Source organism: Sulfuriferula plumbiphila (genome assembly GCF_009938015.1).
Taxonomy (GTDB): Bacteria; Pseudomonadota; Gammaproteobacteria; order Burkholderiales; family Sulfuriferulaceae; genus Sulfuriferula; species Sulfuriferula plumbiphila.
Genome location: NZ_AP021884.1, coordinates 3133018 through 3248360, shown reverse-complemented (window position 1 = coordinate 3248360; position 115343 = coordinate 3133018). Strand labels below are relative to the sequence as shown.

Below are 115343 nucleotides of genomic sequence, written 5' to 3'. Positions count from 1 at the left end.
GTAAAAATAACGGATTGCAGGTCGTCTGGCATTCACCCGTTGGGTGGGGCCATAAAAAACCCCAGGATTGCTTTCCTCCGTGAACTCCGTGGCGGGGCTGGTGCTGCTTGAAGTCATGGCGCTGGGCGTGCCGGTGGTGTCCACTGCGGTAATGGGCACGCGCGATATTCTGGCCGCCGGGCGCGGCTGTCGCGTGGCCGGGGATGACCCCAGAGCTTTTGCTGCCACGCTGCGCGAAGTGCTCACCGATACCGTACTGCGTGCGCGCTTGAGCAGCGAAGCAAGGCAGCATGCGCAGGACTGGAGCGCCCCGCAGATGGTGCGGCAGATGCTGGGGTTCTACCGCGCAGTGCTGGCCCGCCGTTCAAATAGATAGCCATGTGCGCGATAATGGCGCGCATGGTACACACGGATTCACCTTACATCGGCCGCTTCGCCCCTTCGCCCACTGGGCCGCTGCATTTGGGTTCGCTGGTGGCCGCCCTCGGCAGCTACTTGCAAGCGCGAGTGAATGATGGGCAATGGCACCTGCGCATGGAAGACCTCGACACCCAGCGCTGTATGCCCGCTGCGGCGGACGATATTCTGCATGCGCTGGAGCGATTTGGTTTCAAATGGGATGGCGCGGTGGTGTATCAGTCGCAGCGGCTGCCTGCCTACCGTGCCGCCCTGGATCATCTGCAGGCCACAGGTCAGGTATACGGTTGCGCCTGTACCCGGCGCGAGATCGCCGATTCCAGCCTGCACGGTATCGAAGGCGCGGTCTATCCCGGCACCTGCCGCCACGGCGTGCCGTCAGGCCGGGCGGTGCGCGCGCAGCGGGTGCATACCGACAATACCCTGATCTGTTTCGATGATGTGCTGCAAGGCCGCGTATGCCAGCAGCTGCAAGCCGATTTGGGCGACTTTGTCGTGCTGCGCGCCGATGGCATCTTTGCCTATCAACTCGCCGTCGTGGTGGATGATGCCCAGCTGGGTGTGACCGAAGTGGTACGTGGCGCCGACCTTCTGGCTTCCACCCCGCGCCAGATATACCTGCAAAATTTACTGCGCTTGCCCCACCCCACCTATCTGCACCTGCCCGTCGCACTCAACGCAACGGGGCAAAAGCTTTCCAAACAGAGCAACGCCCCTACACTGAATCCGCACAATCCGCTTGCGGATCTGTGCCGGGCGATGGCCTTTCTTAGCCACCCGGTGCCGGATGATGTGGACACCCTGGACGGGTTCTGGAGATGGGCACGGTCTGCCTGGCGCCCGCAACAGCTACTGCGTATGGGCAACATGGCAAGATTGTAGGCCGGTAGTGGCGTGCTATGCTTTGCACCCGAGAGGAACCCGACATGGCTTTACCCGAACGTACCCAGCAGGTGATCCAGACTTATGCGCAGTTTATTCACGCCATTGCCACAGCCTGCCTCAAACCCGAGTTGATGACGCAAACCCAGAAGATGCTCGCGCAGGCCGAGCAGCAAGGCTGGGGCGCGATGGTGATGGCGGTGCGCCAGGTGCTTGCCGGCAAGCGCGACAGCAGTGTGTACGCCGGGCTGGATGACGATGACCGCATTATTGTGGAGGCGATCCTGCGCGGGATTCAGGATCCCGCCACCTTACCCGATCCCAATCAGCAGCCTGACCCCAGCGCCGCTGCGCCGGGGCTGGCGGGAATGATACATGCAGCGGCGACGGGCGATGTGTCAGCCCTCTCCGCGCTGGCAGACATGGCCGAGCAGATGGTCAAGGTGGGCGGCGACATGGGGCGCTTGGGTGGCAGCCTGCGACGCCTGGTCAACGGCGAACGCGATGTGGATCTGCTCACCCGCGGCATGAGCGCGAACGGTCGCGATCTGGTAGCCAAACTGGTGGATGAACTGGCTCGCTTCAACGTGCATTGAGCCGGCGATTCCGCTATCATCGGGTCACGTTTTTCGTAAGGAGTCATGGCAATGGCAAGAACCGTAAACTGTATCAAGCTGGGGCGCGAGGCCGACGGGCTGGATTTTCCGCCGATGCCGGGCGCGCTCGGCCAGCGTATTTATGAGAATGTATCGAAGGAAGCCTGGGCCGGCTGGATCCGCCAGCAAACCATGCTGGTGAACGAGAACCGCCTTAACCTGGCCGACGCCAAGGCGCGCAAATACCTGCTGGAGCAGGTGGAGAAATATTTCTTTGGTGAAGGTGCGGATGTGGCTGCCGGTTACGTGCCGCCAGCCAAGTAATTTCTCTGCGCAGCCAATAAAAAAGCCGGATTGATTCCGGCTTTTTTATTGGCTGAAAAACGTGATTAACGTTGTGCGACGCGTTCGATTTCTTCCACGGTGGTGTGGCGCACGTCTTTGCCCTTGACCATGTATACCACGTATTCGGACATGTTTTTGGCGTGATCGCCCATGCGCTCGATGGCCTTGGCGACGAACATGATGTCGATGAAAACCGAGATGGTGCGCGGATCTTCCATCATGAAAGTGATGAGGTGGCGCAGTACCAGGCGGAATTCCTCGTCCACCTGCATGTCCTGGCGCACGATGTCGGCGGCGCTGGATACATCCAGACGCGCAAAGCCGTCCAGGGCGCGGCGCAGCATTTCCAGCACCACGTTGGCCATGTATTTGATCTCGTTGAAGCGCGGCTGGGTGAGGCGGTCGGACTCATGAATGCGCCGGGCCATGCGCGCGATCTTGGCGGCTTCGTCGCCGATACGCTCGAGGTCGGTGATGGTTTTGACCACCGTCATCACCATGCGCAGGTCGGATGCGGTGGGCTGGCGACGCGCGATGATCTGGGTGCAGTCTTCGTCCAGCCCGACCTCCAGTGCGTTGACTTGGTGGTCGTTGTTGATGACCTGCTCGGCCAGTTCCAGATTGGCGCTGATCAGCGCTTCGATGGCGTTGGAGATCTGCTCCTCGACCAGGCCACCCATTTGTAAGACGCGTGAGCGGATGCCTTCGAGATCAGCATCGAATTGTTTGTATGTGTGTTCGTGCACCATGGCGGAGGTACCTCCTTCAGATAGTTCCGTGATTATAGCGTCAGGCCGGTGCAGGACAATGACGTATTCATGACAAACATGTGTATTGCGTTTCATCCATGGAAAGGAATTTCCACACTGGTGCCGTCTACCGTGAGGGTTAACACCCAGTCGCGCCGGCCGGTTATGCACACCGGCAGCAATACTTGTGCCTGCCAGTTGCCAGCGCCGCTGGATAGCAGATGGTAACGGTTAAATCCCATGTCCATGCCGCGCATGATAAAGCTGGCATAGACCTCGCGTGCCGCAGGAGCATGCAGCAGCAGGGTGAATGGATGCAGCCCGGAAGGCGGCGCGGAAAAGCGCAGCTCGACGGGCCTGCCGGCGACTTCAAACCGGCACAGCTTGGCCGGGTCAGGGCAGGATACCGTTTGCGGCGCGTTCTCATCGGGCTGCAACACATGGTAGAGCTCGGCTGCAATCAGCGCCAGTATCAAGCCGATCAGCGCGGCGCAGTTCAGCAGGTAACGCCGGTTGCTGGTAAACAGTCCGGCTAGACGGGTGCCGAATTTCATAGCCACGCACCGCGCAATAGCGCCACACCATGCGCACCGTGCCGGCGTGCGCGGTCCAGATCGGCGCTGCCAAGTCCACCCAGCGCATAGATGGGCAGGGTGCGCCCGGTGCAGAGCGCAGCGAAGTTGTCCCAGCCCAGTGCAGGCGCGCCGGGGTGGCTGGGCGTGGGCAGCAGCGGCGAGAGCAGGGCGAAATCGCAGCCCAGCGCTTCGGCGCGATCCAGTTCGGCAGCATTGTGGCAGGAGGCCGCCACCAGCGGCAGATCAGGGCGGCTGCCAAGCTCGCCCAGCTGCGCGGCGCTGAGCTGCACGCCCTGTGCGCCGATACGTTGCACCAGCGCCACATCGGCATTCACCAGCACGCGCGCCTGATGGGCCTGGGCGCGCGCCAGCACGGCACGGGCAAAGGCTTCCAGCGTGGCGGCGGGCATGGATTTTTCGCGTACCTGGATCAGCCTGAGGCCGCCTTCCAGGGCATTATCCAGATGCGGCATGAACCCCGCCGGATCACTGCCTGCCTGGGTAATGCCATAAACTGCCGGCAACGCCAGCGCCGCGAAAACCGGGTGGTTGGCAGGTAGCACCGGGGCGACGCCGATAGTCCCGGGGGTTTGCCAGGCCAGGGTCTGGCCTTCTTTGGCATGCGGCTCACCGTGCCAGCCGCTGACGCGAAAAAAAGACAGCGTGACGTGTGCGTGCGGATAATCGAAATAACGCGTAATCCACGGCGTGGCATGGGTCACCTCGATGCCGAGCTCTTCGTGGAGCTCGCGTACCAGCGCGGTGTGTACGGTTTCGCCCGGCTCGACCTTGCCGCCCGGGAATTCCCAGTAGCCGGCATAGGGCTTGCCGGGTGGGCGGCTGGCCAGCAGGAATGCCCCGTCGGCGCGGGTTAAAACAGCCACCGCGACCTGGGTACGACGCATTGATGCGGGTTCGTTCATGCCTGATTACGTTGCCTGAACATGCGCCAGGGGGCGAGCAGCATGGCGAGCAGGGTGCGTTTCAACAAGGGCATGGCTTCTTTTGCTGGCAAGTTGCTGGCGCGTAACGCCAGATAAAAAGCGAGCGCGAAGCTCACTGCCAGATTCACCAGGCCAATCAACAGCACCCCAGCAGTAGACAGCGCAATGGTCTGCCACGGCAGGCTCCAGCCCATGGCCTGCCAGCTGTAGGCGAAATTGGCGGAGCTGAACGCGATGTGACGAATATCCAGCGGTAGCCCGGAGAGTTGGCCAAACGCTGACACCATGCCCAGATAAAAGCCGAAAAAGGCATTGCCGGCGAGGCCGCCAAGATGGTTGCCGGTGTATGCGACGATGGCCTTCCAGCCGCGCCGGGTCACCAGGTAAGGCGGCCAGCTCAGGCATGCCAGGCGTTCCGGGATACGGTTATAAACGCTTTTGTTGTCGTAATAACCACTGACAATACCGGATAAAAACAGTCCCGCTCCGGCCACGCCGGCATACACCAGATTCATCGGCGCGGCTGGGCTAACCTCACTCAGCAGGCGCTCTGCCTTGTGCGCGTCGACCGGTTGCACGCCGAAAAAATAGGCGAGTCCGCTGCCGATCAGTGCGGCGGTGATAAACGCCAGTAACAGGTTGCCGGCAATCGCCGCAGACTGGCTGGTGTATACGCTGGTGACAAAACTGGACAGGACCTGGTCCTGATCCTTGGTGCTGCGCGCACGAGCGATGGTGTGCGCTATCAGACTGGCTGTCATCGCGGGCTGCTTGGTGGCGATGGTGAAATTCAGCACAAATACCAGCAGAAAGCCCAGCGCGTAATTCAGGCTCACCAGCAATGCCTCCTGCAGGGGAGCCAGATGGGATTTGATGATCAACACCTTGAGCAAGGCCATGGCGGCGACGATGATTCCGGCGCCGGCGGCAGAACGGAACATGCCCATCAATTCGCTGCGGCTGTCGGCAATATAGTGCTGCCCGGTGCGCCCGGCGTGCTGGGTGATCTGGTATGCCAGCCTGCCGGTGGTGGCGGATACCAGATTGCGCACGCTATAACGTTCGTTGGTGGTGGCGCTGAAAGCGAGAAACAGCGTGGTCAGGATGGGCACGCGCGCTGCTATGGAATCTGCCTGCAGCAGTTCAAGCAGGCGGCTTATGCGCGCAATCTGCTGGTGCAAACGGTTGCTTAACAGGGTCAGATTGACGCTGGTACCGACGCTCACCGCGCGGCGCTGGATACGCTCCAGAACCGCTTCGCACTGATCCAGCAGCACCATGGCGTGACCAATGTCGAGCGGCCCCGGATTAACCGCCAGACTGAGCTGAAGCAGTGCGTAAATTTCTTCATGCTGCGCCAGAAATGGCGAGGCATATTCTTCCAGCGTCGGCTCAATACGCAGCAGCTCGGGGTCGAGCCCTTCGGCAGCGATACGGTGTGACAGGCCGTTGATGGCATCCAGCAGCATTTGCCGCAGTGCAGCGGCGCTGCTGTCATCCAGCGTGTCCAGATTGAGCGCGTACAGCAGCCGGTACCAGAGCTGTATATCCACTGCGGCTATCCATTCCGTGTCGCGTGGGGTCAATGTCTCGTCCAGCCAGTCACGCAGCGAATCCGGATCGGCAACAGGCGGCAGTAATTTGAAGCCAATGCGGCGCGACAGCTCGGTACCGACGCCCCGACGCGGCAGTATTCCGCTGTCGCGCAGCAGGTTGGCGGATTTTTTCGCCAGCAATAGTCCCAGCAGATGAAAGCGTAATGCCTGTGCGTAACCGGCATTGCGTTCAATCAGGCCAAGCAGGTCGGCCAGATGCGTCGCGGCGCGCTCGCTGGGTTCAGACGTGCCGGGACGAAGGTGAAAAATCAGGCGTTTGATCAGCGTCGGGTCGGCAGCCCCGGTTTCGGCTGCCATGCGTTTCAGCGTGCGTTCCAGGTACGGTGCGGTGTAATCCATGCGTGAATCGTGGTTCCTCGTAGTCCGGCAGCAAAAGGTGGCACAACGAGGCGCCGGAAGTTCAGTTTTTGTCAGTGATGCGGGCATGCTTCAACGCACTGGTGGCAACCTGTACGCGATTCTGCATGCCCAGTTTTTCCATGATGTTGGAGAGATGGTTGCGCACCGTGTTTTCGGACAAATCCAGGCGGCTGCTGATGGCCTTGTTGGATAGCCCCTGTGCGACCAGTTCGACGATCTCGCGCTCGCGCTGCGACAGTTTGCTGAACATGTCCTGTTTGAGTTCGCCGCGCGCCAGCTTTTGCATGATGTGGGACGGGAACATGCTGTTGCCTTGCGCCACGGATTGAATCGCGTTGATGAGCTGTTCCGGATCGGCGCTTTTCAGGATATAGCCATCCACCCCGGCTTCGATGGCTTCGCTGATCTCGAAATCTTCTCCGGCCATGGTCAGCATCACCGTGCGGATGCCGCGTTTTTTTAATTCCTGCACCAGGCTGAGGCCATCGCCGTCGGGCAGAATGCGGTCAAGCAGGGCAATCTCGGCCTGACTGCCTGTGGTCGCCAGCCACTCGCGGGTGGTTTTGATGTCCGCGCATTGTGCATTGACCTGCATTCCCGGAGTGTTTTCCAGGGTGCGTGCAATACCCAGACGGGTGAGCGGGTGGTCGTCTATCAGCAGGATGGAAATGGTCATGGTGGCAGCCTCCAAGCCGGTTTGAAGCAGGTGTTATGCGTACATTGTAACCATCAACTCAACGATATTCACAGCGGCAGATTACGCGGCTTGTGCGGAGCATGCCAGAACAGGCGGTCGTACAGCGCACGCGGCAGCAGACCCAGCACCCACGCCACCAGCGCCATTTGCCAGGGCAGGGTGAGATAGCGTCGCCGGCGCGCGATGGCACGGGCAATTTTCGCGGCCGCCACATCGGCTTGCAGGATGAAGGGCATGGGATACGGATTGACCGCCGTCATCGGCGTGACGATGTAGCCAGGGCTGATGGTAGTCACTGCCACGCCGCTGTGGAAGAGTTCGACCCGCAGCGACTCCAGATAGGTAATGGCGGCTGCCTTGGACGCAGAATATGCTGCGCCACCGGGCAGGCCACGGATACCCGCTACGCTGGCGATACCTGCCAGCACGCCCCTGCGCGCGTCGCGCATGGCAGCGACGAAGGGCTGAAAGGTGGTCACCATGCCGATCACATTGATGTCCATTACGGCCTGGAATACCTCAAGATCCGCAGCATGTTCGGTGAGTGTGCCGACGCTGATGCCGGCTGCGGCGATGACGACATCCGGCACGCCAAAGCGCGCGATAAAATCGGCGCCTGCGGCCTGCATGGCAAGATGGTCACGCACGTCCAGCGGGTAGATGGCGCAGCCGGGCAACTCGTTGACAAAGGGCGCGAGCTTGTCCGCGCGCCGTGCCGCCAGCCCGAGTTGCGCACCCTGCGCGGCATAGTGACGGGCAAGTGCCGCACCCACACCGCTCGATGCGCCGGTGATGAAAACGCGCAGGGCGGTCATTGCGCAGCTGGCCTAGTGACGCTTAGTGTTTTTTGGCTGACGCATGCCGGACTTGTTTCGAATGCTCTTTACGCACTTTTGCAATCAGGCTGTCGAGGGTCCTGAACAGCGCGTCTTCGCTGCCGGTCATGGACACCGAGGTGGAATACTTGCCAGCCACTACAAACGCCGGCACGCCGTCGATTCTGGAGTCGCGGGTGAGCTGGTTGGCGCGCATCACCTTGCTTTGCACGTCGAAGGAGTTATAGGTATCGGCAAACGTCTTGCGGTTGATACCTTGTTTGGCTGCCCAGTCGAACAGCACGTCGGGGTTGTTGAGATCGATCCCCTGCACGTGAATGGCGTTGAATACGTCATCATGCAGGGCCGGTACTTTGCCCAGCAAATCCAGCGTGTAATAGGCCTTGGCCAGAGGCAGCCAGGATTCATTCAGCACCGCAGGAATGCGGCGGATGGCGACGTCCTTGGGCAATTTTTTGATCCAGGCGTTGAGTGCCGGCTCGAGATGCGAACAGTGCGGACAGCGATACCAGAAAAATTCCGCCACCTCGATTTTATTGCCGCTGTCTGTGTTGAGTTCGGGGCTGATTACCTGGTAATCCTTGCCCGCCACGGGGTGCGTCGCATCGGCATGCGCCAGCGGTAATGCACCCACGCCCAACAGGGCAATCATCAACACAAATTTGCGCATCAGGGACATCGTCTTCTCCTCGGGTTACGGTGTTGGGTTCGACTGCGTATTCGTGGTTGCGTTCTTGACCCGTACCAGATGGGTCTTGATCTGGTTTTGCTCCAGCGTGGTACGTGTCTTGTTGAGCTCATCCATGCTGCTGAATGGGCCCACGCGAACCCGATGCCATATGCCCTTGCCGGGGATTTCAGCAGTCTGGATGGCCGCCTCATAGCCAAGCAGTGCCAGGCGCGCCTTGAGGTTGTCAGCATCGGCGCTGTCGGGGAATGCACCCGCCTGCAGATAATAGCTTTCACCTGCAGGCGGCGTCGGGTTCCGGTGCAAATCCTGGTCGGTCATGGCGGCTTCGTTGCCGGGTAATATTTTGTAAAAATCGAAGCGGGGTTTTTCTTCTGCGGGGGTACTGGCCGCAGGCGGAGTGGGTGCGGTTTTGCCCTTGCTCTCCATGGCGGCGGGTTTTTCGCGTGCGGTGAACGGGTTGCTTTTGTCCACCCACAGTGCAATCGCGATGGCAATGGCGAGCCCGATGAGCAAACCGATGAGTATGCCGGAAAATAGCGAGCCGCCTTTTTTCTGCTCGCTGGGGCGGGATTTGTAATCGCGTGCCATGGGGTGTGGAGTCCTTATTGGGTGTTGCTTACATTTTGTCCGGGCAGCTTACACCCAGCAGCGTGAGGCCATGGCGCAATGCATGGCGGGTGGCGGTGATGAGGGCGAGTCGCGCATGGCGCATGGCTTTGTCGTCGACCAGAAACTGCTCGGCATTGTAATAGGCATGCAGGGCGCCAGCGATGTCTTTGAGGGCGTAGGCAATCGCGTGCGGTGCCAGTTCGCGTGCGGCCATGTCCACCACCCCAGGGTATTCGGCGAGGCGGTGCAGAAGGTCGAGTTCATAAACGCTGGTGAGCGGGGTGCAGTCAGCGTCTGCCAGGAGTGCCGGATCACCGCCCCATTGCGCCAGCACGCTGCAGATGCGCGCATGGGCGTACTGGATGTAGTAGACCGGGTTGTCGCTGGTTTGTGACTTGGCCAGATCCAGGTCGAAATCCAGGTGCTGGTCGGACTTGCGCAGCACATAGAAGAAACGTGCCGCGTCGTTGCCGACTTCGTGCCGCAACTCACGCAGGGTGACGAATTCGCCCGAACGCGTGGACATCGCCGCTTTCTGTCCGTTGCGATAGAGCACAGCGAACTGCACCAGCGCCACGCTGAGTTTGTCGGCGCAAAGTCCCAGTGCCTGCAATGCACCGGTCACGCGCGCAATATAGCCGTGGTGATCGGCACCCCACACGTCAATGAGCCAGTCGAAGCCGCGCTCCAGCTTGTTGAGGTGGTAGGCAATATCCGAAGCAAAATAGGTGTACTGGCCATTTTCGCGCTGTACCACGCGGTCTTTTTCATCGCCGAAGCGGGTGGAACGGAACCACTTGGCGCCGTCCTGCGTGTAGATGTGACCGTTTTTTTCCAGCAGCGCCAGCGTGCGCTGCACGATGCCGGAATCGTACAGGGATTGCTCGGAGAACCACTGGTCGAATTCGACACCGAATTCCAGCAGGTCGTTGCGGCAGTCGCCGAGTTGCTCGGTGAGCACCAGGTCGTGCACATAAGCGTAATCGGCGCCCAGCAGCATTTTGGCATTGGCGATCAGCTGATCCAGATGCGCGTCGGGTGCGGTTGCGAAATCAGGCGCGCCATCAAGCACGCGCCACGGCTCATGCACGTAGCGGTCGGCGTGCGCATCAAACATCATTTGCGCCATGCCGCGTACGTAATCGCCCTGATAGGCATTGCCCGGGAAAGGTAGCTGGATGCCGCATAATTCGAGATAGCGCAGCCAGGTGGAGAGCGCCAGGATGTCCATCTGGCGTCCGGCATCGTTGACGTAGTACTCGCGCGCCACGTCATATCCGGCGGCGGCCAGCACATTGGCGAGGCTGGCGCCGTAGGCCGCGCCGCGCCCGTGTCCGACATGCAGCGGCCCGGTGGGATTGGCCGAGACGAATTCCACCTGCACCCGTTTGCCGTTGCCGCTGCGGCTATTACCAAAGCTGTCGCCCTGAGCAAAGATGTGCGGCACGATCTGCTGGTAGGCGGCCGGCTGCAAAAACACATTGATGAAGCCGGCGCCGGCGATTTCGGTTTTGTCCACTAGCGGCGAGGCAGGCAGAGCAGCCTGGATGACCAGCGCCAGTTCGCGCGGGTTGCGGCGCAAGGTTTTGGCCAGTTTCATCGCCACGCTGCAGGCGTAGTCGCCGTGCGCAGCGTCGCGCGGATGTTCGATTTCTACTGGCGCATCACCTGCCTCGGGCAGCGCAGCGGCAATGGCTGCGCGGAACAGCGCGATCAGGTGCGGTTTGATTTCGGTGTAAGGGGCGCTCATGGTGCAATCTGCAAAAAAGGTTGCCTATTATAGCTGCCTGTCCGCATGGCCGTGTAGGCATCATATCTCCAGCGGATCCACATCCAGATTCCAGCGCACGTTATTCGCCTTGAGTGCATATAGCTGCGGCATCCAGGCACTTAAAAAAGCCTGCAGGACTTTGCGTGTGGGCGACTGCACCAGCAGCAGGGCGCGTTCTGCGCCGGCCTTGCGCGCCATGGCAGCCTGCGTCGGGTCGAACAGGGTGACGCCGGTCATGTGCGGTGCGGCGCATTGTGCCTTGTGCAAAAAAGCCAGCGCGGTATCGAGCCTGCCTGCTTCCGCGCGCAGTACGGCCTGATGCACGAACGGCGGGAACCCGGCAGCGGCGCGCTCAGCCAGCAGGCTCGCGGCAAAGCCGGCATAGTCATGGCGCTGCAGCAGGCGGTACAGATGGTGCTCGGGGAACTGCGTCTGTATCAATACCTCACCCGCTGCGCCGGCGCGCCCGGCGCGCCCGCCCACCTGCATGAGTTGCGCGAACAGGCGCTCGGTAGCGCGAAAATCCGGGCTGTACAGGGCGCTGTCGGCATTGATTACCCCCACCAGCGTGAGCTTGGGAAAATCGTGCCCCTTGGCCAGCAGCTGCGTGCCAACCAGGATATCGGCTGCGCCCTTGCGTATGGCGCGCTGCATGTCCGGCCAGCTGTGTTTTTTGCGTGTACTGTCGCGATCAACCCGCAGGATGCGCGCTTGCGGGAAGTGGCGGGTGAGGCTGTCTTCGATGCGCTGGGTGCCAAAACCGCCCGGTTTGAGGTCGAGGTTGCCGCATGCCGGGCAGGCGTGCACCACCTGTTCGACATGGCCGCAGTGGTGGCAGCGCAGCTGGTGCTCGCGCAGGTGCAGCACCAGTTTGGCGGAACAGCGTGTGCATGCTGCGCTCCAGCCACATTCAAAACACATCAGCGCGGGGGAATAACCGCGCCGGTTGACGAACACCAGGCTCTGTTGTCCCGCGTCGAGACGGCTGCGAATGGCAGCCAGCAAGGTGGCCGACAATCCTTCATCGGGCTTGCAGCTGCGCGTGTCGAGCAGGCTGATAGTGGGCAGGCGGGCGTGGGCGATAGCACGCTGATTAAGGCTGATGAGCGTGTAGCGGCCTCCCTGCGCATTGTGCCAGGTCTCCAGCGCCGGGGTGGCTGAACCGAGCACCACCGGCACGCCACGCTGCTGCGCGCGTACCACGGCTACATCGCGTGCGGCATAGCGCAAGCCGTCCTGCTGATGGAAAGAACTGTCATGCTCTTCGTCCACAATCAGCAGCGCCAGTTGTGGCAACGCGGCAAATACCGCCAGCCGGGTACCCAGCACGATGCGCGCGCGCCCCTCGGCGGCGGCCAGCCAGTGCGTGAGGCGTTCGCCCTCTGCCATGCCGCTATGCAGGGTGGCGATTGCAATGTGCGGAAAGCGTGCGCGAAATACGCCGGTGAGCTGCGGCGTGAGATTGATCTCCGGCACCAGCAGCAATACCTGCCCGCCACGCGCCAGTGCGGCCGCCACCAGATGCAGATAAACCTCGGTCTTGCCGCTGCCGGTAATGCCATGCAGCAGGAATGCCTGATAATGCGCAAACGCCGCGCTGATCTGCGCCACCGCATCCTGTTGTGCAGCGGTGAGTTGCGGTGGCGCATCCGCCTCTGCAGGGTGAGGGTGCAGCGTGGCGGGCTGGATGATTTGCGCTGCCCAGCCGCGGCTGACCCAGGCTTTCACGATGCTGCGATAGCCGCGGCAGATTGCGGCCAATGCCGTGCCGGGGTGGGCCTGGCCGTCCCGCATGTGGTCAAGCAGTGCGCGCTGGGCAGGTGCGCGGGCGGGCAAATCGTCTGTACGCAGCGTCAGTCCGGCTGCTGTGAGTTGCCATGCGCTGGCAAGTTTGACTTGCACTGGCTGCGAGCGGCGCAGGATCGTGGGCAATGCGGCCATCACCGTAGCGCCGAGCGGGTAATGGTAGTAATCGCTGCAGAAATTCAGCAGTCGCAGCAGCTCGGTCGATAGGGCCGGGGCATCACGATAGACTTCCAGTACCGGCTTTAATTTGTGTAGGGCGTAGCTGCTGTCCGGGAGCAGGCCCATGACCACACCCACCATCTCCTTGCGTCCGAACGGCACGCGCACGCGCTGGCCAATGTCGGCTTTTGTTAACCCCGGTGCCAGGTAATCGAATAACCGGGGTACCGGTATATCCAGTGCAATCTGGGCAATGGGTGGGGCGCTGGGCATGGTAGGCAGGATAGCGCAGTTTGCTCGGGTGAATTCTGCAATTGGTTGCTAAGACATTCTCATCGCAGAGAAAATCGAGTTATCCACGCAATCTGTGGATAACTTTGTGGGCAAAGTTCTAGTAAGCCTGCAAAGGCAATGACGCTAAAGACTTTTTAGTTCCGGCGTAAAAAAACGGCAATATAAATATTCATTACAAATCAATATGATATATGTTTTTATTGCAAGTCAAGCAAGTACGCTCAGAAATGGAAACGAACGCTCAATTATTGTGCATAAGTATTCTTCGATATTGACTTTTCTAATTGCCCGCACCTGCATGATGCCTTTCTCCACGTTACCTTCGTTACCCGGTAATGTGGTAAGGGCGGCTCAATTCATGCACCGCATGTGCCAGTGCGGCTGCGTTTTCCGGTGGTGTGAACTGGGAAATGCCATGACCCAGATTGAATACATGTCCGTTGCCGTGACCATAACTGGCTAATACCTTGCCAACTTCAATGCGCACTGTGTCCGGGTCGCTGAGCAGTATGGCCGGGTCGAGGTTGCCCTGCAGCCCTACCTGGTCGCCCACCCGTGTCCGTGCGCTGCCAATATCCACGGTCCAGTCCAGCCCCAGCGCGTCGCAGCCGGTGGCGGCCATGGCTTCCAGCCAGTTGCCGCCGCCCTTGGTAAACAGGATGACCGGTACTTTTGCGCCATCGTGTTCACGCTTGAGATTGGACACGATCCCGGCCATGTAGCGCAGCGAGAATTCGTGATAAGCGGCGTGTGACAGGACGCCGCCCCAGGTGTCGAAAATCATCACGGCCTGCGCGCCGGCTTCGATCTGGGCGTTCAAATAGTCGGTGGCCGCACGCGCATTGGTGGCGAGGATGTGGTGCAGCAGATCCGGACGCTGGTAGAGCATTTTCTTCACAGTGGCGAAGTCAGTGCCGCCCTGGCCTTCGATCATGTAGCACGCCAGCGTGAACGGGCTGCCGGAAAAGCCGATCAGCGGCACGCTGTTGTCCAGCGCGCGACGGATCTGGCTGACTGCGTCGATTACGTAGCCCAGGTGTTCGACCGGATCAGGCGCGGTGAGTGCACGGATTTCCCATTCCTCGCGCAGTGGGCGCTCGAACTTGGGGCCTTCACCTTCGGCAAAGTATAAGCCCAGCCCCATTGCGTCGGGAATGGTGAGGATATCGGAAAACAGGATGGCGGCGTCCAGCGGAAAACGCGCCAGCGGTTGCAGCGTGACTTCGGTGGCGAGGTCGGGATTCTTGCACAGCGACAGGAAATCGCCGGCGCGGGCGCGGGTCTGGTTGTATTCCGGCAGGTAGCGCCCGGCCTGGCGCATCAGCCATACCGGCGTGTAGTCCACGGGTTCGCGCAGCAGGGCGCGCAGGAAGGTATCGTTTTTTAGCTTGGGCATGGGGCGCTTTTCTTTAAGAACTGGTTAGCCATGGAGGGCACGGAGAACACAGAGAAGCGAACCGACAATTTCCGGGTTTTCTCTGAGCCCTCCGTGATCTCCGTGGCAAGCGAATTTAGGTTTTAAACAGGCTTACCACACGCCTAGATAGCCGAGTATGCCTTCTGCAGCCTCGCGGCCCTCGAATACTGCGGTGACGACCAGGTCGGAGCCGCGCACCATGTCGCCGCCGGCAAATATTTTCGGGTTGGCGGTCTGAAACTTGTGCTGGCGGCCCCTGGCCACCACGCGGCCACCTTGATCGGTGGTGATGCCAAAATCGGTGAACCAGGGCTGCGGGTTGGGACGGAAGCCGAAGGCAACGATGACGCGGTCGGCGGGGATGATTTCTTCGGAGCCCGGTACCACCACCGGGGTGCGACGACCACGTGCGTCGGGCGGTCCCAGCTCGGTGGTGACCAGCTTCACGCCTTCCACCTTGCCGTCGCCGACGATTTCCACGGGCTGGCGGTTCCACAGGAATTGCACGCCTTCCTCTTTGGCATTGCCAACTTCGCGCCTGGAGCCAGGCATGTTTTTCTCGTCGCGCCGGTAGGCACAAATGACGGAACTCGCGCCCTGACGGATGCTGGTGCGGTTGCAGTCCATCGCCGTATCGCCGCCGCCCAGCACCACCACGCGCTGACCGGTCATGGAGTGGTAATCATCCCCCGGCTTTTCGAAGCCGAGGCAGTGGTTCGCGTTGGAGATCAGGAATGGCAACGCTTCCAGCACGCCGGGCAGGTCTTCACCAGGGAAGCCGCCTTTCATGTAAGTGTACGTGCCCATGCCCATGAACACGGCGTCGTATTCGTCCATCAACTGCTGCATGCTGACGTCTTTGCCGACTTCCACGCCGAGACGGAATTCCACACCCATGCCTTCGAGCACTTCGCGGCGCCGCGTCATGACCCATTTTTCCATCTTGAATTCGGGGATGCCGAAGGTAAGCAGGCCGCCGATTTCCTCATAGCGGTCGAACACCACCGGGGTCACGCCGTTGCGCGCCAGGATATCGGCGCAACCCAGTCCCGCCGGCCCCGCGCCGATAACGGCGACGCGTTTGGTGGTTGCCACTACCTGGCTCATGTCGGGACGCCAGCCGGCCTTGAACGCTTCTTCGGAGATGTATTTCTCGATCTGGCCGATGGTCACCGCGCCGAAGCCGTCGTTCAGCGTGCATGCACCTTCACACAGCCGGTCTTGCGGACACACGCGGCCGCATACTTCGGGCAGCGAGTTGGTCTGGTGCGACAGTTCCGCCGCCTCGAACAGCTTGCCCTCGTTGACCAGCTTGAGCCAGTTGGGAATGTAGTTGTGCACCGGGCATTTCCACTCGCAATACGGGTTGCCGCATTCCAGGCAGCGCCCGGCCTGCTCGCCGGCCTGGGTGGCGTCCATCGGCGCGTAGATTTCCTTGTACTCCATGCGCCGAATCGGCGCCGGAGTCTTGGCGCCGTCCTGGCGCGGGATGTTCATGAATTGAAAAACGTCAGACATGGGCTATTCCAGTGGGGCACAGGGCCGTTTTAATCTTTCAGCAGAGAATCCAGCGTAACCGCCTTCGGCTTCACCAGCCAGAAACGCGCCACTACCCCGGCGAAGTTCTCCAGCATCCAGCGCCCGCGCGCACTATTGGTGTGCAGTACATGGGTTTCGATGCGTTGCCTGAGGAAATGGCGGTAATCCGCGGTCGGCTCGGTATTGATGCGGTGTATGTCGATCAACTCGTTGTTGTAACGGTGCATGAACCCGTCGCTGGCATCGTAGACCAGGGCGAAACCGCCGGTCATGCCTGCGCCGAAGTTAAGGCCGGTATCGCCCAGCACCAGCACACATCCGCCGGTCATGTATTCGCAGCAGTGATCGCCCACACCTTCCACCACGGCGTTGGCACCGGAATTGCGGACCGCGAAACGCTCGCCGGCCATGCCGGCAGCGTACAGCTCGCCGCCAGTGGCACCGTACAGGCAGGTATTGCCGATGATGACGGCGTCGTGGGCGACGAAGCCGGAGCCGTGCGGTGGCTGGATGGCAATGCGTCCACCCGCCATGCCCTTGCCTACATAGTCGTTGGCGTCGCCTTCCAGCAGCAGCTGCAAGCCCCGGTGGTTCCACACGCCGAAGCTCTGCCCGGCCGAACCTTTGAGCTTGAGCGTCAGACAGCCCTCGGGCAGTCCTGCCGCGCCGTGGGCACGGGCGATTTCGCCGGACAGGCGCGCGCCGATGGAGCGGTTGACATTGCGCACCGCATATTCCAGCGTGGTCGGGGTCCGGGTAAGGATGCACGCTGTCGCATCCTTGACCATTTGCTCGGCCAGCTCGCCCTTGTCGAACGACGGGTTGGACGGCTGCACGCAGAAGCGCGGTTCGCTGTCCGGGATGCTGCCCTGGCTGAGCAGGGTTTGCAGATTGAGCCTGCCCTGGCGCGCAGTGTCGCCTTGCGAGAGCTTGAGCAGATCGTTGCGGCCGATCAGCTCTTCGATGCTGCGCACACCCAGCCTGGCCATCCACTCGCGCGTTTCCTGGGCGACAAAGGTGAAGAAATTGACCACCATTTCGGGCAGGCCGACAAAGTGCTGCTTGCGCAGGCGCTCGTCCTGGGTGGCGACACCGGTGGCGCAGTTGTTGAGGTGGCAGATGCGCAGATATTTGCAGCCCAGTGCAATCATCGGTGCGGTGCCGAAACCAAACGACTCGGCGCCGAGAATGGCGGCTTTCACCACATCGTAGCCGGTTTTCAGGCCGCCGTCGGTCTGCACCCGCACGCGCCCGCGCAGGCCGTTGGCACGCAGCACCTGTTGCGCTTCGGTCAGCCCGAGTTCCCACGGTGTGCCGGCGTATTTCACGCTGGTCAGCGGGGAGGCGCCGGTGCCGCCATCATAGCCGGAAATGGTAATGAGGTCGGCGTAAGCCTTGGCCACGCCGGCGGCGACTGTGCCGACGCCGGGTTCGGCCACCAGCTTCACCGACACCAGCGCCTGCGGGTTGACCTGCTTCAGGTCGAAAATCAGCTGCGCCAGGTCCTCGATGGAATAAATGTCATGGTGCGGCGGTGGCGAAATCAGTGAAATGCCGGGCTTGGCGCAGCGCAGCCGGGCAATCATTTCGGACACCTTGTGGCCGGGCAGCTGACCGCCCTCGCCGGGCTTGGCACCCTGGGCAATCTTGATCTGCAATACCTCGGCGTTGACCAGGTAATGCGGAGTCACGCCGAAGCGGCCGGATGCCACCTGCTTGATCTTGGATGTTTTCAGCGTGCCGTAGCGTACCGGATCTTCGCCGCCTTCGCCGGAGTTGGAACGCCCGCCGATGCGGTTCATGCCCTGCGCCAGCGCTTCGTGCGCCTCGGGAGAGAGCGCGCCGAGCGACATGCCGGCGGAGTCGAAACGCTTGAGGATTTTTTCCACCGGCTCGACTTCATCCAGCGGAATGGGCTGTATGTCTTCACGCAACCCCATCAGGTCGCGCAGCATGGCGACCTGGCGGCCGTTTACCAGCGCAGCGTATTCCTTGTATTTCTGGTAATCGCCGGACTTCACTGCACTTTGCAACTGCATCACCACGTCCGGGTTGTAGGCGTGGAACTCCTCGCCGAAGATGAACTTAAGCAGGCCGCCCGGGCCGATCGGGCGCATCGGGTTGAAGGCGAGACGCGCGAGTTTTTTCTGGTCTTCCTCGAAGTCCTCGAAATTGGCGCCGGAAATGCGCGACACCGTGTCTTTCAGGCACAGATCAACGACTTCCTCGTGGATGCCGACACCCTCGAACAACTGCGCGCCGCGATAGCTCGCCACGGTGGAAATGCCCATCTTGGACAGCACCTTGAGCAGGCCCTTGTCGGTACCCTTGCGGTAGTTGGCCAGCGCCTTGGCGGGCGGCAGCGCGATTTCTCCGCTTTTCACCATCTCCAGAATGGCCTGGTAGGCCAGATAGGGGTACACCGCGGTGGCGCCGTAACCGATCAGGCAGGCGATCTGGTGCGGGTCGCGCGCAGCGCCGGTTTCCGCCACGATGTTGCAATCGCAGCGCAAGCCTGCACCGATCAGCGCGTGATGCACCGCACCTACTGCAAACAGTGCATGGATCGGCAGCAGGGTTCTGCCAATCCTGCGGTCGGACAGCACCACAATGACGTTGCCCGCCTGCACCGCTGCAATCGCGTCGGCGGCGAGCTTTTCCAGCGCGGCCTTGAGGCTGGTCTGCGCCGGATCGTAGCTCAGCTCCAGCGTGATGGACCGGTATGCCGGGTCGGTGAGCGTTGTGAGGTGGGTGAAGGCGTCATGCGACAGCACCGGCGACGCCACTTCCAGGCGGTATGCATGCTGTGGCGTTTCCTCAAACAGGTTGCGCTCGGGGCCGAAGCAGGTGTTGAGCGACATCACAATCGCCTCGCGGATCGGGTCGATCGGCGGGTTGGTGACCTGGGCGAACTGCTGGCGCAGGTAGTCAAACGGCGAACGCACTTTCTGCGACAGCACGGCCATTGGCGTGTCGTCGCCCATCGAGCCGACCGCTTCCTGGCCGTCCTCGGCCAGCACGCGCAGAATCTGGTCGCGTTCCTCGAAACTGACATTGAACAGCTTCTGGTACACCGCCAGGCTGGGGCTGTCCATGACCGGGCAGTTGGCGTCCTGCTCCAGGCCCAGCTCCAGGTGCCGGGCGTTTTTCAGCCATTCGCGGTACGGGTGGGCGGACTTGAGTTCGGCCTCGATATCCTCAGGCAGCAGGATGCGGCCGGTTTCCAGGTCGGCGGCAATCATCTGGCCAGGCTTGATACGGCCTTTCTGTATCACATCTTCCGGCGCGTAGTTCCACACGCCGATTTCCGAAGCGATGGTGAAGTGACGGTCTTTGGTGACCACATAGCGCGCCGGGCGCAGGCCGTTGCGGTCGAGCAGGCAGGCACCGTAGCGGCCGTCGGTCAGCACCACGCCGGCGGGGCCGTCCCACGGTTCCATGTGCATGGAGTTGTATTCGTAAAAGGCGCGCAGGTCGGCGTCCATCGAAGGCACGTTCTGCCATGCCGGCGGAATCAGCATGCGCAGCGAGCGGAACAGTCCCGCGCCGCCCATCACCAGACCTTCCAGCATGTTGTCCATGCTGTACGAATCGGAGCCGTTACTGGCGACGATGGGGCGCACGTCATCCATATTCGGGATCAGCGCTGTGGCGAACTTGCGCTCGCGCGCCAGCGACCAGTTGCGGTTACCCTGCACGGTGTTGATCTCGCCATTGTGAGCGAGGTAGCGGAACGGCTGCGCCAGACGCCATTCCGGCCAGGTGTTGGTGGAGAAGCGCTGGTGGTACACCGCCAGCGAAGAAGTAAAGCGCTCGTCGCTGAGATCCTGGTAGAACACCGGCAGCGCGGCGGGCATCACCAGGCCCTTGTACAGAATCACTTTGCCGGACAAGGTGGGGATATAGAATGTCTTGTCGCCGGCCAGTGCTTTTTCGGTGCGGCGGCGTGCGATGTAGAGTTTGCGCTCAAAGGTTTCTGCATCCAGCGAATCCGGGCAGTTGACGAACACCTGCTCGAAATGCGGCAGCGTCGCGAGCGCGTATTCACCGCACACGGAAACGTCCACGGGCAGCTGGCGGTAGCCCGCCACGCTCAATCCCTGGCCTTGCATCTCGCGGGTGAGGGTGTCGCGCGCGGCGGCGGCAAGGGCTGCATCCTGATTCAGGAACACCAGGCCGGCAGCGTAGTGCTTCGCCAGATCGAAGCCGCATTCGGTCGCAACTGCGCGCAAAAATGCATCCGGTTTCTTGAACAGCAGACCGCAGCCGTCACCGGATTTGCCATCCGCTGCCACCGCGCCGCGATGGGTCAGGCAGGCCAGCGATGAAATTGCCGTCTGCACCAGCCAGTGGCTGGGCTGGTCATCCAGCTGAGCCATCAGGCCGAAGCCGCAACTGTCCTGTTCAAAATCGGGGCGGTAGAGGGTACCCTCCAGCCAGCTTTGTCTGTCCATTGGCGATAACTCGAAATCTAGAGCGAAATAGTCCAATTCTACTCGCCCGTCAGGTATCAGGCAACGCTAATATTCACGCGTGTTCAGGGGGATTTGGCATTCACTGGCTGGCCCAAGACAGGCCTGACTGAAATGCGTCGGAATGGCGCCGCAACAGAGCACATTTATTTGCCATTGAAGTAGGCCTAAACTTCGTCCAGCAGTTCAATCCAGTGCCGAACCGGCGTGGCGGTACCGGATTGCAAATGCGTCAGGCAGCCGATATTGGCAGTTGCAATCACTTCGGGCTGGCGCGCCTGCAAATGGCCAAGTTTACGCTCGCGCAGCTGATTGGAAATTTCTGGTTGCAAGATCGAATAGGTGCCGGCCGAACCGCAGCACAGGTTGGACTCGCTGACCGGTACCACCTCAAACCCGGCCACGCTGAGCAGGGCTTCCACCACGCCGGTGATTTTTTGGCCGTGCTGCAGCGTGCACGGGGCATGGAAGGCGACGCGCGCGCGTGGCTTGGGAAGCGGCGCAAACTGGCTTTTGAGCACCTCCGCCTCGGCCAGCACGATTTCGCTGAGATCGCGCGTCAAGGCCGACACCCGCGCTGCTTTGGCGGCATAGGCTGGGTCGTGCTGCAGATAATGCCCATATTCTTTGACTGTGACACCGCAGCCGGAGGCGGTCATCACGATGGCTTCTGCCCCCGCCTCGATATGCGGCCACCAGGCGTCGATATTGCGGCGCATGTAATCCAGTCCTTCGCCTTGGGCGTTGAGGTGGTAACTGACCGCACCGCAGCATCCGGCTTTATCCGCTGCAAGCAGGGTGATGCCGATCTTGTCCAGCAGCCGTGCCGCCGCTGCGTTGATGTTGGGCGCCAGCGCCGCTTGCACGCAGCCTTCCAGAACCAGCATGCGGCGCGCATGGCGTGCGCGCGGGCGGGGGGTGGCGGCCTGCTTGCCGGGTAGCTTGGTTTTGAGACTGGCGGGCAGCAATGGCCGGGCAGCGCGTGCCAGCGCAAGCAGGCTGGAAAACAGCGCCGGATGCGGCAGAACCTGGCGCAGGGCATAGCGTTGCATGGCTGCCAGCGGGTTGCGCGGAACCTGTTTTTCGATCAGGTCACGGCCAATATCCAGCAGTTTCGAGTATTCCACCCCGGACGGGCAGGTGGTTTCGCAGTTGCGGCAGGTAAGGCAGCGATCCAGGTGCAGCTGGGTTTTTTCTGACACCTCGCCGCTTTCCAGATACTGCTTCATCAGGTAAATACGCCCGCGCGGCGAATCCAGCTCGTCGCCGAGGAGTTGATAAGTGGGACAGGTGGCGAGGCAAAAGCCGCAATGCACGCAGCTGCGCAGGATGCGTTCCGCCTCAATGCCCTCGGGCGTAGTGCGGATGAAATCGGCGAGCCGGGTTTGCATGGTCAGAACTCCGCGTAGAGCCGCCCGCGGTTGAAAATTCCGTGCGGGTCGAAGTGTTGTTTCAGACGCTGGTGCAGCGCCAGCATTGCCTTGGGCAGTGGCTGAAATACGCCGGCAGATTTGTCTGCCGCACGAAACAGCGTGGCATGGCCGCCCGCCCGGGCTGCGCCGCTACGGATCTGCCCGGGCGGGGCGTCGGACTTGAGCCAGCGCTGTGCCCCGCCCCAGGTGACGGCCTGTTTGCCGGGCAGTGCAATGGGTGGGGTGGTGGCGGGCACTGACAGCCGCCACAGCGGCATATCGCCCGCAAACAGCGCGGCAGTCTGTTCGCGCGCCGCCAGCCAGAAGGCAGCACCGTGCGGGTTCACTTCACCGCCCAGTTTTACTTGTGCAGCATGGATTCCCGCGGCGCTCCCTTCCAGCCGCAGCATCATCACGCCGCCTACCCAGGCGGCGGCGGAGATCGGCAGCGCCTGGCCAGCGAGCTGGTTCATGCGGGCGATGGCGCTGCCCTGATCCAGTTCGAATTGCAGCGTGATCTCATTGGCCGGGCGTGGCAGCACTTTGAGCGAGGCTTGCAGGATTACTCCCAGCGTACCCAGCGCGCCCGCCATCAGGCGCGACACGTCATAACCGGCGACGTTCTTGATGACTTTGCCGCCGAAGTTGAGCACGTCGCCGCGGCCATCCAGCAGCTGCACGCCGAGCAGCGCGTCGCGCGCGCTGCCGGCGTGGGCGCGGCGCGGCCCGGAGAAGCCACACGCCAGGGTGCCGCCGAGCGTGGCATGTGCGCCGTAATGCGGCGGCTCGAATGACAGCATCTGCCCGTTGGCGGCGAGCAGGGCTTCGATTTCGGCCAGCGGTGTGCCTGCCTTTGCAGTCAACACCAGTTCGACCGGTTCGTATTCGACGACACCGCGGTGCATTGAAATATCGAGCAGCTCGCCCAGCGGCGCGTTGCCGTACCAGTCCTTGCTGCCGCCGGCGCGAATTTGCAGTGGCGCCTGTGCGGCGATGGCGGTGTGCACCTTGTCAATGATTGCTTGCATCAGGCACCTGTCAAAATCGCGGCAATTCAGGATGCGGCAGTTGCCCGCCGTGCACGTGCATCGCGCCCAGTTCGGCGCAGCGGTGCAGGCTGGGCACGGCCTTGCCCGGGTTCAATAATCCCTGCGGGTCGAACGCGGCCTTGACCGCGTGGAAAGCCTGCAATTCGAGCGGGCGGAACTGTACGCACATCTGGTCGATTTTTTCCACGCCGACACCGTGTTCGCCGGTAATGGTGCCGCCATGGGCGACGCACAGCTCGAGGATTTTTGCGCCGAAGGCTTCGGTTTTTTCCAGCTCGCCGGGGGTGCTGGCATCGTAGAGGATGAGCGGGTGCAGGTTGCCGTCGCCGGCGTGAAACACGTTGGCGACACGCAGTCCGTATTGCGCGGACAGATCGGCAATGCCGCCCAGCACGGCAGGCAAGGCGCGGCGCGGGATGGTGCCGTCCATGCAGTAGTAGTCCGGCGACATGCGCCCCACGGCAGGGAAGGCGTTTTTGCGCCCGGCCCAGAATTTGAGGCGCTCGGCCTCGTTATTGGCGGTGCGGATTTCGGTCGCGCCGCTGGCGGCGAGGATGTCGTGCACGCGCAGCACAGCGTCAGATACTTCCTCGTTGGTGCCGTCCACTTCCACCAGCAGAATGGCTGCGGCGTCAAGCGGATAGCCGGCATGGACGAAAGCTTCCGCCGCCGCGATCGCGGGTTTGTCCATCATCTCCAGACCGGCCGGCAGGATTCCCCCGGCGATGATGGCGCTCACCGCTGCACCCGCCGTCTCGACCTGGTCAAAAGCCGCCAGCACTACTTGCGCGCGTTCCGGTTTGGCCAGCAGCTTGACGGTGACTTCGGTGATGACGGCGAGCATGCCTTCCGAGCCGTGCATCAGCGCCAGCAGGTCGTAGCCGGGGCTGTCCAGCGCCTCGCTGCCGATCTCCAGCGCCTCGCCGTCCATGGTCACCGCTCGTACACGCATGACGTTGTTCACAGTGAGGCCGTATTTCAGGCAATGCACGCCGCCGGAGTTTTCCGCCACGTTGCCGCCGATGGAGCAGGCAATCTGCGAGGACGGGTCAGGCGCGTAGTAGAGGCCGTACGGCGCTGCGGCTTCGGAGATGGCGAGATTGCGCACGCCGGGCTGCACGCGCGCTGTGCGCGCCAGCGGGTCCAGACGCAGGATTCTGTTGAATTTGGCCAGCCCCAGCAGCACGGCGTCTTCACGCGGCAGTGCGCCGCCGGACAGGCCGGTTCCTGCGCCGCGCGCGATGACGGGTACCCGGGCAGCATGGCACAGCCGCAAAATGGCGATGACCTGGGCTTCGGTGTCGGGCAACACCACGACGCCAGGCTGGCATCGATACGCAGACAGGCCATCGGATGCATAGGGCGCCACATCCTCGCGTACGGTCAGCACGGCGGAGGCGGGAAGCAAGGCTTGCAAGTCGCGGATAACAGAAGCGGCGATCATGGTTGTCCTGTGTGGATTAAACCTAAAAAACTTGGTTCTAAACCACGGAGGGCACGGAGGAAGGCAATCTTGAGGATTTTAGGGTCTCACCCAACGGGTGAAAGCCAGACGATCAGCAATCCGTTGTTTTTACGCCGTGTCCTCCGTGAACTCCGTGGTTAACCGCTTTTTCCAAGTTGAATGGGGAATTCTACTGCCCTTGACCCTCCGTTGCCATGCGCTTTTGCGCAGTCAGGCGCAGCCAGGCCTGGGTCAATGCGTGTTCGTCGCCCACATTGCCAGGGAAGATCACTACCGGAATCCCGGGGAAAGGATGGTCGGCGGGGGTCAGCACCACGCTGCAGCCGGGCAGAATCTGGCCCACCAGCCGCGCGGTGGGCAGCGCCAGCCCCTTGCTCAGCATGTCGTTGGAGGTGATGCCGCCCTTGCTGATGATGAAGCCGATGGTGGCGGGCAGGCCGCGCACCACGTCCATCAGAAAGCCGGAAACGTGTTCGCCGAATGCCAGGCGTGTTGCCTGGTCGGGAAACTGGCGCTCCACCCGGCTGGTGAACACCACTGGCGTCAAACCATGCTGATGGGCCTGGGCAACCTGCGCCAGCACCTCCCGCAGCAGTGCCGGGCTCTGCTCCGGCATCCGGCTGACGTCCACTTCCACGGCCACGATGCCTTCCTGCTGCAGCAGGATTGCAAGCTGTTCGGTGGTCTTCTTGACATGCGAACCGACCACGACCACGCCGGGACGGCCGTCCTTGACATAGCGCTGCATGTCCTCGGCCGGCACCGGTTGCGGCGGCAGTCTGGCCAGCGCGGTGAGCAGACTGGCGGCGCTGCGGAACAGGAAGCGCTTGCCCTGGCTGGCGGCCTGTTCGAGATCGTCGGCGAAGCGGTTGAGGTCGGTCTGGTTTTCCGCGTCCACCACGCAGCAGGCATTCCCTTGCAGCGCCATCAATCGGTCCAGCGTACCGGCGCGGATAGCGCTGAGGGTGAAGCGCACCACCGTATTAGCCTTGATCCTGCCCTGGGTTTTTTCTTCGACATAATCGGGTAGAAAACTGTGGCGGTAGCCGAACACGGAATCGCGCGCGAATTCGGTTTCGTGCACCGGCACGGCCTTGCCGCCCACCTTGAGGTAATGCACGCTGTCCACGGTGAAGCGCCCGCCTTCGAAAAAGGCCGGTATCAGAAAATGGGCGTCGAACGGGCCCAGCTGTTCTGCCATCACGTCGGTTTCCACCGGGTAATGGCCGCGCAGGGTCGAGTCGGAGCGGCTGACGAACAGCGCCGGCCGATCAAATCCGGCCATCGCCAGTTTCAGGTTATGGCACGCCGCGCGTGTCACCTGCGCAGCCTCAACGGCGCCCATGCCGCGGGTGTTGGTGAGCACGAACATTAGCGGCGAGGCGTCCGCCAGCCCCTGCTTTAGCGTCCCGACATCCCAGCGGGTGAGCAGCAGGCAGCCGTGCACCGTCTGCGAGCCGGTGGGGTCGTCGTCCAGAACTATGATTTTTGGCGGCATTTTATTTAAACCTGAAAGCAGCAGCTAAACCACGGAGAACACGGAGTTCACGGAGAAAACCAAGCTTATTTCCTTTCAATATCTTCTCAATATCTTTGCCCGTTCAGTGAAAGCGCGTATTTGCATAACCGATGGAATTGCTCCGTGTTCCCAGTGCGCTGCGTGGTTAATCGCTGGTCCTGTGGTGCAAGCTTGTTAAACTTCAAGCAAAGCCAGTGCGCGCTGTTCCAGCGTCCTGGCGTTCATGCCGTTGAGGTCGAACAGCTGTCCCGCGCTGGCGGTGGTTTCGCCGCGCTGCCAGCAGAAGGTTTCACGACGTGCTGCACGTGTTCTAAGCAGTACCGGCTCCAGCATTGCAGATGGCCCGCCGGTGACCGCAATCAACGCGTCGCCGTGGAACAGGGCATCGAAATGCGCGTCGCTCATGAATTTGCCGTCGGGCTGCGCCACCGTGTTCCAGGAAACGTCCGTTGGGCGGTACAGGCGACGCGGATTGACCACGGAGACGATGCGCACGCCGACACCTTGCCTGGTCAGCGCTTCAGCCGCCTCGAACACCGGCAGCAGCACCATGTCGCCGGTCACCGCGAACACCACCTTGCCCTTGCCATCCTTGTCCAGCAGGGTAAGCGCACCTTCCTCGATCGCGGTGCGGCTTTGCGCCAGCGTGGTGCGTACCGGCAGCGGCGTCTTCGAGGCAGTGATCACGATACCCTTGTTGTGGGTTTTCAGCGCCCAGTCGTAAGCCGCCTGAATCGAGTTGGCGTCGGTCGGGAACAGCGGGAACACATTGCCGTTGCGCATCATGGCGGCGAAATAGGCCTCGACCTCAGGGCGCTGGTGGGTCCAGCCGTTACGTCCCTGCTCCAGCGCACCGGCGGTGAACAGCGTTACCGTGCTGGGTGTTTTGCGACGCAGTTCGGCCATCGCCTGGATCACCGTCTGCCAGATCGGCAGACCATTGATGACGAAGGATTCATACGAGCACCACAGCGACCTGCCGCCGAACAGCGACACCGCAGCCGCCAAGCCGGCGCAGGCGTCCTCGCTGAGCGGTTCGTAAACCTGGCCGTGAGGGCCCTGAAAGTACAGCTCGTCCACTGTGGGGTGGCGGATGGTCAGCGCCTTGTTGATGTTGGCCATGGCCGAGGCTTCGTTGCCGTCGGCATTGGTGACGATGAAGCGCGGATCGCGCTTGCCCACCGCGGCGACCACCTCACCAAACGCAGTGGTGGGCACCTTGTTTTCCTTGCCCGGTTCGAATTCGGTCAGCGGCAGCTCGCCGAGGTCGGGCAGCTCCAGCTCGAATTCCGTCACCACGGTTTTCACCGCCGGGCCGCCGCCGGCATGGCGGAAATTCTCACGCACCAGCTGCCAGGCTGCGGTCGACAGCGCGCGGCGCTGCAGGCCGGCCTTGACATCCTCGCTCTCCAGGGTGTGATGGGCATAGAGGTTGTGCGACTTGGAACCGGTGGCATGCACTCCGGTGCCTTTCAGCTGCTTGAGGATCAGCACCGACAGCTCGCCGTTGAGCGCGTTCTGGGCGGCGGCGTGGCTGGCCTTCAGCACCGCTCCGGTAAATGTCACGCGCTGCTGCCACGAGAACAGGGAGCTGTCGACATAGGCGCCATCCTGGTTCTGATCGTCGAATTCCCTGGCGTCCACCAGATACACATGCTTGAAGCCGTGCGCCTTCCAGTAGGCCGTCATGCGGGCATTGTCCCAGGTCGAGACCATGCTGTGATGCTCCTGGGAGTAGCCGTTCCACACCAGGATCGGCAGGAAGTTGGTGACTTTGGGGTAGGCGGTGTTGAAATGCACCATGGCGCTCATGATGTAGGGTTCACCCAGACCACCGTCGCCGATGGTGACCGGGAACAATTTGCCGGGGTGGAGCAGGGCGCCGGCCATGGCGAAGTGCTGGCCCTGGCCCAGTGGGCCGGCGGGTGCCAGCAGGCCGGGAATGGCACCGGAGAGGTGGCCCAACAGGCCGTGGCTTTCGCGGAAGCGGTCGCGCATTTGCTGCACCGTGGCGATGCCCATCTCCTCGAGCGAGGTGTCGAGGAACATGGCGCTATAGAAACCCGGCGCGTGGTGGCCCACTTCGGTAACGATATTGGTGTGTCCCAGCATCACCATGGAAGCATAGGCTTCCGCGCTGCTGGCGAAGCCGCCGGGATGGCCCGAGGATTTGGCGCCGGTCACCTGTAATGTGAGATAACGCAGGGCATCCGCCACCAGCAGCGTCTGATAGGCCGCCCTGGCATCGCCGCCATCAGTCACGCCATGAACTTTGTCAGACAGACACGGCGCATCGCCCATCTGTTCGAAATCCGGCATGGATTCCGCGAAATATTGAATTCCCTGGCAAAACGCCGGGGTTGTTTGAGGCTCGATCAGTTTTTTTTCCGCGTTCATTTTCTTCTCCAGGAAATTCGGAAACTGCTACAACGACAGAACCTGTCCATCGTCCTAAATTTCATATTGTGAAATTACAATTCGCTTTATGGAAAATACTAACAAAGCCCCTGCATAATTGCAATGCGTTGCAGCGGGTTTGGTCAGGCGACGCGGTTCTGCGGTGCGCCGCGCAGGTAAGCTTCGATGTTGTCGATGAGCTGGTCGGCCAGCGTTTGCATTGCCGCGCGGCCCGACCAGGCGATGTGCGGAGTCAGGATGAAGTTGGGTGAATCCAGGTCCAGCAACGGGTTGCCTTCCTGCGGCGGCTCTTTGCCCAGCACGTCGAAGCCCGCGCCGCCGATTCGCCCTGTGCGCAGTGCGTCGAGCAGCGCTGATTCATCCACCAGGCCGCCGCGCGCGGTGTTAATGAGTAGTGCATTGGGTTTCATCAGTCCGAATTCTGTGGTGCTGATCAAGTGGCGGGTTTGCGGGTTGAGCGGCACGTGCAGCGAGATGACGTCGCTTCCCCGAAGTGTGCTATCGAAGGCGGTATAGCCGGGACGTACCGTCGCCGCCCCCTTGTGCTCGGCGATCAGGACTTTCATGCCGAACGCCAGGGCGAGCCGTTCCACCGCCTGGCCGATCGCACCATGGCCGATTAATCCCAGAGTGCTGCCATGCAGGTCGCGCACCGGGTGGGTGAACAGGCAGAATTGGTCGGCGCGCTGCCATGCGCCATTACGCAGGTCATCGCGGAACGCCAGCAAATTGCGGCGCAATGCCAGCATCAGCATGAATACATGTTCCGGAACAGTGTGCACTGAGTAGTTGCGGATGTTGGACACCACGATGTTGCGCGCGCGGCAACAGGCGATGTCCACGTTGTCGGTCCCGGTGGCGGCAACTGCGACCATCTTCAGCCCAGGTAATTGCTCCAGCGTTTCGCGGTGCAGCGCGACCTTGTTGGTGATCGCGATGGAGGCATCGATAAGCCGCGGCAGAACCTGATCCGGTGCGGTTGCCGGATAGTCCTCCCAGCGGTGGGGAAAAGCCGGGCGGCGGATGGCGGCGACGATGCTGTCAGAATCGAGAAAAACGATTTTTTCCATTGGGGATCGTCCTAGTCGCCACCCATGCCGGACATGCGTTCCAGCACCTTGACCAGCGCAGCGGAATCCAGGTCGGCAGCGCCGCTGCCCATCAGGGCGTTGAGGTGCTGGGTGACCAGGGCGGCAGCGGGGAGGGCCACGCCCAACTGATGCGCAGTCTCCATGACAATGCGCATATCCTTCTGGTGCAGGCCGACCTTGAAGCCGGGCTTGAAATCGTTGTCCAGGATGCGCTTGCCGTGCACTTCCATAATCTTGCTGCCGGCAAAGCCGCCCATCAGCGCTTCGCGTACCTTGGCCGGGTCGGCGCCGTTGCGGCGGGCAAAGGTCAGGGCTTCGGCCACTGCTTCGATGGTCACCGCCACCACGATCTGGTTGCAGGCCTTGGCCACCTGGCCGGCGCCGCTGTCACCGACGTGGACGATGTTCTTGCCCATGCATTCGAACAGCGGCCTGACGCGTTCGAATACCTCCGGCTTGCCGCCCACCATGATCGACAGGGTGGCATTGATCGCCCCGGTTTCACCGCCGGAAACCGGGGCGTCCAGCATCTCGATGCCTTGCGCCGCCAGCCGTGCTGCGAACGTCCTGGTGGCAGTAGGCGAGATGGTGCTCATGTCCACCACCACGGTGCCCGGACGGGCGCCATGCACCACGCCCTGTGCGCCGAACAGCACGGCTTCCACGTCGGGCGTGTCGGACACTATCGTGAAGATGATGTCGGCTTGGGCCGCGACTTCAGCTGGTGAAGCACAGCCCGTAGCCCCTGCCGCGGTCAACCTTTGCAGGGCTTGCGCGCGGCGCGCAAACGCGCGCAGTGGATGGCCGCCTTTGATCAGGTTAATTGCCATCGGACAGCCCATGATGCCTGGGCCTATGAAACCGACAGTGATAGACATGCTGTCTCCTCGATCAGATTTTCAAATAAAAATATTTTTTTAGAATTGATCAACCAGCCATAGACTAAATGGCAGCGTGAACCAGAACAGCAGCGTACTCCATCCCACCAGCAGCGCTCCCGCTTCGGTGTCCAGGTGGAAGCGGTCGGTGAGGATCAATATGGTCAGCATGGTGGGCATGCTGGTCTCGATTATCGCGGCATATTGCGGTTCGTTCGCCGGCGCAAACAGCAGCTTCGCGGTGATCCATGCCAGCAAGGGCATCAACAGCAGCTTCACTGCAGCCGTCGCCAGGATAACGCCGTTCGGCCTCAGTTTGCGCCAGGGGATGGACAGGCCGAGCACGAACATCATGATCGGTATGGTCGCCTCGCCGATCATCCGCGCAGCATGAACCAGTGGTTCGAAGGCCAGACCGGCGATATGCAGCGTGGCGCCGATGATGAATGCCCAGATGGGCGGCATTCCCAGCATCACGCGCCAGATGGGTTGGCGCCCGAGGGCGGCTTCTGGCGGCCCGAGCCGGGTACAAATCCACACCCCCAGGCTCCACACCAGCGGCATGGTCATCAGCATGTCATGGAACGCCGGATAGCGGGCTGCCTGCGGGCCGTAAAGGAAGCTCAGCACCGGCATGCCGATGAAGAAAGTATTGCCGAACATGCCCCCCACCACCAGCGCTGCGCGGGTGCCGTTGTGCAAATTGCGTCCTACCGGCGAGTGATAAAGTAAGAGATACAGCACCACAGCGGCCAGCAAAGAGCCGATCCCGCCCAGCAGCGGTACCAGCAGCAGCCCCGGTGTAATCGGTGTGGTGGCTGCAATGGAAAGCAGGATGGCAGGAAAAAACAGATTGAGCACCAGCCGGTTGAGCTGGATACGCAGGGTTTTGCTGGGGATTTCCTGAAAGTAGCTTGGCCATATTGCGCCCGCGCCCACCAGGATGGCGATCGGCAGCATCACCTCGATCATCAATTTGGCCAGATGATTCAGATCCATGTTTTCGTAAAACCCGGGTATGAATAGGCATGCACGTGAGCGGGCATCGGCGCAACGCGGTCATCAGCCGTACCTGGCCTGTTAACCCCGTCAGGCGCGGAGGTCATGGTTTCAATGTGGTGGAGAATGAGCGCTTGCGTTCATCCCAGCGTCGGCATCACCAAGGTCGAGGCGCTATGCTCCGACTGTTCCGGCCAGCGGCTGGTGATGGCCTTGGTGCGGGTGTAGAAGTACACGCCTTCCATGCCGTGCATGTGCAGGTCGCCGAACAGCGACGCCTTCCAGCCGCCGAAGGAAAAGAACGCCATCGGCACCGGGATCGGCACGTTGATGCCGACCATGCCGACTTCGATCTCGTGCTGGAAACGGCGCGCTGCCGCGCCGGAGCGGGTGAAAATGGCGGTACCGTTGGCGTAGGGGTTGTTGTTGACCAGATTGATGGCTGCATCGAAAGTCGCAACGCGCAGCACGATCAGCACCGGGCCGAAGATTTCCTCGCGGTAGATGGTCATCTCGGTGGAGACGTTGTCGAACAGGGTTGGCCCGACAAAGAAGCCGTTCTCAAAGTCGGGCACCCGGATGCCGCGCCCGTCCGTCACCAGCGTGGCGCCTTGTGCCACACCGCTATCGATGAGGCCGACGATCTTGTCGCGGTGTTGCGCAGAAATCACCGGGCCCATTTCGACGCCCTTGCGGCTGCCCGGACCGACCACCAGCTGCTCGGCCTTTTCCTTGAGCTTGGCCACCAGCGCGTCGGCGACATCGCCTACCGCCACTACGGTGGAGATCGCCATGCAGCGCTCGCCGGCGGAGCCGTAGGCGGCGCCCATGATGGCGTCGGCGGTGAAGTCCAGCGCAGCATCGGGCAACACCACGGCGTGGTTCTTGGCGCCCCCCAGGGCCTGCACGCGCTTGCCGTGGCGCGCCGCAGTTTCGTAGATGTACTGCGCCACCGGTGTCGAGCCGACGAAAGACACGGCGCGCACGTCGGGATGGGTGAGCAGGGCGTCCACCGCTTCCTTGTCGCCGGGCACCACGTTGAACACGCCGTCGGGCAATCCTGCCTCCTTGAACAGTTCCGCCATGCGCAGGCTGCACGAGGGCACTTTTTCCGAGGGTTTGAGCACGAAGGTATTGCCGCAGGCGATGGCGAGCGGGAACATCCACATCGGCACCATCGCCGGGAAGTTGAACGGCGTGATGCCGGCGCAGACGCCGATCGGCTGCAGCATGGAATGGCAATCCACACCACGGCCGACATTCTCGGCGTGCTCGCCCTTGAGCAGATGCGGGGCGCCGACAGCGAACTCCACCACTTCGATGCCGCGCTGTACCGAACCGGCAGCATCCTCCAGGGTCTTGCCGTGCTCTTCACTGGCGATCTGTGCCAGTTCGGCGCGATGGATTTCGAGCAGATCGCGGAACTTGTTCAGGATGCGGCTGCGGCGCAGCGGCGTGGTTTCGCGCCAGGCCTGGAAGGCTGCCCTGGCGGCCTCCACCGCATTTATTACATCGTCGCGACTGGCCAGTGGCACCCGCCGGATCACCTCGCCGGTTGCCGGGTTGGTCACGTCGGCCACGCGGCTGCTGCGGCTTTCGGTGCGCTGGCCATTGACCCAGAGCGGAAGAACTGGTTTTGACATGATTTGACTCCTGGTTGCATTGATACTGCAGGGAAATGAACCCGGTTCGTCACGATTGGGCAATGACGATATATTGGCAGTGGGTTTCGCGGATAGTCAGTGCGCCGACCAGGCCGACCACGGCAAACGCCAGCATGATGCCCAGCCCGGTCTGGTAATTATGTTCCGAATAGACCCGGGCGCCGGCCTGCATCCGCCCGTTCCAGCCCTGATCCATGACCCAGCCTACCAGCGGCTGCAGTACTGCAGCACCCAGGAAGGCGCCGGTGTTAATGACGCTGGTTGCCATCCCGGACAGGGCGGGTGGATTGACTTCCTTGACACAGGCCCAGCTAAGTGTGAAACCGGCAGCGCTGAGTCCCATGACGGCAAACAGCAGATAATTCTGGCCGGACGACAGGTGCCAGCCGAATACGATGGGTAGCCAGCACAGCACATATACCGTCAGACCGCTGACGATCACCGGCAGGCGTTTTCCGATCCGATCGGACAGCGTGCCTAACAGCATCGCGCCCACAGCGAAACACAGCAACAGCAACATGGTGTGATTGGAGGCGGTCGTGCGTTCCATCCCATAGACATCATGCAGGTAAGGTATGGCCCACAGCCCGGCAAAGGCGAACAGGCTGCCACCGATGCCGAGATTGGGCCAGAAACCGGGCCACGTGGCACGATTCTTCATGACTTTGAGCAGGCCGTCGTACCAGTGCCCATGATGGTGCGGATGCGCCTCCTTGCCCTCCAGTTCGCGCATGGTCGGCAGGCCCGCTTCGCCGGGATGGCTGCGCACCATAAACCACACCAGTACTGCCAGTACCAGAGAGAATGCGCCGACGGCGACAAATACATTGCGCCACGAGGTCTGCGAGACGATCCAGACCAGCGGCGTGGCAGCCAACATCGAGCCAAGGTTGCCAAGCAGCAGCGACATGCCGCCAATGGTGCCGAAATGGCGGTCATGAAACCATACTGCATTCAGCTTCATTAGCGAGATGAACATGGCAGCGACACCGCAACCCACCAGCAAGCGTCCCAGGGTTGCGAGGGCCAGCGTATCGGATACGCCAAAAAGCAGGGACCCCAGCCCGGATATCAATGCACCAAAAGCGACGACTTTCCGTACGCCCATGGTATCGGCCATGACGCCGACCGGAATTTGCATCACGGTATGCGCATAAAAATACGCAGCGGCCAAACTGCCCAGCGCCGCGCCGCTGGTGTGGAAGGATTGCTGCAAGTTATTTGCGATGGCAGCTGGTGCCAGGCGATGAAAGAACGCCAATATATAGCCGATCACCACCAGGGTATAACTGGTCCAGCGCAGACGGCGCATGCGGGTGTGGACATGCCTGGTCATGGCAGCGCCAGATAAAGTGGCTTGCGCAAGTCGATCCAGGGATCAGGCCGCTGTTCTATGGATGTCTTAGCCATGCAATGACTTCACCTGCATTTTTGTCCGGCGGGAAAACAGGGTAGAACACCTTGACGATTACTCCGCCTGCAATAATCCACGTCAATCTTTTAAGCAGGGTCATGGCGCCGACTTCGAAAGTGGGCAATTCCAGGGCACGCACCAATATCATGCCGGCATCGCTCAGCAGCGCGTAGGGAAGACGCAGCCTCTCAACCACTTCACGTTGATATTCCATGGTTTGTGTACTGAGGCCATAGACGTCTACGCCCAAGTCACGCAGTTCCTGATAATGGTCGCGGAAGGCGCAGGATTGGGGGGTGCAACCGCGCGCCCCCGGGATTTCATCCCAGCCGTGGGGCAAACTCAGGTCGGGCCGTCCGGTCAGCGGATAGCAGTAGATGACGGTTGTGCGGGGGAGCGCCGACACATCCACGGACTGTCCCGATGTGGCCTGCAGCTTTAGCGCCGGAACGCGCTTTCCCAAAAGGCGGCCACCCGCCCCGTCGTCTATGGGCACGGGCAGGCCTTCTGGCAAGGTATTCAGATCGGCCATATCAGATACGTGTGGTGAATGAATTAATGCGCCGCACCCAGGTAGGCTGCCTTTACTGCAGGGTCATTCTTCAGTTGCTCGGCCGGCCCGTGACAGGAAATCCGCCCGTTTTCCATGACATAGCCGTAGTCGGCGACATTCAGCGCGGCCGCGGCGAACTGTTCGACCAGCAGCATGGTGATGCCGCGCGACTTCAACTCGCGGATGATGCGGAACACTTCTTTCACCAGCAAGGGAGCCAGGCCCATTGAGGGTTCGTCCAGCAGCAGCACCTCGGGGTTGAGCATCAGCGCCCGTCCCATGGCCAGCATTTGCTGCTCGCCGCCGGAAAGCGTACCGGCCAGCTGCTCGCGCCGTTCCTGGAGGCGTGGAAACAGGTCGAATACCCGGTCGAGGTCGCCTTGCACATTGCCGCGTTCGCGCCCGAAGGTAAGCCGTGGGAAAGCGCCCAGGAACAGGTTGTCGGTCACCGACAGGGTAGAGAACACGCGCCGGCCTTCCGGCGAGTGAGCCAGGCCGGTACGGGCGATTTTGTGCGAAGCCATGCCGGTGATGTTCTTGCCGTTAAGGCGAATCTCCCCACCAGCCGGCTTGATCATGCCGGATACTGCACGCATGGTGGTGGTTTTGCCGGCGCCGTTGGAGCCGATCAGGGTGACGACTTTGCCCTGCGGCACGTCGATGGAAATGCCGTGCAGCACTTCAACCTTGCCATACGCGGCATGCAAATTTTTTATCTGTAACATATTTTGGACCTCTTAGGCTGCATCGGCGTTGCCGCCAAGGTAGGCTTCAATCACCTTGGTGTCGGACTGTACTTCGGCGGGTTTGCCTTCTGCGATCTTCTGGCCGAAATCCAGCACCGACACGGTGTCTGAAATACTCATCACCACGTCCATGTGGTGTTCGATGAGAATGACGGTGATGCCATGGTCGCGGATCTTCTGGATCATGCCGACCAGCTCCTTGATGTCCGGGGCGGTCAGGCCGGCTGCCGGCTCATCAAGCAATAGCAGGCTCGGATTCAGCCCCAGGGCACGGGCGATCTCCAGCAGGCGCTGCTTGCCATAGGGCAGGTTGCGCGCTTCCTCGTTGGCCAGGTCGGCCAGGCCGACGAACTGCAGCAGGCTGGCAGCACGTATGCGTGCCTCGCGTTTCTCCTTGAGGCAGCGCCGGGTGTGGAAAATGACGTCAAGCGTATTGCTGCGGTAGGTATGGTGCAGCCCTACCAGCACGTTTTCAATCGCGGTCATTTCTCCGAACAGTTGCACATTCTGAAAAGTGCGCGCGATCCCCTCGCCAGCGATGGATGAGGGTGCGGAGCCGGAAATGATCTTGCCGTTGAATTCGATCTCGCCTTCGGTTGGCTTGTAGATGCCGGTGAGCACGTTCATCAAGGTGCTCTTGCCCGAGCCGTTGGGGCCGATCAGGCCGTGCACGGTACCTTTGGCGATATCCAGTTGCACCTTGTTGAGCGCTTTCAGGCCGCCGAATTGCATCACGACATCGCGCGCTTCCAGCAGATTGCCATTGGCGGTGACGGCACGATCCGGCACCGACCAGACATGCTGGGAGTCACCCTGGGCGGTGATGATTTCATGGCGATGTATCCACTGCGGCCGGTATTTCTGCACAATGCCGCGCAAGAAACCCATGATGCCGTCCGGCAGGTAATAAATCACAAACAGTATCATCGCGCCGAATATCGTCAGCCGGTAATCGGTGATGTTGTGAATCCAGTAACCGAAGACGGCGAGCCCCACGGTAAACAGGAGCGGAATGGCAACCTGGCGCGGGGTGCGCTTTTTGGCGAATACCGCGTAAAACGAATAGAGCACTCCCAGTACGGCAATGCCGAGCGCGATCTTGCGGAACAGGTCGATATCCGACAGTACGTTGGGCAGCATGACGATGATGATGGCTCCCAGGATCGGGCCTGAGCGGGTCTTGCGCCCGCCCATGATCAGCGCCAACAGGAACAGGATGGTCAGCTCGAAGTTGTAGGTGTTGGGTGAAATATATTCTTCGGAATAGGTGAACAGGCTGCCCGCCAGGCCTGCCAGGGCGGCGCTGAAGATAAAGGCGTAGACCTTGTAGGCATACACGCTCACCCCCATGCAGTCGGATGCCACCGGGCTGTCACGCAGGGCTTCGAAGGCGCGCCCGAGGTAGGATTTGACCACGCGATGCACCACCACGATGGTCAGTAGCAGCGCCACCAGTACGATGTAGTAGTAGTCGGTGCCGGTGACTTGATGACCGAAAAATATCGGTTTGCGCAGCGAAATGCCGAGCGGGCCGTTGGTGAGAAAGTCCATCTCGTTGATCAGGATCTGAATGATGGTGCCGAACGCCAGGGTCACCATGGCCAGGTAGGGGCCGGTTACACGCAACGCAGGCAGGGCCAGGATGGCGCCGAACACGGCGGTGATGACGATGCTCGCCGGCACCGCGAGCAGGAATGGCATGCCGAGCTGAAAGTTGAGCACGCCGGCGGTGTAGGAGCCGATCCCGAATAGCGCCGCATGGCCGAGCGAGACTTCGCCGACATAACCCACCACGATGTCGAGGCCGAGCAGCAGGATCGAGTAGATGCCGATGATCACCATCAGGTGGATGTAGTAGGGGTTCGACCAGACCAGGGGTAGCGCTGCCAGCGCGGCCAGGGCCAGAATCAGGGAGGTTTTCTTGAGGGTGCCCATGTTATACCTTGTTGATCACGGTTTTGCCGAACAGACCGGCTGGCTTGACCGACAGCACCAGCAACAGCAGTACCAGACCAGGAACGTCTTTGTAGCCGGTGGAGAGGTAGAAACCGGTGGTGGTTTCTGCGATACCCAGCAGCAGCCCGCCGACGATCACCCCCATGCCGCTGTTGAGGCCGCCGATAATGGCAACAGCAAACGCTTTCAGTCCCAGCACTACACCCATGGTGGCGCCAGTGAGGGTCAGGGGAGCGATCAGCACCCCGGCGAAGGCGGCAGTCATGGAGCTCAAGGCATAGGAAAAGGTGATCACCATGCGGGTGTTGATGCCCATCAGTCCGGCGGCGTCACGGTCGTTGGAAGTTGCCACCACCGCCTTGCCGTAGATGGATTTGCGGTTGAACAGTTCCACTGCCAGCATCATGCCGAGGGCGCCTACGACAACTACTATTTCCATCGGCAGCACGTGAATACCGTGGAATGTGAGCGGCGTTTCCGGCAGCGGCGAAGGAAACTTGAGATCGTCGCGGCCCCAGATGTTTTCCGCCACGTTTTTGAAAATGATGGCCAGGGCAATTGTGCCCATGATCCAGCCGAATTCGGATTTTGTCTTGAGCGCGGGGCGCACGGCGACGCGTTCCACTACGGCGCCCTGCAACGCGCCGAAAACCAGCACCAATGGGATCATCAGCCAGTAGCTCATGTGACCAACCAGGGTAAGGCCGACCAGCGCACCCAGCATCAGCGCTTCGCCTTGACCGAAGTTAAGGGTGCGCGAGGTGGCAAACGTCAGTTGATAACCAAAGGCAATCACGGCGTAAATCATGCCGAGCGATATGCCGCTTACAATCAGTTGCGCGAGGATTTGCATGGAGAGCTTTCCATCTGAAATGAGCCGGGAACTGACCTTGTCCCGGCTCATGGAGTTGCGATAGGTTCGCCCGGTTGCGAATTACTTTTTGGGATGAGTCTTGACCTGTTTCTTTTCTTGCGCCGGTGTGCCGAGGTCGGCATCGTAGGCATAAGCCACGCGCCCGTTCTTGACTTCGCCCATCACGGTCATGTTCATGGTGATGGCTTCATGATTGTCGTGGGTGTAGGGGTGGTTGTAAGTCGTGATCACACCATCCACCTTGGTATGCAGGTTTTCCAGCGCTTCACGGATTTTTGGTCCGTCGGTGCTGCCAGCCTGCTTGATGGCGGCCGCCAGAAGGTACATCGAATCGTAACCCTGGGCAGCTGAAACCGGGGAAGGAATGCGATCGACTTTATATGCATGCTGATAGGCGGTAATAAATGCCTTGCGCTTCGGCGTGTTGGGTTCCTGGATGAAGGTCTGTGGCATGCGTGCACCTTCGCCGTTTTTGCCGGCATTGTCGATGAAGTTGCCCATCGACAGGGTCCAGCTGCCGATCATCGGTACTTTCCAGCCGAGTTTTTCCATCCCGTTGGCGATTTGCGCCAGTTCAGGCCCGATGCCGTAAGTCAGGATCGCCTGGGCGCCGGCTTGTTTGGCCTTGAGCAACTGGGCGGTCATGTCCACATCCTTGATATTGAATTTTTCTTCCGCGACCGGCTTGATGCCTTTCGCTGCCAGCGCTTTTTCCAGGTCTTCGCGGCCGAGCTGGCCGTAGTTGGTGGAGTCGGCCAGAATTGCCACCTTGGTGAACTTGCGCTTGTCGATCGCGTCATTGACAATCAGCGCGGACTGGATGGTGTCGTTGGCGGAAGTGCGGAACACGTAGTTGTCAGGATATTGCGGCGGCAGGAACTGCTTGGTGACGATGGAACCGGTGGCGACGTTGTTGATTACCGGAATTTTCGCTTCCTCATAGAAGCGCTGGGCTGCCAGCGACACCCCGGTGTTGATGAAGCCCAGTGTCGCGACCACATGTTCCCGGTTAATCAGTTCCTGGCTAACCTGGATACCGCGGCTGTTATCCGCCTGGTCATCACGCTCGATCAGCTGAATCTGGCGGCCAAGGATGCCGCCTCTGCTGTTGATTTCTGCCGCCGCCAATTTCACGCCGTCACGCATGCTGACACCCATCGGCGCGGACCCGCCGGTGAAGGGGCCGGAAACGCCGATCTTGATGGGTTCTGCCGCAATCGCCGCGGTGGAGGCGCACAGCGCAAGCGCTGCTACCAATGCCTTAAGGCTGATATTCATAAATTGCTCCTTGGATCGTGGTTGTAATGTCAAACCGCAGGACGGATTGACGGTGCGTTCCATACTGCGCAGCGCGCGACGACGGAATTTCATATTGTAAAACTCATTGCTGCACTATGGGATACTCTAGCTGATAAATTTTCCAGTTTCAAGAATTTGTGCGAATACAATAATATTATCAAGTTATTGATAATATTATTTAATTCTAATTCTTATTAAGAACAGCGGTATTTTGCTGCCATCCTGTCAACCGCATACCAAAATGATCAGTACGCGATAGGGGCCGTGTGCGCCCAGCGTGACGGTCTGTTCGATATCTGCAGTACGTGAAGGACCGGAAATGAAATTGACCGCGCGCGGCGGGACCTTGTATTCCCTGCGCAGGAGATCCCAGGCGTCTTCCATTGAGGCGACGATACGCCGGGTGTCCAGAATGGCAACATGGGTTTCCGGCAGCAGACTATTGCCGGGTGGCGTCTCCGGGCCGGACAGCGTCATCAGCGTGCCGGTTTCGGCAATCGCGCAAAATGTGCCGGTGATGCCAACCAGATCCTCGCTGTCGGCTGGCCGTACTGCAATCTCCAGATTAGCCTCGTCCCACGGCAGGCTGGCGAGAACGGGCCAGCATACGCCACGGGGCGGCAGACCCCGCTCGGCAAGGTAGTGCGCCAGCCGTGCCGGAATCTCGGTGCTATCGGCGACTTCGATCACATCGCTGGATAACTGTAAGGCACGCTCCCTGAAATGCGTTACCAGATTATCCGGTAAAGGTGGTGCCGGTCCGCGCGGATGCGCGGCAAGGTAGGCGTCGATCTCAGCCGCGGTGCTGCTGCTCAGCGCCTTGCCGATGCGTGCCAGAATTCGATCCCGGGCGCTCATGACCGTTTCCCCTGGCGGTAAAGTTCGCGAAAGGTCTTGCCCGCCGGTGCCGGTAGATCCCGGCCACCGGTCCAGCCTGACGCGCCGGGCAGGCGATGCAACAAGCCTTCTGTGCCCCCCGCGTATTTCAAAACCCGGACTGTGATTTTTGTTGCCATGGCATAGACGGCCGGGTGGCGCGCCATCCACGACCAGAGTTTGAGGACGAGGTTTCAGTCCTCGCGCCATCTGTTCCTCGCGCAGCCGGCGCAGCAGATCCGGCAGAGGGATCTTCACCGGGCATACCACGCCGCAAGCGCCGCACAGGGTGGAGGCATTGGGCAAGTCCGGCGCATTCTCCAGACCAACGAAAGTCGGTGTCAAAATCGAGCCCATCGGTCCTGGGTAAACCCAGCCATAGGCGTGGCCACCAATGTTCTGATACACCGGGCAATGATTCATGCAGGCGCCGCAGCGGATGCAGCGCAGCATGCTCTGCATTTCGCCGCCGAGCAGGCTGCTGCGGCCATTGTCGACAAGAATGATGTGAAAATGCTCGGGCCCGTCATGATCGCCAGCGTCTTTGACGCCGGTCAGCACCGACACATAATTGGTAATGGATTGGCCGGTGGCGGAGCGCGGCAGAAGCCGCAGCAGGGTGGTCACATCTTCCAGTGTCGGCACCACCTTCTCGATGCCGGTAATGGCGACATGTACCCGCGGCAGTGTCGTCACCAGGCGGCCATTGCCTTCGTTGGTGACGATCAGCGCCGAACCGGTTTCCGCCACCAGGAAGTTCGCGCCGGAGATGCCCATGTCGGCGGAAAGAAACGCCGGCCGCAGGATTTCCCGCGCTTCGCGGCATAACTCGGTAATGTCGGTCTTGCGCGGACGCCGGTGCTTGTCCGCGAACAGGTCGGCAATTTCCTCCTTGTTCTTGTGCACCACCGGTGCCACGATATGGGAGGGTGCTTCGTGGGCGAGCTGCAGAATATATTCACCCAGGTCGGTCTCGACTACCTCGACGCCCTGGCGTTCCAGCGCTTCGTTGAGGCCGCATTCCTCGCTCACCATGGACTTGGATTTGGCCGCCTTGCGCACGCCATGCCGGGCGGCGATTTCGGCAACAATGCGATTGACGTCGGCGCCGCTTTCCGCCCAGTGCACTGTCGCGCCGCGGGCGCTCGCCTGCTGTTCGAAACGCAGCAGCCACTGGTCCAGGTTGTTCAGCACGCGGTCGCGGATCGCCGCCGCCGCTGTACGGCTTGCCTCGAAATCGGCGATTTCACCGATGACCGCAGCGCGCCCGCCTACAAAGCGGGTTTGCAGGCGCGACAGGGCGTTCTGGAGATTCTCGTCGCTGAGTTTTTCCGTGACAGAGCGTTTGAAATGGATAGCGGAGACTTGCATCACGCGCCCCCCCCGTTGCCGGCCAGTACTTCCGCGATATGCAGAACCTGGGTGGTGTGATTGCCACGGCGGCGCAGGCGCCCCTCAATGTTGAGCAGGCAGCCGAGATCGCCAGCGACGATGGCATCGACGCCAGCTGCCTCAATGTGGCTGCACTTGTTGTCCGCCATGCGTGTGGATAATTCCCCAAACTTTACCGCGAACGCCCCGCCAAAACCGCAGCAGGTAGTGGATTCGACCATTTCCTGCAAAGTCACGCCGGCCATTTTCGCCAGCAGGACGCGGGGTTGGTCTTGTATGCCCAGCTCGCGCAGGCCGGAGCAGGAATCATGGTAGGTTAGCGTGCCGCGGAAGTGTCCGGGAGCTTCCCCGAGCCTGGCCACGTTGACCAGGAAATCCGTCAGTTCGTAAGTGCGCTGGCCAAGGAGAGCAATTCTGCTCAGAACAGCGGGGTCATCGCTGAACAAGTCGGGGTAATGTACCCGGATCATGCCGGCGCAGGAGCCGGAAGGCACCACAACATAGTCGCACGCTTCAAATTCGCCGAGCAATTTCAGTGCCAGTGTTTGGGCGGTCTCCCGGTCGCCGGAGTTGTAGGCGGGTTGGCCGCAGCAGGTCTGATCTTCTGGTACAACGACTTCGCAGCCGGCTGCTTCCAGCAAGCTGATTGCGGCGAAGCCGATGCGGGGGCGCATCGCATCAACCAGGCAGGTGACAAATAAACCCACGCGCATTACCTCGTCTCCAGGATATATAGCAGTTCAATACTTGCCCGGCCACGCATGACGGCGTAAGCAGGTTGACACTACTTTGCCACCGGGAAAATTTTTTGCATAATGATCCCATATTTCATATGCTGCAACAGCGATGCGACAGTATTCGGTTTAAGAGGGAATGACAATTGAGCGAAGTTGAATCCAGATCGTCGATTCAGGTCATCGACCGCATGATGAAGCTGCTGAACGTATTGGCCGACCACGCCGAACCCCTCGGCCTGAAACAATTGGCAGCCCAGACCAGCCTGCACCCATCCAGTGCGCATCGCATCCTGGGTGTCATGGTAGAAAAAGGGATTGTGGAACGCGTCGAACCGGGCAACTATCAGCTCGGTATCAAGCTGCTGGAGCTTGGAAACCTGGTCAAGGCGCGCATCAACGTACGCCAGGTGGCGTTACCTTTCATGCAAAAACTGCGCGACGAACTGGACGAAACCGTCAACCTGACCCTGCGCCAGGGGGACGAAATCGTCTATATCGAGCGCGTGACGGCGGGCAAGTCGATGATGCGCGTCGTACAAGTGGTCGGGACGCGGGCGCCGCTTCATATTACGGCTGTCGGCAAAATCTTTCTTGCCCAGGATGGCCAGCAAAGTTGCGAGGAATACGCGCTGCGCACCGGCATGCCGGCATTTACCAAAAACACGATTACCACCCTCGAGAGGTTGCGCGAAGAGGTTGAAAAGGCTAGCCGCGTCGGATTCGCTATCGATAACGAGGAGGCGGAAAAAGGGGTTTGCTGTATTGGTGCCGGAGTTTGCGATTCTTCAGGGAAGCTGGTGGCCGGGCTGTCCATTTCGGCTCCAGCGGATCGAATAAATTTCAGGAGGTCAGGCAGGGTGAAGGAAGTCGCCGACGAAATCTCCAGGGCCATGGGCTATCCCGGATAAAGTGGATCGCAACGTTTTTCCATGGAAAATTGGAAAAACAGGCAGCGGACATAAGGACGGGAAAAATCGGATAGACTGGTGATGGCGGATGGTAACAAACCCACCAGGTCCATTAAGGGGCAAGCTTTGCAGGAATCTTTTTACCGGCCCGACAGCGAATTGCTGCGCACCACGCGTACCCTGCCCGCAGCCATATACAATCTTGCCCATACGCTACTGGCGCAGAGTCAGACCGGCTGTGTATTCGTGCCTATCCGCACCATGCAATATATGGCAGTGCTGGATAAGGCGGAATTCATTTTTGTGGACCGGGAACGGCCCGGCCTGATCGAACTGGCCTGGCAATCATTTCATCCGGGTAGCCGGATCGCGCTGGAGGACCCGGTGCCGTTCGACCTGGTGTATTACGATAAGCGCGCAGCGCACACCATGCAGCGCCTGGTTGCGGAATTTTACAAGGCGCTGATGCTGTTATCCGAACGCCGGATTGCCGATGCACCGCCCGCCAAAATTCTCAGTTTTTCGCGTAAGTGCTAGATGAGCGCAGCGAGGACGTGGCATCGAGCCTGAGTGCGACAGTACTGGCTGCGCGATGCTCCAGCCAGGTTTTGATACGTTCAGCGTCGGTAACACGCGCATATTTCCCGGCATCCAGCAAAACAATAATCACCTCTTTTTGCGCGATTTTCGCTTGCATCACCAGGCAATGCCCGGCTTCATTGATAAATCCGGTCTTGGACAGGCCGATATTCCAGTTTTCATTCCTTACTAATCGGTTGGTGTTATGAAATTCGACACGTCGCACGATATGTCGCCACTCTTTTTTGCGCCTGTGGCCGACGCGCACCAGCGCTGACCGAGTGATTTCATAGCTGCCGGTGGTAGTGATGTCGCGTATTTGCGGGTAGCGCGCGGCAGCTTCCACCATTTTGGCCAGATCCTCGGCCGTGGAACGGTTATTGCTGGATAACCCGGTAGGGTCTTCAAATGTAGTGTGTCGCATATTGAGTGCGCGTGCCTTGTTGTTCATGGCATTGATGAAACGCTGAAGTCCGCCTGGATAGTTTCGCGCTAGGGCATGGGCAGCACGATTCTCCGAAGCAATCAGCGCAAGATGGAGGAGCTCCCCGCGACTGAGTGTGGTGCCGACAGCCAGGCGTGAGCTGCTGTGGCGCAAATTGTCCACATCGAGCGGGCCGATGGTGATGGCTTCATCCATGGGCAAATGTGCGTCCAGCATTACCATGGCGGTCATCAGCTTGGTAATGGAAGCAATCGGGGTCTGGACGTCAATATTTTTCTGATACAGCGTCTGTCCATTGTTCTGATTGAGCACCAAAACGGACAGTGCATTGAGTTGTGGTTCATTCAGCGGAGTGCTGGATATTGCAGTTGTAGCATTCTCCGCAACGGAGTGATGGTGGGTGTGACGAACCGCAGCATGGGCATGCAAGGCCGACATTGCAGAGAGTGAAGCGATCAGGAGCGCGAATAGCTTGGCATTCATGGCGTATAGGGCGTGGGCCGTGTTGGATGGAATGTATCAAAAAAAGCGGCACTTGGCGCAATAACTTTAGATTTATTTTAACTATCGAACCAGGCATTCAGAAAGTCCGGATTTCCATTGACACGCAGAATAATTTCAAATTATAAAGAACGACATGGGAGCTGATCTACATAAAATGCTCGAAAAAATAGACATAACTATGCTCCCATCGCTCCCGCATCTATTGCTCAAGCTACTGGCTGTTTGCGATCAGGAGGATGTAACTATTGGGGATGTGGCTGCGCTGTTACGGCAGGATTCCGTATTGAGCGCGAAGGTGATTGCCTGCGCCAGCGCACGTGCCCCAGTTGCAATGACACGACAGGGTTTGCTGCTGTCTGCACTGCAGACACTGGGTGTGGAAAAGGTGCGCGCGATTGCATTGAATTCGGCGCTGATTGGCGCCACCGTTAAATCGGCAGTTGATTGGTATGCAATCCGCCAGCTGTGGCGGCATGCCGTGATCACTGCGCATCTGGCCCAGGCACTGGCGGTCAAAGCGGCTTATGCGGATAGTGAAGAAGCCTATCTGGCGGGCTTGTTGCACGATATTGGGCGCAATGCATTATGGACGGGCTTTCCCGCTGAATATGTCAACGTACAGGACGGCACGCACGATGAGGGCGTACTAATGGCACGCGAGTCACGCATGCTGGGGGTTAACCATGCCGAGGCGGGTGGCGCAATAGTCCGCAGCTGGGGCATGCGCTCGTTCCTTGCGGATGCGATACGTTATCACCATGAGTCGGCAGCCCGGCTCACCAACGCTCATCCGCTGCTGCGGATTGTGAGCGTGGCTCAGCATCTCACCGAGCTGGACGAGGCTACGCCCCATGATGCGCAAATGTTGAGTTTGTTGAATCTCACACCCGCCGATGCGCAGGCAGTTGCACAGCTTGCCCATGCGCGCTTGCGTGAGGCAGAGCATACCTTTGAGCTGAATACCGCAGCGGCAACGGAACCGGAAGATACGTCCGCGCGCGAAGAAGAAGGTGAGCGGCGGCGCCATCGGGCAGACCCCGGCCGAGTGAATCCGTCTGCCCAGGAACTGGCCGACCAGGGTGTGCGCGAGCAGCTGGCAGAACGTGTCCGCGATATGGTGCTGTTCGATACATTGAAAAATGGCATGTTTGCGGCAGTCGACAATGCGGCCTGGCGCGGGGCGCTCAGCTACAGTCTGCATGCAGCATTTGGGTTGAAGGATGCGATCTTGTTTCTGCCGCACGGGCGGGACGGCATGTTGCGAGGAGTGGGTGATGGTGCTGACGGTTTGGCAGGGCAAATACTCATTCCGCCGGATGATCCATACAGCATGCTGGCACTTACTCTGCGTCAGGGGCAGCCCGCGCATAGCCTGCAGCCGGATACCCAGCCGTTGACCGTACTGGATGAGCAGGTGATTGGTCTGACCGGCAAAAGTGGCATGTTGTGCTTGCCGCTTCTGGATGCGGGTGTGCCGTTGGGATTGGTGGTATGCGGGGTGGATCCGGAAGAAGTTGCATTGCTGGACGAGCGTTTGTCATTGCTGACGCGTTTTATCCGACAGGCGGCGCGGGCGCTACGACAAAAACAGGCTGCCCCGGCGGTGCCGGCGCCACGTATCGAGCAGGCAGGAAAAATAATGCATGAGGTCAATAATCCGCTCAATATCGTCAAAAATTATCTGCGCATCCTGGGTGCCAAGCTGCCCCGGGAAGATCCGGCACACGGTGATCTGAAAATCATTACCGACGAAATTGAGCGCGTCAGCAGTCTACTCAAGGGGCTGCTCGGGAGGCCGGGTAATGGCCCCAGAGTGGCTGCGCCTGTAGATATTAACCGGGTCGTGCTGGAAGTGGTGGGGTTGCTCAAGCCAACCATGCTCACGCCTGGGCGGATACAGGTGGAAACCCTGCTCGCGGCGGATCTTCCGGAGCTGATCAGTGATGTGGGTCAGATCAAGCAGGTGCTGCACAATTTGATTAAAAATGCTGCAGAGGCAATGCCGGAAGGCGGCAAGTTGCACATCGCCTCAAGTCGATTGCAGCGCGGCGCGGACAGTTGGGTAGAGCTGTGTGTTGAGGACGGCGGATCCGGCATCCCCGATGCAGTCCGTGCCAAATTATTCCAGCCAGTCATTACCACCAAGGATGGAGACCACGCCGGTCTTGGATTATCCATCGTGTACGGTCTGGTGCGAGGCCTGGGTGGTGCGATTGAATGTGAAGCACGGCCTGCCGGAACCGCATTTATTGTGCGTCTTCCCGCCAATAGCAAGCGCCATTAGTCTTTAGCAAGGATACCCATGCTGGCAGAATTAAAACAGCGCATCATCGAAGGGCAGGTACACCAGGTATTCAGTGTACCGCGCATCCTGGTAGTCGATGACGAGCCGCTGCTGCGCGACAGCCTGCGCGATATTTTGCTGCAAAACGGTTACGAAGCCAGCGTGGCGCGCAATGGTCGCGACGCACTGGTGCAGATTGCGCGCCAGCACTTTGACGCCATCCTGCTGGACCTGTTCATGCCTGATATTCATGGCACCGAGGTACTGGATTTCATTGCCCGGCGCGGACTGGATACGCCGGTGATTGTGGTCAGTGGCGATGACTCGGTGGATTCGGTGATCGACGCGCTGCGTGGGGGGGCCCAGGATTTTTTGCGCAAGCCATACCAGCCCGATGAAATGCTCAAGCGTGTGGGAAACGTCATTCAGCGCCGCCGCCTGGAGCTGGAAAACCGCTCCATGCTGCAGCAGATGGAGCAGTCTGAAAAATGGCACCGGTTTCTGGTCAATAGCTCGCCTGATTTTATCTATACCCTGGATTGCGAAGGTCGTTTCACTTTCGTCAATGACCGCGTCGAATCACTACTGGGCTACAGGCACGAAGAGTTGCTCGGCCAGCATTACACCGTCGTGGTTCACGACGATGATTTTGCCCATGCCCAGTATGTGTTCAATGAGCGGCGTACCGGAAAACGCGCTTCGCGCTACGTTGAGTTGCGTCTGAAATGCAAGGACTGCACACGCCCCAACGCACCCGACAGCCGGGTTCTGGTGGTCGAGCTCAACGCGATCGGGATGTACGAGCAGTCTGACAACAAGTTTGCGTCGCGCTATCTGGGTACCTACGGCGTGGCGAAGGACATCAGCGAGCGCAAAAAAGCCCAAGAAACCATCTATTATCAGGCTTACCACGACCTGCTCACCGGCCTGCCCAATCGCGTGCTGTTCAAGGACCGCCTCAATCTCGCCATTGCCCAGTCGCGCCACAATGGCGAGATGTTCGCCGTAATGTGTCTGGACATGGATCACTTCAAGGTGGTCAACGATACGCTTGGCCATGTTTTCGGTGACCAATTGCTGCTTGCCGTCGCCGCACGCCTGCACGGATGCTTGCGTGAAGGCGATACGTTGGCGCGCATGGGTGGGGATGAGTTCAGTCTGTTGTTGCCACAAATCGGCGGTATCGAAGTGGTGGCGAGCATTGCCGACAAGGTGAGTGGCGCATTGGGCAAGCCATTTCACATCGACCATCGCGAATTGTTTGCCACGGTGAGCATAGGCGTATCGCTCTACCCCAACGACGGCGAAACGGGCGACAGCCTCATCAAGCACGCCGACATTGCGCTCTATCACGCCAAAACCTGCGGGCGTGACAATTGTCAGCTGTTTCACATGGGCATGAATGTGCCGTTATCCAACCGTCTGTCACTGGAGAACGACCTGCGCCATGCCCTGGAGCGTAATCAGCTGGTGGCATACTACCAGCCCCAGGTCGATCTTAAACGCGGACACATAGTTGGGTTCGAATGTTTGATACGCTGGCAACATCCGGTGCGTGGGCTGGTTTCACCTGCTGAATTCATCCCGCTTGCAGAAGAAACCGGCATGATCGCCGCTATTGGCGAATGGATGCTGAATACCGCATGCCATCAGCTCAAAACCTGGAAAACACAGGGGCTGCCACCGGTGCGGCTGGCCATTAACATTTCCCCGCGCCAGATGGAGCAGCCCACATTTGTCGACCATATTCTGGATACGATACACCAGCATGACCTGGATCAGGGCGTGCTGGAAGTGGAGATTACCGAAAACCTGATCATGAAAGACGTTGAGCGCACCGTTGAAAAGCTCAAACAGCTGAGTGCAAGCGGAATCAAGATTGCAATTGATGATTTCGGTACCGGTTACTCCTCACTCAATTATCTGAAGAAATTCCCCATCCACACCATTAAAATTGATCAATCCTTTATCGCGGATATTGAGCGCGACGGCGATACCTCGATCGTCACAGCGATCATTGCCATGGCCAAAGGCCTGCACCTGAACCTGATAGCCGAAGGGGTAGAGACAGAAAACCAGCTTGCCTTCCTGCGCAAGATGGGGTGTGACGAAATACAAGGTTTCCTGTTAAGCGAACCGCTAACAGCGCAGGCCGCTACCACTCTGCTGGCAGAAAACATCACTCTGCCGGCGATGTTTGGTGGTGGATAGTCGGTCCGCGTGCCAACACCTGGAAAGCGTATCCGCCTCACGCACGTCACGGTGGAGGCGGGGCTGCCACAGATGCCCGTGCTCGCCTCGAAGAATTGCCTGAATGTCCCGACTTTGAATCCTGCCATATATCTGGTGCCGGTCAGGTATTCCCGCCGGTTCAGCTTCGGTCTTAATCGTGTATCCACTGAAGCGCCGATGCCCACTTCAGTAAGCTGGATCAGTAAGATCGAATTCTGGTTCGGCATCCGCAGCCGCCGCATATTTTGTGAAAAAAGTGAAATTTGCAGTGCCCGGTTTTGATAGTTGTTACCAATTTCTGCCAATGAACAATTTGGGATGCTATTAAACGGTGTTTCGGCTGCTTGCAGGAGGGATGCCTGTCGAGATTTTGCCGGAGGGTATTCCGGAAAAAAGATAAAAAAGTTATACGGCGCTTGCGGCCGTCATTCTTTTTTATGGTGTTGGTTGGTGGCCAGGGGCAGAATCGAACTGCCGACACGCGGATTTTCAATCCGCTGCTCTACCAACTGAGCTACCTGGCCGTGAAGCCCGCCATTAGACCCTGTGAGGGTCATTTCGTCAAGTTTTTTTCGGGATTGCTGGCGTAAAAAAAGCCTCTGACTGGTGTACGTCAGAGGCTTGCGTGGCGTGTTTAGCCCTGCGCTCAGTGGGCGTGGATGCCGGTGTTCTGGCGCACATAAATCTCGTCCCACATTTCCGCCGCATGTGGGTCGCGATATAGCAGCGAACCCATAACCACCATCAGAAAACCCAGCGGGATGGAAATCAGCCCAGGGTTCTTGAGCAGAAAGAAGGGCTTTTCCAGACCGACGATGCTGGTCTTTCCTTCGTACTGTTTCAGGTCATCCCGGGCTTTTTTAATGGCCTTCTCCAGCTTGTCGATTTCGTTTCTGGTTTTGGCAATTTCCGCAGCGTCGGTGATGCTGGCCAGTTGGGTGCTGAGCGTAGCCAGCTTCTCCACTGCACCAGGCGTGGCGGGCCTGGCCAGGGTCGCAGGTTTGGCCGGCTCGGATTTTTTGCACGCGGCAAACAGTTCGCACACAAAACCTTCGCCAGGCTGTGCTGCCACGGCAGGTTTGGCTTCTACAGCGGGCTCGCCCTGCAGCACCTTGTTGGCGGCTTTCACCACGTCCTTGGGGTAGGTCATGTTGGGCGAAACCATGACCAGGGCAATGGCGGTAATCGCACCCACCAGCATACCCAGGACCACGCCGCCAGTGTTGCAGCGTTTCCAGTGCAGGGTGAGGAGCACTGCTGGCAGATTGCTCGAGGCGGCCACGGCGAAGGCCATGCCAACCAGGTGAGCCACGTTCTGGCCTTTGGCAGCGATGCCGATGACAATGGCGATGATGCCCACGATCAATGTGGATATCCGCGCCGCTTTTACCTGCTCATCCGGTGTCGCATGGTCGCCGCGGATGACACCCACATAAATATCGTGGGCCATCGCGGAAGCGGAGGCGAGCACCAGGCCGGCCACCACGGCGACGATGGTGGCGAAAGCGACGGCCGCCACAAAGGCGAGGAAGAAATTGCCGAGCATGGAATGCGCACCTCCGCCCAGGTACTGGGCCAGAATGGGTGCTGCCATGTTGCCGCCCTTGTCCAGTGCTGCGATGTTGGCGGGGCCCACGTTGATGGCTGCACCCAGACCGAGGAACAAGGTCAGCAGGTAGAAGCCGCCGATGATGACCATGGCCCACATCACGGACTTGCGCGCTTCCTTGGCGTTCGGCACGGTGAAGAAACGCATCAGGATATGGGGCAGGCCGGCGGTGCCCAGCACCAGCGCCAGGCCCAGGGATATCTGGTCGATCGGGCTCTTCAGGAACAGACCGGGCTCCAGGAAACGCTGCCCCAGCTCCTCGGGGGTCATATTGGTTGCCGCAGAACCCAGCAGCTTGGCGACCTGTTGCTGCACCCCCTCATAATGAACCACGCCGTTCAGAAAGCCGGGCAGGCTGAAGCCGTACGGCGCCCACACCAGTACCACCAGGACGACGGAGGCAGCCACCAGCAGTACGGCTTTGACGATCTGTACCCAGGTGGTGGCGACCATGCCGCCAAACACCACATAGGCCAGCATCAGCAAGCCCACTGCGATGACCGACACCTCGTAATCGATGCCGATCAGGGTTTTGACCAGTATTCCGCCACCCACCATCTGGGCGGTCAGATAGAAGATGGACACGGTGATGGTGGTAATGGCAGCGATGGTCTTGGCCTTCTTCGGGTCATTGCGGAACGCCAGGATGTCGCCCAGGGTGTATTTGCCGATATTGCGACACGGCTCGGCAATCACCAGCAGCACGGTGATGTAGGCCATCAGAAAGCCCACCGAGTACATGAAGCCATCGTAACCATAGAGGGAGATCAGGCCGGCGATGCCCAGGAAGGAGGCGGCGGACAGGTAGTCACCGGCAATCGCCCAGCCGTTCTGTAAACCCGAAATAGAGCGGTTGGCAGCATAAAACTCAACCGCGGTATGGGTGCGTTTGGCTGCCCAGTAGGTAATGGCCATGGTCAGCGCGATGATGCTGCCGAACACCGCGAAGGTGATCCATTTGTATTCCGCGCTGACCGCCCCTTCACCGGCGCGGGCGGCATTGCTAAAAATGCTGAGCAGGATGAGTCCCAGCCATTGGGGCATATTGTTCAGAATTCGCATGGCGTCAGGCTCCCAGGTTGTGCGCGTCGTTGACGATGTCTTGTGCCATGGCGTCGAATTCGGTGTTGGCCTTGCGCGAATAGATATAGGCAACCAGCCACGCCACCACAAACTCGGACAATGCGAACAGGAGGCCGATATTGACTGGCCCCCATACCTTGATTTTGAATATTTCCTGGAAATACGCTGTGCCGATCGGCAGCAGAAAGTAATAGATCATCGAAAAAATCATCAAGCCCCACAGAAACCGGCTTTTTTTGCGGTGTAATGCCTGGAAGCGGGGATCAGCATCAATCGCCCGCCAGTTCATTTTGGTGGTGGTCATGTTGCCTCCTGTGGCGGTTGGGCATGGCTGCCGTTGAGCAGGTGCCGTTATTATTGATTATTGGTAGAACGCCCGGTGCTGAGGTGTCGGGCGCAACGTGATGCTACTACTGCAAAGCCAGTTCCTGCAAACCCAATAAAAAACCCCGCCGTAGCGGGGTTTTTCGGGGTTGCCAAGAGGCAGGGTTACATCATGCCACCCATGCCGCCCATACCACCCATGTCGCCCATGCCACCGCCGCCACCGCCGGCGGATTTGTCTTCCGGCAGTTCCGCCACCATGGCGTCGGTGGTCAGCATCAGGCTGGCCACGGAAGCGGCGTTTTGCAGCGCGGTGCGGGTAACCTTGGTAGGATCGAGCACACCCATTTCCACCATGTCGCCGTACTCGCTGGTCGCCGCGTTGTAGCCGTAGTTACCCTTGCCTTCCAGCACCTTGTTGACCACCACCGAGGCCTCGTCGCCGCAGTTGATGACGATCTGGCGCAGCGGTTCCTCGATCGCGCGCAGCACGATCTTGATACCGGCGTCCTGGTCGTGGTTGTCGCCTTTCAGCTTGTTGACACCAGCCTTGGCGCGCAGCAGTGCCACACCACCGCCGGCAACGATGCCTTCCTCGACCGCAGCGCGGGTAGCGTGCAGCGCGTCTTCCACGCGGGCTTTTTTCTCTTTCATTTCGACTTCGGTTGCCGCGCCGACTTTGATCACGGCAACACCGCCAGCCAGCTTGGCTTTGCGTTCCTGCAGCTTCTCCTTGTCGTAGTCGCTGGTGGCTTCCTCAGCCTGGCGGTTGATCTGGGTGATGCGACCCTTGATGGCGTCTTCCTTGCCTGCGCCGTCGATGATGATGGTGTTGTCTTTACCCACCTCGATGCGTTTGGCTTGACCCAGTTCGGCCAGCGTGATTTTGTCCAGCGTCAGACCGACTTCTTCAGCGATCACGGTGCCGCCGGTCAGGATGGCGATGTCTTCCAGCATGGCCTTGCGACGGTCGCCGAAGCCAGGGGCTTTCACCGCACAGGTCTTGAGGATGCCGCGGATATTGTTCACCACCAGCGTAGCCAGGGCTTCGCCGTCCACATCTTCAGCAATGATCAGCAGCGGGCGGCCAGCCTTGGCGACTTGCTCCAGTGCCGGCAGCAGGTCGCGAATGTTGGAGATTTTCTTGTCATGCAGCAGCACGAAAGGATTGTCCAACAGGGAGATTTGCTTGTCGGCGTTGTTGATGAAGTAAGGGGACAGGTAGCCGCGGTCGAACTGCATGCCTTCCACCACGTCCAGCTCGTTTTGCAGGCCTGAACCGTCTTCCACGGTAATCACGCCCTCTTTGCCGACTTTGTCCATGGCCTCAGCGATGATGTCGCCGATGGAGCTGTCGGAGTTGGCGGAGATGGAACCCACTTGAGCGATTTCCTTGCCGGTGGTGCAGGGTTTGGAGATTTTTTGCAGCTCGGCGATGATGGCGGTGACAGCCTTGTCCATGCCGCGTTTAAGGTCCATCGGATTCATTCCGGCGGCGACAAACTTCATGCCTTCCTTCAGCATGGCTTGAGCCAGCACGGTTGCAGTGGTGGTGCCGTCACCGGCCACGTCGGAGGTCTTGGACGAGACTTCCTTCACCATCTGCGCACCCATGTTCTCGAACTTGTCCTTCAGCTCGATTTCCTTGGCCACCGAGACACCGTCCTTGGTGATGGTGGGGGCGCCGAAAGCGCGATCCAGCACCACGTTACGGCCTTTGGGGCCGAGGGTTACCTTAACGGCGTCGGCCAGAATGTTCACGCCGACCATCATTTTTTGGCGGGCAATATCACCGAATTTTACGTCTTTTGCAGGCATTTTTTAGCTCCTAAAACTTTGAATCAATTGGTATGCTTTGGCAGGCCGGATTATTCGACGATGCCCATGATGTCTTCCTCGCGCATCACCAGCACTTCTTCGCCGTCCAGCTTGACGGACTGGCCGGCATATTTGCCGAACAGCACGCGGTCGCCGACTTTCACATCCAGCGCGCGCACTTTGCCGTCGTCACTGACTTTGCCCTTGCCCACGGCAAGCACTTCGCCCTGGTCGGGTTTTTCGGTGGCGCTATCGGGAATCACGATGCCGGAAGCGGTCTTGCGTTCTTCCTCCATGCGTTTGACAATCACGCGGTCGTGCAGCGGACGAATTTTCATTGCTCTATCTCCTGGAAAAAATCGCTGAATCAAGGGTTGCGTCAGTGGCTGATACAACCCAAAAACGGATTCAGCCGAGATTGCTGTTAGCACTCTTGGCTGAGGAGTGCTAATAATAGGGGCATAAGGTGGCAATTTCAAGGCGTAACTGAAAACTTTGCGTTACAAAGTTTTAATAAACTATCAAATGCCATCGAACTGATATATTGATTGCCTCTATTCGACTATCATTTTGTTATTCATTACCAATGAATTGATAGTTCATGAAAATCCCCAGCACGCCTCCCTCCATGGCCGATCTCATGCCGGGTGTGAGGCCGCAACCGTGCTGCATTTGCTGACAGCAAAGTCCGTCAACACGATGCAGAGCGCTTACCTGCACTGGGACGAGTTGCGCTATCGCACACCACCACAAGGCATATCTGTCAGCGAGTGGTGGCTGGCGATCAAATTTGGGTGTATCAATTTGGCGCGCACGCTACCATTCCTGGACCAGGTCGGCCAGCCGTTCAGCTTATGTACTGGCCGAGCCGGTGTTGAAAAGTCTGCGCTTCGTGGATAGGAATGCGGGTGGGGCGGTGTGGGTAGACGGCCCGGTGGTGAATGCGACGCAGCGTGACCGCTATCTGGTCAGCGCCTTGATTGAAGAGGCCATCACGTCCAGTCAGCTGGAAGACGCCTCCACCAGTCGTCGCGTGGCAGAGGAAATGCTGCGTACTGCGCGCAGGCCCAGAGACACTGCGGAACAAATGATCTTCAATAATTTCGCCACCATGCAGCATGTCCGCCAAATCGCGAACGAGCCCTTATCGCCGCAAATGCTGTTGAATTTACACGCCATGTTAACCAGCCGGACACTGCAAAACCCTGCTGACGAAGGCCGGCTCAGGCAGGATGACGCAGTCAAGGGGGTGGAATCGATGGTGCAATACTGCACACGCCGCCCGCCGCTGCAGAGTTGCCGGAGCGGCTTATCCGTTTATGCGCGTTCGCCAACGGCATGGAAGCCGACGAGCCGAATTTTCATCCGCTCATCCGGGCCCTGCTGCTGCATTTCATGTTGGCTTACGATCGCCCTTTTGCGGAAGGCAACGGGCGTGCTGCCAGGGCATTGTTCTACTGGTCCATGGTGCGGCAGGGCTATTGGTTGATGGAGTTGGTGTCCATCTCCAGCGTGTTGCGCAAAGCGCCAGCGCAATATGCGCGCGCATACCTTCACACCGAAACCGACGCTGGCGATACGACCTACTTTATCCTGCAGCAACTGAATGTCATCGAGCAGGCGCTCGACGCGCTGAAAACCTACGTGCAACAACGTGGACAGGAAACCCGGCAGTTGGAACAAACGCTGCATAGTCTCGGCTCGACTGTGGATTTGAACTTGCGCCAGCTTGCCTTGCTCGCAGGTGCGCTCAAACAGCGTTCCAATCGCTATACGGTGGAAAGCCATCGGCGCTCGCATAACGTAGCATACGCTACAGCGCGAGCAGATTTGCTGGCTTTGGCCAGCCTGGGCCTGCTGGAACAGCGCAAACGCGGGCGTGCATGGGAGTTTTTGGCGCCGGCGGATTTGCCTGAGCGCATGACGCGTCTGGGAGCAGAGAAATAATGAACAATCACGATTGGCTTGCGCGCAGCCGCACCGCCGTCTGGCACCCCTGCACGCAGATGAAACAACTGGAAGGCTTCCCGCCGGTGCCGATTACGCGCGGTGCAGGCGTGTGGCTGTACGACTTCGAGGGGCAGCGTTATCTGGATGCGGTGTCGAGCTGGTGGGTGAATCTGTTCGGTCACTGCAACCCGCGCATCAATGCCGCGCTGCGCGAGCAGTTGGAACAAATCGAACACGTCATGCTGGCTGGTTTTACGCACGCACCGGTGATTGAGCTATCGGAGCGACTGGCGCGCCTGACCGGACTGGGCCACGCGTTTTACGGCTCGGATGGTGCGTCGGCGGTGGAAATCGCGCTCAAGATGAGCTTCCATTACTGGCGCAACAGCGGCCAGCCGGGCAAGACTGAATTTGTCAGTCTGCAAAACAGTTATCACGGCGAAACACTGGGTGCGCTGTCGGTCACCGACGTCGCCCTGTTCAAGGACACCTACGCGCCGTTGTTGCGCCACAGCGTACAGGTTCCCAGCCCGGACTGGCGGCTGGCCGAGCCGGGAGAATCACCAGAGCAATATGCCCTGCGCGCGGCCGAATCACTGGAAAACCATCTCGCCAAACACCATGCGGCCACTGCCGCACTGATTGTCGAGCCGCTGGTGCAGGGCGCCGCGGGCATGGGCATGTACCATCCAGCCTATCTCAGGCGCGCGCGCGCGATCTGCGACCGCTACGGCGTGCACCTGATTGCGGACGAGATCGCCGTCGGGTTTGGACGCACCGGTACCATGTTTGCGTGCGAACAGGCGGGCATCCGGGCGGATTTTATCTGTTTGTCCAAGGGTATTACCGGCGGCTATTTGCCATTGTCGGCGGTGCTGACCACGGATCAGGTTTATGCTGCGTTCTACGACGATGCCACCGCGCGCGGCTTTTTGCATTCCCATTCCTACACCGGCAATCCGCTGGCCTGCCGTGCAGCACTGGCGACGCTGGACATCTTCGAACAGGACGATGTGCTGGCGACCAATCAGGCCAAAGCGATATATTGGGATCGCATTGCGGGGCCATTGCGTGAACATCCGCGTATCCGGAACTTGCGGCGTACCGGCATGATCATGGCGTTTGAAGTGGATCAGGCGCGCGCCGGTTTTGCCCGGCATTTTTATCACGCCGCGCTGGCACGCGGGCTCTTGCTGCGTCCCATCGGCAACACCGTATATTTTATGCCGCCTTACGTGATTAGCGAGGAGGAACTGGAAATGCTGGTAACGAACACCATATGCATATTACAAGCGGCGCCCGGCATTTAGCCAATGGTTGCGCTGATGTGGGCATAACACAGACCTTTTCATTGCACGGAGGCGATATGATTTTCCGACAGTTGTTTGAACCGGTTTCCAGCACTTATACTTATCTGCTGGGCTGTGAGGAGACTGGCCAGGCGCTGCTGATTGATCCGGTATTGCCAACCTGGCAACGCGATCTGGCCGAGATCAACGCACTCGGGCTCAAGCTGGCTTACACCATTGATACACATATCCACGCCGACCATATCAGTGCGGCGCGCAAGCTCAAGCAGGAGGCAGGCAGCCGCATTGCCCATCCGGCGCTGGATCAGTTGTCGTGCGCCGATGAATTGCTGGAGGACGGCAAGCCGTTCACGGTAGGAGGCATCACGCTCGCTCCCCTGCATACTCCAGGCCACACCGATCACCATTTTGCCTATGCCGTGGAGGGGCGCGTGCTGACCGGAGACGCTTTGCTGATTGACGGCTGCGGCCGCACCGATTTTCAGAATGGCGATGCGCCGACCTTGTACCGCAGCGTGCATGACAAGCTGTTCACGCTGGCGGAAGATACCCTGGTGTACCCTGCGCATGACTATCAGGGACGACGCGTGTCCAGCATCGGCCAGGAAAAAACCCGCAATCCGCGCCTGGGCGGCAATAAGCCGCTCGCTGAATTCGTCGAGATCATGGCCAATCTGAAGCTGGCCTATCCCAAATTCATTGACTATGCGGTGCCCGGCAACCGCGAATGCGGGCAATGCCCGTCCGGTGTGCCGGAGGATCTGCAGCAATATTGCGAGCAGGTACGTGTCAGCCGGCAGGGTTGATGATGGCTTCGAGGCTGAAATGGGCGGTTGCGTCACTCCGTACTCGATACGGAATGACGCCGTTTTGGTTGTTCTCCGTCAATTAGCTGCCTGCAGCCCCGCCTGCTGCATCAGTGCCCGCACATAGCGGCTGGGAATGGCGTAGGAAATGGCGCTGGGATCTTTCAGCACGTTTTCCTTGGTGCTTTTGATGAAGGTGCTATTGACGGTGCCATACACCAGCCCGGTCTGCGGATCGTATAGCGGGCTCCCGCTGTTGCCGGGGTAGGAGATGCCATCCAGCTGAAATATGCTGAACGGATCCGCTTCCCGGCGCAGGGTTTTGGCGTCCAGATAACGCGCATTCGGTGCGGGACGCACGATAGGGGTAATCGCGGATATGCCGGCACGGATGGAGGCAGGATACAGCCCCAGCACACTGCCAATCGGGAAGCCGGTGAAATACATCTCCCAGCCTTCCTGCACGGCATCCGAGTCGCCTATTTTCAGCACCGGCAGCGGCGTGCCGGAAAATTTCAGCAACACCACATCGTGTGCCGGATCGCTCACTTCCACCTGCGCCTGGCGAAACTGGGTGGCCTCGCCCTCACCGATAAATATGCCGAGCACTTCTTTATGGTTGAGGTCAAGCAGCTGCTTGACCACGTGATAATTGGTGACCACATGCAAGCCGTCGCCTACCGCATAGCCGGTGGCGCGAAACTCTCCGCGCGGGGAACGGGCGGGTTCATAGGTGCCCACTGCAACCACGGCGCGCTTCACCTTCTGGATGGTTTGCGGCAGCGTGTCTGCCTGTGCGCTGAGCAGGGGCGACGTCGCCACGGCTACGATGCTGACCAGTATCACGTGCAGTCCGTGCAGGATGATCCGTTTCATTGTGCTCCCCTCTTCAGGCCAGAACAGGCATGATGCCTACAAGCCAATGATTTGCAAAGCCCCGCGCTTTCGGGGCTGCTCAAGTTTCAGTAGAATGCCTTGGCACAGAAATGGCTTCGGGTCGCGCATTACAATTCAGGGAGAAGGGCATGAGTGTTGTTGCAGTTGTGGGTCTGGGTTACGTGGGACTGCCGCTGGCGGTGGAATTCGGCAAAAAAATGGAGACCATCGGCTTTGATCTTTCCGCTGCCAAGGTGGAAAGTTACAAGACCCACTGCGACCCCACTGGCGAGGTTTCGACGGATGAGCTGAAAGCCGCCGATAAACTGACGGTGACCACCGATCCCGCCCAGCTTGCCCGCGCCGACTATATCATCGTCGCAGTGCCCACCCCGGTGGGCGATGCGCACCAGCCGGATTTCTCGCCGCTGATCGGTTCCAGCACCTCGGTCGGCCGCCACCTGAAAAAAGGCGCAATTGTGGTGTACGAATCCACGGTTTACCCCGGTGCCACCGAAGAAGTATGCGTGCCCATCCTGGAGCGCGAATCCGGCCTGAAATGGAAGCAGGGCTTCCACATCGGTTACTCGCCCGAGCGCATCAACCCCGGCGACAAGGAACATACCCTTACGACCATTTTGAAAGTGGTGTCCGGCGACGACGCGGACACCCTGGAAAAAGTCGCACAGCTGTACGAGCTGGTGATCAAGGCCGGCGTGCACCGCGCCAGCTCGATCAAGGTGGCCGAAGCCGCCAAGGTGATCGAGAACACCCAGCGCGACCTCAATATCGCGCTGATGAATGAACTTGCCATCATCTTCGACCGCATCGGCATCGACACCCTGGAAGTGCTGCGCGCCGCCGGCACCAAGTGGAACTTCCTGCCGTTCCGCCCCGGCCTGGTGGGCGGTCACTGCATCGGCGTTGACCCGTATTACCTCACCCACAAGGCGGAAATGCTCGGCTACCATCCCGAGGTGATCCTGGCCGGCCGGCGCATCAACGACGGCATGGGCAAGTTCATCGCCGAGCAGACCGTCAAGCACATGATCAATACCGGCAGCCCGGTGAAAGGCCGCAACATCCTCGTGCTCGGCCTCACCTTCAAGGAAAACTGCCCCGACCTGCGCAACTCCAGGGTGATCGATATCATCAGCGAGCTGCAAAGTTACGGCGCCAACGTGATCGTGCACGAACCGCTGGGCGAGCCCGCCGAGGCCAAGCACGAATACGGTGTGGACCTGACCCCGTGGGCCGATATCCCCGAGGTGGACGCGATTGTCGCCGCCGTCGCGCACCAGGAATATCTCAGCCAGCCGTTGGCCGGTCTCACCGCCAAACTCAAATCCGGCGGCGTGTTCATCGACGTCAAATCCGCCTACGACCCAGCCGCCGTGCAAGCCGCCGGTTACGTGCTGTGGCGCTTGTAGCATGAGCCGCTACGCGGAAGTCTGCGCGCAGCTCCGGGATGCGCCGAAAACCTGGCTGGTCACCGGCGTGGCCGGTTTCATCGGCTGCAACCTGCTGGAAAAACTGCTCCAGCTCGACCAGCGCGTGGTCGGCCTGGACAGCTTCGCCACCGGCCACCGCTACAACTTCGACAAGGTGCAGGCCAGCGTCACCCCCCGACAATGGACACGCTTCAACTTCATCGAAGGCGACATCCGCAATCCGGACCACTGCCGCGCTGCGTGCAATGGCGTGCACTACGTGCTGCACCAGGCCGCGCTGGGCTCGGTGCCGCGCTCGCTGGAAGACCCCGTCACCACCAACGGCGCCAACATCGACGGCTTCCTCAACATGCTGGTGGCCGCGCGCGATGCACAGGCAAAACGCTTCGTCTACGCCGCCTCCAGTTCCACCTATGGCGACCACCCCGGCCTGCCCAAGGTGGAAGACCAGATCGGCAAGCCGCTCTCCCCTTACGCCGTCACCAAATACGTCAACGAACTGTATGCCGACGTGTTCTCGCGCAGCTACGGCTTCCACACCATCGGGCTCAGATACTTCAACATCTTCGGCCGCAGGCAGGACCCCGAGGGCGCCTACGCCGCCGTCATCCCGAAATGGGTCGCCAGCATGATTGCCAATGAGCCCGTCTACATCAATGGCGACGGCGAAACCAGCCGCGATTTCTGTTACATCGACAACACCATCCAGGCCAACATCCTGGCTGCCACCACCGACAACCCAGAAGCGGTGAACCAGGTCTACAATGTGGCGGTGGGCGACCGCACCACGCTGAACGAACTGTGCGAGCACATCAGACGTTTACTGGCAGCGCGCTTTCCGCACCTGGAAAACTTCAAACCCACCTACCGCGCTTTCCGCGCCGGCGATGTCAGGCATTCGCTGGCGGATATTTCCAAGGCACAGCGGCTGCTGGGGTATGAGCCGACGCACCGGCTCGGAGAAGGGCTGACCGAAGCGATGGACTGGTATGTGGGAGATTTGGCGGGAGAGTAAGGCGCTGGTAGAGAGACGAGATGGGATCAGGGCAATCGCGGATATACCGCGGCTGCATGCAGCGTTAGTCCGGAATCGATAAGGGAGGATGATTCATATGAAAGTTCGTACATTGTTTTTGCTGATTGTGCTGGGCGCAACGGCCGTTTTCGCGGCGCTCAACTGGAACGCTTTCATGGCGCCGGCCACCCTCTCCTTGGGATTTGCCTCGGTTCAGGCACCGCTCGGATTAATCATGCTGGGTCTGTTGATCCTTCTCACGGCGTTTTTCCTGATTTTTGTGGTCTACCTGCAGACATCGGTTCTTTTCGATACACGCCGCCATGCACGCGAACTCCAGGCCAGCCGGGAGCTTGCGGACAAGGCTGAAGCCTCGCGCTTGACCGAATTGCGCGCATTTATGGAGAGCGAACTGAAGCGGCAGGCCGCGTTGGATGCGGAATCGAGGGCGGCGGTACTGGCACGACTGGATCAACTCGATCATGATTTGCGCGCTGCGGTGGAACAATCGGGAAATACGGTCAGCGCATACATCGGTCAGCTGGAAGATCGTCTCGACCGAGGGGCGCATGGCCTGGCTCCGCGCCCGCTATGAATTAACGAGTAAGCAGTAAGCGCTTGCCCGGCGGTGGATCACTTGCGCGGCATCCCCCGGCGCATTGAAGGCGAGTCCGTGCTTGCAGAACCGGTTGAGCAGCTCACCCAGATCCATGAATCGCACATGACCAGTCCATGGAAGCCTGACCTTGCGGGTGAACGGCGCACAACACTGCTCAACATGATTGTGGGCTTCGAAATCGAAATCACCGACATCCAGGGTAAGTGCAAACTGAACCAGAATCGCCCGCTTGAAGACCGGCAGCGTGTGGTTAAAGCATTGAGCCAATCACGCAATCAAACTGAGACCGCAGTTGCAGCACGCATGTCGGCTGCAACTGATGTGACAGGCCGGTTAGACAGGCAAGGTGAAAATATGTGAACATGGGTAGCCTGACCCCAAGCATCCTCCGTCAGGCCTGAAATAGGAGGGTATGATGTTGATCCTGCATGACTTGGAGCGATCGGGTAATTGCTACAAGATTCGCTTGTTTCTCTCTATTCTCGGAATCACGTATCAAAAGATTCCCCTGAATACCAGCGCTGGCGAAAATCAGCGCCCTGAATTTTTGGCATTAAATCCGCGCGGGCAAGTCCCTGTGCTTGTCGACAACGGGTTGCCTATCTGGGATTCCACCGCCATTCTTGTTTACCTGGCCCGCCAATATGGCGGAGAAACATGGTTGCCTGTTAGCCCCCTTCCCATGGCGAAGGTCATGCAATGGTTAGCCTTGGAACAGAACGAGGGGCGCTACGGGCTTGCCCGCTCACGGGCTATTAAGCTCAATAATCCGACTGTCTTTGCACGAACAGGTAACTTGGAGGACAGCCAGGCACTGGGTAAGATCGCCCTCGCTGTTTTGGAAAAACAGTTGGCCGAAAGTGCATGGCTTGTTGCAGAGGCAGGGGGTCCCACCATTGCCGATATCGCCTGTTATCCCTACGCGGCGTTGGCACCGGAAGGGGGGATAAGCCTGGCACCCTTTGCTGCCGTTGGAATCTGGTTGGACCGAATGCGCAGCTTGCCCGGGTATGTCGGTTTGCCGGCAGCAGCAGGAGCGGGTAAGCGGTCGGGGACATAGGTAACAAGGTGGTGTGGCGGTCGGCATTTCACCGGTTTTTTCCCTGAGCGCCCGGCAGTCCCAAGTGCGCGATGATGCATGAAACCCCGGGGGGATACTCCCGTCGCTGAATATGGCTTTTAAAGCTGGATGCTATATTGAGCGCAATGGAAACGAATGCATAGCGGAAAGAGGTCATGAATATTACGGACTTGATGAAGGAATGGGAAAACTCGGCAAGTGGCCATCTGACAGCAAAGGAATATCGCATCCGGCTCCCGCTTCACGATGCGGCGAAGATCGCAGCGCTGGTCGAGATGTACCCGCGCCGCAATGAAACGGCCATCATTACCGAGTTGTTAACGGCTGCACTGAACGAGCTTGAGCGTGCCATGCCTTATATTCAAGGCAGCAAGGTGATTGCCCGGGACGATCAGGGCGATCCGATTTACGAAGACGTTGGGCCTACCCCCCGATTTATTGCCTTGAGCAGGAAATACCGGGTGGCGCTGGAACAAGACTTTGGAGAGAGCACAGAATCACCCTGAAGCTTCGTCTACGAAGCGCCGGGCGCACAGCACGGCATGCGCGTTCTTATTGAAAGCTTGTGGCCGCGAGGTCTGGATAAACAGCATGCGAAGGTGGACGAGTGGCTAAAAGAAATCGCCCCGGGCACGGAACTGCGCAATTGGTTGGCTCACGACCCGCCAGGTGGGCCGAATTCCAGACCCGTTACAAAACTGAATAGGCCGAAAAATCCGCGCTGCTTGCCCAGTTAAAACAGATGACCCCGAGAGGCACAATAACGCTGGTTTTCGCGGCGCAGGATGAGCAGCACAACAGCGTGATTGTTTTGAAGCGATATATGGAACAATACCCTCCCGACAGCGCATGCTGCACCGGCCGGCGCTTGGCCGCGCTAATGGCCGGCGGACTCGCAACCTGCACGCAATGAGGCGATGGCGCGCCTATCTTGAATAGGCTATACGCTCGCAGAGATCAGCCGCAGGTCTGCATTACGCTACGGTGAGCCGCATTAGACTTGTGTCAGGGCAATAGAAGACAAAACACCATAAGGAGCGGTACGGTCATCGGTTTGTCACCGCTTTGCGTCATGCTGCATGCATGACAATGTGCCTGCAACTGCAATTGAAGCTAATGGCTGCCGCAGGCCAAAGGGATGCATTTGGAAACCCTTTGCCAACTCACAGTATCTAAATGGCCGCCCGGCCCATGAGTATCCTGGATACGTGGCCGTTGCGAAAACTTTTTAATCACGCGGGATATGATTTGCAAGCGCATGAAAAATTCATGGAAAGAGAATATCTATCTGCAACGGGAAGAACTGGCGCGCAAGCTGCACGAACCGCTGGCGCACCTGGCCGAACAATGCATCCCGGCATGGGGTGAGCGCGAGCAACTGGATGCGATTCTCGCGCAAGGCTTTGCCAGCATTCCCTATTGTGCATTCCTGTACTGCCTGAGCACCGACGGTATCCAGATTTGTGACAACGTTGGTCAGGCGGGACTCGCGCCGGAACATTTTGGACGCGACCGCTCCCAGCGCCCGTACATGAAGGAAGCCGTGCCGGCGTGGGGATTTCTGCTCTCCGATGCTTACATCAGCCTGGTGGGGCACCGGCCGTCGCTCACCGCCCTGCAGATTGTGCGCGCGGATTCCAGCACGCTGGGCTATCTCGGTGCCGACTTTGACCTGCGCGATCTGCCGGTGACGTCAGAACTCTACGAAGAGCCTGGCTATTGGCGACAGGTGAAGGGTGATCCGGCAATTCGCGGCACGGTGTTTCAACAATGCCGAGTGGAAAGCCCCCTGGACAGCAATCTGGAGCAGGCATTATCCATCCTCGAGGAACTGCTGACGCTGCGTGGCGTGTTTCAATGCCAGATACACTTTTCCAGCAGCCAGGTCACCATCTGGACCGTGGACGACCCGTTCCGTTATCGCATTCTGGATCACGAAGCACTGAGCGATCCGGACATCTGTCTGGTGTTCCCGTCCCGTCCCTACCCGAACGATGCGACCATCCCGCAGCACAATATCGCTCGGATTCTGGGCATCATGCAATCCCTGCGTTTCGCCGATCCAACCATTTATCTGCGCACGGCCTCGATCAACATTTTCAACGGCATGGTCAGCCTGACCTTCTCCTGCGATGGATCGCACTACATGCCCTATGTTGAATTTCTGCTGAAGGATACGTCATTCTGGTTTTGAGCATGATTCGGGGGGATGATCGGCACATGAACACCGGATTCCCCGTTTTGGCACATGTGGCCGTTTTCAACAACGATTCCGCAATACGCCATGAATGTTACTGGCGGTAATTTCGGGGTCAATCCTGTTCCTGCCTCAGGCACGTTCAATCCCCGCTAAGCCCCACGCACTGGTCAGCGCGTTTATAATGGCTGCCCATGGCGCCTGACAGCACATTCAACCTCGTTCCCCGACCAGCAGTGTTTCGTACCGCCTGGCGGAGAGCGCTTCATTTCAAACGTTCTTCAAGGAGACCCAGGCAAGATGGAACAAAGCCATTATTCACGGTTTGAAACAGCAGAGCTGATTCTGCGGGATCAATTGGCGATTGATCGTACGCTGTTAGCGAATGAACGAACCTTCCTGTCATACCTGCGCTCGGGCGTCGCATTGCTCATTGCCGGCGTATCGATTATCCATTTCTCACACCAGGGATGGTTTACCGCGGTGGGATTTTTCTGCCTCCCGAGCGGGGTCCTGACAGGCATATTCGGCTTCTGGAGATTCCGCAAAATGAACAATGCCATTGCGGTTGTCCGGGTCGGGCTGAATAACATTTCGGCGGCAGATTAACCCATCAATTGACCTCTCCCGAGGCGCTGTTCGCCTGGCTGGCAGAAATTGCATCCGGCCTGGCTACCGCATGGGACTGTGCAAAGCGGTAGCGGGCAGGCCGCGCGCGATCTGGCAATGACCCGGTGGAACCGGTGGGCGACAGAACCCGCGCGCTGCGCATGCCCCACGGCGGGTGGCATGGCCGTTGTCATTGCGAACGATATGAATCCGGGCTATTTTGAAAAACCTGCGAACGCATCGTGAACGATGCACTCTATATGCAATTGTCAAGCCGCGCTGCCATGCCCTACGTCCACAGCTTCCCCCCGATTGCGGATGCGCAGGCGCGCGTGCTTATCCTGGGCAGCATGCCCGGGAAAATTTCATTACAGGCGCAGCAATACTATGCCCATCCGCGCAACGCGTTCTGGCGCCTATTGGGTGAGCTGGTTGGTGCGCGTGCCGAGTTGCCGTACGCGACCCGGTTGCAGATGCTGAAATCCAGCGGCATAGCGCTATGGGACGTGCTTCAGTCATGCGCGCGGGAGGGCAGCCTGGATTCCGGTATTGACGATGCTTCAATCATTGCCAATGACTTCGCATCGTTCCACCTGGCGCATCCAGATATTGCCCATATATTCTTCAATGGTGCCAAGGCTGAAGCTTGCTACCGCAAGTATGTGCTTGCGGGCCTCAGCAACCAGTCCGGCGCGCTGCAATATCAGCGTCTGCCTTCTACCAGCCCTGCCCATGCCTCTTTGTCCTATGCGCAGAAACTCAAGGCATGGGAAATCGTAAAACTTAAAGCGCAGGGTTTGTAATCAGGTTTGCCTGTGTGCCGCAGGATATAATGAGTCAATCTCAAGTCAAAAAAACCTTCAAGGACGCCATCATGCTCATCACCTTTCACACCGACGCGTATGCCGATATCACCATGTTCGGCGATGTCGCACTCAACCTGCTCAAACTGATGGGGCACAGCGCCACGGTACCAGGGGCTATATTGGCTGCCGATGTGCCCGCTGCGCTGGAGCGGCTGCGTGCGGGCGTTGCCGCGGCAGTGCCGGAATCTGGTGACGCGGCGGGCAACGACGCCGACGAGCAGCCGGTGAGCCTGGCGCACCGCGCCTTGCCGCTGATCCAGTTACTGGAGGCGGCGGTGGCGGCCAAATCCGATGTGATGTGGGATCAATAATGGCGTCTGTCAGCCTGTCCGACTGTCAATTCAGATCGAACAAGGAGAGCCCATGACTCAAGCACGCAACCCCGGGCGTAACGCGGGCATGCTGGCCTTGTTGCTGGCTGCCGTGCTGTGGGGCGGGATGTTTCCGGTGGCCAAGTCGGCGCTGGTGACGCTGGATGCATTCTGGCTCACGCTGATTCGCTATGGCAGCGGCGCGCTGTTGTTTGTGGCTTTGCTGGCGGCAATCGAGGGACGCGCCGCGCTGCGCCTGGAGTCGCGCACACTGGCATTATGGCGCTATGGGTCGGCGGGGTTTGCCGGGTTCAGCATTCTGGCGTTTCTCGGGCTTGCGCGCTCGCAGCCTGAGCACGGCGCCATCATCATGGCGCTGATGCCGCTATTGGGCGTGCTGGTCAATGCGCTATGGCGCGGGGTGCGACCCACGCCATTGAATATGGCGGCAATTGCGCTCGCTCTGGGTGGCGTCGTGCTGGTGATCACCAAGGGGCACCTGGGCGCGCTGCTGCACGGTGGTGAAGCGGTGGCGGATTTATTGATCCTGGCCGGTGCATTGTGCTGGGTAATCTACACGCTGGGCGCGCAGGATTTCCCGGGCTGGTCACCGCTGCGCTACACCGCACTGAGTTGCCTGATGGCTGTGCCCAGCATTGCTGTCATTACCCTGCTGGCCACGCTGGCGGGCATAGCGCAAGTGCCGGCAGTGGGAACGCTGGCCGGACTCGCCAACGAGCTCATCTACCTGATCATGCTCGCCGGCGTGGTTGCGGTACTGGCGTGGAACATGGGTATCAACACACTCGGCGCGGGCGGCGTGCTGTTTATCAATTTTGTGCCGGTCACCGCACTGATCATCGGCTGGTTGCAGGGACATCGCCTGAGTGCCGCAGAACTGACCGGCGCGCTGATTGTCATGGGTGCGCTGGTGCTGGGCAATCTCGGCCGGCGGCCTGTGGCGCGTGCGCCAAAATCCAGCCTGTGTCGTTGCGGTGCAGGTGAATAACCGCGCTATCGCGCCGGTCGGCAGGATGCCGAACGCCATGCCGCATCTGTCCCTGCGCGCGATTATGTTGCGGCTCCAGCTGTTGATTGTATTGCTGGCGTGGAGCACTGCGTGGGCGGGCAATGACGCCTTGCCGCAACCGGTGCAGGCCGCACTGCGCCAGGCCGATATTCCGGCCGGCCATGTCGGCGTGGTGGTATGGGAGACGGGCAAGCCTGGGCCGCTGCTGACGCATGGCGGCGCGCTGTCATTCAACCCCGCATCCACCATGAAGCTGGTTACCAGCTATGCCGCGCTGGAACTGCTGGGCCCCGCCTATACCTGGAAAACCGAGCTGTATACCGACGGCAGCCTGGTCGATGGGGTGCTCACCGGCAACCTCTACATCAAGGGTTATGGCGACCCGCAACTGACCCTGGAGCGCTTCTGGCTGCTGCTGCGCGAGTTGCGTAGCCGGGGCGTGCGCGAGATTCGCGGCGACCTGGTACTCGATCAGAGTTATTTCAGCCTGTCCGACGCCGACCCGGCGCGCTTCGACGGTGAGCCGCGCCGTGCTTACAACGCTGTACCCGCCGCGCTGATGGTGAATTTCAACAGCACCATGCTGCGCCTCACAGCGCTGTCTGGCGGCGTGGCTGCCTACGCCGATCCGTTGCCGCCTGGCATGCGCCTGGTCAACAAGCTGCAGCTCGACAACACGCCGTGCGGCGAATGGCGCGACCGTATCGATATCGAATGGCTGCCCGACAACGGTAATAGCCGCCTGGTATTGAACGGCAGCTACGCGGCGGCGTGCGGCGAGAAAAGCACTGCGTTCAATCTGGGCGACGCCAGCGCAGCGGTGGCTGATGCATTTGGCACGCTGTGGCAGGAATCGGGAGGGCGCCTTGCCGGCAGCTGGCGCGTGGGCGAGGTGCCTGCCAGCGCCCAGCGCCTGATGGTGTTTGAGTCGCCGCCGCTGGCTGATGTGGTGCGTGGCCTCAACAAGTTCAGCAACAATGTCATGGCGCGCAGTTTGTTTCTGAGCCTGGGCGCGGTACGCGGCGGCGCGCCCGGCACCACGCAGAAATCGGCTGATGCGGTACGCAACTGGCTGGCAGGCAAGGGCCTGCATTTTCCCGAACTGGTACTGGAAAACGGATCCGGCCTGTCGCGCATCGAGCGCATCAGCCCGCACAGCATGGCGCAATTATTACTGGCAGCATACAGCAGCCCGATATTCTCCGAGCTTGAATCCGCGCTGCCCATCGCCGCCGTGGATGGCACCATGAAATCGCGCGACAAGGACACTCCGCTGGCCGGTCATGCGCACATCAAGACCGGCACGCTGGAAGGCGTCAAAACCATCGCCGGTTATGTGTCCGACAAGGCCGGACGGCGTTTTGTGGTGGTATTTTTTATCAACGACACGAATGCGGCGGCAGGCGGCGCGGCGCAGGATGCGCTGCTGGAATGGGTATATGGCGGGCGCTAATCAGGCCGCCTGAAGTTGCTGGCGCGCGGCTGCAGGCGCGCAGTCAAATCACTGTCCTGGCTGTAAGTCAGCTTGTAGATACTGTCCGATCTTTACGGGAGGGTGAGCGACTGCTGCAAAAATCCACATCACTGGTTCAAGGCCCAAGGGCGCAATAACCAAAGGGCATTGCGCCGCATGAGCTGGAGTGGGCAGGAGATTTTTAGGCCATCGTCCCAAGCCCACACCCGGGAAACCAGCATTCCGGAACGGCAAACCCCTTAAGTAATGGGCAGACGCAATTCAGTCGTCCTGGTGTCCTTTGCCATGGCCATGGTCTCTCCCATGACCGTGGCCGGGCTCGTCGGCATAGCCGCGTTTACCATGGTTTTCATGATCACGTTCTCCGCCTCTGTCACCATGATCCTCACGATAGTGCGGCACATACACCTCGTTGTACCAGTCATCCTGCACGAAATAGACCGGCCGCCCGCAGGCATTGTATTCATGGCAGTGTTTGCGCCAGTGTTTGGCGTGTCCGGGCGGCACATGCAGATAAATCGGGCGCGGGGCGACACCGACAGGAAGGCGCTGGATCACGATGGGCTCCGGATAGATTAGCAGCGGTTGGGGATAGTTGTTGCCAATGTCGATACGGCCATAAAAACCCGGCTGACCGATACTGACCGAGACGCCGACATCGGCAGCAAGCACCGGGCTGGCCACGATGGCCAGGATTGCTGTAAGCAGGAAGCGTTTCATGTGTGAACTCCTTTATCAGGAATTGTTATGCAGCGTTGCAGCCCGTCAACTTAACGACGGGATAGGATAAGCATAGCGCAGTTGTTGCGTATATTTAGGTGTTATGTCAGATATGCGCCGGTTCGATATTCGCGCCTTGATGGTGAAATGCTCTCGTGCTCAGGCCCTGCCCAGGCCGAGTTCGTCCCATATCGCATCCACGCGCTGTTTCACGTCGGCATCCATAATGATCGGCGTGCCCCATTCGCGGGCGGTTTCGCCCGGCCATTTGTTGGTGGCGTCCATGCCCATCTTGCCGCCCAGGCCGGATACCGGGCTGGCGAAATCGAGGTAGTCAATCGGGGTGTTTTCCACCAGCAGCGTATCGCGCACCGGATCCATGCGCGTGGTGATCGCCCAGATCACTTCTTTCCAGTCGCGGATATTGATATCGTCATCCACTACCACGATGAACTTGGTGTACATGAACTGGCGCAGGAAACTCCACACGCCGAACATCACGCGCTTGGCGTGGCCGGGGTAGCTTTTCCTGATGCTGACCACGGCCAGGCGGTATGAGCAGCCTTCCGGCGGCAGGTAGAAATCGACGATTTCGGTGAACTGCTTTTGCAGCAGCGGCACGAACACTTCGTTGAGCGCCACGCCCAGCACGGCGGGTTCGTCGGGCGGCTTGCCGGTGTAGGTGCTGTGGTAGATCGGGTTGTTGCGCAGGGTGATGCGTTCGATGGTGAACACCGGGAAGCTGTCCACCTCGTTGTAGTAGCCGGTGTGGTCGCCGAACGGGCCTTCCTGCGCCATTTCGCCGGGATGGATGACGCCTTCCAGCACGATCTCGGCGCTGGCAGGCACCTGCAAATCGCTGCCGAGACATTTCACCACTTCGGTCTTCGCCCCCCTGAGCAGCCCGGCGAACTGGTACTCGGACAGCGAATCCGGCACCGGCGTGACGGCGCCGAGGATGGTGGCCGGGTCGGCGCCGAGCGCGACGGCGACAGGAAACGGCTGGCCCGGATTCGCCAGCTGGAATTCGCGGAAATCCAGCGCGCCGCCGCGATGCGCCAGCCAGCGCATGATGACCTTGTTGGGCGCGATGACCTGCTGGCGGTAGATGCCCAGGTTCTGGCGTTTTTTGTGCGGGCCGCGGGTGACGGTCAGTCCCCAGGTGATGAGCGGCCCGGCGTCGCCCGGCCAGCAGGTCTGGACGGGCAGGCGCGACAGGTCCACGTCGCGGCCCTCCCAGACGATGTCCTGGCACGGTGCGCTGCCCACTTCCCTGGGCGCCATGTTGAGCACCTGCTTGAATACCGGCAGCTTGTCCCAGGCGTCTTTCAGGCCTTTGGGCGGTTCGGGTTCTTTCAGCAAGGCCAGCAGTTTTCCCACTTCGCGCAGCGCTTCGACCGAGTCCTCGCCCATGCCCAGCGCCACCCGGCGCGGCGTGCCGAACAGGTTGGCCAGCACCGGCATGCTGTGACCCTGTGGATTCTCGAACAGGATCGCCGGGCCGCCCGCTTTCAACACCCGATCACAGATTTCGGTGATCTCGAGCCTGGGGCTCACTGCGGCGCTGATGCGCTTCAATTCGCCGATTTTTTCCAGTTGTGCGATGAAGTCGCGCAGGTCGCGGTATTTCAAGAGGTCTCCCGGATGCGGCTGAGTGTCGCCGTGGTCGAGGTGGAATGCAAAAACGGAATGGAATGCACCTGTCCGCCCCAGCCCAGCACTGCGCGGCCGCCAACGATGGCCTGCACCGGCCAGTCGCCGCCTTTGACCAGCACATCGGGGCGAATCGCGAGGATGAGGTCGAGCGGCGTGTCGGTGTCAAAGCTTGCCACGGCGTTCACGCTGGCCAGCGCGGCGAGCACGGCCATGCGGTCGGCAAGGGGATTGATGGGACGATCCGCGCCCTTGTTCTGGCGCCGCACCGAATCATCCGAATTGACCCCGACGATCAGCGCCGCGCCGAGCGCGCGGGCTTGCGCCAGGTAGGTGACATGTCCGCGGTGCAGGATATCGAAGCAGCCGTTGGTGAACACCAGCGGGCGCGGCAGACGCGCGAGCAGGGCGGGCAGCGTTTGCGGTGTGGCAATCCTGGCCTCGAAATCAGGCAGCGGGTAAACGGATTTCAACGGTTAGGGCTCGTTCATGAATAACCTGGACTTACGCTGGGGTCGCTTTGGGCGCAGCCCAAGGCGCGAGACGCGCGGTTGTGTCATTCACAACAAGCGGCTCGCAACGCCGGGATGCGCCCAAAGCGACCCCAGCCTGAAGGGTTGCCGTGTATTCGGGCGTCTGCGGCGTTGCAAAGCTTGCGAATGGAATAACCATTCGCCGCGCTTCGCGCCTTGCATCCATCCCGAATACACGGCAACGTAAGTCCAGGTTATTCATGAACGAGTCCTTACTGAACAATCTGGAAAATCTTGACCACTTTGCGCACGCCGCTGGTGGTGCTGGCGAGCTGCGCGGCGTCCTCAGCCTCTTGTGAGGTGACCAGGCCCATCAGATAGACCACGCCGTTTTCAGTGACCACTTTGACGTAGTTGACCTGGAAGCGCTTGGCGTCGAGAAAGCGCGCTTTGACCTTGGTGGTGATGTAAGCGTCGTTGCTGCGCGAGGAGAGCAGGGACACCGGCCCCACCACGGTTTCATTGTATACCTTGCGCACATTGCCCACGCCCTGGGCGATGTCGGCGATTTTTTGTCTGGCTTCCGGCGTCGGCACTTCGCCGGTGAGCAGCACGTCGCGATTAAAGCTGGTGACATTGACATGCGTATCTTTCGGATAGGCTTCACCGATGCGGCTGCCGGCGCGCAGTTCGATTTCCTGATCTTCGATGTAGGTGCCCGAGCTGCGGCGGTCCGCCGCCATCAGTGCGCCTGCGCCGATACCGGTTGCGACCAGCGGTACGCAACCCTGCAATTGCAATAGTGCCAAACCCAGTGCGGCGACAGTCAATATGGTGCGCATTATTCGACTCCTAAAATGAGACAATCGATCCCATCGCACAGGCAGTGGATGGTGAGCAGGTGGACTTCCTGAATCCGTGCCGTGGAAGTCGCAGGTACGCAGATGTGGACGTCATCGTCACGCAGAAGTTCGTCTATCTGCCCGCCGCCGTTGCCAGTGAGCGCCACCACGCGCATGTCGCGGGCGTGAGCGGCACGAATGGCCTCGATCACATTGCGCGAATTGCCGCTGGTGGAAATCGCCAGCAGTACGTCGCCCGCGTGACCCAGTGCGGTGACCTGTTTGGAGAAAATCTGGCTGAAATCGTAGTCGTTGGCAATCGAGGTCAGAGTCGAGCTGTCGGTGGACAACGCAATCGCGGCCAGACCGGGGCGCTCCATTTCGAAGCGGTTGATCAGCTCCGAGGAAAAATGCTGCGCGTCCGCCGCCGAGCCGCCGTTGCCGCAGGACAGGATTTTGCCGTCCGCCAACAGGCACTCGCTCATGTGTTCTGCTGCCAGTGCGATGGGCACGGCGAGCGCATCCATGGCGTCCATTTTGAGGCGGGCGCTGTCGCCGAAGTGTTCAGATATGCGTGCGATTAAGTCCATAGGCTAAATTATGACACACGCCATGCGCTATGCACCGAAGGCGTTTGGTATCCATTCGATCTCGTCGCCGTCAAACAACAGCGCGTCAAACCGGCACGGCGGGGGTTTTCCAAGCTGGCCCAGATAGTGCTGCGCGGCAGCAATGAGTTTGTGCTGCTTGCGCATATCAATGCTGGCGGCCGCGCCGCCAAACGCGCGCGAGCGGCGGCTGCGCACTTCCACGAATACCAGCGTGGCGCCGGCACGCATGATCAAATCGATTTCGCCAAAACGGCAGCGATAGTTTTTTTCCACCAGTTGCAGCCCGTGCCGGGCCAGATACAGCGCGGCAGCCTGTTCGGCCTGCGGGCCGCTGGCGCGCATCAGGATTTGCTCCGGCTGGCCGTGCCAGCGACAATAGCGGGATTGGTTCGCGGCGGCGGTAAACATGCATACATGCGGGACATTATATGTGGTGGCAACGCCCATCGGAAATCTGGGCGACATCACCCAGCGCGCGCTGGAGGTGTTGCGGTCGACTGACCTGGTCGCTGCGGAAGATACCCGCCACAGCGGTCAGCTGCTCACCCGGCTGGGCATCCAGGCGCGTTTTGTCGCGCTGCACGAGCATAACGAGCAGCAGGTCGGCGCGCGCCTGGTGGCGGACATGCGGGCCGGGAAGAATGTGGCGCTGGTGACGGATGCGGGCACCCCGGCCATTAGTGACCCCGGCACCTGGCTGGTGGCGGCGGCGCACGCAGCGGGGATTACGGTGGTGCCGGTGCCGGGCGCGAGCGCGGTGGTGTGCGCGCTATCGGCGGCCGGGGTGGATGCGCCGCACTGGCTGTTTTATGGATTTCTTCCCGCCAGATCCTCGGCGCGGCGCCATGCCCTGGCTGCGCTCGCCAGCCTGCCCTATGTGCTGGTGTTCTACGAAGCCCCGCATCGCATCCTCGACTGTGTGACGGATCTGGCTGAAACCCTGGGCGGCACGCGGCGGGTGACCCTGGCGCGCGAGCTGACCAAGCTGTTCGAATCCATCCACAGCCTGCCGCTGGGCGAGGCACAGGACTGGCTGGAAGCCGACCCCAACCGGCAAAAAGGCGAATTCGTGCTGATTGTAGAAGGCGCGCCCGCCGCCGATGCGGATGAGGACGCAGTACGCCTGCGCGACGCGCTGGCCGTGCTGCTGGAAGAACTGCCGGTGAAACAGGCGGCGCAACTCGCCGCCAAACTCACCGGCCTGAAGAAAAATGCAGCTTACGAACTGGCTTTGCAGATGCGTGATGCCTCGGCAGGCCACCAATGAAAAACCTGAAACCCAGGCCGCAGAGCGATGCTTTTCTCTGCGTACTCCGTGCCCGGCTAATGCGCCTTCGACAGGAATGAATACACCCATGGACACAATTACACTTGCCCGGCCTGACGACTGGCACCTGCACCTGCGCGATGGTGCCGCCATGCAATCGGTGTTGCCCGACACCGCACGGCGCTTTGCCCGTGCCATTGTCATGCCCAACCTCAAGCCGCCGGTGCGCAGCGTGGAAGATGCGCGCGCCTACCGTGAGCGCATCCTGGCGGCCTTGCCTGCCGGTTCGAATTTCCAGCCGCTGATGACACTCTACCTCACCGACAACACCGATCCTGGCGAGATTGCCCGCGCCCAGGCCAGCGGCTTTGTGCACGCGGTGAAATACTATCCGGCGGGGGCGACCACCAACTCGGATCTGGGCGTGACCGATCTGGCCAACTGCGGCGCGGTATTCGCCGAGATGGAGCAACACGGTGTGCCGCTATTGCTGCATGGCGAGGTTACCGACCCGGCAGTGGACGTGTTCGACCGCGAGGCCGTGTTCATCGAGCGCCATCTGATCCCGCTGCACAAAAAATTCCCCGCGCTGAAGATCGTGCTCGAACACCTCACCACCCAACAGGGCGTCGATTTTGTGCAGGCCGCGCCAGCCAATATTGCCGCGACCATCACGGCGCATCATCTGCTGTACAACCGCAACGCCCTGTTCCAGGGCGGTATGCGCCCGCATTATTTCTGCCTGCCCGTGCTGAAGCGCGAAGCGCATCGCCAGGCATTGATTGACGCCGCCACCAGCGGCAACGCAAGATTCTTTCTCGGCACCGACAGCGCACCACACCCGGTTGGCGCCAAAGAAACCGCCTGCGGCTGCGCCGGTATCTATACCGCCCATGCCGCCATCGAACTCTACGCCGAAGCGTTTGAAACGGCGCGCGCGCTGGACAAGCTGGAAGCCTTCGCCAGCCATTTTGGCGCGGATTTCTACGGCTTGCCGCGCAACAGCGAGCGCATCACTCTGAAGCGCGAAGCCTGGGCCGTGCCTGATGCACTACCCATGGGTGAGACAATGCTGGTGCCGCTCAGGGCAGGGGAATCGGTGGCATGGCGGATGGTCAACGAAGCGGGATCAGTCCCTGGCCCGGGGTGCCTGGATGTGGCAGTTAACTGACAGCCTGCCACGCCGGGAGCTGGACAGGCTTTGATGATAGTATGCTTTGAAAGGGAATGAATTAGGACGTAAGCGTTGCATTGTTTCGACAAACTGTAAAAAGTTAAGTTGACAGTCATGAGGAAGCTTCATGTTTACATTGACGATTAGTTTGGACTCCCTGGCTTTATACATTGTTGCGGCTGATATCCTTATCCTGCTTTCATATGTGCTGTATCTCTTTCACAGGAAAAGACAGCTTAATAAGGCGATGGATGCGATAACGGATTTCATAACAGGGTACTTCAATAATAGCGGAGCAGAGACACGGGTGACTTGTTTTAAGCTGGACGCTAACAATCACTTCGTTACCCTAATAGAATCTGAGCCATTAAAGCGGTTCCGTTACTCCATCATTTTAGAAAATAACCTGATATCCCATATTTTCAAAACCACAGGCATAGTAATTGAAAAAATTTACTGGCGGTTTCCAATTAAACCTTCCCCGGAAATAATTGCAACACCTGATGGAAATAATTTAGCGGATGATGATTCATATTTTTCAGATGCGTATGCCCTGGCTAAGGCACAAGGCGAGTACCAGGTCTCTGAAGTGCCATGGGATCAGTATGAAAACTCAACAGTAGAAAAATGAACTATTCGTTGCACAAAATCCCGGATACCCCGTGCTGCCACACCACATTTCGACCCTGCCGATACCAGTCCGTAAGGCGTGGGGTGCCGTTAATGCAAAACGGTTAATGGCCGATGCCTGCGTCCGGACATTTTTTAATGATACGGCGCTCATAATTCCATCGTAATTGATTGATGCGCAATGAAATGGCTGATTCCGCGTCCGTATCGCCCCGCCCATAAGTAGCGACAGGATTGCGCGTGATGCGTATGCCTTAAAGGCGGCCAGGGGCTGGCAGCGCCCACCGGCACCTTGCAGGCCGCCGGCAAGCATGCCGACGATGGGCAGATTGTTCATGCCGAAGCCGGATTTCTGTAGCTCCTTCACCCCTTGCTCCGCTTGTTGACGGGTGTCGAAAGTGGCGACGGCGGCGCACTGGTTTGCTTGCATGGTTTCCAAGATTGCGTTCCTTTCTGTGTGCAGCAACTCTGGAACGGATGAGCTGATCAGCGGGGAATATGCCCCACGGCCGGGCGCGGTCCGCGGGGTGGGGGCCAATGTGTGGCCGGCTTGTGGATGGAAATCAGGGTTTGCAATTGGGTCTGTGGCTGACTATAAAGAACATTCTGATTTGCCAGTCAATCCCCTCATGTCAGCCACGCTCGTTACCGACTTGTCTCGTGCCCAGTTTGCTTTGACCGCCCTGTTTCATATTCTGTGGCCGGTTCTCACCATCGGGCTGTCGTTTTTTCTGGTGGTGATAGAAGCGCTCTGGCTCAAAACCGGCGATGTTGACTACTATCGGCATGCGCGTTTCTGGGCAAAACTGTTTGTTCTCAATTTCAGCGTGGGGGTAGTAACCGGCCTGCCGCTGGAATTTGAATTCGGCACCAACTGGGCGGGGTTTTCACGCTTTGCCGGAGATTTTTTCGGCGCGGCGCTGGGTTTTGAAGGTGCCATGGCATTCATGCTGGAGGCGGGTTTCCTCGGCATCATGCTGCTGGGCTGGAAACGCGTGCCGCGTGCCGTGCATTTCTTTGCCACGCTGATGGTGGCGGTGGGCGCCAGCTTGTCGGCGCTGTGGATAGTCATGGCGAATTCCTGGATGCAGACCCCGGCGGGCGGATCGGTGGTGAACGGACGCTTTGTGGTTACCGATTTCTGGGCTGCCATGTTCAATCCGGATATGGTTTGGGGCGTGAGCCACATGTGGGTGGCCGCGCTGGAAACCAGCTGCTTCGTGGTGGGTGGCGTGTCCGCCTGGTATGTCCTGAAAAACCGCAATCCGGCGTTTTTCATGAAAAGCTTCAAGATGGCGCTGCTGGCGGCAGTGCTGATTGCCCCCTTGCAAATTTATCTGGGCGATGGTTCCGGAAAGTCCGTATTTAATTACCAGCCAGCCAAGGGCGCGGCGATTGAAGGCCACTGGCACACCAATCCGGTTGGCCGGGGCGCGTCGTGGGCGGTTGCCGCCTGGCCCGACGCAGAAAAAGGCGCCAATGACTGGGCGATTGAAATCCCCAATGTGTTGAGCCTGTTGGCAACCAGCACCTGGGACGGCCAGGTGAAAGGTCTGCTCGACATTACCCCGCAGGATCGGCCGCCCGCACTGCCGCTGTTGTTTTACAGCTTCCGCCTGATGGTGGCGATCGGCCTGTATTTCTTTGCGCTGATGGCGGTGAGCCTGTGGCACGCATGGCGCGGTGGCTGGCAGGAGGCGGCCTGGCAGTCACGCCCGTGGCTGCTCAAAGGCTGGCTGTGGGCGGTGCCGCTGGGCTATGTTGCGGTGGAAATGGGCTGGATCGTGCGCGAGGTCGGGCGTCAGCCATGGCTGATCTACGGCGTGCTGCGCACCAGCGAGGGGGCGTCGCAGCTACCCGCATCCAGCGTCGTGTTCAGCATGGCCGGATACACATTGATCTATATCGTGCTGGCGATTGCATTCTTTATCTTTGCCAGACGCTGGTTGCGTAAGGGCCCGGAGCTGACGCTGGAACCGCCGCTGCGGGCGGTCGCCTGGCGGGATCGGCGCATCTGATCGAAGGGTTTTCCTGCGGTGTAATCATTCAAGGACGAACGCTGTATGGACGTGCAAAGTTTCCTGGTGGCATTCTGGATTGGCGTAGCCGGGCTGTCGCTGTTGCTGTATGTGGTTCTGGACGGATTTGATCTGGGGGTGGGCATCCTGTCGCTGGTGGCATGCGATGAAGACCGCCGCGGCCTGATGATGGCGAGTCTCTCCAGCGTGTGGGATGCCAATGAAACCTGGCTGGTGCTGTTGGGCGGGGTGCTGTTCGGGGCGTTTCCGCCGGTATACGCAGCATTGATGCAGGGCCTGTATATCCCGGTCACGGTGATGCTGTTTGCGCTGATCATGCGCGGCGTGGCGTTCGAATTTAGCCATGCCAGCGGGCGCAAGTGGCTGTGGAACCTGACCTTTGGCCTGGGCAGCCTGGGTGCGGCAAGCAGCCAGGGGATGATACTGGGAGCGCTGATTCAGGGCTGGCCGACGTTGGCGGGTAACTATGTGGGCAGCGGCTGGCACTGGTTTACCCCATTCAGTCTGCTGACCGCGTTGGGCGTGGTGCTGGGTTATGCGCTGATGGGGACCGGCTGGCTGATTCTCAAATCCACCGGCGAGATGCAGGATCGCGCCTACCGGCGCGGTTTTTTGCTGTTGCTGGGAACGCTGGCGACGGGTGTGCTGGTGCTGGCGTTGACGCCGTTGCACAACGCCCATATTGCCAGCCGCTGGACCGGAAGCGCGGCGCTGCCTTATGCGCTGGCAGGAGGGGTAGCCATTTTCGCAGCGCTGCTGACCATGTGGGCCTATCTCAAGCGGTATGAATACTGGCCGTTTTTTGGCACGCTGCTGCTGTTTGTGGCGTCGTTCATCGGCCTGGTCGCGAGCCTGTATCCCTACGCCATCATCCCCGCATTGACCTGGAGCGCCGGCGCCGCTTCCTCCGGTACGCAGCTGTTCATGCTGGTCGGCATCCTGCCGCTGATACCGATCATGCTGTTCTACAACGGCTATCAGTATCTGGTGTTCAGCGGCAAGGTGGATGGGGCGGCTTACGGCGACGATGAGGCCGAAGCGGCTTCCGGCGCATCCCGCTGAGCGGGACGCCCGAAGCGCCCATAGCGCAGCGCGAGGGTCGGCAGGACAAGCAGGTTGAGCAGCGTGGAGGTGATCAGCCCGCCCAGGATGACGGCGGCCATCGGGCCTTCGATCTCGTTGCCGGGCGCGCCGCTGGTCAGCGCCAGCGGCAGCAGTCCCAGGGCGGTGACCAGCGCTGTCATCAGGATCGGCGACAGACGCTCCGCAGCGCCGCGGATCGCCGCTGCCTTGTCCCATGGCACGCCTTCCACCTCGACCAGATGGCGGTAGTGGGAGATCAGCATGATGGCATTGCGCAGGGTAATGCCGAACAGCGTGACGAAGCCCACCAGCGAGCCGATGGACAGCACCCCGCCGGTGACGAGTACCATCGCCACACCGCCGGCCAGCGCGAAGGGCAGGTTGGCAAACACCAGGATGGCCGAGCGCACCCCGCCCAGCGCCATGTACAACAGCAGTGCCACGCCCGCCGCGGCCAGTGCCGAATGCAGCAGCAGATCCTGTTGCGCGCGGGCCTGCTCAGGCGCATCGCCGGCAAACACCAGGTAAGTGCCGCGCGGCAGGGTGACCTGGGCAGCGATGCGTTTTTTCACCGCGTTGACGAAACTCGACAGCGCGCGCCCCTTGACCTCCGCAGTCACTACCTGCAGGCGTTGCGCGTCGTCGTGCAGGATCAGATAGCGCCCGTCGGTCTGGGTGATGTCCGCCACGTCGCGGAGTTGCACCATGCGACCGTCCGGCGTTTTCAAGGGCAGCTCTCCCACCTGTGCCGGGCTTTGCCGCAGGCGTGGCGCCAGCACCACCGCCACATCGAATACGCGGTTACCCTCGTACACCTCGCCTACCAGCCTGCCGGCGTAGGCAGTTTCGACCGTGCTCAGGGCGTCTACCGGGGCGATGCCGAGCCGCGACAGGGCACCATCGTGCAGGTGGATGACCAGTTGCGGGCTGCCTGTCGGTGCCTGCACCTGCACTGCGCCGGCGCCTGCAACGCCACGTATCGCAGCGGCGATTTCCTCGGCCTTGCGGTCAAGGACGTCGAGGTCGTTGCCATAGACATTCACCACCAGCGGTGCGGTATAACCCGAAATTGTTTCATGGATGCGCTCGGTGAGGAAGGTATTGACCGAGAAGCTCGCTCCCACGAAGTGCACAACGGCGCTGCGGATAGCGTTCAACACGCGCTGTTGTCCGGCGCCCGAGAGCGGGGCCAGGTCCACCTCGAACTCGCTCGAAAATGCCCCCGCCGGATCCGACACCTGGGTTGCCCGCCCCGCGCGCTGGGCCACCGAACGTATCCCCGGAATTCGGCTGAGCGCCCCGCTAACGCGCTGCCCCAGCGCGAGTGACTGGGGCAGCGAAGTGCCGGGCGCCATTTTCATGTGGACGATGAAATGCCCCTCGCGCAGCGTCGGCAGAAAGCTGCCTTGCATGAATGGCAGCACGGCCAATGCCGTACCGCACAGCAACACCACGACCAGAATTGCTGCGCCCGCGCGCCGATCGATATCGGCAAGCAGACGGGTGTAGCGCGCCTTGAGCCATTTACCCAGGGGCGGTTCATCTGCCTCGGCTGCACGCCGCGCCAGCAACGCGCAGGCAAGCGCCGGGGTAAGCGTCAGCGCCACCACCAGCGAGGCCATGATGGCCGCGATATAGGCGAGCGCCAGCGGGCCGAACAAGCTGCCGGCGACGCCGGACAGCGTCAATACCGGCACGAACACCAGCGCCACGATGAAGGTGGCGTAGATCACCGCGCCGCGCACCTCGAGCGAGGCATTCAACACCACCTGCGCTGCACCCAGCGGAGCGGCCAGCAGCCGGTTTTCGCGCAGGCGCCGGAAAATGTTCTCCACATCGACAATGGCGTCGTCCACCACCTCGCCGATGGCGATGGCGAGTCCGCCCAGCGTCATGGTATTGAGGCCGATGCCGAAGTGATTGAGCACGATCACCGCAGTCAGCAGCGAAAGCGGGATCGCGCTGGCCGAAATGACCGCGGCGCGCACGTTGAACAGGAACAGGAACAGCACGACCAGCACCAGCGCGGCGCCGATCAGCAGCGCCGTGCGCAGGTGGCTGATCGCGGTTTCGATGAAGTTGGCCGGGCGGAACAGGTCGGGATGCAGGGTCACGCCTTCGGCAGCAAGGGCCGGTTTAAGCTGCGCGAGGCGCTGTTCCAGCGCCCGGGTCACGGCCAGGGTATTCGCGCCGTACTGTTCCTCGACCACCAGCATCACCCCCGGCTGTCCCTCGATCGAGGCCGCGCCCACTGCGGGGGCGGGTGCCACCGTGACATTCGCCACGTCCGCCAGGCGCAGCGTGGCGCCGCCCTGATTGCGCAGTACCACCGCACCCAGCGCCGCGGCGGAGAGGGGCTGCCCGGTGGTTTCCAGCGTGATGCGCTGGTTGTTGTTTTCGATAAGGCCGGCGCCGCGCACTGCCGTTGCCCGCTTTGCTGCGTTGACCACGTCCTGGATAGCCAGGCCGTAACGCACCAGTCTGGCGGGAGCGATCTGGATCTGCAACTGCTTCACCTCGCCGCCGAACACGGAGATGCCTGCCACCCCGCCCACCGCAAGCAGCTGTGGTTTGACGCTCCAGTCGGCGAGGGTGCGCAGTTCCATCAGGGAGCGCGACTTCGAGGTCAGACCGAGGCTCAGCACCACGCTGGTGGAGGAAGCCAGCGGCAGCAAAGCCGGTGCCTTCACGCCCCGGGGAAGCGTGCCGGCAGTGCCGCCCATTTGCTCTGCCACGACCTGCCTGTCCCGGTAGATATCGGTGTCCGGAGCGAAGGTCAGGGTGATCATGGACAGGCCCTGAAACGACCTGGAGCGTAGGGTCTTGATGCCGGTCAGGCCGGCCAGACGGTTCTCCAGGGGCTGGGTGACAAGCACTTCCACCTGGGCGGGAGATAAGCCCGGCGCTTCGGTCTGCACCTGCACCTGGGGCGGCGCGAATTCCGGAAATACATCCAGCCGCGCATGGCTGAGGGCGAACAGGCCATACCCCGCCAGCAGCATTGCCAGGGCGATGACGACGCCGCGAAAACGGATGGCAAAGCGAACGACGGGGGTCAGCATGCGGGAATGTCCTTTCAGCCTAAAACGGCTATTGAGCCACGAGGGTCACGGGGAAAATAATGAAGGCAAAAGGCAAAAATCAAGCCGGGGGGATGCCCTGGATTTTGCCTTCCGGTTCCCGTGACCCTCGTGATTAAGGCTTGTCCATCTTGAAACCAGCCTGGATGTTTCATAACGTGCGCGTTCTCGGCTGCTAGCCGTCGTCATCGCCGCCACCGCCCGGGCTGCCCGCTTGCGGTTTCGGCTGGAATTCCTGCGAGAACAGCAGGGCTGCGCCCTTTACCGCAACGCGCTCGCCGCCGTGCCACCCGCGCGCAACAAACCAGCCGCCGGGTGCGGGCGTATCGACGGCAATTTCGCGCCGGGTGAAATGCGTGTCGTCGTTCCGCACATAGACCCACGGCCGGTTGGCGTACCAGACTACAGCCGAGTTCGGGATCGTTACGCCTTCGAGAGATGGGCCGGCGGGCAGAAATGCCTCGATGCGCATGCCAGTGCGCAATCCCGCGCGCGGCGCCTGGTAGAAATAAGTCGGGCTCTGGATGACCGGGTCGGCCAGCGGCGAAGGCGATACGAGGCGCGCAGTGATCTCGCCGCCGCCGGTTCCGGGCAGGCCGATGCGGATCGTAGGCGGCGGCAAAGCCGTCGGCCCGCGCTGCGGCAGCGCCACCGACAGTAAAGCCTGCTGTCCGGAATTGAGCGCCTCCAGTTGCGGTGAGCGTGCGGCGAGTGCCCAGCCCGTCAGCACATCGCCCCAGCGGCTGCGTGCCGTGTCACGGGCAGCCAACAATGCTGCCCGTGCCGATTGCCGATGCGCGCGGTCTGCTTGCCAGGTGGCGCGTGCCGTCTCCGTCACTTTGTCCGACACGGTGTGATCCTGGCCATTGAGCAGAGCCAGGCGCCGATATTCGCGTTCCGAGGCCGCGGCCTGGGCGCGCGCCGCATCGGTCTGCAGTTGCGCCGAGCGCAATTGCCCGCGCAACTGCAGCAGCGGTCCCGGGTCCAGTACGCTGGCGTAGGCGCTGGTCTGCGGCTGGAAACGCGTTATGGGCAGCACCTGCGCCTCGATGCCGCTCGCCGTCATCTGCTCGGGGCTGATCGCTACCGTACCTGCGCCCGTCGTGGCCGTTTGCGGATTACCCGCCGGGGTCATGGGGAGGGTAGGCGTACTGCGTATCCAAATGACTGCGCCGGTAACCATCGCTGCAGCGATGATGCCCGCGAGGATATTGCGCTTGTGCTTCATGGCCGGGATCCTTGGTTGGCAGACGCGTCGCGCCGGGGGTCAGGCAGGGCGCTGGCGCTTATTCCGGCCGCGCCGTCCAGCGGGCGTTCGACTGCGTCTTCGAGCGCGCCCAATGCCCGCTGTGCCTGTATCGATGCGGTCAGGCGGGTATTTTCTGCGGCCAGGGCTTGCAGCCGCGCTTCGCCCAGCGCGCTGCGATCGGTGTAGCCCGACATGAATTGACGCTGCGCGGACTGCACGCGTGACTGTTGCGTAGCGGCCAGGGACTGTGCGGCGTCCAGTGCCACGAGCGCCGCGCGGTAGCCTGCAAGCGAGCGCTCAGTCTGAGCTATGCCCCGGGCTTGCAGGGCGATGAACCGGGCCGCGGCCAGCTCGCGTTGCGCCTTGGCCTGCGCGATCTGGCCTTGGTTCTGGTTGAACAGCGGCAGCGTCAGGCTGATCCCCAGCGACCATTTGTTCGCACCCTGGTCCCACTTGTAGCCGGGGCCGATTTGCAGATCGGGGTATTGCCGGGCAATTTCGAGCTGCAGCGCGGACTGGCTCGCCGCATACTGGGCGAGCGCCGCCAGCAGGTCGGCGCGATTGGTCAGTGCTGCGCGGCGCACCGCCGGTGCAGGGATTTGCGCTGCAGAAAGCGGACGGTTGAGGGCATCGAAAGAAAGATTCACGGTGCTGAGGGCCGCCACCGGCACCCCCACTGCTGCGGCCAGTGCCACCCGGGCTGCAGCGGCGCGGCCACGCGCCATGTTCAATTGCAGGTGCGTATCGGCCAGTGCTGCCTGCGCAGCATCCACCTCGCCGCGCGCCGCCTCGCCGGCCGCGAGGCGGCGCTGCATGGCATGCAGCAGGTTTTCGCGCAGGTTCAGCGTTTGTTTGAGGATGGCTGCTTCGCGAAATGCAGCATCATAGTCAAGCATGCGGTTGCGCACATGGCTTCTCACCTGCCAGGCCACTTCGGCAAGATGGAAGCGTGCGGCATCGCGCTGATAGGCTGCCTGTGTCTCCCGATAGCCGCGCCGTCCGGCAGTTTCGATCGGGAAATTCAGTATCCAGCCCAAAATCCAGGGCGACATCCCGGCGACCGCATCGGCATTATAGGCCGGTGTGAAATTCAGGCTCGGATTGGGCCGTTGCCGGGAAACCTGAACCCCCGCTTCAGCCACATTCTGCTGCGCACGCGCCACCCCCAGATCGGGATGGTAGTACAGCGCCGCCAGCGTCAGCATGTCGAAATCCCAGGTGGAGGGTGGCCCGACCGGCAAGGTGCCAGGCAGATGTGCCTGCACATAGTTTTTGAGGCCGAGGCCGGTAAGGGAGCGGGCTTCGAAGCGCGCGGCGCTGGCTTGCGGTGACAGCGGTCGAGGCGCGTAGCTCGCGCACCCGGCGAGCGCACTCACCAGCAGGAATAAAGGTGCTGCGGTGCGGCTGAAGCGGGGCATTGGCATCATCCTGAGTACGGCAATATGTCGATGTCCATGGCTGAATGTTGCGCCATGAAAACTTACTTTATTCTTAACGGCGTTGTTGTTTTTATCAGCGGACAACCCGTTCAGCGCGTTTTTGCCCGCGAGAGCCGCCAGCCCAGCACAAACAGCGGCACCGCCAACAAGGCCGAAAACAGATAAATCCGCTCCAGCGGGACCAGGCTTTGCAAAGGCCCGAGCGCAAACGAGCCGATGCCCTCACCGGCCATCAGCGCTGCCACCATCAGGCCGGCCATGCGCGTCTGCTGCCCGGTGCAAGCCGCCAGGCCATATGACATGGAAAACGGGAAATAGACGCTGCATGCTGCCCCGGCTGCGGCAAACATGCCTGCCAGCGCCCAGGCGCTGGAGAGAAAGGGCAGGGCGGCGAAGCAGGCACCCATGCCGAGCGGGGCGGCCAGATAAAACAGGCGCTGCGCTACGACGTGCTCCGGCACCAGTGCCAGCAGGACGCGAAACAGCGTCATGCTGCCCCAGAACACGGAGAGCGCCAGTGCCCCGTAATGCGCCGGCAGCGCCTTGTTCACGCTGATGTAAATATTGGCCCAACTGCCAAAGATGCCCTCGCAGATGGCATAGATGAATACGGCCAGGGCAAACAGCAGCATGGAGGCTTGCCAGCGCGGGGATTCACCCTGCCCGGGCGCGCCCGCCGGTAGCGGCAGAATCAGCACCAGCCCGAATCCTGCTGCCAGCATGAGCGGCCATGCGCCCCAGCTGGTCCGGGCAGCGATGCCATGCAGGATGAGCGGGGAGAGTGCGGTGGCGCCGCCGATGCCGGCGTTGAGCAGGGTGACGGCGGTAGTGGCGGTGCGGGGAAACAGCAGGGCGGCATAATGGTTGATGGCGACCAGCGTCAACCCGAATCCCACGCCCAGAAACAGCGTTTCCAGCAGCAGCAAGCCATGCGCCAGCGTGCCGCTACTATAGGCTGCGCCGGCCAGCAGGAGCAGGGCGAGCACGTTGGCCGCAACGCCGGCGCGGAACAGGCCGGCGCTGCCGATGCGTTTGTGCAGCGCGCCGGCCGCAAGCGCGCCGAAAATGGCGCCCAGCGTCTGCGGCAGGAACAGCACGCCATAGGCGCTGCTGGACAGACGGTAAGGCGGGGCGGCCAGAATAGTGCCGAGCGCCGGAATCAGGACGAAGGCGCAACCTTGCAGGAAGCCTGCTGTATAGACTGCGACGGCGCTGAGTTTGGCCATTTTCAACCTGTACGCCAATCACCCTGGGCGAAACGCTGGCGCAGATGCGCGCCGACGCGCAGCGCGTTGGCCATGATGGTCAGCGATGGGTTGACGGCGGCGATGGAGGGCATGAACGACGCATCCACCACGTACAGGTTGTCCAGTTCATGTGCCTTGCAATTGGGGTCGAGCACGCTTTGGCCGGGGTCGGTGCCGAAACGCGCCGTGCCCACCTGGTGGGCCACCGCCTCGATGCCCATGCGCTGGGTGAAGACGAAGGGGTAGCCAAGCTGTTTCAGGATGCTTTTCCAGCGCCCGACCAGGCGCCGATGGGCGGCCGCGTTGGTAGGCTGATAGTGCAGCCGGATGGTGCCGTCGGCATCCAGGGAAACCCGGTTGTGCGGGCGCGGCATGTCCTCCGTGGTCAGCCACCAGTCCAGCGAATGTCGCGCCGCCCACTGCGCCAGCGGCCAGGGCAAGGCCGGGCGCTGGGCCTTGAGGATGGCGGGGGTGACCTTGCCGAGATTTTGAATATGGCCGAGCGGGTAGGGGAAATCCGCGCTGCCCGCATCATTGTAGAAATCGTTGATGGCGATGGTCTTCTGAAACACGGTCGGGTTGCGGCGGCGCGGATCGATGGCAATGCAGGCGCTGTTGAGGTGGCACATGTAGTTGCGCCCGAGCTGGTCGCTGCCATTCGCCAGCCCGTGCGGGTGCTGGGTATTGGCCGAAGCCAGTAACAGTGCTGCCGAGTTGACGGCACCGGCGGCGACGACGATGACGCGGGCGCGGTAGCGTCGCGCACCCTGCGGGCCTTGCGCCTCCACACACTCCACGCGGGCGCCATCGGCGCTGGTGAGGAGCCGTTGTACCCGGGTGCCAGGCAGGAGATGAACGTTAGCGTGCTGCAGGGCGGGACGCACGCCACAGGTTTCCGCATCGCCCTTGGCGTGCACCAGGCACGGGAAGCCGTCGCAGCTGTCGCAGCGTATGCATGGGCTCTGCTGCGGATGGGCTGCGTCGCGATCCAGCGCCAACGGCAGCGGAAAGGGATGCAGCCCGAGCGCTTCCAGCTGGCGCGCGACTCCGGCAATGTAAGGTTCATGGGTGAACGGCGGCCATGGGTAGGCGCCGCGCGGCGCCTCGGTGGGATCGGCACCGGCCAGGCCATGGGCGTAGTACCAGCGCTCTGCTTCATCGTAGTAAGGACTCAGGTCTGCATAGCCAATCGGCCAGTGCAGGGTGCTGCCGTCCACGTGGCGGCGCGCAACGAAATCCTCGGCGCGGCGGCGCAGCACGGCTGCCCCGTAGAGTTTGGTGTTGCCCCCCACGTGGTAGCCGGTGACGGGTTGAAACGGGCGCCCCGCGCCATCGCGCCAGTACTCCCGGGTATGATAGCGGTGGGCGTGAAACACCGCTTCCGCCTGCCAGTTGGCTTTTTCCCTGGGCAGATAATCCCCCCGTTCCAGCACCAGGATGGAAATGCCGCCGGCTGCCAGCACGCGTGCCAGCGTGCCGCCTCCGGCACCGCTGCCGATGATGATCAGGTCGGCATCCAGTTCATCCGCCATGGCGGAATTCCGGGTAGATCAGCATGCCGCCGTCCACTGCGATGCTGGTGCCGGTGATGTAGCCGGCCAGGTCGCTGGCCAGGAAAGCCGCGACCTGGCCGATTTCGTCCGGCTCGCCCAGCCGGCCCATGGCGATTTTCTGATCCAGGTCGGCCAGCCCTTGCGGGTCTTGCCAGACGCCGGCGTTGATCGGGGTGCGGATGGCGCCGGGGGCGATGGCCAGCACGCGTACGCCGCTCGCAGCCACTTCCTGGGCGAGGGTTTTGGTGAACATGGACAGCCCCGCCTTGGCGCTGGTGTAGGCGCTGTAGCCCGACCAGGGGATGAATTCGTGCACCGAGGTGATGTTGATAATTACCCCGCGTTTCTGCGGCAGCATCCATTGCAGCGCCTGGCGCGCGCAGTAGTAAGGGCCGTGCAGGTCCACCGCGATGACGCGCGTCCACTGGCCGGGATCGCTGTCCGCACAATTGGCCGAGCCGCCGTCCATGCCGGCGTTGTTGACCAGAATATCCAGTCCGCCGAATGCCGCGCCGACTTCCGTGAAAAGTCGTGATACCTCTTCGATCACGGAAATGTCGGCCTGAAACGCCTGCGCCGCGCCGCCTTGCTGGACGATGCGCGCCACCACCGCAGCAGCGGCGGCACGCTCCTTGCGATAGTGAATCGCCACCCGGGCGCCCGCGCTGGATAAGGCCATCGCGATGGCTTCACCGAGGCCGGAACTGGAACCGGTGACCAGCGCCCGGCGCCCGCTCAAATCAATAGTCAGCATGATGGGTCTATATGGACGCTTCCCGATTGCCAAGGGTTTTTGCTGTGTTTTGGTAAACAAGACAAGACTGCAGTTCTATATCCGGCCTTGTTGCAGGCTATTTCCCTGCGGGCCCCGATGGAATTCGCTGACTTGCCCCTCATTCTCCTGGCGGACTATTGATGTCCAGCTCATCATTCAGGTTTAGCAAGCCACGGTCTGACCTGTTTGCCATCACACACAATTACCTATCGCAACCTTTCAGCATTCACTCCTGTGTTCGTTATTCTTTGACTGCCCAGTGCATGGCCCTATGCTGGCCTGATGCTGACCCAGTCGCCCTGGTACGCCCGGTCATGGGCCAGCATCGCCCAGATCATTCGCGCCATCTTGTTGGCCAGCGCGACCACCACCACATTGGATGGCCTGCGCTTGCCTAATTCGTCAACCCACGCCCCAGGTTGCTTGGCGTGTACCAATACCGAGCGGGCGCCGTGGATGAGCAGGGTTCGCAAATAGGTGTCACCACGCTTGCTGATGCCCAGTAGCCTCGTCTTCCCGCCCGTGCCGGTTTGCCCAGGCACCAAGCCCACCCAAGCCGCAAACTCACGGCCTGACTTGAAGGCTTTGGCATCGCCCATCGTGGCCACCGCAGCGGTGGCGGTCAACAGGCCCACACCGGGAATGTCAGCAATGGCGCGGGCCGCCTTGTCCACCTTTAACCAGCTTTTAAGCTTGAGCTCAATTCCCGCGATTTGCATATCCAGCTCCGTAATGCGCTGCCACTGATCACGCAGGGCTTCGATCACGATGCCTGGCAAAATGCTCCAGAAACTTCTCGCGTTTGAGCTGCAAACTCACGATCTCTCCCGTCTCAATATCAACCCAATGCAGTTGAAATACCCGTTTTGCAATATCAATGCCGACTACGCCATGCTTCATGATGGATCCTCGGGTTTGCCTGTGAAGAACTTCATGTTCCTCCCGATTTGGCACTTAGATGCCGTCGGCCCATGAGGATCCACCTTCGCCCCACCCTACGCCACCTCAGTAGCCCGTCGCCGGGGGCAAGCGTCCATACCATTCTCCTGTCATTCTGGAAAAAAGCAGTTGGCCACGGAGAGCACGGAGAAAAATAATGAAGGCAAAAGTCATAAAGGCAAAAATCAGGCCGGGGGAGGTGTCTTGGATTTTTCCTTCTGGTTTTCCCCTCCGTGTTCTCCGTGGCTAAACTGCCATGTTTAAAACAATGCGAATCTGAAAATCCTCACCCTGCCATTGTCCGCTGTCCGGCCAGTACAGCGTGAATTCCAGCGTGTCACCGGGATTCAGCAGCATAGTCGGCAGGACGGCGATATGCGCCAGTCCCCAGTCCTGCGTGTCCACGTCGGCAATCTCCTGCCAGCCGTTGCGTCCCCAGTGCACGCGCGCCGGAGCGTGCAGCAGCAGGCGCAGTTCCTTGCCTGCGGGCAGGTTGCGCAGGCGTTGTTTCAGGCGCCACAGGTAATAGGGAATGTGCGGGCGCTGGCCGCGATAGCGCAGCCAGGTCTGTACCGGGCGATCCACCGGATAACCCTGGGCATGACTCAGGCACAGCTTGATGTACTCGGCGTGCGCCCACACCAGCGGCATGGCGGAACCGCTGGGCTGGCCCGGATAGAGGCCGCGCGCGGGGATGGGATCGGTATCCCATACCTGTTCCGGCAGCAGGCCGCCGCTGCCGGTCATGGCGGCCATGGCCTCGATGTAGGGCAAGGCATCTTCTCCGGCCAGCAGCGCGTAATGGCCGCGCTCGCCGGTGAGCAGTGGCCAGCCGCGTCCGTGCCCGCTGCCGTCGAAGGCGCTGCCGTCGGCGTGCTCGCCATAACCATCGCCGTTGTAGCGGTGCCATACCGGGCCGTTGGGCGTGTCGGTCTTGAGCAGCTTGTCGATGGCGGTCACGCTCGCCACGATGCGCGGGTCGCGGGCATCGCGCAGACCATAGCGCACCAGTTGCAGAAAATCGGTTGCCAGTTGTTCGTCGGCGGGCAAATCGGGATCGATGGCGCGGTTTTTGATGAGCAGGTGTTCGTGTCTGGCGCCGTCGTGGCAGAGCGCGTCGGTGGGGGCGCTGCGCAGATAATAGCCGGGCACTTCGAGGCTGCGCGCCAGTTCCGTGTGTTCCACCCAGGTCCAGTCCTCGAGCCGGGCATTCCAGTAATCCGCCAGCATCAGCGCGCAATCGCGCTCGCGACCTTCCAGCAATGCGCCACCTTCCACCAGCGCGGCGATGGCCACGGCCAGGGTGAAGGGGTTGATGCCGGCGTCTTCTTCCCAGCGGTCCTGGCCGGTGGCCGGGCCCTGGCGCACGATGAAGTTGAGCGCGCGGCGTACCGTGTCGTGCACCGGAATCTGCGCCAGCGCGCCGCGTGCATGCAGGGCTGCGGCCAGCAATACCGGGAACGCGGTTTCGTCAAGCTGGATGCCCTGCCAGAACGGTTTTCCGCCCAGCCACTGATTTTGCAGCCAGTGGCCGTCGGCCTGCTGGGTGGCGATCAGGTAGCACAATATGGCCCGCGTATCGTCGAGTTTATCCATGGCCAGCAACGCGCCCGCGGTCTCCACCAGATCGCGTGACCACACCAGATGGTAGCCGCCCTGGCTCGAGCTGGATTCGCCCCAGGGCACCGACAGGCTGGCGACCACGGCACCGGGGTAGGTGCGATCCTGGTGCACCTTGAGTACGCTCGCGGAGCGTTGCAGCAACTGGCGCGCTGCGTCCGGCAGGGCGGCGAGCGCAGGCGGCTGTTGCCAGTTTTTTTGCCAGCCAGCCCAGTCCTCACACTGGCCTTGCCAGGCTGACTCGAAACCCTGCATCAATGCACTCCATGCCAGGGTTGCCGCGGCTTCCTTGCTGCTGCCCAGACCCAGCGCCAGGGTACAGCGGCGCGGCAGTTCGCCGGCCAGCGCCACTTCGCCCGGGTCGGTTTTGGTAAATTCCCAGGTCATGCGCTGGTGGCGGTCGAAGTCCTGCCATAAATCGCTTTCACCTACGCAGCCCACCGAGCGCATGCCAAAACCGGGTAGTCCGTCGGCGTCTGCACACATCAGCGCCAGGCCGAACGGACCTTGTTCCGCCCACAGCAACGGCCGGCCTTCCCAGCTATCCGTCCAGGCGCAGTTGACATGGGCATCGCCGCCCAGACGGGGAGCGGCGAGCAGATAAGGGCGTAGCGCCGCATCGCCGTCGAGTTCGATGTCCAGCAGCAGCACATCGCGCTGCGGATCGGGACAGATTCCGAGGCGCAGGCTGAAGCGCGGGTGCTGGTGGCGGATGGTCAGCGCCGGGATGCCTGGCGCGACGAATTCCAGGGTGTAGCCGGGTAGTCTGCGCAATTCCTGCCAGAAGCCCTGGTCATCGGCGACGATGAAGCCGAGGTCCTTGAGCTGGGGAATATCGAGGCGCGGGTAATACACCTCGCTGACGATTCCCTGCGCCACACTGAACCACAGCCGTGAAGCGCCCAGTGCGGTGCCTACCATATCCTTGCGCGCGGATGCCCAGGCAGGACTGCGCCAGCGCGGCGCAGGCGCTTTGCCTGAAGGTTGCGGGATGTGCTTTTCCATTGATCCTCTGCTTGGGGAAGTTGCGGTCAGCTGTTTTCGTTTCCAAATAAAAACGACAGCGGCTGGGTCTTCATCTTCGGTTTCTAGCTTGCTTTCTTGTCTGTGCCGATCAATATGCGCGTCTCGCTCAGGTAAGTATGTTGCGGAATCTTCAGGTTGAGCGGCGCCGGCACGTCTTTGAATACACGAGCCGCCAGATCGTATTTGGAACCGTGGCAGGGACAGAAAAAGCCCCCCGGCCAATTTGCCCCCAAATCAGCTGCTCCCACATCCCTGCGGTAGGTTGGAACGCAGCCGAGGTGAGTGCAGATGCCGATTACGACCAGATATTCCGGCTTGATTGAGCGGGTCGCGTTCCGGCAATAAACGGGCTGTTGGGGCTCCAGTGACAGCGGATCGAGCAACAGCTGATCATGCTTGCCCAGCCTGTCGAGCATTGCCCGGGTGCGATGCAGAACCCATACCGGCTGCTCACGCCATGTGAAGGTAACCAACATGCCTGGCTCTATCGGACGGATATCCGCTTCGACTGGCCCGCCCGCCGCCAGTGCTTTCTGGCTCGGCATCATGCTCATCACGAATGGATAGGCGGTCATCACCAACCCTGCGCCTGCAATCGCAGCGGTGGCGGCAATCAGGAACCGCCTGCGGTTCATGTCGATTTCTGTCGTCTCGATCATTTTCAGAGTATCTCGAAAGAAAGCACAAGCGAGGCCGCCGTCATGCAGATCAGTCCCACTATAAACATGCTGTCAGCCAGATTTTCAAGGTGCACAGCCCTCCGCTCATAGCGCATTGAGGCATAGGACAGGATGGCGCTGAGCAGAAACACCACATTGTCGAAGCCGAGTATTTTGTCCACCAGCCTGCTCATGGTCCCACCCATATGAATGAGCTTGACGATGCTGAGAATCATCATGCAAACGCCCACCATCGAGGCTGAGGCCTGCAAAATATGCGACGAAAGGTTTTTGAACGGGCTCATGTGTCAGTTTGATAATGCGTGCCACGCGCTCCATTCCATGTGGCATTCAGGTGAAGGCAAGGCCTGGCAACGCCGTATTCGCTTGAATGCAACATGGAATCAGTAGCAGCCGTAGGGCCATGATCCATAGTAGCAACCGCCGTAAAAATAGCCGTCCGGTCCCGGCCACCAGCGATTCCAGTCCTGCAGACGCTGATCGCGGCGCACGGCTTCAAGGTAGGTGTGCTGCATGTAATCCAGCACGGCATCGGGCACGCCCTGCTGGTGCAGGCGCGCGAACTGGCTGGCTTTGAGGCGGTAGACCATGCCGGCGTCGCGCATGCGCTGGATAATCTGTTCAGGCGGATCACCCTCACGACTGAGGCGGATCACATCGGGAACTGTGACCGGTGCCGGCGGCGCAACGCTGGCGCAACCGGCCAGCATCAATGCCAGGGTGGCAGCGGTGAGCATGGGAAAAAAGCGACGCCTCATAACGAGCTCCTTGTTTGAGCCAATGGCGGTTGAAAACGGGTGCGCAGGCCACCCCACAATTGACTGCACTATTTGGTGTACTTGAATGCAGGCAAGGATTTGAGCATGGCCTTGTTTGCACCCGGCAGCAAGTATTTGCGCCCTTCTGCCCTGAACTGGCTGAACGGGATCAGCACATCGTGACGGTCAATGCCGAGGAAGCCGCCGACAACTGCGTAGGAAACCGAATTTTCGGGTGACACGATAATGTCTTCAATGACGCCGATTTTTTTCTTATCGTCGTTATAGACCGGTTTGTGCAGGATTTGTTTCTGCGCACTCCAGCCCACTGCGGCGATGCTTGCCTCCTGGACGGTTACCCCCACGGTTTCGGAACCTGCGACAGGTGCAGCATGCACCATGCCGGTTAAGGACATAATCGAGGTGGCGAGAATGGCTGCGAGTACATTGGATTTCATGCTGATGCTCCTGAATTTGAGGGTTGGTACAACACGGTTGCTGAACCGGAATCATGGTTTTCTGTTTTTTGCCAGGCCGGAAACTCCTTTTTTGACCTGGGGTTGTGGTGTTGGCCAGGAAATCAATCTTGCGCTTCCTCGAAGGGGATGCTGGCGTCCTGGCTGAAGCGCGCCTTGCGTTCTCCTTCACTGGGCCGAACTCTGTACGCGGGTAGGAGCGTGTGCCTTTGGCGTGAATGCAGCAGCATCCGTGCCAAGACCACAGGCACTTGAAAGCAAATAATAAATCCTGTCTGGATAAGTGCGCGCCGGGGGATATCACCCGGCGCATGAAAAAATTAGGCTGATATCCCCCTGGGGTGCTTGCCCTCTAAACCGGATGTTTCAGCCTGAAAAAAGCAGTCGTCGATGTACCCGGATTATTAAACCATGGGTAGCGGAACTGAACTTGATAAGCCCGTGGCTGATGGTGCCCATCACCGGCAACCGCCTCAAACGCTGTGTGAATCCGTGTAATCTGCGGCGGATTCAATCGCCGTTTCCCGGTTCAGCCATCCTCACGGACTACAGGTTTGAGACCGTATTTATCCACCCGGTAACGCAGCGTTTCGCGTGTGGTGCCGAGCGCGCGCGCGGTGGCGGTGACATTGTAGGCGTGGCGTGCCAGCGCGGTCTGGATGATGTGGCGATCCATGTCGTCGAGCGCCATGCTGCCGTCCAGCGGCAGACACAACAGGTCTGCGCTGCCCTGCGCTGGCGTGGCCGGGGTGCTGGCCGGGATAAGTTGCAGCCATTCCTCCTGCAGGGTATCGGCATCGCCCTGGGTGAGCAGCACGGCGCGCTCGATGGCATTGCGCAGCTCGCGCACGTTGCCCGGCCAGTTGTGCTGTTCAAGCAACTGCCAGGTGCTGGCGCGGATATGACGTATTTTTTTGCCGGCCTTGAGGTTGAATTCGGCGACAAAGCGCTGCACCAGGGCACGAATGTCCTCGCGGCGCTGGCGCAGTGGCGGCAGTTCCAGGCGGAATACCGACAGGCGGTGGTAGAAGTCTTCGCGGAAGCGCCGCGCGGCCACAGCTTCAGCCAGATCGTGATTGGTGGCAGCAATGAGCTGCACGTCGAGCGCGATTTCGCGGTCGCCGCCCACGCGGCGGATGACCTTGTCCTCGATTGCCTTGAGCAGCTTGGCCTGCAAGTCGGGCGCCAGTTCGCCGACCTCATCCAGGAACAGGGTGCCGCCATCAGCCTGCTCGAACAGGCCGCGCCGCCGGGTTTTGGCGCCGGTAAAGGCGCCTGCCTCGTGGCCGAACAGCTCGGATTCGATCAATTCATGCGGCAGCGCAGCGCAATTGACCTCCACCAGCGGGGCGCTGGCGCGTATCCCGCCATGGTGCAGGATGCGTGCTGCCAGACCTTTGCCGGTACCGGTTTCGCCGCTGATGAGCAGTGCGGAATAGGGCACGCAGGCCAGCCGCGTCAGCATCTGGCGCGCCGCGTTCGAGGCGCTGCTGTCGCCGCTGAAACTGTCCACGCTGTAGCGCCGCGCCGCCGCCGCCGAGTGTTCGGCAATGCGCCGCTGGGCACGGCCGCTGCGCGTGGCGGCAGCGATAATCAGGTCGAGTCGCGCCAGGTCGCAGGGTTTGGTCAGGAAGTCCAGCGCGCCCAGTTTCAGCGCGCGTACCGAATCCGGCACGGTGCCGTAGCCGGTGAGAAACAGCCACTCGCCGCCCAGATTTTTCTGCCGCACGGATTCGAGCAGGTCCAGGCCATTGCCATCCGGCAGGCTCATGTCGGAGAGCACGACCAGGGGTGACAGGGTTTCGCCCAGCAGCAGGTTTTCGGCTTCGGCGATGCTGCGTGCCCAGCTGACCTCCCAGCCGTCACGCCGGAAATGGCGCTGCAGTTCAGCACCCAGCAGGGATTCGTCTTCGATGATGAGGAGGCTGTCAGGCATGGGTGGCACAAGGCAGGTAGAGGGTGACGCGCGCGCCACCTGTGGATGGGTTGTCCAGGGTAATGCGCCCCCCCAGACCGGTTACAAAACGGCGCGTGATTGCCAGTCCGAGTCCGGTACCGGATTCGTGGCCGCTGATGAACGGGCGCGGGCCGTGGCTGAGCAGTGTATCGGGAAAGCCGCTGCCGCTGTCGGTGACGCTGATTTCGATGCCATCTTCACTGGGCTGCGCGGCGAGGCGGATACTGCCCGTCCTGCTGCCCAGCGCGTTGCGCGCGTTGAGGATCAGGTTGAGCAAGGCCTGGCGCAGGCCATCGGCCGCAACCACGCAGCGCAAATCCATGGGGACGTCGGTCGCCAGGGTGATGCCGGGCGGCAACAGGTAATGGACAAGGCTGGCCAGGGTGCTGCACAGTTCGGCCAGATTCACTTCGCTGGTGGCTTCGGGACGGTGCCGAGCCTGATCCAGCAGGCCATTGAGCAGGCGGGTGATGCGGTTGATTTCATCCAGGATCATGTCCAGGCGCTCAACGTGGTCAGCCGATTCGGTTTCACGGCGCAGATTGGCCAGCGCCATCTGGATGCCGGACAGCGGGTTGCGCAGCTCGTGTGCAATGCTGGCGGCGACTTCGCCTACGCTGGCCAGTTTTTCCGCCTGCGCCAGATGCTGCTGCTGGGTGAGCAGGGTGGTGCTGGCGGCACGTACCTGCTGTTCGAGCAGGGTCTCGCGGTTCTGGTGTTCGGTTTCGAGCTCGGCCAGACGGCTCACCAGATGATTGTAGCGCAGCAGCAGGGGCTTGATCATCGGATCGGCGTGGGCGGTGGGGGCTCTGGCGTAATCCTGCTGCGACAGGCGTTGCATGAGCCAGCTCAGGTCGCGCAGCGGTAACTGCACGCGATGGCGCAGCAGGTAGAGTATGGCCAGCGCCAGCAAGGGTAATCCCACTACCAGTGTCAGCGCGAGATTGAATTCGAAGCGCGCGGTGCGTTCCACGTCGCTGACCAGTGCCGCATGGGCGTTGGTTTCGCGGGTAATGCGATCATGAATCTGCGCCAGCGCGGAGAGCAGCGTATCGTGGCTGGTATCCCGGCGCGCCAGCAACTGCCGTAACTGGCCCAATACCGCGGGGGTGTCGGCCACGCGCGCGTGGTCTGCCGCAATGATGGCGGCCAGCTGTTTGTCCAGCGCCTTCTGGACACGCGCCGGGAGCGGTGCCTGCGGGTTCGCCAGGCGCAAATAGTCGTGTTCCATATGCATGGAGAGTGCCTGCAGTGCGAGAATATTCTGCATGTGCAACTGCACTGTGCCGATGCGGGTTTCGGCGCGCCATGCGGTGAGCGTCATCAACGCCAGGGTCACAATCACCACGCTGCCCAGCACCATGCCGGGCAGCCGCAATGAGCGCAGGATCAGTGCGCTCGACACGGGATGGGAGCCGCTCTCTTCATGGCTGCTATTCAAACGGGTTTCCCCTGGGTAAGCAAGCCTCATGTAATGTCAGCTTTGGCTGATCAGGATGCTCAGTTCGCTCGCGAGCTGGCTAAATTGTTCCTGTTTGCGTTGCGGTGGAGGAGTGGCTGCGAGGCGGGCAATATGCTGCTGGATACCGCGTATTTCTGTTTGCGGCTGGTTGTCGGTACGCGCAATTTGCAGCGCCTGGTGCAGATAATTTTGCGTGTGCGTGAGGGCTGCTTCCACTGCTGCTGGCCGGTGCGCGGTAAATTGATCAATGGCGGCGTTACGCAATGAGAGGCGGGCTTCGATAAGCCTGGATTTGATCGGCTGGTCGTGCATCACCCGCGCCCATGCATTGCCCAGATAGGCGCTGGAGCGTTCCGCCAGCGCGGCTGTTCTGTACCACAGGGTTTGCGCGTCGCGTACCACGTTGGCATTGCCGTTCCGGATATGGCGGTCGAGCTGGCTGGTGTCTTGCAGCAAGGTATTGACCTTGGTTCTGGCTACGCTGTCTGTGGTTTGCGCGGCGTGTTGCAGACAGCTGCGCGCGCGTTGCAGCTCGACCCGTGCCCTGGCTGTTTCACCCGCTGCCAGCAGGTGTGTGGTTTGCTGCAACGATTGGCGGCCTGCAGCGAGGGGTTCGCTCACGCTCACCGACATGAACACCACGCCGTCCTCTGCATTTTTGAGTGCGTTGTCGGCACCCTGCCAGTCATCCTGATCCAGCGCCAGTCGTGCTGTATCCACGGCGCGGCGGGTATGCGCCAGCGGCAGGTCGGCTTCGGCATAAATCAGCGCGGCATCGGTGGCGCGTAACGCATCGGCACCGGGCTGTTTCTGGCCTTGTTGCGGGTGGCTGTGCGCTTTACCCGGATGCGCCTGTGCCGACTGTACCGGGATGAAGTCCTGCAGCGCGTGCAAATCGGCATAAATCGGCACCAGATCGGGCAGCACGCGCGTACCGTCTTCGTATCCCAGATGTTTTTGTGCGATCCCGATCCGGTCGGCGTCGCGTGGGGTGGGCAGGCTGGCTTGTAAGGTATTGAGCAAGGCGTTGGCATTATCCAGCGCCTGGTGCGCGTTGCTGGCATCGCGGCGGGCAATGTCAGCGCGCGCGGCAGCAATCTGATGCAATGCTTGCACCGCAATGTCCGATAGCCGGTCTTGCTGCCTGATGCTCAACGCCTGGCCGGGCCCGACGGCTGCCTGTTGCCGTGCCGGGGTCGCGGCGCCCCAGGCGGAGGTGAGTGCGCTGCCTAGCAGCATGGCAATGATGGGCGGGCGGCAGGTGAAGGTGTGCATGATGCTCTCTGGCATGGGTGAAGTCCTTGCCGTTCTGCATACAATTGCCGTGCCAGAGTGTAACTTGTTGAAATGGCGTATTAAGCTTGTTGTGTCTTGGGGGCGGCGGGGCATATCCACCAGCCACGCGGGGGATAAACCCCGCGCGTGAACGGTGGTGTGCAATTTTTCCGGGTTGCATCAGGGAAATGCAGGGATGGTCGGCTCCATATTGCTGCTGCTGGCCTCCGGATGACGGCTGGCGATGAGTTTGCAGATGTCATCTACACGCCCGCTGGGAACGTCGACCATCATCAGGATGCGTCCTTGTTCAATCGCCTTTTCGTAGGTCTTGAGCTTGGAATTGGGAACCGAGCTGGCAATCATGCTCGACACCCAGGCACCGAATGCTGCTCCCACCAGCGCGGTCACCAGGATGGTCACCAGCTTCAAATCGACCCCTGCGGGCGGGAACAGTATCCCCACTATGCCGGCCAGAATGCCGGCAATGCCGCCAATAACCAGACCGCTTTCCATGCCGTGGATGAAATCGCTTTTTTGCAGGATGGAGGCCTCATGCAGGCCATCGAGCGGAATCCCGTCGCGGGCGAGCACATGCATGTGCCTCTCGTCAATTCGCGCCAGTAATAAATCATTGACCATCTGCTGGGCGCTGGCAGTATCCGGTACCGTGAAATAGAGTCTGCGTCTCATCGTGTTCTCCTTGAAAGAAAGTAACTGGACATCAGATCGCCCCATGCAGGGGTGGGAAGACGGCGCAAGTGGCGCGCCATCATGCTGCTATTTGTTTAGGCAATAAATCTATTTATGTCAAGGGTATAGATTGGGTTGATGATGATAGAATGGCGGTGAAGCTGGCCAGACAGTCGCCGCCCCGCGCAACCGGGGGGGAGGAAAGTCCGGGCTCCATAGAGCAGGATGCCGGTTAATGGCCGGCCGCCGTGAGGCGAGGAACAGGGCCACAGAGACGAGCCGGTTTAGTCCGGAGTGAAACGCGGTAACCTCCATCCGGAGCAAGGCCAAATAGGCAGGCGATGAAGCGGCTCGCTGAGCCTGCGGGTAGGCTGCTTGAGCCGTCGGGTAACCGGCGGCCTAGAGGAATGACTGTCCACGACAAAACCCGGCTTATCGGCCAGCTTCACCTTTATTTTCTTGTTGCTTTCCTGTTTTCCGATGAGCAAAGCCTTCACCAAAGAATCCGACGCGGACGATGAAGAACCCGCTGCCGAGCCGCAACTCCCGCCAGGCGCCAAGAACTACATGACCCCGCGCGGCCATGCGCTGCTCAAGGCCGAATTTGACCACCTGCTCAAGGTAGAACGTCCGCAGATGGTTGAAACCGTGTCGTGGGCGGCGTCGAATGGCGACCGTTCGGAGAACGGCGACTACATTTACGGCAAAAAACGCCTGCGCGAGATCGACCGCCGCCTGCGTTACCTCACCAGGCGCCTGGATGATCCGGTTGTGGTTGATCCACGTGCCCAGCAGGGCATCGAGCAGGTGTTTTTCGGCGCCACGGTAAGCGTGGGCGAGGAAGACGGCAGCCAGCATACCTATCAGATCGTCGGCGTGGATGAGGCCGACCCGGCTGGCGGACGCATCAGTTGGGTGTCTCCACTGGCGCGGGCGCTGGCCAAGGCGCGCGCCGGCGATGTGGTGCGTTTCCAGAGTCCGGCGGGAATGCGCGAAATCGAAGTGCTCGAAGTGCGTTATTTAAGCGATCCACCCCAGCCTGCGTCCGCAGGCGAAAAATAAACCTGGCTCACGCCGGGTATCGGTTTCACCTCCTTCCGGCAATACTTAATATCATGCCTTCAGATAGTTGGCTATGTGCTTATTTTTGATTGTTTATTGGCATTTATTGATGTTGTGTAAGTGTTTGTAACGTCTTGCAAAAATCCATTTTTGTCGCTTGACCCTCCATCGCTTTTTATCTATAGTGGGCCGAAGTGGTGAATTGTGGGGGAAAGTGGGAAACTTCCTCTGTGCAATGTAAAAAGGGGTTTCATGTTCCGCGGCGTCGCAACACTTAACCTGGATAGCAAAGGTCGGCTGGTTGTGCCGTCCAGGTATCGTGACGCGCTCATGGTGCATGGTGCCGGACGCATCGTGGTGACGGCCGACCCCAGTCAATGTCTGCTGTTGTTCCCGCTGCCTGAGTGGGAACCCATCGAGAAAAAGCTCAATAGCCTGTCCAGTTTCAACCCGCAGACGCGCAGCTTGCAGCGTCTGCTGGTGGGGAATGCTGCCGATCTGGAGATGGATGGTGCCGGGCGCGTTTTGCTGCCCGCCATGTTGCGCCAGTTTGCGGCGCTGGAAAAAAACGTGGTGCTGGTAGGGCAGGGCGTGAAATTCGAATTGTGGAATGAAGAACGCTGGCAGGCGCAGATGGAGCAGGCGCTGGCGTTCAGGGATGGCGCCATGCCGCCAGAGCTGGAGGGTTTCTCGCTGTGAGCTCCGGCTTGCGGCACGAAACGGTTCTACTTGAGGAAGCGGTTGCGGCACTGAATGTCAGGCCGGACGGCGTATATGTGGATGCGACCTTTGGCCGCGGCGGGCACAGCCGCAGCATATTGGCGCAACTGGGAGCGGGCGGGCGCCTGATTGCGTTTGATAAAGACCCGGCTGCAATGGCGGTTGGGCAAGGCTGGCAAGATCCGCGTTTCGAGATTGTTCATGGTAGCTTCGCGCAGATGACAGAAGTGTTGCGCGCGCGCGGCATGGATCAGGTGAGTGGTGTGTTGATGGATTTGGGGGTGTCTTCACCGCAGCTGGACGAGGCTGGACGCGGTTTCAGCTTTCGTTTCGACGCGCCGCTCGACATGCGTATGGATACCACGCGCGGGCTGTCTGCCGCGGCCTGGCTGGCCGAGGCCGATGAAGGGGAGATCAGGGAGGTCATCAAGGATTATGGCGAAGAGCGGTATGCTAAATCGATTGCAGGCGCGATTGTTGCGCAGAGAGCAGGCGCGCCGATCGCAACCACCAAGCGGCTTGCAGATCTCGTGGCGGGAGTCGTGCCCACGCGTGAGCCAGGGCAAAATCCGGCGACCCGCACCTTTCAGGCTATACGGATTTACATCAATCGGGAGCTTGAGGAGTTGTCGCTGGCGCTGCCCCAGGCCGAACAGCTGCTCGCGCCCGGCGGGCGCCTGGCGGTGATCAGTTTTCACTCGCTGGAAGACCGCATCGTCAAGCGCTTCATGCGCGAGGCGTCGAGCCCGCCGCCGCTGCCGCGCCGCTTGCCGGTCCGTGCTGCCGATATTCCCGAACCGAAAATGCGCCTGGTGGGGCGCGCAATTCGTCCGCATGCCTCCGAAATCGCCGCTAATCCCCGTGCGCGCAGCGCCACCCTGCGTGTTGCCGAGCGCTGCGGAGGTGGTGGGTGAGCCGCGCCCACATGGCGCTATTGGCGCTGGTGGTGGTCTGCGCCCTGGGTGTGGTGAACAGCCAGCATCACGGGCGCCAGCTGTTTGTTGAATTGCAGCAGGAGCAGGCGCGCCAGCGCCAGCTGGATGTGGAGTGGGGGCAGTTGCAGCTGGAACAAAGCACTTGGGCGATGCATGGGCGCATTGAAATATTGGCCAGACAGCGCCTGCAAATGCAGGTGCCGTCGGCCGATCGCGTGCAGGTAGTGAACGACGTGGGAAGTGGTGCGCAATGAGCCGCATTGCCGCGCGTCCGTCCAGCCATTTACTGGAACTGCACCTGCAGCGCTGGCGCGGGCGCGTCGTGGCCGCGCTGCTGTTGCTGTGGTTGTTGATGCTGGTAGGGCGCGCCGTGTATTTGCAAGGGCTGCACCATGATTTTCTGCAGCGCAAGGGTGACGCGGTGGTGAACCGCATACTGGCATTACCCGCGCACCGCGGCATGATTACCGACCGTCGCGGCGAGCCACTGGCCATCAGCACGCCGATGGAGTCGCTGTGGGCCAACCCGGGTTCGGTCAGCGCTACCCCGGAGCAGGTCCGGCACCTGGCAAAGGTTCTGGGAATACCGGCGGCGGGGCTGCAAACGCGCCTCAATGAAAAAGACCGTGAATTCGTCTATCTCAAACGCCAGCTGCCGCCGGACCAGGCTGTGGCCGCCACCCAGCTGGGGATTCCGGGGCTGTACCTGCGCCGCGAATACCGCCGCTACTACCCCTCTGCAGATGTCACCGCACAGTTGCTGGGTTTTACCAACGTGGATGACGTGGGTCAGGAAGGGCTGGAGCTGACCTATCAAAACTGGCTCGCCGGCATACCCGGCAGCCGCCGCGTCATCAAGGACCGGCGCGGCAATATCGTGGAGGATGTGGAAAGCATCCAGAGCCCGAAGCCGGGGCGTGATCTGGTGTTGTCGATCGACATGAAGATTCAGTATCTGGCCTACCGCGAACTGCAGAATGCGGTGGTCGCCAATAAGGCCAAGGATGGCGCGATTGTGGTGTTGGACGCCAGAACCGGCGAGATTCTGGCGCTCGCCAATCTGCCCTCGTACAACCCCAACAACCGCGAGGGCGTCAAGCTCTGGCAGATGCGCAACCATGCGGTCACCGACGAGTATGAGCCGGGTTCGACGATGAAACCGTTTACAGTGGCGGCGGCACTGGATGCGGGCACGATCAGGCCGGATACGGTGATCGACACCGGCGACGGCAGCTATCTGCTGGGTAACAGGCGCATCCACGACACCCACGCCAACGGCATGCTCACCATCTCGCAGATTATCGAGAAATCCAGCAACATCGGTGCGGCCAAGATCGCACTGGAACTCAGGCCGGAATATTTCTGGAACGAACTGCACAAGGCCGGATTCGGCACCGCGCCGAAAGTGGGATTCCCCGGGGCTGCCAGCGGCCGCTTGCGCCCGTATCAGAGCTGGCGCCCCATCGAACAGGCAACCATGGCCTATGGCAACGGTATCGCAGTAAGCCTGTTACAGATGGCGCGCGGCTATACCGTGTTTGCCAATGACGGAATGATGAGGCCGGTCAGCCTGTTGAGGCAGGATGTCCCATCCGCCAGCGGCGTGCAGGTATTCAGCCCCGCCGCTGCCCGTGCGGTGCGCGCCATGATGGAAACCGTGGTGTCGCCGGAAGGCACCGCGCCGCGTGCCCAGGTAGCCGGCTACCGGGTGGCGGGCAAGACCGGCACCGCGCACAAGCCGGAAGATGGACGCTACTCCGCCCACAAATACATTGCCTCATTCATCGGTATGGCGCCCGCCAGTAACCCGCGCCTGATTGTCGCGGTGATGATAGATGAGCCCGACGCCGGCCAATACTATGGTGGCATCGTCGCAGCGCCGGTGTTCAGCAATGTGATGAGCGGTGCGCTACGGGTGCTCGACGTGCCGCCGGACAACCCCACCGGCAACGTGGTGCTGCCGCCGGCAGCGCGCCATGCGGAAGAGGAATCGATGTGATCGCCGCCGCTGACGCTCAACAGCAAACCGCCGCCGCCATCCTGGCGGCGTTGGCGCGCCAGGGCGCGCGTTTGACTACGCTCACCGCCGACAGCCGCAAAGTCACCCCGGGCTGCGGCTTTGCCGCGTATCCGGGTGAGTCGGGCGATGGCCGCGATCATCTGGCGCAGGCGATTGCGGCGGGTGCGGCCGCTGTGCTGTGGGAGCAGCGTGGCTACACCTGGCCGCAACAGTGGGCGCAGCTACCCAATGTGGCGGTGGCTGGCCTGAAAGACCGCATTGGCGAAATTGCCGCAACGGTGTACGGCGATCCTTCCGGGAAATTATGGATGATCGGTGTGACCGGCACCAACGGCAAAACTTCGTGCGCGCACTGGCTGGCACAAAGCCTGACCGGCAGCGGCCAGCGCAGCGCGGTGATCGGCACGCTGGGCAATGGCTTCCCGGATGCGCTCACGGCGTCGGCCAACACCACTCCTGATGCCGTCGTGTTGCAGCAGGCGCTGGCTGGCTATGTGGCGCAAGGCGCGCGCGCTGCGGTAATGGAAGTATCCTCACATGGCCTGGCGCAAGGCCGGGTGAACGGCGTGCAATTTGACGTGGCCGTGCTCACCAACCTGTCGCGCGACCATCTTGACTATCATGGCGACATGGCCGCTTACGCTGCCGCCAAGACCGTGCTGTTCCAGTGGCCGGGGCTGCGCTACGCGGTGCTCAATGCCGATGATGCGTTTGGCCGTGCGCTTGCCGATCAATTGCGCGCCGGCAAAGTGGAGGTGGTGAGTTACGGCATGCACGGCAGCCGGGTGCGCGGCACTGCGCTCAGGCTCAGCGCCAGCGGCCTGGAAATGGATGTCGAATCCGAATGGGGAAACGCGCACCTGGTCTCGCCGCTGCTCGGCGGCTTCAATGCCTACAACCTGCTCGCCACGCTGGCAACACTGTTGGTAAGCGGTGTGCCCATGGCGGACGCAGTGCGGCAACTGGCGGCGATCAAACCGGTGGCCGGGCGCATGCAGGCGCTGGGCGGCGCCGGCAAGCCGGTGGTGGTGGTGGACTATGCGCACACCCCGGATGCGCTGGAAAAGGTGCTCTACGCGCTGCGTGAAATGAATCCGCACGGAAAGCTGATCTGCGTATTCGGCTGCGGCGGCAACCGTGATGCCGGTAAGCGTCCATTGATGGGCGCGATTGCTGCACGTCTGGCAGACCGCGTGCTGGTCACCTCGGACAACCCGCGCAACGAAGACCCGCTGGCCATCATCGCCGGCATCACGGCAGGCATGAGCGGCGACTATCGCATCGAAGCCGATCGTGGCGCCGCCATATCGGCTGCGGTGCAGTCGGCGGATGCCGGCGACGTGGTGCTGGTGGCGGGCAAGGGACATGAAGATTATCAGGAGATACACGGCGTGAAGCACCCGTTCAGCGATGTTGCCGTTGCCACCCAGGCGCTGGAGGCGTACGCATGCGCATGATGACGCTAGCCACCGCCGCCGCCGCCATCCATGCCGGCATGCGCGGCGCGGATGTGGAGTTTGCACGTGTCGCCACCGACACCCGCACTATCCAGCCGGGAGACTTGTTCGTGGCGCTCCAGGGCGAGCGTTTTGACGGCCATCGCTTTGCCCGGCAGGCGCTGGACAGCGGCGCGGCAGCGGTAATGATCGCAGCAGATAGCGGCTGCAGCGCGCAACCCGCGCTGCTGGTAGACGACACGCGGCTGGCGCTGGGCCGGCTGGCGGCCTGGTGGCGCACGCAAATGCCCGCGCGCCTGGTGGCCATCACCGGCAGCAACGGTAAAACCACCGTCAAGGAAATGCTCGCGGCGATCCTGCGCGCTGCCAGTTCCGGCGCTGCGGTGCTGGCCACCCGGGGCAATCTCAACAACGACATCGGTATGCCGCTCACGCTGCTGGGTCTGCGCCCCGAGCATGTGTATGGGGTGATCGAGATGGGCATGAACCACAGCGGCGAGATTGACTACCTGACCCGGCTGGCCAGCCCCGAGGTGGCGCTGGTCAATAACGCGGGTGCTGCGCATGTGGGCATGCTGGGCTCGGTAGAAAACGTGGCGCGCGCCAAAGGCGAAATCTTCGCGGGTCTGGGAGATGGCGGCGTGGCGGTAATCAACGCCGATGACACCCATGCCGGGCTGTGGCGCACCCTGGCAGGCCAGCATCCGGTGCTGGATTTCGGCATGGATTATGGTGCCGCCATCCGCGGCAGCTACCGGGCTACGGCACGCGGCAGTGAAGTGACGGCGGCGACGCCGCTAGGCGAACTGCAATTCAGCCTGCGTGTGGCCGGGGAACATAACGTGCGCAACGCCCTGGCCGCGACCGCCGCCGCGCTGGCGCTGGGAGTGGACGCCCGCGCAATCGTTGATGGCCTGGCCGGATTTGACGGTGTGGCCGGGCGTCTGCAGTTCAAACCTGCGCTGCATGGCGCCACCCTGATTGACGATACCTACAACGCCAACCCGGATTCGGTAAACGCCGCACTGGCAGTGCTGGCGGCCATCCCCGGCAAGAAGATTGTGGTGCTGGGCGACATGGGCGAGCTGGGCGGGGATGCTGCCGCAATGCACGCCGAAATTGGCCGTGCTGCGCGTGCGGCGCAGGTTGACCAGCTGCTGGCGCTGGGCGAGATGAGTGCCGCGGCAGTTGAAACATTCGGTGCGGGCGCGATGCATTTCGAGCGCATCGAAGAATTGCTGGCGGAACTGGAAAACCGGCTGGATGCCGGGGTGACCGTGCTGGTCAAAGGTTCCCGTTTCATGCAGATGGAACGGGTGGTGAAAAGTTTCGAGGTAACCCGCTAATGCTGCTCTGGCTTGCCCAACATCTGGCACAGGATATACGTGCGTTCAACGTGTTCAACTACATCACGCTGCGTGCGGTGCTGGCCACGCTGACCTCGCTCACCATCTCGTTCGTGGTCGGCCCTGCCGTCATCCGCAAGCTGACTTCGATGAAAATCGGCCAGGCGATACGCGACGACGGTCCGCAAAGCCATCTGGTCAAGGCGGGCACACCGACCATGGGCGGCGCGCTGATACTGGTGTCCATTACCATCTCCACACTGCTGTGGGCGGATTTGTCCAACCACTACGTATGGGTGGTGCTGTTCACCACGCTCGGGTTTGGCGCGGTGGGCTGGGTGGATGACTACCGGAAAGTTGTCCATCGCAATCCCAAGGGCCTGCCGGCCAAGGCCAAGTATTTCTGGCAGTCGTTGATTGGGCTGGCTGCGGCCCTGTTTATTGCCTACTCCACCCAATTGCCCGCGCAGACCGAACTGATCGTGCCGTTCTTGAAACACATCGGGATTCCGCTGGGCACGGTGGGGTTTGTCGTTCTCACCTACTTCGTCATCGTCGGCTCCAGCAATGCGGTCAACCTCACCGACGGCCTCGACGGGCTGGCGATCATGCCCACGGTGATGGTGGCTTCGGCGCTGGCCATCTTCGCCTACGTGGCCGGCAACGCGGTGTTTTCCAGGTATCTCGGCGTGCCGCACATCCCCGGCGCGGGCGAACTGGTGGTGTTTTGCACCGCCATGGCGGGGGCGGGGCTGGCTTTCCTGTGGTTCAACGCCTACCCGGCGGAAGTGTTCATGGGCGACGTCGGCGCGCTGGCGCTGGGCGCTGCACTGGGGGTGGTGGCGGTGATCGTGCGCCAGGAAATCGTGCTGTTCATCATGGGCGGAGTGTTCGTGATGGAAACCCTGTCGGTGATGATCCAGGTCGCCTCATTCAAACTCACCGGCAAGCGCGTGTTCCGCATGGCGCCGCTGCATCACCACTATGAATTGAAGGGCTGGAAGGAGACGCAAGTCGTCGTCCGTTTCTGGATCATCACCATGATGCTGGTGTTGATCGGCTTGTCTACGTTGAAGCTGCGTTGATGAATTTGTACGGGCAAAATATTCTGGTGCTCGGGCTGGGCGATACCGGCCTGTCTGCGGCGCGCTGGCTGGCGCGGCGCGGCGCCACTGTACGCGTGGCAGACAGCCGCAGCGCACCGCCCAATCTGGCGCGCCTGCACGAAGTGCTGCCTGATGTGACGGTGTCAACCGGCCCGTTTCGCAGAGCCGATTTCGACTGGGCCGAGCGCATCATGGTGAGCCCCGGTGTTGCCGTGGCCGGGCCGCTGATCCAGCAGGCCATGCTGCGCGGTGTGGCGGTGGAAGGAGATGTCGAGCTGTTCGCCCAGGCTGTCCCCGCCACGGCAAAAGTCATCGCCATCACCGGCTCCAACGGCAAGAGCACCGTCACCAGCATGGTCGGTGCGATGTGCGCGGCGGCGGGCAAAAAAACCATCATGGCGGGCAATATCGGTTTGCCCGTGCTGGATGCGCTGGACGACCATCCAGAGGCGGATATCTTTGTGCTGGAATTGTCCAGTTTCCAGCTGGAAACCACTGCCAGTCTCAATGCCGCATCCGCCACCGTGCTGAATATCAGCGAAGATCATCTCGATCGCTATGCCGATCTCGGCGCCTACGCCGCCGCCAAGGCGCGCATCTTCAGCGGTGACGGCATACAGGTATTGAACCGCGACGACGCCCGCAGCTTGGGCATGGCACTGCCCTGGCGCACGGTGCTGACCTTTGGCCTCAGTCCCCCGCGCGCACTGAACGAATTCGGTGTCGAGGACGCCTGGATGTGGGAAGGCAAGCAGCGCTTGATGCCGCTGGCGCAATTGCCGCTGGCCGGCCGGCATAATGCCGCCAACGCGCTTGCCGCGTTTGCCCTGTGCCGTGCCGTGGGTCTGCCGGCGGCACCGCTGGTCGAGGCGCTGCGCCGGTTCCGCGGCCTGCCGCACCGGGTGGAGTGGGTGGCGGCGATCAACGGCATTGCATTCTACGACGATTCCAAGGGCACCAACGTCGGCGCAACCGAGGCCGCGTTAAAGGGCATGGACAGGAAAGTGGTGCTGATCGCCGGCGGCGACGGCAAGGGGCAGGACTTCACTCCGCTCAGGGATGCTGTGGCGCAGCATGCGCGTGCCGTGGTGCAGATCGGCCGTGACGGCGCACTGATAGCCGCCGCGCTGACCGGCGCGGGCGTACCGGTGCTGCGCGCTGAAACCATGCAGGACGCAGTGCGCGCCGCTTTTGCTGCCGCCCGGCCGGGAGATGCCGTGCTGCTCTCGCCCGCCTGCGCCAGCTTCGACATGTTCAACAATTATGCGCACCGCGCCCAGGTATTCATTGACGCGGTGCGTGCCCTGCCAGGAGCGCCCGCATGAGTGCCGCCACGGCTGCCGCCGTGCCGCGCCGCAGCGCGGTGCCGGAGTACGATTTTGTCCTGATGTGGATCGCCCTGATCCTGCTCGCCTTCGGCTTGGTGATGGTGTATTCGGCATCCATAGACATCGCCGAGGGCAGTCGTCGCACCGGCCATAATTCAGCCTATTTCCTGATTCGCCAGGCCATGTTCATCGGCTTGGGCATTGCAGCAGGCTTTGCCGCGTTTCAGGTGCCGATGCGCGAGTGGCAGCGCGCCGCACCCTGGCTATTCATCGGCGGCCTGGGGCTGCTGGCGCTAGTGCTGATTCCGGGCATCGGACGCAACGTCAACGGCAGCCAGCGCTGGCTGCCGCTGGGCATTCTCAATCTGCAGCCGTCCGAGCTGATGAAGCTGGTAGCGGTACTCTACGCCGCCGATTACACGGTGCGCAAAGCCGCCTTCATGCATAGCTTCAGGCAGGGTTTCATGCCGATGCTGATCGTCATGCTGCTGACCGGTTTCCTGTTGCTGAGCGAGCCGGACTTCGGCGCGTTCGTGGTGATTATTGCCATCGCCATGTCCGCGCTGTTTCTCGGTGGCCTGAATTTGCGCATTTTCGCCGGCCTGATCGTGCTGCTGATCGTCGGCTTCGTGGCGCTGATCTGGAGTTCGCCGTACCGCCTGCAGCGCATTGTCGGCTTCATGGATCCGTGGGCGGATCCGTTCGGCAAGGGCTACCAGCTGTCGCATGCCCTGATCGCGTTTGGACGCGGCCAGTGGTTTGGCCTGGGGCTGGGCGGCAGCGTGGAAAAATTATTCTACCTGCCGGAGGCGCATACCGACTTTCTGCTTGCGGTCATCGCCGAGGAACTCGGTTTCGTCGGCGTGCTCGCGGTGATTTTGCTGTTTGGCTGGCTGGTGCTGCGGGCATTCCAGATCGGGCGTCAGGCGGCGGTGCTGGAACGCCACTTCTGCGCGCTGACCGCGATGGGCGTGGGCGTGTGGCTGGGCGTGCAGGCGTGCATCAACATGGGCGTGAACATGGGACTGCTGCCTACCAAGGGCCTGACCCTGCCGCTGCTGTCGTTTGGCGGCAGCGGGATAGTGGCCAACTGTATCGCCATCGCGTTGCTGCTGCGCGTGGATCATGAAACGCGCTGCCTGATGCGCGGAAAGAAGGGCGCATGAGCACGGCGCGCACGCTCATGGTCATGGCCGGGGGGACGGGTGGCCATATCTATCCGGGTCTCGCCGCCGCCGCCGCGCTGCGCAATCACGGCTGGAACGTGGTCTGGCTGGGCACCCGTCATGGCATGGAGGCACGCGTGGTGCCGGAGCATGGCTACACCATGGCATGGTTGTCGCTGGGCGGGGTGCGCGGCAATGGTGTGCTGCGCAAATTGCTGCTGCCGGTGACGCTGCTGGTGGCGTTTGCGCAGGCGCTCGGTGCCCTGCTGCGGCACCGTCCCGATGTGGTGCTGGGCATGGGCGGCTACCCGAGTTTTCCGGGCGGCATGATGAGCGTGCTGCTGGGCAAGCCGCTGGTGATCCATGAACAGAATTCGGTGGGCGGACTGGCCAACCGCGTACTGGCGTGTGTGGCTGACCGGGTGCTGACCGGTTTCCCGGACGTATTCAGGAGCAGGCGCGACAAACCCCTGCCGTGCGGCAAGGTGGCGACTACCTGGGTGGGCAATCCGGTGCGTGCCAGTATTGCCGCCCTGCCTGCGCCGCAGGCGCGCACGGCGCCGCAACTGCACTTGCTGGTGGTGGGGGGCAGCCTCGGCGCGGCGGCACTGAACGACGCCGTGCCGCGCGCGCTGGCGCTGATTCCCGAAGCCGAGCGCCCCGCAGTGATCCACCAGTCCGGCACCAGGCACGCGGACAGCCTGCGCGCCAATTACGCAGCAGCAGGGGTGGCTGCCGAGGTGCGCGACTACATCGCCGACATGGCCGAAGTGTATGCCTGGTGCGATATCGCGGTTACCCGTGCGGGAGCGCTGACGATTGCCGAACTGGCGGCAGCGGGGGTGCCGGCGGTACTGGTTCCCTATCCCCACGCGGTGGATGACCACCAGACCGGCAATGCGAAATTTATGAGCGAAGCCGGCGCTGCACTGCTCATGCCACAGGCGGAACTAAGCCCCGCCAGGCTGGCCGGAGTATTGCGCAATCTGGATCGGGAAAAATTACTGGACATGGCGCAGCATGCGCGCGCCCTGGCCAGGCCGGATGCCACCGAAAGCGTGGCACGGATATGCATGGAACTGGCGCAATGAAGCATAAAGTCAAACAACTGCATTTTGTCGGCATCGGCGGCGCGGGCATGAGCGGCATCGCTGAAGTGCTGGTCAATCTGGGGTTTGTCGTTACCGGCTCCGACATGGCCGAGAACACGGCCACGCGGCGCCTGGCCAGGCAGGGTGCGAAGGTGTTTCGCGGCCATGCGGCAACGCATATCGCCGGTGCCGATGCCGTGGTGGTTTCCACCGCAGTGAAAGACGACAACCCGGAAGTCATGGCTGCGCGGGAAAAACATATCCCGGTGGTGCCGCGCGCGATCATGCTGGCGGAATTGATGCGCCTGCGTCAGGGCATCGCAGTGGCCGGCACCCACGGCAAGACCACGACCACCTCGCTGATCGCCAGCATCCTGGCGGAAGCGGGCATGGATCCCACCTTCGTCATTGGCGGCCGGCTGGAAGCGGCAGGAGCCAATGCGCGCCTGGGCAAGGGCGAGTTCATCGTGGCCGAGGCGGATGAGTCGGATGCGTCCTTTCTCCACCTCACCCCGGTGCTGGCGGTGGTGACCAATATCGATGCCGACCATATGGAAACCTACGGTCACGATTTCGGCCGCCTGAAGCAGGCGTTCGTGGATTTCGTGCAGCACATCCCTTTTTACGGCATGGCGGTGCTGTGCAGCGACGACGCCAACGTGCGCGAGATCATGCCGCGCATCGCCAAGCCGATTACCACCTACGGCCTCAATGACGGTGCCGACATCCGCGCCGTGGATATCATCCACAGCGGCGGCCAGATGCGCTTCGGGGTAATCAATGGCGGCGGGCGGCGGGTGATGGAGATCACCCTCAATCTGCCCGGCCTGCATAACGTACTCAACGCCCTGGCGGCGATTGCCGTCGGTCTGGAAGTGGGTGCAGCAGAATCCGCCATCGTCAAGGCGCTGGCCAAATTCAGCGGGGTGGGCCGGCGCTTCCAGCGCTACGGCGAAGTCGCAATCGCCGGTGGTGCCAGTTTCACGCTGATCGACGACTACGGCCATCACCCGGTGGAAATGGCCGCCACCCTGGCGGCGGCGCGCGCGGCTTTCCCGGGGCGGCGTCTGGTGCTGGCGTTCCAGCCGCATCGCTACACCCGCACCCGTGACGTGTTCGAAGATTTCGTCAAAGTGCTGTCCGGTGTGGATGTGTTGTTGCTGGCCGAAGTATATGCGGCGGGCGAAGCGCCGATTGTGGCGGCGGACGGGCGTGCGCTGGCGCGTGCGCTGCGCGTGGCGGGCAAGACCGAGCCGGTATTTGTCGAGCATATCAATGAAATGCCGCGCATGGTGCTGGATACGGTACAGGACGGCGACGTGGTGTTGTGCATGGGCGCCGGCTCCATCGGCCAGACACCGGCACAGATTGTGGAGGCGGCCAGTGCGACGTAACGAAGAGCTGGGTCATAGCGCCTCGGGCGGCGCGATCAGCAACCTGTCCGTCATGCGTGGCGAGACGCGCCTGCACGAGCCGATGGCCAGGCACGTGAGCTGGCGCGCCGGTGGCAGTGCCGAGCGCGTGTATATCCCGGCCGACATCAACGACCTGGCCGAATACCTGCGCGGCCTGCCTGCCGGCCTGCCGGTGGTGTTCGCCGGACTGGGCAGTAATCTTCTGGTGCGCGATGGCGGCGTACATGGCGTGGTGGTGCTGCTGCACGGCGCATTGAAGCGCATTGCGCTGGAGTCGCGGCTCAAAGGCGCGAACTGGGAAAACGAAGCGGCCGAGGGGCATGGCGTGGTGTATGCCGAGGCCGGTGTGGCGGCACCCAAGCTGGCACGTTATGCCGCCAGTCACGACCTGGTCGGTGCCGAATTCATGGCCGGGATTCCCGGCACCGTGGGCGGCGCGCTGGCGATGAACGCGGGCTGCTACGGCAGCGAAACCTGG

Annotated in this window: 100 protein-coding genes, 1 tRNA gene, 1 other RNA gene and 2 pseudogenes (1 of these 104 running past the window's edge); 43 read left to right on the top strand and 61 right to left on the bottom strand. The window is 60.9% G+C overall.

The window, feature by feature from the left end; translation table 11 throughout:
• Window positions 1-79 precede the first annotated feature (79 nt).
• Genes GZH91_RS16605 through GZH91_RS16590 form a run of 4 tightly spaced genes read left to right on the top strand, consistent with a single transcriptional unit; the run spans window position 80 to window position 2219 of the window.
• Complete coding sequence (locus GZH91_RS16605) at window positions 80-376, top strand: glycosyltransferase (protein ID WP_223264482.1); 297 nt, start codon at window positions 80-82, stop codon at window positions 374-376.
• A gap of 14 nt (window positions 377-390) precedes the next feature.
• Window positions 391-1299 (top strand): tRNA glutamyl-Q(34) synthetase GluQRS, encoded by a 909-nt coding sequence (gluQRS, locus tag GZH91_RS16600; protein WP_223264481.1) that lies wholly within the window; start codon window positions 391-393, stop codon window positions 1297-1299.
• 44 nt (window positions 1300-1343) lie between these two features.
• Window positions 1344-1895, top strand: a complete 552-nt coding sequence (locus tag GZH91_RS16595; RefSeq protein WP_147070964.1) for a hypothetical protein — start codon at window positions 1344-1346, stop codon at window positions 1893-1895.
• 51 nt (window positions 1896-1946) lie between these two features.
• Window positions 1947-2219 carry an oxidative damage protection protein gene (locus GZH91_RS16590; RefSeq protein WP_147070962.1) on the top strand — a complete coding sequence of 91 codons (273 nt, stop codon included), beginning with the start codon at window positions 1947-1949 and terminating at the stop codon, window positions 2217-2219.
• Window positions 2220-2284: 65 nt separating this feature from the next.
• Here the strand turns inward: GZH91_RS16590 and phoU are convergent, their stop codons facing one another.
• The 30 genes from phoU to GZH91_RS16435 form a co-directional block, all read right to left on the bottom strand.
• Window positions 2285-2989, bottom strand: a complete 705-nt coding sequence (gene phoU, locus GZH91_RS16585) for a phosphate signaling complex protein PhoU (protein ID WP_147070960.1) — start codon at window positions 2987-2989, stop codon at window positions 2285-2287.
• Between the two features lie 92 nt (window positions 2990-3081).
• The gene (locus GZH91_RS16580; protein WP_147070958.1) at window positions 3082-3543 is read right to left on the bottom strand and encodes a hypothetical protein; all 462 of its coding nucleotides are present in this window, start codon (window positions 3541-3543) and stop codon (window positions 3082-3084) included.
• Window positions 3540-4487 carry a Nudix family hydrolase gene (locus tag GZH91_RS16575; protein ID WP_147070957.1) on the bottom strand — a complete coding sequence of 316 codons (948 nt, stop codon included), beginning with the start codon at window positions 4485-4487 and terminating at the stop codon, window positions 3540-3542. Before GZH91_RS16575 ends, GZH91_RS16580 begins: the two co-directional genes overlap by 4 nt.
• Window positions 4484-6463 (bottom strand): site-specific recombinase, encoded by a 1980-nt coding sequence (locus GZH91_RS16570; protein ID WP_161984309.1) that lies wholly within the window; start codon window positions 6461-6463, stop codon window positions 4484-4486. Before GZH91_RS16570 ends, GZH91_RS16575 begins: the two co-directional genes overlap by 4 nt.
• Before the next feature lie 61 nt (window positions 6464-6524).
• Complete coding sequence (locus tag GZH91_RS16565; protein WP_147070953.1) at window positions 6525-7160, bottom strand: LuxR C-terminal-related transcriptional regulator; 636 nt, start codon at window positions 7158-7160, stop codon at window positions 6525-6527.
• Window positions 7161-7228: 68 nt separating this feature from the next.
• Window positions 7229-7996 (bottom strand): SDR family oxidoreductase, encoded by a 768-nt coding sequence (locus GZH91_RS16560; protein WP_147070952.1) that lies wholly within the window; start codon window positions 7994-7996, stop codon window positions 7229-7231.
• A 22-nt stretch (window positions 7997-8018) separates the two neighbouring features.
• Entirely contained in the window at window positions 8019-8696 is a 678-nt protein-coding gene (locus GZH91_RS16555) for a thiol:disulfide interchange protein DsbA/DsbL (RefSeq protein WP_147070951.1), read from the bottom strand.
• Between the two features lie 15 nt (window positions 8697-8711).
• Window positions 8712-9296 (bottom strand): SPOR domain-containing protein, encoded by a 585-nt coding sequence (locus GZH91_RS16550; protein ID WP_147070949.1) that lies wholly within the window; start codon window positions 9294-9296, stop codon window positions 8712-8714.
• Window positions 9297-9324: 28 nt separating this feature from the next.
• The gene (gene argS, locus GZH91_RS16545; protein WP_147070947.1) at window positions 9325-11067 is read right to left on the bottom strand and encodes an arginine--tRNA ligase; all 1743 of its coding nucleotides are present in this window, start codon (window positions 11065-11067) and stop codon (window positions 9325-9327) included.
• Window positions 11068-11127: 60 nt separating this feature from the next.
• Window positions 11128-13326, bottom strand: a complete 2199-nt coding sequence (locus GZH91_RS16540) for a primosomal protein N' (RefSeq protein WP_174861825.1) — start codon at window positions 13324-13326, stop codon at window positions 11128-11130.
• Window positions 13327-13672: 346 nt separating this feature from the next.
• On the bottom strand, window positions 13673-14743 hold the full coding sequence (gene hemE, locus GZH91_RS16535) for a uroporphyrinogen decarboxylase (RefSeq protein WP_147070943.1): 1071 nt from the start codon (window positions 14741-14743) through the stop codon (window positions 13673-13675).
• A gap of 132 nt (window positions 14744-14875) precedes the next feature.
• A complete protein-coding gene (locus tag GZH91_RS16530) occupies window positions 14876-16282 on the bottom strand; it encodes an FAD-dependent oxidoreductase (RefSeq protein WP_147070941.1) in 1407 nt (468 codons plus the stop codon).
• A 29-nt stretch (window positions 16283-16311) separates the two neighbouring features.
• Window positions 16312-20757, bottom strand: coding sequence for a glutamate synthase large subunit (gltB, locus tag GZH91_RS16525; protein WP_147070940.1), 4446 nt, complete (start codon window positions 20755-20757; stop codon window positions 16312-16314).
• A 185-nt stretch (window positions 20758-20942) separates the two neighbouring features.
• The gene (gene glcF, locus GZH91_RS16520; protein WP_147070938.1) at window positions 20943-22166 is read right to left on the bottom strand and encodes a glycolate oxidase subunit GlcF; all 1224 of its coding nucleotides are present in this window, start codon (window positions 22164-22166) and stop codon (window positions 20943-20945) included.
• A 2-nt stretch (window positions 22167-22168) separates the two neighbouring features.
• Window positions 22169-23215 carry a glycolate oxidase subunit GlcE gene (glcE, locus tag GZH91_RS16515; protein ID WP_147070936.1) on the bottom strand — a complete coding sequence of 349 codons (1047 nt, stop codon included), beginning with the start codon at window positions 23213-23215 and terminating at the stop codon, window positions 22169-22171.
• A gap of 10 nt (window positions 23216-23225) precedes the next feature.
• On the bottom strand, window positions 23226-24680 hold the full coding sequence (locus GZH91_RS16510) for an FAD-linked oxidase C-terminal domain-containing protein (protein WP_147070934.1): 1455 nt from the start codon (window positions 24678-24680) through the stop codon (window positions 23226-23228).
• Window positions 24681-24870: 190 nt separating this feature from the next.
• Window positions 24871-26199 (bottom strand): four-carbon acid sugar kinase family protein, encoded by a 1329-nt coding sequence (locus tag GZH91_RS16505; protein ID WP_147070932.1) that lies wholly within the window; start codon window positions 26197-26199, stop codon window positions 24871-24873.
• 195 nt (window positions 26200-26394) lie between these two features.
• Entirely contained in the window at window positions 26395-28617 is a 2223-nt protein-coding gene (locus GZH91_RS16500) for a phosphoketolase family protein (RefSeq protein WP_147070930.1), read from the bottom strand.
• 143 nt (window positions 28618-28760) lie between these two features.
• A complete protein-coding gene (locus GZH91_RS16495) occupies window positions 28761-29708 on the bottom strand; it encodes a D-2-hydroxyacid dehydrogenase (RefSeq protein ID WP_147070928.1) in 948 nt (315 codons plus the stop codon).
• Between the two features lie 11 nt (window positions 29709-29719).
• Window positions 29720-30607 (bottom strand): 2-hydroxy-3-oxopropionate reductase, encoded by an 888-nt coding sequence (locus tag GZH91_RS16490; protein WP_174861824.1) that lies wholly within the window; start codon window positions 30605-30607, stop codon window positions 29720-29722.
• Window positions 30608-30646: 39 nt separating this feature from the next.
• Window positions 30647-31606, bottom strand: a complete 960-nt coding sequence (locus tag GZH91_RS16485; protein WP_223264480.1) for an AEC family transporter — start codon at window positions 31604-31606, stop codon at window positions 30647-30649.
• A gap of 140 nt (window positions 31607-31746) precedes the next feature.
• Window positions 31747-33249 carry a CoA-acylating methylmalonate-semialdehyde dehydrogenase gene (locus GZH91_RS16480; protein ID WP_147070925.1) on the bottom strand — a complete coding sequence of 501 codons (1503 nt, stop codon included), beginning with the start codon at window positions 33247-33249 and terminating at the stop codon, window positions 31747-31749.
• A 49-nt stretch (window positions 33250-33298) separates the two neighbouring features.
• On the bottom strand, window positions 33299-34606 hold the full coding sequence (locus GZH91_RS16475; RefSeq protein WP_147070923.1) for an MFS transporter: 1308 nt from the start codon (window positions 34604-34606) through the stop codon (window positions 33299-33301).
• 55 nt (window positions 34607-34661) lie between these two features.
• Window positions 34662-35216 carry a peroxiredoxin gene (locus GZH91_RS16470; protein ID WP_147070921.1) on the bottom strand — a complete coding sequence of 185 codons (555 nt, stop codon included), beginning with the start codon at window positions 35214-35216 and terminating at the stop codon, window positions 34662-34664.
• 23 nt (window positions 35217-35239) lie between these two features.
• A complete protein-coding gene (locus tag GZH91_RS16465; protein WP_147070919.1) occupies window positions 35240-35962 on the bottom strand; it encodes an ABC transporter ATP-binding protein in 723 nt (240 codons plus the stop codon).
• A 12-nt stretch (window positions 35963-35974) separates the two neighbouring features.
• Window positions 35975-37918 carry a branched-chain amino acid ABC transporter ATP-binding protein/permease gene (locus tag GZH91_RS16460; RefSeq protein ID WP_147070916.1) on the bottom strand — a complete coding sequence of 648 codons (1944 nt, stop codon included), beginning with the start codon at window positions 37916-37918 and terminating at the stop codon, window positions 35975-35977.
• A 1-nt stretch (window position 37919) separates the two neighbouring features.
• On the bottom strand, window positions 37920-38792 hold the full coding sequence (locus GZH91_RS16455) for a branched-chain amino acid ABC transporter permease (protein WP_147070914.1): 873 nt from the start codon (window positions 38790-38792) through the stop codon (window positions 37920-37922).
• 81 nt (window positions 38793-38873) lie between these two features.
• Entirely contained in the window at window positions 38874-40091 is a 1218-nt protein-coding gene (locus tag GZH91_RS16450) for an ABC transporter substrate-binding protein (protein ID WP_147070912.1), read from the bottom strand.
• A 246-nt stretch (window positions 40092-40337) separates the two neighbouring features.
• The gene (locus GZH91_RS18520; RefSeq protein WP_443098183.1) at window positions 40338-42359 is read right to left on the bottom strand and encodes a LutB/LldF family L-lactate oxidation iron-sulfur protein; all 2022 of its coding nucleotides are present in this window, start codon (window positions 42357-42359) and stop codon (window positions 40338-40340) included.
• Window positions 42359-43093 carry a (Fe-S)-binding protein gene (locus tag GZH91_RS16435; RefSeq protein WP_147070901.1) on the bottom strand — a complete coding sequence of 245 codons (735 nt, stop codon included), beginning with the start codon at window positions 43091-43093 and terminating at the stop codon, window positions 42359-42361. Before GZH91_RS16435 ends, GZH91_RS18520 begins: the two co-directional genes overlap by 1 nt.
• A 167-nt stretch (window positions 43094-43260) precedes the next feature.
• Between GZH91_RS16435 and GZH91_RS16430 the strand changes: the two genes are divergently transcribed.
• Both GZH91_RS16430 and GZH91_RS16425 read left to right on the top strand, forming a co-directional pair.
• Entirely contained in the window at window positions 43261-44025 is a 765-nt protein-coding gene (locus tag GZH91_RS16430; protein ID WP_223264479.1) for an IclR family transcriptional regulator, read from the top strand.
• A gap of 126 nt (window positions 44026-44151) precedes the next feature.
• Window positions 44152-44562, top strand: coding sequence for a hypothetical protein (locus GZH91_RS16425; protein WP_147070899.1), 411 nt, complete (start codon window positions 44152-44154; stop codon window positions 44560-44562).
• Here the strand turns inward: GZH91_RS16425 and GZH91_RS16420 are convergent.
• Entirely contained in the window at window positions 44540-45532 is a 993-nt protein-coding gene (locus GZH91_RS16420) for a serine hydrolase (protein ID WP_147070897.1), read from the bottom strand. The two genes, GZH91_RS16425 and GZH91_RS16420, sit on opposite strands and share 23 nt — an antisense overlap.
• A 199-nt stretch (window positions 45533-45731) precedes the next feature.
• Here GZH91_RS16420 and GZH91_RS16415 point away from each other — a divergent pair, with 199 nt between their 5' ends.
• Together GZH91_RS16415 and GZH91_RS16410 are read left to right on the top strand one after the other, a co-directional pair.
• A complete protein-coding gene (locus GZH91_RS16415) occupies window positions 45732-47837 on the top strand; it encodes an HDOD domain-containing protein (protein ID WP_161984308.1) in 2106 nt (701 codons plus the stop codon).
• An 18-nt stretch (window positions 47838-47855) separates the two neighbouring features.
• On the top strand, window positions 47856-50048 hold the full coding sequence (locus GZH91_RS16410; protein ID WP_147070893.1) for a putative bifunctional diguanylate cyclase/phosphodiesterase: 2193 nt from the start codon (window positions 47856-47858) through the stop codon (window positions 50046-50048).
• 469 nt (window positions 50049-50517) lie between these two features.
• Here GZH91_RS16410 and GZH91_RS16405 read toward each other — a convergent pair.
• From GZH91_RS16405 to groES, 5 genes are all read right to left on the bottom strand, one after another.
• A tRNA-Phe gene (locus GZH91_RS16405) sits at window positions 50518-50593 on the bottom strand.
• Between the two features lie 122 nt (window positions 50594-50715).
• Entirely contained in the window at window positions 50716-52740 is a 2025-nt protein-coding gene (locus GZH91_RS16400; RefSeq protein WP_147070891.1) for a solute symporter family protein, read from the bottom strand.
• 4 nt (window positions 52741-52744) lie between these two features.
• The gene (locus tag GZH91_RS16395; protein ID WP_147070889.1) at window positions 52745-53065 is read right to left on the bottom strand and encodes a DUF485 domain-containing protein; all 321 of its coding nucleotides are present in this window, start codon (window positions 53063-53065) and stop codon (window positions 52745-52747) included.
• A 185-nt stretch (window positions 53066-53250) separates the two neighbouring features.
• Window positions 53251-54903, bottom strand: a complete 1653-nt coding sequence (gene groL / locus GZH91_RS16390; RefSeq protein WP_147070887.1) for a chaperonin GroEL — start codon at window positions 54901-54903, stop codon at window positions 53251-53253.
• Between the two features lie 50 nt (window positions 54904-54953).
• Window positions 54954-55241: a co-chaperone GroES gene (gene groES, locus GZH91_RS16385; RefSeq protein WP_147070885.1), complete on the bottom strand. Its 288-nt coding sequence runs from the start codon at window positions 55239-55241 to the stop codon at window positions 54954-54956.
• A gap of 916 nt (window positions 55242-56157) precedes the next feature.
• On the opposite strand from groES, the gene GZH91_RS16380 reads away from it, so the two are divergent.
• The 3 genes from GZH91_RS16380 to GZH91_RS16370 are packed head-to-tail and all read left to right on the top strand — an operon-like array spanning window position 56158 to window position 58969.
• Window positions 56158-56850 carry a Fic family protein gene (locus tag GZH91_RS16380; RefSeq protein WP_147070882.1) on the top strand — a complete coding sequence of 231 codons (693 nt, stop codon included), beginning with the start codon at window positions 56158-56160 and terminating at the stop codon, window positions 56848-56850.
• The gene (bioA, locus tag GZH91_RS16375; protein WP_147070880.1) at window positions 56850-58163 is read left to right on the top strand and encodes an adenosylmethionine--8-amino-7-oxononanoate transaminase; all 1314 of its coding nucleotides are present in this window, start codon (window positions 56850-56852) and stop codon (window positions 58161-58163) included. The genes GZH91_RS16380 and bioA overlap by 1 nt, the downstream gene beginning before the upstream one ends.
• Before the next feature lie 56 nt (window positions 58164-58219).
• Window positions 58220-58969 (top strand): MBL fold metallo-hydrolase, encoded by a 750-nt coding sequence (locus GZH91_RS16370; RefSeq protein WP_147070878.1) that lies wholly within the window; start codon window positions 58220-58222, stop codon window positions 58967-58969.
• Between the two features lie 78 nt (window positions 58970-59047).
• Here the strand turns inward: GZH91_RS16370 and GZH91_RS16365 are convergent, their stop codons facing one another.
• Window positions 59048-59845, bottom strand: coding sequence for a S1 family peptidase (locus GZH91_RS16365; RefSeq protein ID WP_198415340.1), 798 nt, complete (start codon window positions 59843-59845; stop codon window positions 59048-59050).
• 149 nt (window positions 59846-59994) lie between these two features.
• Between GZH91_RS16365 and GZH91_RS16360 the strand changes: the two genes are divergently transcribed.
• From GZH91_RS16360 to dacB, 13 genes and pseudogenes are all read left to right on the top strand, one after another.
• Window positions 59995-61275, top strand: coding sequence for a nucleotide sugar dehydrogenase (locus tag GZH91_RS16360; protein ID WP_147070876.1), 1281 nt, complete (start codon window positions 59995-59997; stop codon window positions 61273-61275).
• Between the two features lies 1 nt (window position 61276).
• The gene (locus GZH91_RS16355) at window positions 61277-62311 is read left to right on the top strand and encodes an NAD-dependent epimerase/dehydratase family protein (RefSeq protein WP_147070875.1); all 1035 of its coding nucleotides are present in this window, start codon (window positions 61277-61279) and stop codon (window positions 62309-62311) included.
• Window positions 62312-62408: 97 nt separating this feature from the next.
• Window positions 62409-62906 (top strand): LapA family protein, encoded by a 498-nt coding sequence (locus tag GZH91_RS16350; RefSeq protein ID WP_147070874.1) that lies wholly within the window; start codon window positions 62409-62411, stop codon window positions 62904-62906.
• A gap of 42 nt (window positions 62907-62948) precedes the next feature.
• Window positions 62949-63290: an FMN-binding negative transcriptional regulator gene (locus tag GZH91_RS16345; RefSeq protein ID WP_232522194.1), complete on the top strand. Its 342-nt coding sequence runs from the start codon at window positions 62949-62951 to the stop codon at window positions 63288-63290.
• A 52-nt stretch (window positions 63291-63342) separates the two neighbouring features.
• The gene (locus GZH91_RS16340; RefSeq protein ID WP_198415339.1) at window positions 63343-63990 is read left to right on the top strand and encodes a glutathione S-transferase family protein; all 648 of its coding nucleotides are present in this window, start codon (window positions 63343-63345) and stop codon (window positions 63988-63990) included.
• A gap of 176 nt (window positions 63991-64166) precedes the next feature.
• Window positions 64167-64517 carry a type 1 pili tip component gene (locus GZH91_RS16335; protein WP_147070872.1) on the top strand — a complete coding sequence of 117 codons (351 nt, stop codon included), beginning with the start codon at window positions 64167-64169 and terminating at the stop codon, window positions 64515-64517.
• A gap of 18 nt (window positions 64518-64535) precedes the next feature.
• A pseudogene (locus GZH91_RS18475) lies at window positions 64536-64748 on the top strand (DUF488 domain-containing protein); the annotation flags it as partial.
• Between the two features lie 521 nt (window positions 64749-65269).
• A complete protein-coding gene (locus GZH91_RS16325; protein ID WP_147070871.1) occupies window positions 65270-66205 on the top strand; it encodes a PDC sensor domain-containing protein in 936 nt (311 codons plus the stop codon).
• A gap of 303 nt (window positions 66206-66508) precedes the next feature.
• On the top strand, window positions 66509-66817 hold the full coding sequence (locus tag GZH91_RS16320) for a DUF202 domain-containing protein (protein WP_147070870.1): 309 nt from the start codon (window positions 66509-66511) through the stop codon (window positions 66815-66817).
• Window positions 66818-67077: 260 nt separating this feature from the next.
• Window positions 67078-67620, top strand: coding sequence for a DNA-deoxyinosine glycosylase (locus GZH91_RS16315; RefSeq protein WP_232522193.1), 543 nt, complete (start codon window positions 67078-67080; stop codon window positions 67618-67620).
• Window positions 67621-67691: 71 nt separating this feature from the next.
• Entirely contained in the window at window positions 67692-67994 is a 303-nt protein-coding gene (locus tag GZH91_RS16310) for a DUF1840 domain-containing protein (RefSeq protein ID WP_147071044.1), read from the top strand.
• Window positions 67995-68046: 52 nt separating this feature from the next.
• Complete coding sequence (locus tag GZH91_RS16305; protein ID WP_223264478.1) at window positions 68047-69003, top strand: DMT family transporter; 957 nt, start codon at window positions 68047-68049, stop codon at window positions 69001-69003.
• Window positions 68960-70477 (top strand): D-alanyl-D-alanine carboxypeptidase/D-alanyl-D-alanine endopeptidase, encoded by a 1518-nt coding sequence (gene dacB, locus GZH91_RS16300; protein WP_223264477.1) that lies wholly within the window; start codon window positions 68960-68962, stop codon window positions 70475-70477. The genes GZH91_RS16305 and dacB overlap by 44 nt, the downstream gene beginning before the upstream one ends.
• 282 nt (window positions 70478-70759) lie before the next feature.
• Here dacB and GZH91_RS16295 read toward each other — a convergent pair whose 3' ends face one another.
• From GZH91_RS16295 to GZH91_RS16270, 6 genes are all read right to left on the bottom strand, one after another.
• Entirely contained in the window at window positions 70760-71218 is a 459-nt protein-coding gene (locus GZH91_RS16295) for a hypothetical protein (RefSeq protein ID WP_147070869.1), read from the bottom strand.
• Window positions 71219-71377: 159 nt separating this feature from the next.
• Entirely contained in the window at window positions 71378-72850 is a 1473-nt protein-coding gene (gene ubiD, locus GZH91_RS16290; protein WP_147070868.1) for a 4-hydroxy-3-polyprenylbenzoate decarboxylase, read from the bottom strand.
• On the bottom strand, window positions 72847-73344 hold the full coding sequence (gene rfaE2, locus GZH91_RS16285; RefSeq protein ID WP_147070867.1) for a D-glycero-beta-D-manno-heptose 1-phosphate adenylyltransferase: 498 nt from the start codon (window positions 73342-73344) through the stop codon (window positions 72847-72849). Before rfaE2 ends, ubiD begins: the two co-directional genes overlap by 4 nt.
• A gap of 272 nt (window positions 73345-73616) precedes the next feature.
• Complete coding sequence (locus GZH91_RS16280) at window positions 73617-74186, bottom strand: BON domain-containing protein (RefSeq protein WP_147070865.1); 570 nt, start codon at window positions 74184-74186, stop codon at window positions 73617-73619.
• Window positions 74186-74776 carry a phosphoheptose isomerase gene (locus GZH91_RS16275; protein WP_147070862.1) on the bottom strand — a complete coding sequence of 197 codons (591 nt, stop codon included), beginning with the start codon at window positions 74774-74776 and terminating at the stop codon, window positions 74186-74188. Before GZH91_RS16275 ends, GZH91_RS16280 begins: the two co-directional genes overlap by 1 nt.
• 27 nt (window positions 74777-74803) lie before the next feature.
• Entirely contained in the window at window positions 74804-75139 is a 336-nt protein-coding gene (locus tag GZH91_RS16270; protein WP_147071038.1) for a YraN family protein, read from the bottom strand.
• Between the two features lie 91 nt (window positions 75140-75230).
• On the opposite strand from GZH91_RS16270, the gene rsmI reads away from it, so the two are divergent.
• The 3 genes from rsmI (at window position 75231) to GZH91_RS16255 (ending at window position 77869) form a co-directional block, all read left to right on the top strand.
• Window positions 75231-76064, top strand: a complete 834-nt coding sequence (gene rsmI, locus GZH91_RS16265) for a 16S rRNA (cytidine(1402)-2'-O)-methyltransferase (RefSeq protein WP_307723871.1) — start codon at window positions 75231-75233, stop codon at window positions 76062-76064.
• 88 nt (window positions 76065-76152) lie between these two features.
• Complete coding sequence (gene pyrC / locus GZH91_RS16260) at window positions 76153-77235, top strand: dihydroorotase (protein WP_147070859.1); 1083 nt, start codon at window positions 76153-76155, stop codon at window positions 77233-77235.
• 130 nt (window positions 77236-77365) lie between these two features.
• Complete coding sequence (locus GZH91_RS16255; RefSeq protein ID WP_147070857.1) at window positions 77366-77869, top strand: hypothetical protein; 504 nt, start codon at window positions 77366-77368, stop codon at window positions 77867-77869.
• Here the strand turns inward: GZH91_RS16255 and GZH91_RS16250 are convergent.
• Complete coding sequence (locus GZH91_RS16250; protein WP_147070855.1) at window positions 77852-78307, bottom strand: hypothetical protein; 456 nt, start codon at window positions 78305-78307, stop codon at window positions 77852-77854. The two genes, GZH91_RS16255 and GZH91_RS16250, sit on opposite strands and share 18 nt — an antisense overlap.
• A gap of 190 nt (window positions 78308-78497) precedes the next feature.
• Between GZH91_RS16250 and GZH91_RS16245 the strand changes: the two genes are divergently transcribed.
• Together GZH91_RS16245 and GZH91_RS16240 are read left to right on the top strand one after the other, a co-directional pair.
• On the top strand, window positions 78498-79886 hold the full coding sequence (locus GZH91_RS16245) for a cytochrome ubiquinol oxidase subunit I (RefSeq protein WP_147070853.1): 1389 nt from the start codon (window positions 78498-78500) through the stop codon (window positions 79884-79886).
• Window positions 79887-79931: 45 nt separating this feature from the next.
• On the top strand, window positions 79932-80969 hold the full coding sequence (locus GZH91_RS16240; RefSeq protein ID WP_147070851.1) for a cytochrome d ubiquinol oxidase subunit II: 1038 nt from the start codon (window positions 79932-79934) through the stop codon (window positions 80967-80969).
• Here the strand turns inward: GZH91_RS16240 and GZH91_RS16235 are convergent.
• The 17 genes and pseudogenes from GZH91_RS16235 to GZH91_RS16160 form a co-directional block, all read right to left on the bottom strand.
• Complete coding sequence (locus GZH91_RS16235) at window positions 80924-84052, bottom strand: efflux RND transporter permease subunit (RefSeq protein ID WP_147070849.1); 3129 nt, start codon at window positions 84050-84052, stop codon at window positions 80924-80926. The genes GZH91_RS16240 and GZH91_RS16235 overlap by 46 nt on opposite strands.
• 193 nt (window positions 84053-84245) lie before the next feature.
• A complete protein-coding gene (locus GZH91_RS16230) occupies window positions 84246-85298 on the bottom strand; it encodes an efflux RND transporter periplasmic adaptor subunit (protein ID WP_147070848.1) in 1053 nt (350 codons plus the stop codon).
• On the bottom strand, window positions 85295-86737 hold the full coding sequence (locus tag GZH91_RS16225; protein WP_161984306.1) for a TolC family protein: 1443 nt from the start codon (window positions 86735-86737) through the stop codon (window positions 85295-85297). Before GZH91_RS16225 ends, GZH91_RS16230 begins: the two co-directional genes overlap by 4 nt.
• A 110-nt stretch (window positions 86738-86847) precedes the next feature.
• Window positions 86848-87984 (bottom strand): MFS transporter, encoded by a 1137-nt coding sequence (locus tag GZH91_RS16220; protein WP_147070844.1) that lies wholly within the window; start codon window positions 87982-87984, stop codon window positions 86848-86850.
• A gap of 2 nt (window positions 87985-87986) precedes the next feature.
• A complete protein-coding gene (locus GZH91_RS16215; RefSeq protein WP_147070842.1) occupies window positions 87987-89537 on the bottom strand; it encodes a GMC oxidoreductase in 1551 nt (516 codons plus the stop codon).
• Window positions 89527-90312, bottom strand: coding sequence for a glucose 1-dehydrogenase (locus GZH91_RS16210; protein ID WP_147071036.1), 786 nt, complete (start codon window positions 90310-90312; stop codon window positions 89527-89529). Before GZH91_RS16210 ends, GZH91_RS16215 begins: the two co-directional genes overlap by 11 nt.
• A 290-nt stretch (window positions 90313-90602) precedes the next feature.
• Window positions 90603-91112: pseudogene (locus GZH91_RS16205) on the bottom strand (IS110 family RNA-guided transposase); the annotation flags it as partial.
• A complete protein-coding gene (locus GZH91_RS18200) occupies window positions 91081-91233 on the bottom strand; it encodes a hypothetical protein (RefSeq protein ID WP_161984229.1) in 153 nt (50 codons plus the stop codon). The pseudogene GZH91_RS16205 and the gene GZH91_RS18200, both read right to left, overlap by 32 nt.
• A gap of 285 nt (window positions 91234-91518) precedes the next feature.
• Complete coding sequence (locus tag GZH91_RS16200; RefSeq protein WP_147074821.1) at window positions 91519-93897, bottom strand: glycoside hydrolase family 15 protein; 2379 nt, start codon at window positions 93895-93897, stop codon at window positions 91519-91521.
• An 83-nt stretch (window positions 93898-93980) separates the two neighbouring features.
• Window positions 93981-94577 (bottom strand): ubiquinol-cytochrome c reductase iron-sulfur subunit, encoded by a 597-nt coding sequence (petA, locus tag GZH91_RS16195; RefSeq protein WP_147074820.1) that lies wholly within the window; start codon window positions 94575-94577, stop codon window positions 93981-93983.
• 2 nt (window positions 94578-94579) lie between these two features.
• The gene (locus tag GZH91_RS16190; RefSeq protein WP_147074819.1) at window positions 94580-94816 is read right to left on the bottom strand and encodes a hypothetical protein; all 237 of its coding nucleotides are present in this window, start codon (window positions 94814-94816) and stop codon (window positions 94580-94582) included.
• 165 nt (window positions 94817-94981) lie between these two features.
• Window positions 94982-95356 (bottom strand): hypothetical protein, encoded by a 375-nt coding sequence (locus tag GZH91_RS16185; protein ID WP_147074818.1) that lies wholly within the window; start codon window positions 95354-95356, stop codon window positions 94982-94984.
• A 68-nt stretch (window positions 95357-95424) separates the two neighbouring features.
• Window positions 95425-95814 carry a PRC-barrel domain-containing protein gene (locus GZH91_RS16180; RefSeq protein WP_147074817.1) on the bottom strand — a complete coding sequence of 130 codons (390 nt, stop codon included), beginning with the start codon at window positions 95812-95814 and terminating at the stop codon, window positions 95425-95427.
• A gap of 547 nt (window positions 95815-96361) precedes the next feature.
• Window positions 96362-97768: a sigma-54-dependent transcriptional regulator gene (locus GZH91_RS16175; RefSeq protein WP_147074816.1), complete on the bottom strand. Its 1407-nt coding sequence runs from the start codon at window positions 97766-97768 to the stop codon at window positions 96362-96364.
• Entirely contained in the window at window positions 97761-99230 is a 1470-nt protein-coding gene (locus GZH91_RS16170; protein ID WP_161984305.1) for a sensor histidine kinase, read from the bottom strand. Before GZH91_RS16170 ends, GZH91_RS16175 begins: the two co-directional genes overlap by 8 nt.
• Before the next feature lie 36 nt (window positions 99231-99266).
• Window positions 99267-100541 (bottom strand): YfdX family protein, encoded by a 1275-nt coding sequence (locus tag GZH91_RS16165; RefSeq protein WP_161984304.1) that lies wholly within the window; start codon window positions 100539-100541, stop codon window positions 99267-99269.
• Between the two features lie 165 nt (window positions 100542-100706).
• Window positions 100707-101219 (bottom strand): DUF1269 domain-containing protein, encoded by a 513-nt coding sequence (locus GZH91_RS16160; protein ID WP_147074813.1) that lies wholly within the window; start codon window positions 101217-101219, stop codon window positions 100707-100709.
• Between the two features lie 157 nt (window positions 101220-101376).
• On the opposite strand from GZH91_RS16160, the gene rnpB reads away from it, so the two are divergent.
• The 14 genes from rnpB to murB all read left to right on the top strand — a co-directional run.
• Window positions 101377-101670: RNase P RNA component class A (gene rnpB, locus GZH91_RS16155), an RNA gene on the top strand.
• Window positions 101671-101699: 29 nt separating this feature from the next.
• A complete protein-coding gene (gene greB / locus GZH91_RS16150; RefSeq protein ID WP_147074812.1) occupies window positions 101700-102281 on the top strand; it encodes a transcription elongation factor GreB in 582 nt (193 codons plus the stop codon).
• 252 nt (window positions 102282-102533) lie between these two features.
• Window positions 102534-102980 (top strand): division/cell wall cluster transcriptional repressor MraZ, encoded by a 447-nt coding sequence (mraZ, locus tag GZH91_RS16145; RefSeq protein WP_147074811.1) that lies wholly within the window; start codon window positions 102534-102536, stop codon window positions 102978-102980.
• Window positions 102977-103915, top strand: coding sequence for a 16S rRNA (cytosine(1402)-N(4))-methyltransferase RsmH (rsmH, locus tag GZH91_RS16140; protein ID WP_147074810.1), 939 nt, complete (start codon window positions 102977-102979; stop codon window positions 103913-103915). Before mraZ ends, rsmH begins: the two co-directional genes overlap by 4 nt.
• A complete protein-coding gene (gene ftsL, locus GZH91_RS16135) occupies window positions 103912-104190 on the top strand; it encodes a cell division protein FtsL (RefSeq protein ID WP_147074809.1) in 279 nt (92 codons plus the stop codon). Before rsmH ends, ftsL begins: the two co-directional genes overlap by 4 nt.
• Complete coding sequence (locus GZH91_RS16130) at window positions 104187-105935, top strand: peptidoglycan D,D-transpeptidase FtsI family protein (protein ID WP_147074808.1); 1749 nt, start codon at window positions 104187-104189, stop codon at window positions 105933-105935. Before ftsL ends, GZH91_RS16130 begins: the two co-directional genes overlap by 4 nt.
• Window positions 105935-107413, top strand: coding sequence for a UDP-N-acetylmuramoyl-L-alanyl-D-glutamate--2,6-diaminopimelate ligase (locus GZH91_RS16125; RefSeq protein WP_174861874.1), 1479 nt, complete (start codon window positions 105935-105937; stop codon window positions 107411-107413). Before GZH91_RS16130 ends, GZH91_RS16125 begins: the two co-directional genes overlap by 1 nt.
• Window positions 107404-108759, top strand: a complete 1356-nt coding sequence (locus tag GZH91_RS16120; protein ID WP_332835330.1) for a UDP-N-acetylmuramoyl-tripeptide--D-alanyl-D-alanine ligase — start codon at window positions 107404-107406, stop codon at window positions 108757-108759. Before GZH91_RS16125 ends, GZH91_RS16120 begins: the two co-directional genes overlap by 10 nt.
• Window positions 108759-109844 (top strand): phospho-N-acetylmuramoyl-pentapeptide-transferase, encoded by a 1086-nt coding sequence (gene mraY / locus GZH91_RS16115; RefSeq protein WP_147074807.1) that lies wholly within the window; start codon window positions 108759-108761, stop codon window positions 109842-109844. The genes GZH91_RS16120 and mraY overlap by 1 nt, the downstream gene beginning before the upstream one ends.
• Complete coding sequence (murD, locus tag GZH91_RS16110; protein ID WP_174861872.1) at window positions 109844-111190, top strand: UDP-N-acetylmuramoyl-L-alanine--D-glutamate ligase; 1347 nt, start codon at window positions 109844-109846, stop codon at window positions 111188-111190. The genes mraY and murD overlap by 1 nt, the downstream gene beginning before the upstream one ends.
• Window positions 111187-112359, top strand: coding sequence for a putative lipid II flippase FtsW (gene ftsW / locus GZH91_RS16105; RefSeq protein ID WP_147074805.1), 1173 nt, complete (start codon window positions 111187-111189; stop codon window positions 112357-112359). The genes murD and ftsW overlap by 4 nt, the downstream gene beginning before the upstream one ends.
• Entirely contained in the window at window positions 112356-113450 is a 1095-nt protein-coding gene (gene murG, locus GZH91_RS16100; RefSeq protein ID WP_147074804.1) for an undecaprenyldiphospho-muramoylpentapeptide beta-N-acetylglucosaminyltransferase, read from the top strand. Before ftsW ends, murG begins: the two co-directional genes overlap by 4 nt.
• Window positions 113447-114844, top strand: coding sequence for a UDP-N-acetylmuramate--L-alanine ligase (gene murC, locus GZH91_RS16095; RefSeq protein WP_147074803.1), 1398 nt, complete (start codon window positions 113447-113449; stop codon window positions 114842-114844). Before murG ends, murC begins: the two co-directional genes overlap by 4 nt.
• Window positions 114834-115343, top strand: the 5' portion of a protein-coding gene (gene murB / locus GZH91_RS16090; RefSeq protein WP_371860386.1) for a UDP-N-acetylmuramate dehydrogenase. The gene runs 474 nt beyond the window's last position; 510 of the gene's 984 nt are visible here — the first part of the coding sequence; it begins with the start codon at window positions 114834-114836; the stop codon falls past the right edge of the window. The genes murC and murB overlap by 11 nt, the downstream gene beginning before the upstream one ends.

Coding starts and splice junctions, on each gene's coding strand:
- gluQRS (WP_223264481.1), top strand. CDS start 391: ATGGCGCGCATGGTACACACGGATTCACCTTACATCGGCCGCTTCGCC.
- GZH91_RS16595 (WP_147070964.1), top strand. CDS start 1,344: ATGGCTTTACCCGAACGTACCCAGCAGGTGATCCAGACTTATGCGCAG.
- GZH91_RS16590 (WP_147070962.1), top strand. CDS start 1,947: ATGGCAAGAACCGTAAACTGTATCAAGCTGGGGCGCGAGGCCGACGGG.
- phoU (WP_147070960.1), bottom strand. CDS start 2,989: ATGGTGCACGAACACACATACAAACAATTCGATGCTGATCTCGAAGGC.
- GZH91_RS16580 (WP_147070958.1), bottom strand. CDS start 3,543: ATGAAATTCGGCACCCGTCTAGCCGGACTGTTTACCAGCAACCGGCGT.
- GZH91_RS16575 (WP_147070957.1), bottom strand. CDS start 4,487: ATGAACGAACCCGCATCAATGCGTCGTACCCAGGTCGCGGTGGCTGTT.
- GZH91_RS16570 (WP_161984309.1), bottom strand. CDS start 6,463: ATGGATTACACCGCACCGTACCTGGAACGCACGCTGAAACGCATGGCA.
- GZH91_RS16565 (WP_147070953.1), bottom strand. CDS start 7,160: ATGACCATTTCCATCCTGCTGATAGACGACCACCCGCTCACCCGTCTG.
- GZH91_RS16560 (WP_147070952.1), bottom strand. CDS start 7,996: ATGACCGCCCTGCGCGTTTTCATCACCGGCGCATCGAGCGGTGTGGGT.
- GZH91_RS16555 (WP_147070951.1), bottom strand. CDS start 8,696: ATGTCCCTGATGCGCAAATTTGTGTTGATGATTGCCCTGTTGGGCGTG.
- GZH91_RS16550 (WP_147070949.1), bottom strand. CDS start 9,296: ATGGCACGCGATTACAAATCCCGCCCCAGCGAGCAGAAAAAAGGCGGC.
- argS (WP_147070947.1), bottom strand. CDS start 11,067: ATGAGCGCCCCTTACACCGAAATCAAACCGCACCTGATCGCGCTGTTC.
- GZH91_RS16540 (WP_174861825.1), bottom strand. CDS start 13,326: ATGCCCAGCGCCCCACCCATTGCCCAGATTGCACTGGATATACCGGTA.
- hemE (WP_147070943.1), bottom strand. CDS start 14,743: ATGCCCAAGCTAAAAAACGATACCTTCCTGCGCGCCCTGCTGCGCGAA.
- GZH91_RS16530 (WP_147070941.1), bottom strand. CDS start 16,282: ATGTCTGACGTTTTTCAATTCATGAACATCCCGCGCCAGGACGGCGCC.
- gltB (WP_147070940.1), bottom strand. CDS start 20,757: ATGGACAGACAAAGCTGGCTGGAGGGTACCCTCTACCGCCCCGATTTT.
- glcF (WP_147070938.1), bottom strand. CDS start 22,166: ATGCAAACCCGGCTCGCCGATTTCATCCGCACTACGCCCGAGGGCATT.
- glcE (WP_147070936.1), bottom strand. CDS start 23,215: ATGCAAGCAATCATTGACAAGGTGCACACCGCCATCGCCGCACAGGCG.
- GZH91_RS16510 (WP_147070934.1), bottom strand. CDS start 24,680: ATGATCGCCGCTTCTGTTATCCGCGACTTGCAAGCCTTGCTTCCCGCC.
- GZH91_RS16505 (WP_147070932.1), bottom strand. CDS start 26,199: ATGCCGCCAAAAATCATAGTTCTGGACGACGACCCCACCGGCTCGCAG.
- GZH91_RS16500 (WP_147070930.1), bottom strand. CDS start 28,617: ATGAACGCGGAAAAAAAACTGATCGAGCCTCAAACAACCCCGGCGTTT.
- GZH91_RS16495 (WP_147070928.1), bottom strand. CDS start 29,708: ATGGAAAAAATCGTTTTTCTCGATTCTGACAGCATCGTCGCCGCCATC.
- GZH91_RS16490 (WP_174861824.1), bottom strand. CDS start 30,607: ATGTCTATCACTGTCGGTTTCATAGGCCCAGGCATCATGGGCTGTCCG.
- GZH91_RS16485 (WP_223264480.1), bottom strand. CDS start 31,606: ATGGATCTGAATCATCTGGCCAAATTGATGATCGAGGTGATGCTGCCG.
- GZH91_RS16480 (WP_147070925.1), bottom strand. CDS start 33,249: ATGTCAAAACCAGTTCTTCCGCTCTGGGTCAATGGCCAGCGCACCGAA.
- GZH91_RS16475 (WP_147070923.1), bottom strand. CDS start 34,606: ATGACCAGGCATGTCCACACCCGCATGCGCCGTCTGCGCTGGACCAGT.
- GZH91_RS16470 (WP_147070921.1), bottom strand. CDS start 35,216: ATGGCCGATCTGAATACCTTGCCAGAAGGCCTGCCCGTGCCCATAGAC.
- GZH91_RS16465 (WP_147070919.1), bottom strand. CDS start 35,962: ATGTTACAGATAAAAAATTTGCATGCCGCGTATGGCAAGGTTGAAGTG.
- GZH91_RS16460 (WP_147070916.1), bottom strand. CDS start 37,918: ATGGGCACCCTCAAGAAAACCTCCCTGATTCTGGCCCTGGCCGCGCTG.
- GZH91_RS16455 (WP_147070914.1), bottom strand. CDS start 38,792: ATGCAAATCCTCGCGCAACTGATTGTAAGCGGCATATCGCTCGGCATG.
- GZH91_RS16450 (WP_147070912.1), bottom strand. CDS start 40,091: ATGAATATCAGCCTTAAGGCATTGGTAGCAGCGCTTGCGCTGTGCGCC.
- GZH91_RS18520 (WP_443098183.1), bottom strand. CDS start 42,359: ATGCAAGTCTCCGCTATCCATTTCAAACGCTCTGTCACGGAAAAACTC.
- GZH91_RS16435 (WP_147070901.1), bottom strand. CDS start 43,093: ATGCGCGTGGGTTTATTTGTCACCTGCCTGGTTGATGCGATGCGCCCC.
- GZH91_RS16420 (WP_147070897.1), bottom strand. CDS start 45,532: ATGAATGCCAAGCTATTCGCGCTCCTGATCGCTTCACTCTCTGCAATG.
- GZH91_RS16415 (WP_161984308.1), top strand. CDS start 45,732: ATGCTCCCATCGCTCCCGCATCTATTGCTCAAGCTACTGGCTGTTTGC.
- GZH91_RS16410 (WP_147070893.1), top strand. CDS start 47,856: ATGCTGGCAGAATTAAAACAGCGCATCATCGAAGGGCAGGTACACCAG.
- GZH91_RS16400 (WP_147070891.1), bottom strand. CDS start 52,740: ATGCGAATTCTGAACAATATGCCCCAATGGCTGGGACTCATCCTGCTC.
- GZH91_RS16395 (WP_147070889.1), bottom strand. CDS start 53,065: ATGACCACCACCAAAATGAACTGGCGGGCGATTGATGCTGATCCCCGC.
- groL (WP_147070887.1), bottom strand. CDS start 54,903: ATGCCTGCAAAAGACGTAAAATTCGGTGATATTGCCCGCCAAAAAATG.
- groES (WP_147070885.1), bottom strand. CDS start 55,241: ATGAAAATTCGTCCGCTGCACGACCGCGTGATTGTCAAACGCATGGAG.
- bioA (WP_147070880.1), top strand. CDS start 56,850: ATGAACAATCACGATTGGCTTGCGCGCAGCCGCACCGCCGTCTGGCAC.
- GZH91_RS16370 (WP_147070878.1), top strand. CDS start 58,220: ATGATTTTCCGACAGTTGTTTGAACCGGTTTCCAGCACTTATACTTAT.
- GZH91_RS16365 (WP_198415340.1), bottom strand. CDS start 59,845: ATGAAACGGATCATCCTGCACGGACTGCACGTGATACTGGTCAGCATC.
- GZH91_RS16360 (WP_147070876.1), top strand. CDS start 59,995: ATGAGTGTTGTTGCAGTTGTGGGTCTGGGTTACGTGGGACTGCCGCTG.
- GZH91_RS16355 (WP_147070875.1), top strand. CDS start 61,277: ATGAGCCGCTACGCGGAAGTCTGCGCGCAGCTCCGGGATGCGCCGAAA.
- GZH91_RS16350 (WP_147070874.1), top strand. CDS start 62,409: ATGAAAGTTCGTACATTGTTTTTGCTGATTGTGCTGGGCGCAACGGCC.
- GZH91_RS16340 (WP_198415339.1), top strand. CDS start 63,343: ATGATGTTGATCCTGCATGACTTGGAGCGATCGGGTAATTGCTACAAG.
- GZH91_RS16335 (WP_147070872.1), top strand. CDS start 64,167: ATGAATATTACGGACTTGATGAAGGAATGGGAAAACTCGGCAAGTGGC.
- GZH91_RS16325 (WP_147070871.1), top strand. CDS start 65,270: ATGAAAAATTCATGGAAAGAGAATATCTATCTGCAACGGGAAGAACTG.
- GZH91_RS16320 (WP_147070870.1), top strand. CDS start 66,509: ATGGAACAAAGCCATTATTCACGGTTTGAAACAGCAGAGCTGATTCTG.
- GZH91_RS16315 (WP_232522193.1), top strand. CDS start 67,078: ATGCAATTGTCAAGCCGCGCTGCCATGCCCTACGTCCACAGCTTCCCC.
- GZH91_RS16310 (WP_147071044.1), top strand. CDS start 67,692: ATGCTCATCACCTTTCACACCGACGCGTATGCCGATATCACCATGTTC.
- GZH91_RS16305 (WP_223264478.1), top strand. CDS start 68,047: ATGACTCAAGCACGCAACCCCGGGCGTAACGCGGGCATGCTGGCCTTG.
- GZH91_RS16295 (WP_147070869.1), bottom strand. CDS start 71,218: ATGAAACGCTTCCTGCTTACAGCAATCCTGGCCATCGTGGCCAGCCCG.
- GZH91_RS16280 (WP_147070865.1), bottom strand. CDS start 74,186: ATGCGCACCATATTGACTGTCGCCGCACTGGGTTTGGCACTATTGCAA.
- GZH91_RS16275 (WP_147070862.1), bottom strand. CDS start 74,776: ATGGACTTAATCGCACGCATATCTGAACACTTCGGCGACAGCGCCCGC.
- GZH91_RS16270 (WP_147071038.1), bottom strand. CDS start 75,139: ATGCGCGCCAGCGGCCCGCAGGCCGAACAGGCTGCCGCGCTGTATCTG.
- pyrC (WP_147070859.1), top strand. CDS start 76,153: ATGGACACAATTACACTTGCCCGGCCTGACGACTGGCACCTGCACCTG.
- GZH91_RS16255 (WP_147070857.1), top strand. CDS start 77,366: ATGTTTACATTGACGATTAGTTTGGACTCCCTGGCTTTATACATTGTT.
- GZH91_RS16245 (WP_147070853.1), top strand. CDS start 78,498: ATGTCAGCCACGCTCGTTACCGACTTGTCTCGTGCCCAGTTTGCTTTG.
- GZH91_RS16240 (WP_147070851.1), top strand. CDS start 79,932: ATGGACGTGCAAAGTTTCCTGGTGGCATTCTGGATTGGCGTAGCCGGG.
- GZH91_RS16235 (WP_147070849.1), bottom strand. CDS start 84,052: ATGCTGACCCCCGTCGTTCGCTTTGCCATCCGTTTTCGCGGCGTCGTC.
- GZH91_RS16230 (WP_147070848.1), bottom strand. CDS start 85,298: ATGAAGCACAAGCGCAATATCCTCGCGGGCATCATCGCTGCAGCGATG.
- GZH91_RS16225 (WP_161984306.1), bottom strand. CDS start 86,737: ATGCCCCGCTTCAGCCGCACCGCAGCACCTTTATTCCTGCTGGTGAGT.
- GZH91_RS16220 (WP_147070844.1), bottom strand. CDS start 87,984: ATGGCCAAACTCAGCGCCGTCGCAGTCTATACAGCAGGCTTCCTGCAA.
- GZH91_RS16215 (WP_147070842.1), bottom strand. CDS start 89,537: ATGGCGGATGAACTGGATGCCGACCTGATCATCATCGGCAGCGGTGCC.
- GZH91_RS16210 (WP_147071036.1), bottom strand. CDS start 90,312: ATGCTGACTATTGATTTGAGCGGGCGCCGGGCGCTGGTCACCGGTTCC.
- GZH91_RS18200 (WP_161984229.1), bottom strand. CDS start 91,233: ATGAAGCATGGCGTAGTCGGCATTGATATTGCAAAACGGGTATTTCAA.
- GZH91_RS16200 (WP_147074821.1), bottom strand. CDS start 93,897: ATGGAAAAGCACATCCCGCAACCTTCAGGCAAAGCGCCTGCGCCGCGC.
- petA (WP_147074820.1), bottom strand. CDS start 94,577: ATGATCGAGACGACAGAAATCGACATGAACCGCAGGCGGTTCCTGATT.
- GZH91_RS16190 (WP_147074819.1), bottom strand. CDS start 94,816: ATGATGATTCTCAGCATCGTCAAGCTCATTCATATGGGTGGGACCATG.
- GZH91_RS16185 (WP_147074818.1), bottom strand. CDS start 95,356: ATGAGGCGTCGCTTTTTTCCCATGCTCACCGCTGCCACCCTGGCATTG.
- GZH91_RS16180 (WP_147074817.1), bottom strand. CDS start 95,814: ATGAAATCCAATGTACTCGCAGCCATTCTCGCCACCTCGATTATGTCC.
- GZH91_RS16175 (WP_147074816.1), bottom strand. CDS start 97,768: ATGCCTGACAGCCTCCTCATCATCGAAGACGAATCCCTGCTGGGTGCT.
- GZH91_RS16165 (WP_161984304.1), bottom strand. CDS start 100,541: ATGCCAGAGAGCATCATGCACACCTTCACCTGCCGCCCGCCCATCATT.
- GZH91_RS16160 (WP_147074813.1), bottom strand. CDS start 101,219: ATGAGACGCAGACTCTATTTCACGGTACCGGATACTGCCAGCGCCCAG.
- greB (WP_147074812.1), top strand. CDS start 101,700: ATGAGCAAAGCCTTCACCAAAGAATCCGACGCGGACGATGAAGAACCC.
- mraZ (WP_147074811.1), top strand. CDS start 102,534: ATGTTCCGCGGCGTCGCAACACTTAACCTGGATAGCAAAGGTCGGCTG.
- GZH91_RS16130 (WP_147074808.1), top strand. CDS start 104,187: ATGAGCCGCATTGCCGCGCGTCCGTCCAGCCATTTACTGGAACTGCAC.
- GZH91_RS16120 (WP_332835330.1), top strand. CDS start 107,404: ATGCGCATGATGACGCTAGCCACCGCCGCCGCCGCCATCCATGCCGGC.
- mraY (WP_147074807.1), top strand. CDS start 108,759: ATGCTGCTCTGGCTTGCCCAACATCTGGCACAGGATATACGTGCGTTC.
- murD (WP_174861872.1), top strand. CDS start 109,844: ATGAATTTGTACGGGCAAAATATTCTGGTGCTCGGGCTGGGCGATACC.
- ftsW (WP_147074805.1), top strand. CDS start 111,187: ATGAGTGCCGCCACGGCTGCCGCCGTGCCGCGCCGCAGCGCGGTGCCG.
- murG (WP_147074804.1), top strand. CDS start 112,356: ATGAGCACGGCGCGCACGCTCATGGTCATGGCCGGGGGGACGGGTGGC.
- murC (WP_147074803.1), top strand. CDS start 113,447: ATGAAGCATAAAGTCAAACAACTGCATTTTGTCGGCATCGGCGGCGCG.